Consider the following 113,139-nt stretch of genomic DNA (forward strand, 5'->3'; position numbering starts at 1 on the left):
GGGGCGGCCCCACCCACCGCCCCCCCCCCGCGGGGGGGGGCCCCCCCCCCCCCCCCCCCCCCCCGGGGGGGCCCCCCCCGGCGCCGGCCCCCCGCCCCGGTGGAGCGGAGTGTCGGCTCAGGCCTCGGCCGAGCCCTCCTGCAGGTTCTTAACCACGTTCGGGTCGACCGGGACGCCCGGGCCCATGGTGGTGGTGAGGACGACCTTCTTGAGGTACTTGCCCTTCGCCGCGGACGGCTTGGCCCGCAGCACCTCGTCGAGCACCGCGGCGTAGTTGTCCACCAGCTGGCTCTCCGAGAAGGAGGCCTTGCCGATGATCAGGTGCAGGTTGGAGTGCTTGTCCACCCGGAAGGTGATCTTGCCGCCCTTGATGTCCTGCACCGCCTTGGTGACGTCCATGGTCACCGTGCCGGTCTTCGGGTTCGGCATGAGACCGCGCGGGCCCAGGATCCGCGCGATCCGGCCGATCTTGGCCATCTGGTCCGGCGTGGCGATCGCCGCGTCGAAGTCGAGCCAACCACCCTGGATGCGGGCGACCAGCTCGTCGGTGCCCACCTCGTCCGCACCCGCCGCGGCGGCCTCTTCGGCCTTCGCGCCGGCGGCGAAGACGATCACGCGGGCGGTCTTACCGGTGCCGTGCGGCAGGTTGACCACGCCGCGGACCATCTGGTCCGCCTTGCGGGGGTCGACGCCGAGGCGCATGGCGACCTCGACCGTGGCGTCGAACTTGACGTTGGTGGTCTCCTTGGCCAGCTTCACGGCCTCGGCGGGGGTGTAGAGCTTCGACCGGTCGATGACGTCGGCGGCCTTGCGGTAGCTCTTGCTGCGCTGCATGTCTGGTTACTCCTGTGGTCTCTGGCGGGCCGCGGCGTCCGCGCGCCCTCCCACGATCCGTACGGGTCGGTGCTGAGGCGAGGTCAGTCGCTGACGGTGATGCCCATCGAGCGGGCGGTGCCGGCGATGATCTTCTCGGCCTGGTCGAGGTCGTTGGCGTTGAGGTCGGCCATCTTCTTCTCGGCGATCTCACGCAGCTGGGCCCGGCTGACCGAGCCGACCTTCTCGGCCTGCGGGACGCCCGAACCCTTCTGCACACCGGCGGCCTTGATCAGCAGCCGGGCGGCGGGCGGGGTCTTCAGGACGAAGGTGAAGGTCCGGTCCTCGTAGACGCTGATCTCGGCGGGGACGATGTCGCCCCGCTGGGACTCGGTCTGCGCGTTGTAGGACTTGCAGAACTCCATGATGTTCACGCCGTGCTGGCCGAGCGCGGGGCCGACCGGCGGCGCCGGCGTGGCCTGGCCCGCCGGCAGCTGAAGCGTGAACGTCTTGACGAGCTTCTTCTTCGGAGGCATGTCTCTTCCTGGGGCTTGGAGCTTGGGAAAATGCGGCTGACACCGCTCTCGGGGCGCGCACGGTCAGCGCGGTGCGACAGCGGCGACGTTCAAGAGTAGCGCAGGCCGGAACCCGCTCGTTCGCCGAGGTGCGGCGGGCGGACGTACGGCGACGCCGGCGGCGGGCTGAGCCCACCGCCGGCGGCCGGTCAGATCTTGGCGACCTGGTTGAAGTTCAGCTCGACCGGCGTCTCGCGGCCGAAGATCGACACCAGCACCTTGAGCTTCTGCTGGTCGGCGTTGATCTCGCTGATCGTCGCCGGCAGCGACGCGAAGGCGCCGTCGGTGACGGTGACCGAGTCGCCGACCTCGAAGTCGAGGACCTTGATCTCGGGCTTCGCCTTCTTCTGCTCGGTCTCCACCGCCGGGGCCAGCCACTTGAGGACCTCGTCCAGCGAAAGCGGCGCCGGCCGGTCGGCCCGGTCGGTCGCGCCGACGAAGCCGGTGACCCCCGGCGTGTTGCGCACGCAGGAGTAGGACTCGGCGGTCAGCTCCATCCGGACCAGGATGTAGCCCGGGAAGACCTTCGCCTGGACCTGCGACCGCTTGCCGTTCTTGACCTCGACTTCTTCCCGGGTCGGCACCTCGACCTGGTAGATGTAGTCCTCCATGTCGAGGCTGGTGATCCGGGTCTCGAGGTTGGTCTTGACCTTGTTCTCGTAGCCGGCGTAGGAGTGCACCACGTACCAGTCGCCCGGCGCGTAGCGCAGCTTCTGGCGCAGCTCGGCGACCGGGTCGTAGTCCTCGTCCGGCGCGGGCTCGGTGGTCGGGAATTCCGGCTCGCTGGCGGCCTCGACCGACTCGTCGTTCGCCGCCGTCGCCACCGTGGACTGCTCGTCCGCGGGTCCGGCGGTCTCGTCGTACTCAGGCACGCTCGCTCACTTCCGTCACTATCGGCTTGCGGCAGCCGGTCAGCTGGGGTTGCCGAAGACCCACAGCACGCCCTTGGCGAAGCCGAAGTCCAGGACACCCACGATCGTCAGCATCACCGCGACGAAGACGACCACCACCGCCGTGTAGGTCAGCAACTCCTTGCGGGTCGGCCAGATGACCTTACGCAGTTCGGCCACGACCTCGCGGAAGAACCGGGCGATGCGGCCGAACAGGCCCACCCGGTCGGTCTCCGCCCGGGTCTTCGGCCGGCTGTCGGCGGACTCGGCCCGGGCGCGCGACCGGGTCGCGGTGCCACCCCGGGAAACCGGCTCGTCCCCGTCGGTGGCGTCGTCGTCGGCCACGTCGTCGACGACATCGTCGTTCAGGCGGTCGTCGCCGGCGTCCTCGCCGCGCCGCTTGTTCTCGGCCACTTCGCCCTCCGTCGCGGGGTCTTGGTTCCGCACGCCGGGTGGCGTGCGCGGCGCTGGTCACGCCAGCCGGACCAAACCGTCCCGCGACGGGCCGCGGCCGGCGGATCGACCGGTGGGCCCGATGCCTCGGAACCACCCCGTCGATGCCACCACCACGGGCCGGACGCCGCCGTCTCGGCGGCGCGACCCACGGGAACGGTCAGGCCTGAGGCGCAGGGGTGACAGGACTTGAACCTGCAGCCTGCGGTTTTGGAGACCGCTGCTCTGCCAATTGAGCTACACCCCTGTGCGGCAACGCTCGCCCCACCCGACACAGACGGCCGAGCAGGGGTCACTTGCCCCACGGCGGACCAGTGTACGGGTAGGCGCTCGACTTTCCCAACCGGTCCACCCCTCGCGCGTCGGCGAGCCGGCCGGCCGTCGCCCGCCGGGGTCGTCCCGACGTCGCCCGACGGCCATTCGGCCGGCCGGCCGGGCGGCGCCCGCCCGGGCCGACCGGTCGCTCAGCGAGCCGTCCGGATGGTCGCCCGAGCCTGCGAGAGCACCTTCTCCCCCAGGCAGGTGACGGTCACGTCGAGCCGGGTGAGGCCGTCCTCGGTCACCTCGCGCACGACCGCGGTCACCTCGATCTCGGTGCCGTGGTCGTCGTCGGGCACCACCACCGGGCGGGTGAACCGGACGCCGTACTCGACCACCGCGTCCGGGGCGCCGGCCCACTCCGTCACCGCGCGGCCGACCAGGGCCATGGTGAACATGCCGTGGGCGATCACCCCGGGCAGCCCCACCTTGGTGGCGAACCGGTCGCTCCAGTGGATCGGGTTGAAGTCGCCGGACGCGCCCGCGTAGCGGACCAGGTCCGCGCGGGTCACCCGGAACGTCCTGGGTGCCAGCTCCATCTCAGGCCTCCCCGCGTACGACGAGCTTGGACCAGACGGCGACCACCGGCTCGCCGGCGGCGGTGGTGACGTCGGTGCGGGTGGTCAGGAAGCCGTGCCCACCCCGCGTGGTGATGTCCTCGATGGTGTTGACGCAGACCAGCTCGTCGCCGGCGACCACCGGCCGGGTGTACGCGAACCGCTGGTCGCCGTGCACCACCCGGCTGTAGTCGACGCCGAGCGCCGGATCCTCGATGATCTGCCGATTGGCGGCCATGGTGATCACGAAGGGGAAGGTCGGCGGGGCCACCACGTCGGGGTGCCCGAGCGCGCGGGCGGCTTCCGGATCGTGGTGGGCCGGGTCCGTGGCGCCGATGGCGGTCGCGAACTCGCGGATCTTCTCTCGGCCCACCAGGTAGGGGGCGGTCGGCGGATAGCTCCGGCCGACGTAGGACGGGTCCAGGGACATGCCGCGAACCTACACGGAAACACGATCGCCGATCTGCGCGCCCGGTGGCGGCTGGTGCCGCACCGGTCGATCAGATCGGCGATCGGAGGAGCTTCAGGGGTGGCCGGCGGTGCCGGCCGCAGGTCAGCGGGTCTCGCGGTGGACCGTGTGCCGACCGTCCCGGGGGCAGAACTTCTTCAGCTCGATGCGGTCCGGGTCGTTACGACGGTTCTTGCGCGTGATGTAGTTGCGCTCCTTGCACTCCACACACGCCAAAGTGATCTTCGGCCGGACATCGGTCGCCTTCGCCACGGCGGAGTGCCTTCCTCGCTACGGGTTACAACTACGGCGCATCAGCCTACGCGCGGATGACGCGGACATGCAAAGTGGGCGCCTACGGCGCCCATTCCCACCGACCAACCGGAAACGCCCGGAGGACGAGAGTAGCGGTGGCCGGACTTGAACCGGCGACACAGCGATTATGAGCCGCTTGCTCTGCCATCTGAGCTACACCGCCGCGGTGGGTCCAAGCTGACCCTCGAGCCCCCTTACGGAATCGAACCGTAGACCTTCTCCTTACCATGGAGACGCTCTGCCGACTGAGCTAAGGGGGCCTGCGCGATCTCCCCGTGGGGCGCGCAGAGGTAAGACTACACGGCCCGGGCCGACAGGTGAAATCGGATCCCCCACCGGGGAATATGCGCAGGTCAGGGCACGACACGCAGGCGCGGCAGCTCCGCGCCGGAGATCGTTTCCGGGTCGATCTGGGCGCCGAACCACGCCTCCAGGCGCTCGTACGGCAGCGGCCGGCTGAACAGGAAGCCCTGCCCGATCTCGCACCCGATGTCCTGGAGCAACTCCAGGGTCAGCTCGCTCTCCACGCCCTCGGCGACCACGGCCAACCCGAACTGCTGGGAGAGGGTGACCACCGCGTTGACGATCGCCAGATCGCCCGGGTCGGTCGCCATGCCCTCGACGAAGGAGCGGTCGACCTTCACCTCGTGCACCGGCAGCCGCCGCAGGTGGGCCAGGGACGAGTCGCCGGTGCCGAAGTCGTCCACCGAGAGGCGTACGCCCAGGTCGCGCAGCCGGCGCAGGGTGGGGATCGGACGGTCCGTGCCGTCGAGCACGCCGGCCTCGGTGATCTCCAGGGTGAGCCGCTGCGGGGGCACCCCGTACTCGGTGAGCAGCTCCTGGACCCGGTCCGGGAAGTGCTGGTCGGTGAGCGTCCGTGGCGAGAGGTTCACCGCGACCGAGAGCGGCTGATCGGCCTGGGCCCAGTCCCGGCTGCGCCGCAGCCCCTCCCGGAGCACCACCTCGGTGAGCCGGTCGAGCTGCCCGGTGTGCTCGGCCACCGCAACGAAGTCCTCCGGTGCCACCGTCCCGTGGGTCGGGTGCTCCCACCGGGCCAGGCACTCCACCCCGACCAGCCGGCGGTCCCGCAGGGTGACCTTGGGCTGGAAGTAGACCTCCAGCTCGCCGTCGTCCAGCGCCCGGCGCAGGTCGCCGGCGAGGCCGAGGCGCCGCAGGGACCGGGACTCCAGGGCCGGGTTGAACAGCTGCACGCTGCCCGGCACCGACTTCGCCGCGGTCGCGGCCAGGTCGACCCGTTGCAGCAGGGTCGCCGCGTCGCTGCCGTGATCCGGGTGTACGGCGACCCCGACCGCGGTGTCCACGTCCAGGGTGAGCGCGTCGAAGACCATCTCGTCGCGGATCTGCTCGCGCAGCTGGGCGGCCAGCTCCAGCGCCGCCTCGGCGCTCTCCAGCCGCATGGTCACCAGGAACTCGTCGCCTCCGGCCCGGCCGACCAGGGCCGACGACGGCGCCGAGGCGCGGAGCCGGTTGGCCACCTCGGCCAGGACCTTGTCGCCGGCGGCGTGGCCGAGTGACTCGTTGACCTGGCGCAGCCCGTCGACGTCGAAGAGGAGCAGCGCCACCACCTCGCCGGGCGCCCGGATCTTGACCGACTCGTCGAGCGCGCCGGTGATCCGCCGCCGGTTGGGCAGCTTGGTGAGGCCGTCGTGGTAGGCGTCGTGCCGCAGCCGGTCGACCAGCCGGGAGTTCTCCAGGGCGACCGCGGCGTGCGCGGCCACCGTTTCGAAGATCGGAATGTCACCGGGGGCGAAGTGCCCGATGTCGCTCAGGCGGTTGGCCACTTCGAGCGTGCCGATCACCGCCTGCCCGGACCGGAGCGGCACGACGATGACGTCCTTGATCTGGCGGGCACTGATCTCGCCACGCAGAGCCGTCTCATCTCCCAGCAGCCGCCCCATGGAGACGGTCTTCGCCAGGTCGCGTGCCTGCTGGCGGACGATCGCCGGGGTCGGCGCGACGTCGAGCAGCCCGGGGGCATCGACGCGGGCGGTCAACAGCACCTCGGGATGCCGCCCCTGCGCGGGGAGCCAGAGCGTCGCGGACTCGGCCTGCATGAGGGCACGGACCCGGTCGAGGAGGACGTCGGCGAGCGAGCCCTCCGCACCGCTGGTCGTGATGACCCGGGAGAGCTCGTACATGCCGGTCAGCGTGCGGTGCTGGCGGAAGAACTGGGCGTAGGACCGGTAGACCAGCGCGAGGGCGGCGAAGAGGGCGCCCAGCAGCAGGGCCGACCACCAGGTGGTCTTCAGTGCGATCAGCACGAGCAGACCGACCGAGGCGTTGATCGACGTGGTCAGGAAGACCGACGGGGTCGTGCGAAGGGCTTCCCGGCCCGCCTGCCAGCCCTGCAGGAGTACGTGTACGCCGACCACCGAGACCAGACTGACCAGGGTGATCATGTTGACCGCGAGGAACAGGCTTCCCCACGTGCCGGGACCGACCCCCTTCAGCGGCGGCAGACCCTGGAGCAGCAGGCTGGCCAGCGACGTCGCCGCGGCAGCCCGAGCGACGTTGAACCAGAACTTGGCGGGCGCGAACCGCTGCGAGGCACTCCAGATCAACGAGGCGAGCGTGTAGATCAGGACCACCGTGAGTGGCGGCAGAAAGAAGAGGGCCACCACCAGCGGGATCTCGGTGAGCGTCACACCGACGGACTGGCGCCGGACGACGAAGTTCAGCACCGGGATGCTGATGCCCGCCATCGCCAGGAAGATCAGGAACGCCAGCCCCCACTCGCCGAAGGGCTGGTCGGAGAGAACGCTGATCGCGGTGGAACAAACGACCGCAATCAACGCAAGCGGACCAGTGATCAGCCAGGCGTGGTCCGTGGACTTCCGTCGTTGGTCACGCCTCGACATACCACTCCCCCTGAGAGACGCCGTCACCCGCGATGCCGTCGCGGGCGACGGCGCGCATTAGCGGAGGGTCCCCGCGCCCCACACGACGTCGGTCAGCTGAACGTTCTCGGCACCGGCGGCGAAGTCGGCACCGAACAGTCCACCGAGGACGGCGGCAAGCACGAGGAGCGAGCCAAGCAGTCGGCCCAGCTTTCGACCAGACATGTTTGCTCCTGTCAGAGAAGTGTCACGGGGATGGTGGAGGTTCCACGATCGTGCCATACGGAGCGTGTGCTGAAAAGCGGCGCGGACACGGCTCGCCCAGGCGTCGACATCGTCGCACCATTCGGACCGCGAGCGTTGCCGCGCCGGGCCAGATCACGGGCCTGACGGCGCGGCGGAGTGCGTCATCCAGCGCCTGTTACGACCTTCAGCACATATCGCCTCGGCGACTCGGGCGGTCCCCAAACGCGCCCGGCCCGGTCACCCTCTGTCACGAGCACTGCCAATCCCCGTCGATTACCCCGGAACCCGAACATCGACCACCATACTCGGTCCAGGCAACAACGCCAGAGGGCTATAACGGGAACACGGGGCCGTTACGGACACCCGAGCGACGAGCCCCCCAGAGCGCGCCGGTCGAGAGGCGCAGGAGCCGGCGGGGCGACCCGATGGCCAGTCGGCGAGCCACGGAGTTGCCGAACGGCTCCGCTGGGCGGAACGACAACGGCCCGGGAGTGCGTTTCCGCAGCTCACGGGGCCATCTCTGCACCTGGCGGCGGGTAGAGGATTCGAACCTCTGTAGGTTTCGCGCCGAATTTGCAGGGCGTCCGCGATCTTGCCTCCGTCAGCTCGGCTGAACTGCTGTTGCTCTCCGACGAGCCGGCACCGACAGGTCAGATCCCACAATCTGCCCACGCCACAACGCTCCCGTTGAACACGACGCCAGTCGCCGTCTCCCGTTGCTTGGGTGCGCAAGGTGGGTCAGCGGGTTGTCGCAGGCACCGTGGCGGCTTCCCCGGGCCAGAAGCCCAGCAGTTTCTTCGCGCCGCCCAGCCGCCGGACGGCACCGGCGGCGGACACGGTCCCGCAGTTGTAGTCGACCCGCACAGTCACGTTGGTCTCGTCCGCGTAGCCAAGGATGACCTGATACTGGTCATGCCCGATGAACGTACAGGCGCTGTTTTCAAGGTCGGTCGAGTCAAGCGTGTTCAGGTAGTCGACCAGCCCGTCAACCTTGTCAGCAGCCAACGGGATCGTTTGACGCAGCGGATACTCCGGCCCGGTACGCGGAAACACGTACACGCACAGCAGCGCCGTCGAGCCACCCCCGGGCACGAGATCACCGTCGCGGCTGGCCTTGATGGGCGTCTGCTTGACGAACGTGGCAGGACAGGTGGGCGGACCGGGCTGCTTCACGGCGGCAGCGTCGCCCTCGGCTCCACACGCCGCCAGCGCAACGACAGACCCCAGGACGATTCCTACCCGGACGATCGACGCCGACCCCTGAGCACCAGCCGGCATAGCCACCTCTTCGATCTCCACTAATTCCAGGTGCTCATCCGAGCCCGTCGCCGATCTTGTCATTCACGGTGTCATCTTCCCCGTCGTGGGCTTCGGTGAGCGCCCGCGCCCAGGCGAGCTTCCAGTAGCTGGCGCTGCCTGCAGACGCAGTTGGGTGTCCTGGACGAGGTGCAGCGGCACCGTGTCGTCGCCGGGCGCCACGCCCACGATCACCCCCTGCCAGTGACGCGTAGCGAACGGCGAGGCTGTCGGCCATGTGACGGCGCCCTGGCGGAGCGGCGGGACGCGCCTACGCTGAGCGCACGTTTCGCCCGGCGACGCTCCGGAGGGAGCCGCCCCATGCCATCCATCCTCGCCACCGCTCTCCTCGCGGCCGCCTTGACGGCCGCACCCACCGCCGCCGCGTCCGCCGCGCCCAGCTATCGCATGGTGGACCTCGGCACCCTCGGCGGCGACAGCAGCTACGCCAGCGCCATGAACGACCGCGGCGACGTGGTCGGCCGCGCCCAGGCCGCCGACGGCACCTACCGCGGGTTCCTTTGGCGCCACGGCCGGATGATCGATCTCGGCGCCTTCAACCCGATCGACGTCAACGACCGCGGCCAGGTTGTCGGCATCCACGACGCCAGCTCCGGCGGGTACGTCTGGCACCGCGGCGTCCTGCGGTCGCTGGGCGATCCGTCCGCCCTGCCCGTGGCGATCAACGACCGCGGCCAGGTCGTCGCCCGCACCGACGCAGGCCCCGTCCTGTGGACGAACGGCCGCGCCCGGCCCTTGCCCCTCGGCGAGGTGTCCGACGTCAACGAGCGCGGCCAGGTCTCCGGCGGGGTGCACGTGCCGGGCGGCTTCCACGCCGCCCTGTGGCACAGTGGCCGGGTCACCGACCTCGGCGCCGGCCCCTTCAATCGCAGCAACACGTACGCCCTCAACGACCGCGGCTGGGTGATCGGCTGGCAGTTCTCGGCCGACCAGTTCGAGCGCGGCATCCTCTGGCGGCACGGCCGCGCCTTGGACGTCGGTACCCTCGGCGGCAGCTTCACCCAGCTGCGGGCGATCAACAACCGTGGCGAGATCCTGGCCAGCTCCCAGGCCGCCGACGGAAGGGCCCGCCCAGCGCTGTGGCGGCGCGGCGTCCTGCACGACCTCAGCCTCGCCGGGGTCAGCACGGACGGCGAGGTCGTAGACCTCGATGACCGCGGCCGCATCGCCGCGTCGATCCGCCCGGTCTCGGGTGTCAGCCGCGCGGTCGTCTACCACCCGCGCTGACGGGGCGGCCTCCGCTGCGGCGGACACTCAGCGCCGACGAGGCCCAATCGAGTTGATCTCGGTGACACGTTTGTGTACAGCTAGCGAGATCGAGCGGGCCAGAGCGGTGAGCGAGATTTATAAAAGGGCCCCTGACCGGCGTTCGCGCTGGTCAGGGGCCTCTTTTCGCACCTGGTGGCGGGTAGAGGATTCGAACCTCTGTAGCTTTCGCGACGGATTTACAGTCCGCTCCCATTGGCCGCTCGGGCAACCCGCCAGGGCACCCCACCGCGTCGGAACGCGGCGGCGGAAGCAAGGATAGCGGCTCCACCCGGCGATGGCGCAACCGGGTACCGTCAGAGGGTCGTGCCGCTGGTCAGCGGGCGACGGCAGCCCAGAGACCGACCGGACAGCAGGAGCATGAGCATGGCAGCTAACCCGTCGTTCGACATCGTCAGCAAGGTCGAGCACCAGGAGGTCGACAACGCCCTCCGCCAGGCTGAGAAGGAGCTCGCGACGCGGTTCGACTTCCGGGGCACCGGCGCCGAGATCTCCTGGTCGGGCGATGAGGCGATCAGCCTCCAGGCCGAGACTGAGGAGCGGGTGCGGGCCGCGCTGGACGTCTTCAAGGAAAAGTTGGTCAAGCGGAACATCTCGCTGAAGTCGCTCGACGCGGGCGACCCGCGGTCGTCCGGCAAGACCTTCAAGATCGACTGCAAGGTGATCCAGGGCATCGACTCCGACAAGGCCAAGGCGATCGGCAAGAAGATCCGCGACGAGGGCCCGAAGGGCGTCCAGGCGCAGATCCAGGGCGACCAGCTGCGGGTCACCGGCAAGAAGCGGGACGACCTCCAGGCCGTGATCGCGCTGCTCAAGGGCGAGGACTTCGGCGTGGCCCTCCAGTTCACCAACTACCGGTAACGAGGGCCCGGCTGGCCTGGTCATCGGGCCGGCCACGCCTTGTTGACTGGTAGACGCCGTCACCAGTGGTCGTCGTTGGTCGCCCCGATCGGCCGCCGACGGCCCCGGTGACGGCCTGGCCAGGGACGTCCAGCCTTGATCGCGCCGGCGGTCACCCACTCGGCCACGCGGAGCTGGTGCCCCGCACCTCAGTCCGGCTCCTAAACCGTTCTCCGCCGTCGCAGTTCTGCACGCGTGAACCAGGCAAGCCCACCGAGCGAGGCGAGCAAGATCCAGCCCGCGGGGTTCGTCGGGGCGATCAACAACGCGACCACAGCGGCAACCGCGCCAAGTGCGGCAAAGATCCACATCTTGCGAAGTGGGACCGCCGGGTGCGATCGGGGCTCGGCCCCGCTGGCCGAGTTCGGGCCGTCGAAGGTCATGAGTTGATCCTCGTGGTGGGCTCCGCGCTGCGTCAACGCACGGCCGGATGCGGGCACCCGCAGGAACGACGTACTTCCCGCGCTGGTGCCGGGCCTGCTCTGCCCCACCCGAGAGCTCATATAGTCGGGCAGTGACCATGGAACAGGTCCGGCAGGCCTACGCGTCCGTCGCAGAGCTCTACATCGGGTTGTTCGGCACGAGCCAACAGGTACACGCCGACGACCTCGCCTTCATCGGGCGACATCTGGCGGGCCGACCTGGCACGGTGCTCGATCTGGGCTGCGGGCCTGGCCACCTCACCGATCACCTTCGATCGCTGGGCACCGACGCGACGGGTATCGACATGGTCCCCGAGTTCATCGCCCACGCACGGGCAGCCCACCCGGACGGTAGCTACCAACTCGGGTCGTTCGAAGAGCTCGCCGTTGCCGACCACTCCGTCGCCGGCATCCTGGCCTGGGGCTCGTTGATTCATCTACCGCCGCAGGATCTCGACGGCGTGCTCGCCGAGCTCCGGCGGGTGATGGCCCCGGCCGGGAGGTTGGTGGTTGCCATCTTCGTCGGTGACGAGGTGGCGGCCTTCGACCACAAGGTCGTGACCGCCTATCGCTGGCCCGTCGACGAGTTTTCGGAGCGACTGGCGCGAGCTGGCTTCGCGGAAGTCGAGCGCCTGCAGCGGCCCAGCGAGGGCGCTCATCGACCGCACGCCGCCATCGCGGCAGTCGCCACCGAAGGGTGAGCTGAGTCGGCTCGCCGTCCCGCCGTGGCGTTCGGGCAGCGCGAGCGGTCAGGCGGGAACGGGCTCCTCCAGGCGTACCGCTGTCGCCTCCGCCCGGGCGATCGGCCCTGCGGGCAGCGCGGCGACCGCGGCCCCGACGGCGACCGCCGCCCCGGCGAAGAGGAACGCCCAGGGCACTCCGCCGGAGTGGTCGACGATGAGCCCGGCCACCGCGCCGCCGGCCGCGCTCGCCGCCACCGACATGGTGACCACCCAGGTGTACGCCTCGTTCAGCATGCCGGCGGGAGCGATCCGGCCGACCAGCGTGTTCTCCAGGGTCAGCGCGGGAGCGATGGTGGCACCGCCGACGACCAGCGCGATGCCCAGGGCCAGCGGGGTGGGCATCAATGCGAAGACGGCGAAGCTGCCGGACAACGCGGCGAGCAGCCAGGCGAACTGCCGGGTCATCCGCGCCGCCGGCTTGCGTACCCCGAACCAGAAGCCGCCGGCCGCGCTGCCGATACCCCAGACGGCCAGCAACAGACCGGCGAGGCTCTCCGGGTCGTCGGCGGCGTAGTTGCCGGCGAAGGCCGGCACTATCACCCCGGCCGCACCGAACGCGATGCCGAGGCTGGCGACGCAGACCAGCAGAGCCGGGAAGCCGGCGACCCGCAGCGGACCGAGCCCCCGGGCATGGTGCTCCCGGGCGTGCGGCTGCCACCCCCGCATCACCCGGCCGAGCGCCACCGCGATGGTGCCGACGAGGGTGAACACGGCCGCGCCCACCAGCGCGGCGGCGGCGTCGGCGACCAGCACGAAGCCGGCCACCAGGAGCGGGCCGAGCACGAAGACGAGCTCGAAGAGCGAGGTCTCCGCCGCCAGGGCGGTGTTGCGCAGGTGGTACCGGCCGGAGGTGGGGGCCGTCAGCTCGTTCCAGGCGCCGCGGATCGCGGCGGTCAGCGGCGGGTACGTCGCACCGGCGACGCCGGCGGCGAGGTAGATCCCGGCCAGTCCGTCGGCGCCGGCGCGGCTCGCCACCAGGAGCCCGATCAGAGCCAACGGGTGTGCGACGGCGGTGGCGAGCAGCACCGGGCTGGGGCCGACCCGGTCGGCGATCCGGCCGGCGACCGGACTCAGGGCCGCGCCGGCGATGGCGTAGATCCCGCCGGCCACGGCGGCCAGCGAGTATCGCCCGGTCACCTGCTCGACCACCAGCAGCAGCGCCAGTGGGGTCATACCGATCCCGAGCCGCCCGATGATGCCGGTGATCAGCAGCATCGGCGCGCCCGGAATTCGCCAGACACCCAGATATTGGCGCAGCGCGGCCACCCGAACCTCCCGGCTGTAATGAGCGTAAGACGTTTCGACCCTAACGCCGCGGGTCGTACGGATGAAGCGGTTATCGGCCCCGACACAGTGCTCCGCCCGCACCCGGCGGACCGGGTGCGGGCGGAGTGGGTGGGTTATACGGGGTCAGCGCTGGTACTGCACCGGGCTGACGGAGCCGGCCATCTGCTCCAGCCGGGCGACCCGGTCCTCCATCCGCGGGTGGGTGGAGAAGAGCGCCGCCACGCCGCCACCCCGGAACGGGTTGGCGATCATCAGGTGCGCGGTGCTGGTGAGCTGGCCCTGGGCCGGCAGGGGCCGGCGGCGGGCCACCGCGTCGATCTTGCGCAGCGCGCTGGCCAGGGCGAGCGGGTCGCGGGTCAGCGCGGCGCCCGAGGCGTCCGCCTGGAACTCGCGGCTCCGGCTGATCGCCAGCTGGATCACCGTGGCCGCGATCGGGCCCAGGATGATGGTCAGCAGCAGCACGGCCGGGTTCGGCGCGTCCTCGTCGTCCCCGCCGCCCAGCGGAATGAAGAAGGCGAGGTTGGCCAACGCGGTGATGATGCCGGCCAGGCCGGCCGCCACGCTGGAGATGAGGATGTCCCGGTTGTAGACGTGGGACAGCTCGTGCCCGATCACCCCGCGCAGCTCGCGGTAGTCGAGAACCTCGGTGATGCCCTGGGTGACGCAGACCGCGGCGTGCTGCGGGTTGCGGCCCGTGGCGAACGCGTTGGGCTGCGCGGTGGGGCTGACGTAGAGCCGCGGCATCGGCTGCCGGGCCTCCGTCGCCAGCTCACGCACCATCCGGTACAGCTCGGGGAATTGCGCCTCGGTGACCGGTTGCGCCCGCATCGACCGCAGGGCGAGCTTGTCGGAGAAGAAGTAGCTGAACCCGTTCATCAGCAGGGAGATGACAACTGCGATGACCAGTCCGCCACTGCCGCCGAACCAGTAGCCCACCGCCAGGATCAGCGCGGTGAGCAGGCCGAGCAGCGCGGTGGTCTTGAGACGGTTGTGGTGCACGATCACTCCTTCGGTGCACGGATCGCCGGGATCCGTCGACCGGTACAACACACCGGTACCCGCCAACCATCCGTCGTATGACTGAGAGATCGCTGGGAGCGTGCCCGATTGGCCGCTCAGCGGGCGGCGAGGTCCAGTACCAGCTGCGGAGCGAACCCGACCACCACTGCGGCCACAGTCGCCACAGCCAGCACGGCGGCCACCACCCGGGCGGGCGACGCCGCGACGGAGGTCACACCCGCCGACGCCGGGGGCGCGTAGAGGCGGGCGGCCAGCCGCAGGTAGTAGGCGAGGCCGACGACCGCGTTCACCGCCACCACCAGCGCGAGCCAGCCGGCCCCGCCGTCCAGCAGCGAGCGCACCACCGTCACCTTGGCGAAGAGGCCGGCCAGGCCGGGCGGCAACCCGGCCAGCCCGATCAGCGCCAGCGCCAGGCCGGCGCCGAGCCACGGGTGGCGGCGGGCCGCGCCACGCAGGTCGTCGAGGGTGCCGCCGTCGGCGTCCGCCGGGCGCAGGGCGGTCACCCCGGCGAACGCGGCGAGCTCCAGCAAGACGAAGAAGACGGCGTACGCGACCGCGGCCGCGTACGCGCCGGCCCGCGCCTCGTCGGTGCGACCCGCGGCCAGCGCCAGCGCGCCCAGCGGGGCCAGGATGTAGCCGGCCTGGGCCACCGAGGACCAGGCGAGCAGCCGGACCGTGCGCCGCTGGCGCAGCGCCACCAGGTTGCCGACCGTCATCGTGAGCACCGCGAGCAGGGCGAGCACCGGGCCGGTCCGGTCGGCCGGCAGCGCCGTCCCGACCACCGCGAGCAGCGCCACCACGCCGCCCAGCTTCGACGCCGTCGACAGGTACGCGGCCACCGGCAGCGGCGCGCCGTCGTAGGTGGCCGGCGCCCAGGCGTGGAACGGCACGGCGGCGACCTTGAACGCCAGCCCCAGCACCAGCAACGCCACCGCTGCCGTGGTCAGCGGCAGGTCGAGCAGTTCCGGCCGCTCGTCCAGCGCCGCGCCGAGCCGGCCCAGGTGCAGCCCGCCGGTGACCGCGTAGAGCAGCGCCGCGCCGAGCAGACTCAGCGCGGTGGCCACCACGCTGACCACGAAGAAGGTGACCGCCGCCTCAGCGCTGGCCACGCTGCCCCGGCGCAGCCCGACGAGCACGTAGAGCGGCAGGGTCAACGTCTCCAACGCCACGATCAGGGTGATCAGGTCACCGGCCGCGCCGAGCACCACGCCGCCGGTCATCGAGCAGGCGAGCAGGAAGGCGTACTCCCCCACCGGCGCCCGGCCGGCCCGCAGGTGCCCGCCGGAGAGCCCGAGCACCCCCAGGGTGAGCAGTGCGAACACCGCGCCGACCAGGGCCGCGCGGCCACCGAAGACGAAGGAGCAGTCACCGCCGACGCAGAACGTCCGCCGCTCCCCGCCGGCGCCGACCAGCGCCGCGCCGAACGCGGTGGCGAGCGCGCCCGCCGCGGCCACCGCCAGCGTGGCCCGCGGCCGGGCCAGCATGAGGTCGGTGACGAGCACCAGCACGGCGGTGCCGGCAGCCAGGTAGGCCGGCAGCAGCGCCACGTTGTCCACGCTCTGCACCACGCTCTGGCTCACGGAAGCACCACCTTCACCAGGGCGTCGACCGGGGCCTCGGCGACCCCGAGCACCAGAGCCGGGGCCAGCCCGATGGCCAGCGCGAGCAGCACCAGCGGCACCCAGGCGGTCAGCTCCGCCCCGGCCAGGCCGGGGGTCAGCCGGCCGACCGCCGGGCTCGGCCGGCCGTGGGTGACCTGGCGCAGCAGGCGCAGGAAGTACGCGGCGGTGAGCGCCCCACCCACCGCGGCCAGTACGGCGAGGGTGGTCCAGAGCCCGCCGCCCACCTCGACCGCGGCGATCACCGCGAACGCCTCACCCCAGAAACCGGCCAGGCCGGGCAGGCCCAGCGAGGCGATCGCGGCGAACCCGAGCAGCCCGGCGAGCCGGGGGGCGGTCTCCCGCAGCCCGGAGAGGTCGGCGAGCGCCCCCGAATGGGTGCGGTCCTTCACCGCGCCGGCCAGGAAGAAGAGCAGACCGGTGATCACCCCGTGCGCCACGTTGCCGATCAGCGCCGCCTGGATGCCGGTGGTGGTGAGGGTGGCGACGCCGAGCAGCACGAAGCCCATGTGCCCCACGCTGGAGTACGCGATCAGCCGCTTCAGCTCGTCCTGGGCGAGACAGACCAGCGAACCGACCAGGATCGCCGCCACGGCGAGCACACCGAGCACCGGCGCGGCCCAGCGGGCGCCCTCCGGGGCCACCCCGACCGCCACCCGGATCAGCCCGTACGTGCCCATCTTGAGCAGTACCCCGGCGAGCACCACGCTGCCCACCGTGGGCGCCTGGGTGTGCGCGTCCGGCAGCCACGAGTGCAGCGGCCAGAGCGGACTCTTCACCGCGAAGGCCAACGCGAAGAGGGTGAACGCGGCGAGCTGGGTGCCCCGGGACAGCCCGGTGCCCCCGGTCAGCGCCACGATGTCGGCGGTGCCGGCGGCGGCGACCACCACGTAGACGCCGACCAGCAGCAGCACCGAGCCGAAGAGGGTGTAGAGCGCGAACTTGCGGGCGGCCCGCCGCCGGTCCTCGCCGCCCCAACCGGCGATCACCGCGTACATCGGCAGCAGGACGACCTCGAAGAAAAGGAAGAAGAGCACCAGATCGAGGGCGAGGAAGGTGCCCAGGATGCCGACCTCGACCACCAGCAGCAGCGCCACCAGCGCCCGGCCGCTGCCGCCGGCCGGCACCCGCCAGAGGCTGTAGCCGCAGCAGAGCAGGGTGAGCAGGGCGGTCAGAACCACCAGCGGATAGGAGATGCCGTCCACCCCGAGGTGGAAGCGCAGGTCGAGGCCGGGCACCCAGGGGAGGTCCAACTGGTGCCACGGGCGCACGGCCGGGGCGGTCGCGGACCAGGCGAACCAGCCCCGGTCGCCGGCGGCCAGCGGGGCGGCCGCGAGCAGGGTGAGGCCGGCGGCCACCGTGCCGACCAGCCGGGCGGCCCGGTCGCCGGGCGTCGCGGCCACCGCGACCGCGCCGAGCGCCGGCACCGCCAGGACCGCGACCAGCAGGAACTCTCCGAAGCTCACGGCGCTACCTCAGTTCGCGACTGCGGGGCTCGCAAACCCGGCTCACTCCTCGCACTCACGCGAAGCCTCCGATCAGGGCGGCGGCCAGGCCGATCAGCAGCGCGCCGGCCAGCACGGCGGCGGCGGCCCGGGGCAGCGCCGCGCGGTGCAGCGCGGCCAGCCCGGCGCCGAGCCCGGAGGCGGCCCGTCCGCTCCCCTCGACCGCGCCGTCCACCACCACCTCGTCGCCGGCCCGCACCCAGCCGGCGAGCGCCCGGGCGGGGCGTACCACCAGGGCGTGCTGGAGGTCGTCGAGCCGGAACGCGGCCGCGAAGACCGGCCGCAGCGGACCCAGCGCGGTCGCCGGGTCGGCGGCCCGGTCGCGCCGCCAGCGGGCCCAGGCCAGCCCGGCGCCGAGCACCAGCAGCGCCAGTGGCAGCAGCACGGCGGGGGTCAGATGGACCAAACCCTCCGCCGGAAGGAGATCCGACGGGTGCCCGGGCGTCGCCACCTCGGCCGGTTGCAGCCGGTCGGCGAACGGGCCGGCGAAACCGGCCAGGCCGAGCAGCGCCGCCGGCGCCGCGAGCAGCAGCAGCGGCCAGCGCAGCGTGGCCGGTGGGTCGTGCGGGTGGACCAACGGTTCGCGGGTCTCGCCGAGGAAGGCGCGCAGCAGCAGTCGGGTGGCGTACCAGGCGGTGAGCGCGACGCCGACCAACCCCGCGAGCCAGACCAGCCAACCGAGCCAGGACGGGGTGGGGCCCTCGCCGTGCAGCGCGGCGGCCTGCGCCACCGCGAGCACGCCGTCCTTGCTCCAGAAACCGGCGAGCGGCGGCAGCCCGGCCAGCGCGCCGAGGCCGACCACCGTGCACCAGAAGGTGACCGGCATGCCGCGGCGCAGCCCGCCCATCTGGGACATCAGCGTGGTGCCGACCGCGTGGATCACCGCGCCGGCGGCGAGGAAGAGCAGCGCCTTGAACGCGGCGTGGGTGAGCAGGTGGAACAGCGCGGCCGCCGGGGAGCCGACAGCGAGCGCGCCGGTCATGTAGCCGATCTGGGAGACCGTCGACCAGGCGAGCACCCGTTTGATGTCGTCCTGCGCGGTGGCCGCGAACGCGCCGAGCAGCAGGGTGATCGAGCCGAGTACGCCGAGCACGGTCAGCGCGACGGGGGCCGCCACGAAGAGCGGGTAGAGGCGGCCGACGGCGTACACCCCGGCGGCGACCATGGTGGCGGCGTGGATGAGGGCGCTGATCGGCGTCGGGCCGGCCATCGCGTCGGGCAGCCAGGTGTGCAGCGGGAACTGGGCGCTCTTGCCGGCCACCCCGGCGAGCAGCAGCAGGCAGGCGGCGGTGAGTGTGCCCGGGGAGTAGTCGTGGGCCAGCACGTCGGCGATCCGGAAGCTGCCCGCGGAGACACCGAGCAGCGCGATGCCGAGCAGGAAGCCGACGTCACCGACCCGGGTCACCAGGAACGCCTTCATCGCGGCGGCGGGCGCCTCCGGCAGCCTCCGGTCGTGCGCGATGAGCAGGTAGGAGCAGAGGCCCATCACCTCCCACCCGACCAGCAGCATGATCAGGTCGCCGGCGACCACCACCAGCAGCATCGCACCGGTGAAGAGGCTGATCTGGGCGGCGTACGGCGGGTAGCGGTGGTCGACGTCCACGTCGTCGTGCGGACCGCGCTTGAGGTAGCCGATCGAGTAGACCTGCACGGCGAGCGCGACCGCGGCGACCGCCACCGCGACGAGCGCCGCGGCACCGTCCAACCGGACCCCGAGGGTCACCGTCAACCCGCCGAGGTCGACCCAACCGGTGGCCGCCTCGGCAGGCCCGTCCAGGGTGGCCAGCAGCGCGACCGCCAGGGCCAGCGCGCCGGCCGCGCCGGCCACCCCGAGGGTGATCGCCGCACGCCGGGCTCGCTGCTCACCCCGCGCCGGGTCGCCACCGCCGGAAGCCGCCAGGCCGCGCGGCGACGGCGGCAGCAGCAGACCGAGCAGCCCCGCCACCAGCGGTACGGCCGGCAGCAGCGCACCGAGCAGGGTGGTCGTGCTCACCGTTCCTCCCGTGCCTCGGTCGCCCCGGTGCCGGTGCCTCCGGCCGGCGGCGGCGCGCCGACGGCGGTGCGGACCGGAGTCGGCTCCTCGGCCGGGGTCGGCCCCTCGGCCAGCGGGATCTCGTCGACGGCGACGGTGGCTCGGAGCCGGTAGAGCTGGAGCACGATGGCCAGGCCCACGCCGACCTCGGCGGCGGCCAGCACGATCACGAAGAGCGCGAAGACCTGCCCGCTGTGCGGCAGCGCCGCCCGTACCGTGGCGTCGGCGGTGACCAGGATCAGGTTGACCGCGTTGAGCATCAGCTCGACGGCGATCAGCACCAGCACCGCGTTGCGGCGGCGCAGCACGCCGTAGACGCCCAGGCCGAAGAGGAGCGCTGCGGTGACGTACGGGATGACCGGCCTCACCGCGACCGCCCGATGTCCGGCCGGGAGAGCACCACCGCGCCGATCAGGGCGGAGAGCAGCAGCACGGAGAGCACCTCGAAGGGCAGCACCCAGGTGCGGAAGAGCTGGCCGCCGAGCCGTTCGGCGGTGCCCGCCTCGGGCAGGTCCACCGCCGTCCAGCGGTAGGCGTCGACCAGCAGCGCGGCCAGGCCCAGCCCGGTGCCGCCGCCGATCAGCGCGGCCGGCCAGCCGGGCCGGTCCAGATTGTCGGAGGCGCCGATCGGCGCCCGGGTGAGCATCACCGCGAAGAGCAGCAGCACCACCACCGCGCCGACGTAGATCAGCACCTGCACCCAGGCCACCAGCTCGGCGGTGAGGACCAGGTAGTCGCCGGCCAGCGCACCGAGGCAGACCACCAGGTAGAGGCCGGCCCGGACCAGGTGTTTCGTGGTCACCACCAGCACACCCGAGCCGACCGCCACCGCGCCGAGGGCGAGCAGCAGCACGTCCGCACCGGTCATGGAGTCGCCTCACCGGACGCGCCGGGCTCGGGGCGTACCGTCGGCGCGGCGGGCCGGGCGGCGGGGACGGCGGCCTTACGCGCGGCGCTGGTCTCCTCCTTCGCCGGTTCGCCGTTCGGGTCGTGCGCCGGCGGCGGCGGTACGGTGCCCATCCACTGCCCCAGGTGGTCCTTGTCGTGCAGCAGGTCCTTGATGTCGTACTCGGCGTACTCGAACTCGGGTGACCAGTAGAGCGCGTCGAACGGGCAGACCTCGATGCAGATGCCGCAGTACATGCAGAGCGAGAAGTCGATGTCGAACTTGTCGAGGACGTTGCGCTGGCGAGGACGGGCGGCGCCGGGCACCGCCACCTCCTCCTTGTGCGAGTCGATGTAGATGCACCAGTCCGGACACTCGCGGGCGCAGAGCATGCAGACCGTGCAGTTCTCCTCGAGCAACGCGATCACCCCACGGGAGCGGGGCGGCAGCTCGGGGGCGACGTCCGGGTACTGCTGGGTGGTGGAGCGCCGGGTCATCGTCTTCAGCGTGACCGCCAGCCCCTTGACCAGCCCCGCGCCGGGCAGGCCGCGTTCAGCGGCGCCGTCGTCCGGTGCGCTGTGTTCGCTGGGGTCGCTCATGTCGACCATCCTGCCCTGTACCCCCGGCGCGCGCGACCACCACCCGTCGGTCAACAGCGGTACCGTGGGCCTGGGGAGAACGACGCACCTGGAAGGACCCGCCCATGACCGCCGCGCTGCAGAGCGACTACCCGCCCGAGGGCGGGTGGACGACAGACGATCTGGATGCGCTGCCGGAGGACGGCCGTCGCCGGGAACTGCTCGATGGAGTGCTACTGATGTCCCCCTCCCCCACCCGCACGCACCAGACCATCGCGATGCGTCTTGGTGTCGCGCTCGAAGCGGAGTGCCCCGACGCGTACGACGTCACCCAGGGGGTCGAGGTACGGATCAACCGCACCCGCTCCTTCATTCCCGACGTGCTGGTGACCACTTCCGCCGCGGCGGCGCGCGAACCGTCGAGGTACGAGCCGCACGAGGTGGTCCTCGCCGTCGAGATCGTCTCCCCGAGCACCCGTTCGATCGACCGGGTGTTGAAGCCGGCGCTCTACGCCCAGGCCGGCATCCCGTTCTACTGGCGGGTCGAGCCGGAGGATGGCGCGCTGGAGGTCGTCACGTACCGGATCGACGCGGTGAACGAGGTCTACACCGAGACCGGGCGGTGGACGAAGTTCGTCGACACCGGCGAGCCGTTCCCGATCAACCTGCCGATCAGCCGGATCACGCCCCGGGCCCGGTGACGCCCCCTGGTGGCGGGAGCATCTCGACGCCGAGCTGTTGCAGGAGCTGGAACAGCTCGTTGCAGCTCCACACGTCGACGATCAGGCCGGCGTCGTCGAACCGCAGGAAGGTCGCCCCGGAGTAGCTGACCACCTGCCCGGTCGGCGGCACCGGCCCGAACTGCCCGGTCTGGGTGCCGGCGGCCCGCCAGTGCACGGCCACCCGACCGCCGCCGGTGACCACGTCCACGATCTTGTAGCGAAGGTCCGGGAAGGCCGCCCGGCGCTCCCGGTGCCAGGCCAGGGTCGCCTCCGGTCCGGTCCCGCCGAGCCCCGGGCAGCCCGGGCCGACCAGCTCGTACGCGGTCTCCTCCCGGCCGGCGTTCCACACGTCGGCGATGAAGCGTCGGGCTGTCGCCTCCACATCGGTCATCCGGGCAGCGTAGTCACCGGCGGCCCGGCCGGACGGCCGGAGATCCGCCATGATGGGACGCAGAGGCGGACGAGCGAGGAGACGACGTGGGCGACGAGACGGGCGGGAAGTACGTCGAGCCGGGTGGGGAGTTCACCCGGGACCAGCGCTACATCGCGACCCGGATCACCGCCGACGGGCGGGACGGGTTTCCGGTGACGCCGGGCAGATACCGGTTGGCGGTCAGCCGCGCCTGTCCGTGGGCGAACCGGTTGATCATCGTGCGCCGGCTGCTCGGCCTGGAGGACGCGCTCTCCATGGCGGTCGCCGGCCCCACCCACGACGCCCGGAGCTGGACGTTCGACCTTGACCCGGGCGGCCGGGATCCGGTGCTCGACATCGAGCGGCTGGCCGAGGCGTACTTCGCCCGGTTCCCCGGCTACGAGCGGGGCATCACCGTGCCGGCGATCGTGGACGTGCCGACCGGGCAGGTGGTGACCAACGACTACGCGCAGATGAGCCTGGACCTCAGCACCGAGTGGACCGCCTACCACCGCGACGGCGCGCCGGAGCTCTACCCGGAGCGGCTGCGCGACGAGATCGACGAGGTCAACGCGGTGGTGTTCCGGGACGTCAACAACGGCGTCTACCGGTGCGGGTTCGCCGGCAGCCAGGAGGCGTACGAGTCGGCGTACCGGCGGCTCTTCGAGCGGCTGGACTGGTTGACCGAGCGGCTGCAGGACCAGCGCTATCTGCTCGGCGACACCATCACCGAGGCGGACGTGCGGCTCTTCACCACGCTGGTCCGCTTCGACCCCGTCTACCACGGGCACTTCAAGTGCAACCGCAGCAAGCTCACCGAGATGCCGGTGCTCTGGGCGTACGCCCGGGACCTGTTCCAGACGCCCGGCTTCGGGGACACCATCGACTTCGACCACATCAAGCGGCACTACTACGAGGTGCACCGGGACATCAACCCGACGGGCGTCGTCCCGCTCGGGCCGGACCTGTCGAACTGGCTCACCGCGCACGGGCGGGAGTCGCTCGGCGGCCGCCCCTTCGGCGACGGCACCCCACCCCCGCCGCCACCTCCGGCCGAGCGGGTGGACCCGGCCCACACCCCACTGCGCTGATCCCCGGCGCAGGCCGCGCCGGGTCGTGGGTCAGAGGGCCAGGCGGACGGCGGTGGTCAGGACCAGCTGGGCCAGCGAGGCGGGGACCAGGACCAGCCAGCAGAGGCGCTGGAGCTGGTCCTCGCGCAGCCGCGGGTACGACACCCGGAGCCAGATGATCAGGAACGCGACGGCGAAGACCTTGAGCAGGGTCCAGAGCCAGCCGAGCTGGGCGTCGGCGAACGGGCCCTGCCAGCCGCCGAGGAAGAGCACGGTGGTGAGCGCGGCGATCACCACGATGCCGACGTACTCGGCGAGCAGGAAGAACGCGAAGCGCAGCCCGGTGTACTCGGTCATGTAGCCGAAGACCAGCTCGGAGTCGGCCACCGGCATGTCGAAGGGTGGTCGGCGGATCTCGGCCAGCCCGGCGACGAAGAAGACGACCATGGCTGGCGCCTGCCAGAGCAGCCACCAGGGCTGCCACGCCTCGACGATGCCGGAGAGGCTGAGCGTGCCCGCGGCCATCGCCACCGAGGCGGCGGCCAGCACCAGCGGCAGCTCGTAGCCGAGCAGCTGGGCGGCGCCGCGGAGCCCGCCGAGCAGGCTGTACTTGTTGGCCGAGGCCCAGGCCGACATCAGTACGGCCAGCACCCCGACGCCGACGACCGCGAGCACGAAGAAGAGCCCGATGTCGAGCGGCTGGCCGACCAGGTCGTCCGGGCCGAGAGGGATGACCAGCAGCACGAGCAGGTACGGCAGCAGGGCGATCGCCGGGGCCAGCCGGAAGACGGCCCGATCCGCCTCGCGCGGGGTCACGTCCTCCTTCTGCACGAACTTGACCCCGTCGGCGATCAGCTGCGCCCAGCCGTGGAAACCACCCGCGTACATCGGGCCGAGCCGGCCCTGCATGTGCGCCATCACCTTGTGCTCGGCCTGCCCGACCAGCAGCGGCAAGGTGAGGAAGGCGACCAGCACGCCGCCCACCCGGATCACCAGCTCCAGCCAGAGCGGCATCAGGCCGTACCTCCCTCGTCGGCGGGCCGCTCGGCGTCGCCCGCCGCCGGCGGGCCGGGGCGCGCCGGACGGGCGCCCGGGGCCGGCCGGGCCGGGGTGCCGCCGCGCGGTCCCTCCCCCACGTTGCCGGCACCCGCCGGGGTGGGGGTCGTGCCCCACTCGCCCGGCGCGGGCACGCCCGGCGGGCGGATCGGCCGCCGGCCGCCGCCGGCCTCCGACTCGCCCGGTTCCTTCGCGCCCGGCCAGGGCTTGGCCACCCGAGAGGCCAGTACGAACTCCTTGCGCAACGGGTGGCCCTCGAACTCCGGCGGCAGCAGCAGCGGAAGCAGCCCGTCGTGGCCGGCGAAGTCGATGCCGAACATCTCGTGCGTCTCCCGCTCGTGCCAGGCGGCGCCCGGGTAGACGTCGACCACCGAGGCCACGACGGGCGTCTCCCGCGCCACCCGGGCCCGCAGCAGGACGCCGTGCCGGTGCCGGGTCGACCAGAGGTGCGCCACCACGTCGAACCCTTCGGCCAGCTCGTCGACGGCGGAGAGCCAGTCGAAGTAGTCGCAGGCCAGCTCCGCGTCGTCGCGGGCGGCCCGCAGCGCCTCCCGCCAGTTCGCCGCCGGCACGTCGACGGTGGCCCGGGCGTGCCGCTGGCCGCCGGAGATCGACGGGGTGGCCTCGGCCGGCGCGAGCAGCGTCGCCATCCGGCGGCCGACCTCTTCCGGAGTCATGCCGCTGATCCTAGGGCGTGGCTCCGGCATCCCGTCGAGCCGAGACGAGGCCCGGACAGCGCCCGGCCGTGTCGGCCCGCCCGTGGGCCATCTGCCGCTTTGCCGGCGGAAGCCGGTCCGGCAGGCCAAGATGAGACACGTGCGCGCCGTGACTGTGACCCCCGGGGTCGCCGACTCCCTGGAACTGGTCGACGACCATCCGGAGCCGGCGGCCGAGGAGGGCGGGGTCCTCGTCCAGGCCCTGGCCGTCGGAGTCTGCGGCACCGACCACGAGATCGTCGCGGGCGACTACGGCGAGGCGGCGCCCGGCAGGTCGCGCCTGGTGATCGGGCACGAGTCGCTGGGCCGGGTGATGGAGGACCCGACCGGCAGCCTGCAACCGGGCGACCTGGTGGCCGGCATCGTGCGCTACCCGGACCCGGTGCCCTGCCCGAACTGCGCGGTCGGTGAGTGGGACATGTGCCGCAACGGCCAGTACACCGAGCACGGCATCAAGGCGCTGGACGGCTTCGCCCGGGACCGCTGGCGGGTGCCGCCCCGGTTCGCGGTACGGCTGGACCCGGGCCTCGCGCAGGTCGGGATGCTGCTCGAACCGACCAGCGTGGTGGCTAAGGCGTGGGACCACATCGAACGGATCGGGCACCGCGCCGAGTGGCAGCCGCGCAGCGTGCTGGTGACCGGCGCGGGGCCGATCGGCCTGCTCGCCGCGCTGCTCGCCAGTCAGCGCGGGCTGTCCGTGCACGTGCTGGACCTGGCCACCAGCGGACCCAAACCGGAGCTGGTGCACGCGCTGGGTGCGACCTACCACTCGGTGCCGGTCAACGACCTCGACTTCGAGCCGGACGTGGTGCTCGAGTGCACCGGGGCGCCGAAGGTGGTGCTCGACGTGATGTGCAAGGCCGCGCCGACCGGCATCGTCTGCCTCACCGGCGTCTCCAGCGGCGGCCGGTCCATCGACTTCGACGCGGGCGCGCTCAACCGGGCGCTGGTGCTGGAGAACAACGTGGTCTTCGGCTCGGTCAACGCCAACCGGCGGCACTGGGACCTGGCCGCCGAGGCGCTGGCGCGGGCCGACCAGTACTGGCTCAGCTCACTGATCAGCCGCCGGGTGCCGGCTTCGCGGTTCCGGGACGCGTACAGCCCCGCGCCCGACGACATCAAGGTGGTGCTGGACTTCGCCGCCTGACCCGCCAGCCGCCGAGCGGTGGGTGATGGGTCAGATGCCGGGCAGCCGGCCGTTGCGGAACAGGTCCACGAAGAGCTGGTGGTCCTGCCGGGCGCGGACGCCGTACGCGTGGGCGAACTCCACCAGGTGGGTGACGAAGCCCGGCTCGTCCTGGTCGACCACCGCCACGATCGCCTCCTCGGTGGAGTAGTCGACCAGGTCGTGGCTGGACTCGTCGTCGGCCACGGAGTGCATCCGGGCCACCGCCCGACCGAGGTCGGCCAGCACCCCGGCCAGCTCCTCGGGCTCGTTGACGTCCGCCCAGTCCAGGTCGGCGGCGTACGGGGAGACCTCGGCGACCAGTTGCCCGACCCCGTCCAGCTGGGTGAAGCCCAGCCACGGGTCGGCGTGCGCCTGGAGCGCCCGCTGCGACTCGGCCGTCCGGTGCCCCTGGTGCTGGAAGTAGCCGCGGACCGACTGGTCCGGGATGTGCCGGGCGACGGCCGGCACCTGGGCCTGCTTCATGTAGATGACGACGTCGTTCTCCAACGCCTGGGTGTGCCCCTCCAGCAGCAGGTTGTACGACGGCAGCCCGGCCGACCCGATGCCCACGCCCTTGCGCAACACCACGTCCTTGATCCGCGCCTCCACCGGACGCAGCCGCGCCGAGGACGCCGGCAGCGTGCCCAGGTAGCCCTGGAAGGCGGCGAGGACCTTCTCCCGGGTGGCCCCGTCGACCTCGAAGACCCCGTCGCCGACGGAGAACCGCCGCTCGTAGTTGTCGATCGTGGTCTGCGCGGCGAGCAGGTCCACCCGGGTGTTGAGCCGGGCCTGCTGGAGCACCCGGCGCAGCACACCGTCGGCGTTGTCCAGGGTGATCGAGCCGATCGCGTCGTCGCCGCCGGCGGCGATCGCGCGCAGCTCGGTCAGGTAGGAGCGGGCGAAGCCGGTGACCAGCTCGCTGATCACCCGGTCGGAGAGCGCCTTGGCGTAGCCGAGCAGCGCCACGCTCGCCGCCAACCGCCGCAGATCCCAGGTGAACGGCCCGACGTACGCCTCGTCGAAATCGTTGACGTTGAACACCAACTGGCCGGAGGCGTTCATGTAGGTGCCGAAGTTCTCCGCGTGCAGGTCACCGTGGATCCAGACCCGGCTGGTCCGCTCGTCGAGATAGCGGTCGTCGGCGAAGTCGCCGCGCTGGTCGGCGTAGAAGAGCGAGGCGCTGCCCCGGTAGAAGGCGAACGGCGACGCGGCCATCTTGCGGAACTTGCGGCGGAACGCGGCCGGGTCGAGTGACATCGACGCCCCGAACTCGCCGGTCAACACGTCGATGATGTAGGCGGAACGCTCGTCCGCGGAGGTGCTCATGCTGCGCAGGCTAACCCCCACCGGCCAGCGGAGCGCTCGGCCGACCGAGCCGGGCGGACGGTCGGTCCGGCGGGTGTGACCCACCGGACCGACCGCGCCGACCTGACGTACGGCCGAGGGTCAGCGACCGGCCCCCGTCGGCGCCGCCATGATCGGCGCGAGCGGCGCGCCGCTCGCGGTCCCGATTCCGGACTGGGCGGTGGTGTACGGCCGCAGCCCGCAGGTCCGGCTCATGTTGGCCGCGATCGTGGTGGTGGCGCCCGCTGTCACGGCCACCTTGGTGCCGTAGCGACCGCCCGGGGCGTACCAGCAACCCTTCGTCAGGCTCCAGTACTCGACGTACACCTCCTGGGTGCGGTGTCCGCGCACGGCGAACGTCCCGTCCCGGGCGATGTTGGCGTAGGAGGCGCTGGCGATGTCACCGGTGCGGGCGTTGTACGTCCAGACGTAGCCGGCGTCGACCGGGCTCGCGCCGTCGGTGACCTTGCCGGCGAGCACGCCCCCGGTGGCCAGGCGCGCGTCGACCGTGGCCGTCGCGCCGCGGTCGACCTTGGTGAGGGTGGCGGCGAACCGGTCGGCGACGTCGCCGGACCACTGCCAGGCGTACCCGCTGGCGCTGCTCGGTGCGAACTCCACCGGCCAGCGGTACGGGCCCAGGTCGCTGAGGGTGTACTGGCCCTGGGCGTTGGAGCAGTTCGCGCCGAAGCTCGCTCCCTGCCCGGGATGGAAGGCGAACGGGTAGGCGCAGACACCGGAGACCGCCGCGCCGGCGGCGTTACGGATCGTGCCGGTGATCCTGCCCGGCGGGTCGACCCGGATCGGCGGGATGGTGATCGTCTCCTTCGCCCGCAGCGTGACCGGCAGCGCCTCCCGCTGGTCGCCGCTGCCGCCGTTCGCGGTGACCCACTGGGCGCCGTAGCGGGTGGCGGGCGGGTCGAACGGGCCGATCGGCTGGTAGGCGTAGAGCTGCCAGGTGCCCAGCTCGTCGGCCTCGAACGGGCCGGCCTCCAGGTGACCGTCGTCGGCCGAGCAGTACTGCCGCATGTGGGCGGACTGCCCGCCCCACCTCGGCTGGACCAGGTGCGCGCAGATGCCACCGACCGGCTGCCCGCTCGCCGCGTCCAGCACCGTGGTGGCGACCGCCGCACCGGGCCGGAGCTGGTAGGCGACCCTGGTCACCTGACCGCGAACCACGTCGACGGTCGGTTTCGGATCCGCCGGGAAGTACGACGCCCCACCCGAGATGTCCAGCTCCCACGTGCCCGGCCGTACGTCGAGCACGTCGACGATGCCGTTCACGCCGCAGACCGACTCGTCACGGCCGCCGTGGACGTAGACGCAGGGCCGGGGCACGGGCAGGGCGGTCACCGCGTCGGTCACCACGACCTTGACGGTGCCCAACGGCAGCAGCCACTCGTTCACGGTGAGGGTGTCGCCGTCGTTGAGCGTGAAGACCGTGGCCTCCTCCCGGGTCTCCTTGCGCGGCACCCACTGCACACCGCGCTGGTTGTCGTAGACGGAGATGCGGTAGCCGCCGGGGGGCAGATTGCTCAGCTCGTAGGTCCCGGTGACCGAGGTGTAGGCGATGGCCTCGTAGACGTCGCCCTCGCCGTGCACGGTGACGGTGGCCTGGACCGGGGTGCCGTACTGGTCGGTGATCCGGCCGCTGATGCTGCCGGCGCCCCGACCCAACGTGACGTCGCGCTCCACGACGCTGCCCGCCGGAATGCTCACCTTGTCGGCGTTCAGATAGTCGGGAGCGCCGTACCACCACTCGGCGCGGAACCCCTCGGCGTGCACGCGGATCTTGTAGTCGGGCGCCTCCCACGCGCCCGGGATGGTGTAGCGGCCCGACGCGTCGGAGCAGTGCTCCGCGGCGACGTCGGTGGCGGAGGTGTGCAGGGCGAAGCAGGCGTTGCCGACGGGGTTTCCGTCGGAATCGCGGACGACGCCGGTGTAGCCGAAGGTGTCGGCGGCTGCCGGAGCAGCGAAGAGAGTGACTATGGCGAGCGCCGCCAGGAGGGCGGCCCCCGTTGCCCGCATGGTTCTCATGCCAGCAACCTAGCGACAGTCGCCGACATCGAAGACCATCCAGTCGGCTCGCAAGCCGCCGTCGGTCGGTCGGTCCGGCTCAGGACCCGGGCGGACGGACCGGTGGGGCGGTGAGCGACTCGACCGAGCGCGGGGCCGCGCCGTCGCGGGGTGCGGCGTCCACCGGCGCGGCGAGCGCGTCGGGTCGTGCCACGCCGCCGATGCCGGCCTGCTCGGCGGCGATCTTCTCCTGCAGCCGCAGGATGCCGTGCAGCAGCGCCTCCGGCCGGGGTGGGCAGCCGGGCACGTAGACGTCGACCGGAATGAGCTGGTCGACGCCCTTGGTGACCGAGTACGAGTCCCAGTAGGGGCCGCCGCAGTTGGAACAGGCGCCGAACGAGATCACGTACTTCGGCTCGGGCATCTGGTCGTAGAGCCGCTTGATCGCCGGCGCCATCTTGTCGGTGACCGTTCCGGAGACGACCATCAGGTCAGCCTGCCGGGGACCGTGGGCGAACGGGATCACGCCGAGTCGGATGAAGTCGTGCCGGCCCATGCTGGTGGCGATGAACTCGATCGCGCAGCAGGCCAGACCGAAGTTGAACACCCAGAGCGAGTAGCGACGGCCCCAGTTCAGCACGAACCGGATCGGCTCGCCGAGCACTCCCGGCAGCTGCACGATGGCCCCCCTCCTGTCACCCACCCGACAGTCAATCACAGTCGCCGGGCGCAACCCGGGGGGCCGGTGACGACCTTGGCGGGAGACGGCGTGTCGGGAAGCCGCGTCGCGGCCAGGGGGTCCGCGATGGCCACGGGGAGGACGAGTGAGCGTGACGAGAGACGTACGGGCCGGTGGCGCTCCACCGGACCCCCACCCGGACAGGACGTCCGACGGGTCGGAGCTGACCTTCGACGACTTCTACCACGCCCACTTCCGGGGCCTCGTCGTGCAGCTGCGGGCCTACACGGGTGACGTCGGTCAGGCACAGGACCTCGTGCAGGAGGCGTTCTGCCGGGCCTTCGCCCGCTGGGACCAGGTGTCCAGGTACGACGATCCGCTGGCCTGGACCCGGCGGGTGGCCTGGAACCTCGCCCACAACCGCTGGCGACGGCTGCGTACCGCCCGATCGTGGCTGGTGCGGCAGCGGGAGGTTCACGTGGCCGGGCCGAACCCCGACCGGGTGGCGCTGGAGGCCGCCCTGGCGGCACTGCCCGCGAAGCAGCGCCGCGCGGTGATCCTGCACTACCTGGCCGACATGCCGATCGCCGAGATCGCCGCCCAGGAACGGGTGGCCGAGGGAACCGTCAAGTCGTGGCTGCACCGGGGCCGGGCCTCGCTCGCCGCGTCCCTGCGGGAGACGACCGAGGAGGCTCAGGATGTCTGAGCACGAGTCCATCGCACTCGCCGAGCGCTTCGCCCGGTACCGCACCGAGGTGCTGGCCGAGATCGAGCCGCCCGGACCGGCGGCGGTCCGCCGCACCGTACGCCTGCGCCGGCGCCGGACCTTCGGCTCCGCCGTCGCGGCGGCTCTGGCGCTCACGGCCGGTCCGATACTCGGGTACGCGGCCCTGGACGATCCGACGCCCCGGCCCGGCCCGGTCGACCCCACCGCGAGCCCGACGCCCAGCCTGTCGGCGAGCGCGACCGCCAGCCCGTCGGCGTCGCCGGCGGCCAGCAGCGCCAGCCCGACCGGGGCGGCGCCGAACGGTCGGATCAGTCGGGCGCAACTGCTCGCCACGCCGGTGTCACTGCCGGCCTGGCGTCCCGGCCCGAGCTGCCCGGTCAGCGACACCCGACTGGTCGGTGACGCGACCCGGGACAAGACCAACGTGCTGAAGGAAGTCAGCTACGGCGACGTCGACGGTGACGGTGCCACCGAAACGGTCGCGTTGGTGCACTGCCTGCTCGGCACCGGAGGGCCGGAACAGGTCGTCGCGTTCGACCGTGACGCGGCCGGCAAGGTGGTCACCCTGGGCAAGGTGGTGGCCACCGCGCGAGAGACGCCGCAGTGGCTCACCGACGTCGAGGTCCGGCCCGACGGGCTGGTGCGGGTGCAGGTCGCCGACATCGCGCCGGGTGGCGGCTGGCCCGGCGAGTGGTCTCAACGACAGTGGCGCGGCTACCGGTGGCAGGGCGGCTCGTTCGCCCAGGTCTCCGGGCCCACCGCCTTCGGGCCGAATCCGCACGGGATGAACCTGGTCGTCACCGCCACCGACCTGGTGCTCGCCACCGCGACCGACGGATCCCGCGCCGGCACCGTGACCGTGCGGATCCGCAACCAGGGCACCAGCCCGGCCGCCTACGTGGCGCTCCGGCTCGACCTGCCGCCGGAGCTGCGGCCCGACGGCGATGGGTGGACGGTCTGCCGCAACGACCCGGAGACCACCGGGGAGCCGGTGAGCTGCGACCTGAGCAGCCTCAAGGCCGGCGGGGAGATCCGGCTCACCCTGGGCTTCCGGGCGGCCGCGGGAGCCACCGTCGGCAAGGGCAGCGCGGACGTGGACGCCCGACCGATGGACAGCCGCTTCGATTTCGTGGAGGAGGTCTACGACAGCGACAACCTGGTCCGGATCGACTACCGGTGAACGAGGGCCGGCGCGGCGCGCGCACGCCGCGCCGGTCCTACCAGCTGGGTCGTTGCAGCAGGCCGACGAACTCGACCAGCAGCCGCTCCCGCAACGCCGGTGGGGCGGCGTCGAGCAGCGTGTTCACCACGGCCATCCGGCCCGGCACTCCCCCATCGAGGCCCAGGCCGGCGGCGAGGCCGGCGACCAGGTCCGGGGTGAGCGTGTCCGCGGTCAGGGTGCCCGCGAGGGCGCGCAGCTCGGCGGGCAGCTCGACCGGCCCGGCGGCCCGGGCCGCGGTCACCGCGGCGGCCAGGTCCGGGCCGAACTCGGCCACCCGGGGGGCCACCGAGGCGGTGACGGTGAGGTGCACGCTGGCCGGCAGGTCGGCGTACGACAGCTGCGGCTGGGTGTGCCAACCGCGCCCGGCCAGCTCGTCGACCAGCACGAACAGATCCAGGTCGGGATCGGTGCTGGTGAAGCAGACCACGGTGGACTCCGGCTCGGCCATCAGTCGCAGCCCGTCGACGGCGCGTACCGCGGTGGCCAGCCCGGCGACCGCGTCCCGGGTCAGCGACGCCAGCCGCAGGTAGCCGTCGTCGCCGAGGTGGCGCAGGGTGGCGTACGCGGCGGCGATCGGGCCGCCGGAGCGGGTCGAGGCGATGGTCGGGTTGACCATCGTGTACCCGGGCCAGTCGGCGTAGGCGAAGTACTGCGGCGCGCGCAGCGCCGGATCCCGGTGCAGCAGCACCGAGACACCCTTCGGGGCGTACGCATACTTGTGCAGGTCGACCGAGATCGAGGTGACCCCGGGCACGGCGAAGTCGAACGCCGGGACCGGCGTGCCGAGCCGGCGCAGGTAGGGCAGGGTCCAGCCGCCGAAGCAGGCGTCCACGTGACAGCGCACCTCAACCCCCGCGGCGGCCGCGGCGATCTCACCGACCGGGTCGACGACGCCGTGCGCGTACGACGGGGCGGAGCAGGCCACCAGGACGGTCTCCGGCCGGATCGCCGCGGCCATCTCGGCCGGGTCGGGGCGCAGCGTCTCGGCGGAGACCGGCACCACGTCGAGCGCCACCCGCAGGTAGTGCGCGGCCTTGGCGAAGGCGGCGTGCCCGCTGGACGGGACCACGATGCGGGGCGCGGCGATCTCGGGGTGGGCGTCCCGGGCGGCCTTGACCGCCAGGATCAGCGACTCGGTGCCACCGCTGGTGACGCTGCCGACGACGTCCGGGGCGGTGCCGCCCGGGCCGCCGCCGAGCAGCCGGCCGGCCGCGCCGACCAGGGCGTTCTCCATGGCGAGCAGGGACGGAAAGGCGGTCGGGTCGAGCCCGTTGACGTGCGCGCTCGCCGCGTGCGCGGCGGCGGCCAGCTCGTCCAGACCGGGCACCGCCGGGTCGTAGACGTACGCGAAGAGCCGCCCCCCGTGCGTCGGCCGGTCCCCCGCCCGCAGCCCTCGGACCTCGTCGAGCACCCGCTCCGCGGGCACCCCCCGCTCCGGTAACGCGCTCCCACCGTTCGCTTCGTCGATCATGGAGTTATGGTGCCCTTTCCGTGCGGGTCAACGGCTTTCGTCCCCCACCACAACTGCATGATCGACGCGGGCGTTGGGCTGGGTGGCAGCGGCGGCGGCCAGGCGGGCGGGGGTCAGGTCGTAGGGGCGGAGCAGGAGCAGCGCCGCGGCGACCAGGAGGGCGGGCAGGACGGTGAAGCCGAGCAGGATGCCGAGGCGGGCGGTGTCGGACTGGGCGGCGGCGGTGCCGGTGTCGGACGAGACGTAGCCGGTCAACTGGAGCACCAGGCCGTAGATGCCCGGGCCCAGCGCCAGCCCCAAGGTCTCCCCGGCGGTCCAGATCCCGGTGAAGACCCCGGCCTGCCGCCGGCCGGTGCGCGCCTCGTCCCAGGCGATGCAGTCCGGCAGCATCGCGAGCGCGAAGACCTGCTGACCGGCGTACCCGACGCCGATCAACGCGACCACGAGGTAGACCGCCGCCGCCGGCAGCACCGGGGCGGCGATCAGCGCCAGCGCGCCCAGGGCGAAGAGCAGCGAGGCGGCGACCAGCGCGGCGAGCTTGCCCACCCGCGCGCCCACCCGGGTCCAGAGCGGCATCACCAGTAGCGCCGGCCCGACGAAGGAGGCGAAGAGCAGGGTCGCGCCGGTCTGCGGATCGCGCAGGATCTGATCGGCGAAGTAGTTGACCCCGGCGAGGACGGTGGCCACCCCGGCGGACTGCACCACGAAGCAGATCAGCAGCGCCCGGAACGGCCGGTTGCGGCCGGCCACCGCGAGCTGCGCGCGCAGGCTCGGCTCGCTGTCCCGCACCGCGCCCGTCGGGGCGGCCCGGGTGCCGAGGAACGCGCCGACCGCGCCCAGGGCGATCAGCACCGCGACGAAGAGTCCCATCCACCGGTGCCCGGCCAGCCCCTCGCCACCCGCGGTCACCACCACCGGCGCCACCGCACCGGAGATCAGGATGGCCAGCGCCAGCACCGCGATCCGCCACGTCATCAGCCGGGTGCGCTCGGCGTAGTCGTCGGTCAGTTCGGCCGGCATCGCCACGTACGGCACCTGGAAGAAGGCGAACGCCGTGGCGGTGGCGAGGAAGGCGAACGCCGCGTACGCGGCGGCGGCTCCGCCGGCACCGAACGGCGCGGCGAAGATGGCGGCGAAGAGCAGGGCGAGCGCGAGCCCGGCGAAGAGCAGGTACGGGCGGCGGGCTCCCCAACGGGACCGGGTGCGGTCGGAGATCCGGCCGGCCACCGGGTTGACCAGCACGTCCCACGCCTTCGGCAGGAGCACCAGCAGGGCGGCCAGACCGGCGGCCACGCCCAGCGTGTCCGTCAGGTAGGGCAGCAACAGCAGCCCGGGCACGGTGCCGAAGGCGCCGGTGGCCAGCGAACCGAGCGCGTAACCGCCGTGCACCCGACGCGGCAGACCGCCCGGGACGGAAGCCGGCCCAGCCGGCGGCGCGTCCATGGCGCCGAATGTTACTCACGTTATGGCGGCGGTCACACCCCCTCTTCCGGCGACCAGCCGGCCGCCCCGATGTCCACCCCGTCCCCGCGCAACGGCGTCCCCTCGGCGCGTAGCCGGGCCCGGGCCTCCCGCTCGTGCCCCGGCGGCAGCCGGCCGGCGGAGGTGACCACCCGGTGCCAGGGGACCGAGCCGCCGTGCCGGGCCATGATGTTGCCGACCAACCGCGCCGAGGCGCGACCCGAACGCTCGGCCAACGCGTCGGCGACCGCGCCGTAGGACATCACCCGCCCCGGCGGGATCCGGTCGACCAGGTCGAGCACCGCCTCGACGTACTCGTCAGGTGTCACAATCGGCCACCATATGGGAACGCCGCCGGGCGCTGCCGCCCTGACCACGCAGAATGGGCGGGTGCGCGACGCTGTCACGGCGGCCCGACGGGTCGTCGTCAAGATCGGATCCTCCTCGCTGACCACCGCGACCGGCGGGCTGGCCAACGAGCGGGTCGACGCGCTGGTCGACACCCTCGGCGGGCTCGCTGCCGACGGCCGGGAGGTGGTGCTGGTCTCCTCCGGCGCCATCGCGGCCGGTCTGGCCCCGCTGGGTCTGCCCCGGCGCCCGCGCGACCTGGCCACCCAGCAGGCCGCCGCCAGCGTCGGCCAGGGCAAGTTGATCGGCCGGTACGCGGCCAGCTTCGCCCGGCACGGACTGACCGTCGGGCAGGTGCTGCTGACCGTCGACGACGTGACCCGGCGCGCGCACTACCGCAACGCGTACCGCACCCTGCGCAAGCTGCTCGACCTGCGGGCGGTGCCGATCGTCAACGAGAACGACACGGTGGCCACCGAGGAGATCCGGTTCGGCGACAACGACCGGCTGGCCGCGCTGGTCGCCGCGCTCGTCCACGCCGACCTGCTGGTGCTCCTCTCCGACGTGGACGCGCTCTGGACCGGCGACCCGGCCCGGCCGGGCTCCACCCGGATCACCGAGGTCCGCGACGAGCAGGATCTCGCGGGCGTCACCATCGGCGGGACCGGCCGCTCCGGGGTCGGCACCGGCGGCATGGTCACCAAGGTCGAGGCGGCCCGGATCGCGACCGGCTTCGGCATCCCGGTGGTGCTCACCGCGGCCCCGCTGGCCGGCCCGGTGCTGGCCGGCGAACCGGTCGGCACCCTCTTCCACCCGCAGCGGCAACGCCCCGCCGCGCGGCTGTTCTGGCTCGCGCACGCCACCGCGCCCCGGGGCCGGCTGCACCTCGACCCGGGCGCGGTCGCCGCGGTGGTCGGGCGGCGCAAGTCGCTGCTGCCGGCCGGCATCACCGCGGTCGACGGCGCGTTCACCGCCGGCGATCCCGTGGACCTGGTCGACGCCGAAGGCGCGCCGGTGGCCCGGGGGCTGGTCAACTACGACGCGGTGGAGCTGCCCGGGCTGCTCGGTCGCTCCACGTCGGAACTCGCCGCGGCGCTCGGCCCGGCGTACGAACGGGAGGTCGTCCACCGCGACGACCTGGTGCTGCTGTGATCGGGGCCGCGGGTGCCCCGCCCAACACTGGAGGAGTGCCGGCGTGACCGTGACCGAACAGGCGCGACGGGCCCGCGAGGCGGCGAACGCGCTGGCCGTGGCGACCCGTACGACAAAGGACGCCGCGCTGGCCGCGATGGCCGACACGCTGGTGGCGCGTACCCCGGAGATCCTGACCGCGAACGCGGCGGACCTGGCGGCCGGCCGGGAGGCCGGGCTGAGCGCGGCCGTGCTGGACCGGCTCGCTCTCGACGAGGGCCGGGTGGCCGGCATCGCCGACGCACTGCGACAGATGGCCGCGCTGCCCGACCCGGTGGGTGAGGTGGTCCGCGGCTCGACCCTGCCCAACGGGCTGGAGCTGCGCCAGATCCGGGTGCCGTTCGGCGTGGTCGGCATCATCTACGAGGCCCGCCCCAACGTGACCGTCGACGCCGCCGGGATCTGCCTGAAGTCGGGCAACGCGGCACTGCTGCGCGGTTCCTCCTCCGCCGCTCACTCCAACGCCGCGCTGGTCGTGGTGCTGCGCGACGCGATCGCCGGCGCCGGGCTGCCGGCCGACGCGGTGCAGCTGCTCGACGCCACCTCCCGGGAGTCGGTCAAGGAGCTGATGCGCGCCCGCGGCCTGGTCGACGTGCTGATCCCGCGCGGCGGCGCGTCGCTGATCCGCACCGTGGTCGAGGAGTCCACCGTGCCGGTGATCGAGACCGGCGTGGGCAACTGCCACGTCTACGTGGACGCCGCCGCCGACCTGGCGAAGGCCGTCGCGATCACGCTGAACGCCAAGACCCAGCGCCTCTCCACCTGCAACACCGCCGAGTCGCTGCTGGTGCACGCGCGGGTCGCCGACGCCTTCCTGCCCCCGGTGCTGGCCGCCTTCGCCGAGGCGGGGGTGAGCGTGCACGGCGACGAGCGGGTCGCCGCGCACTCCGCGGCGGTCGTGCCGGCCACCGACGAGGACTTCGCCACCGAGTACCTCTCCGCCGACATCTCGGTCGCCGTGGTCGACTCGCTCGACGCGGCGGTCGCGCACATCCGGCGCTACGGCACCGGCCACACCGAAGCGATCGTCACCGACTCGGCCACCGCGGCCCGGGAGTTCGTGGCCCGAGTGGACGCGGCGGCCGTGATGGTCAACGCCTCCACCCGGTTCACCGACGGCGGCGAGTTCGGCTTCGGCGCCGAGATCGGCATCTCCACCCAGAAGCTGCACGCCCGCGGCCCGATGGGGCTGCCCGAGCTGACCAGCACCAAGTACGTGGTGACCGGCGACGGCCACCTGCGCTAGCCTGCGCCGGATGGACGCTCGGGACGACACCGCCGCGCTGGCCCGGATCGAACGGAAGCTGGCGCTGCTGCGCGGGCTGGCGGCCGAGCACGACTCCGGGGTGGTCATCGGGGCGCCCGAGCCCTTGCCGCCGCTGCCCGACCTGCCCGGGGTCACCGAGGTGCTCAGCCTGTTCAGCTGGCTGGAGGGGGACAACTTCCGGTTCTTCCCGCCGACGGAGGTCCGCAGCCCGGCGGCGTGGGCGGCGGACGTCGTCAACCCGAACGACCCGATGGGCAGCCCTCTGACCCTCGGGGCGGAGCTACGCAGTATCCCGCCGCGGCTGCGCGCCGAGATCGCCGGCGGCGGCTCGATCTATCTGGACCGGACGGACCTCGACGTCTACTGGATGGAGCCGGACGACTACGTCCACCAGTACAAGCACCCGGACGAGGACGTGCCCTTCGCCGTCATCGCGCCCGACACCGCCACCTTCTTCGACCAGCATGTGCTCGGCCCGGGCTACCCGGAGCTGGTGGCGACCGTCCTCGGGCCGGGCGTACGCGACGAGCGGCTGCGTCGGGGACGGAACGCCGGCGGGTACGCCGACAACTGGCGGCGGCTGCTGATCGACGCCGGCCTGTCCGACTGACCGCAATTCACGCGGCGGGCGGTCAGCCTGACCGTCGCCCAGCCGGCCGGCGACGGCCGACCGGGGTCCTCAGCCGGGAGCCGCCGCTCGTGCGGCGGGCGGCTCAGCGGCAGCCGCGGATGGCGGCCAGGGTGGTGTGCACGTCGAACTGGTGCCCGTCGTCGCTCTCCCACCCACCGTCGCTGCGCTGCGTCTCGGCCAGCCGGCGGTGGGCGGCCAGCATCGTCGGGTGGGTGCCGTCGAGGTCCACCCGGCGCAGCGTCGCGGCCAGCCAGGCGGCGTCCGCCGCGGACATCCCGGGCAGCCGGCTGGCGAGCGCCACCAGGATCCGCGCCGACTCGTCGTAGCGATGCTGCCCGTGGAAGACGGCCGCGCTCAGCCACCCCGCCGCCAGGTACGACGGCCAACTGCCGTCCGGGCCCAACTGCCCGGCGAGCGCCTCCGCCGCGCCGTGCACCACACCGGCGTACGCCCCGCCCACCCGGCTGTCGAGCGGGCCGCCGGCGCGGGCGTCCCGGCCGGCGACCGCGAGCCAGTAGCCGGCGTTCGCGGTGAGGAAGAAGCGGGCTTCCGGGTCGCCGGGCCGGGCCCAGGACGGGGCCACGCCGGCCAGCGACTCGTCCTCCTCCCAGCCGCCGTCGGCGAGCTGCCGGGCGGCCAGCCAGTCCAGCGCCTTGCGGGCGGCGGGCCGACCGAGCGCGCCGAGGTCGTCGAGCTCGGCCAGCCGGAAGCAGGTGGCGTCCACCGAGGCGACGTCGCCGTCCAGGGTCGCCGGCCACCCGCCGTCGGGCGACTGCCCGGCCTCGGCCACGTCGAGCAGCTCCGGCGGCGTCGGCGCGCCGGTACGGAGCCGGGAGAGGCGGGCACGCTCCACCGCATCTCCGTGAGCCACGACGAAGCCGATCGCGGCGTCCAAGTCGACCACGGCGGACACGCTACCGGCGCAAACGCGATTTCGCCTCGGTAGCTCGGCCGAGGTCACACCGCCCACCCCGGGTACGCGAAGGGGCCCTTCCGGTGCCGGAAGGACCCCTTCGACGTGACAGTCAGTACGCGGGCAGCGCCGGGTCGACCTGCTTGATCCAGGAGAGCACGCCGCCCTGCACGTGCACCGCGTCCCGGAACCCGGCCGCCTTGAGCGCGGCCAGCGCCTCCGCGGAACGCACGCCGGACTTGCAGTGCAGCACGATCTGCCGGTCCTGCGGCAGCCGGGCGAGCGCGTCGCCGGAGAGGATGTCGCCCTTCGGGATCAGCGTGGAGCCGGGGATCCGGACGATGTCGTACTCGGCCGGCTCCCGCACGTCGACCAGGAAGATGTCCTTGCCGGCGTCCTGCCACTCCTTGAGCTCGAGCGCGGTGATGGTCGCGTCGACCGTCGCCTCCTGCGCCTCGACCGAGACCGCCCCGCAGAAGTCCTCGTAGTCCTCCAGCAGGTCGGTGACGGTGGGGTTCTCGCCGCAGAGCGCGCAGTTCGGGTCCTTCCGAACCTTGATCTTGCGGTACGACATCTCCAGGGCGTCGTAGACCATCAGCCCGCCGACCAGCGGCTCACCGATCCCGGTGAGCAGCTTGATCGCCTCGGTGACCTGGATCGCGCCGATCGAGGCGCAGAGCACACCGAGCACGCCGCCCTCGGCGCAGGAGGGGACCATGCCGGGCGGCGGGGGCTCCGGGTAGAGGCAGCGGTAGCAGGGGCCGTGCTCGGCCCAGAACACCGACGCCTGGCCGTCGAACCGGTAGATCGAGCCCCAGACGTACGGCTTGCCGAGCAGCACCGCCGCGTCGTTCACCATGTAGCGGGTGGCGAAGTTGTCGGTGCCGTCGACGATCAGGTCGTACTGGGCGAAGATCTCGCGGACGTTCTCCCGGTCCAGCGCGGTGTTGTGGATCTCCACGTTGACCAGCGGGTTGATCTCGCGGATGCTCGCGGCGGCCGACTCGGCCTTCGAGCGCCCGATGTCGGAGACACCGTGGATGATCTGGCGCTGGAGGTTGGACTCGTCGACGGTGTCGAAGTCGATGATGCCGAGGGTGCCGACCCCGGCCGCGGCGAGGTACATCAGGGCCGGCGAGCCCAGGCCGCCGGCGCCGACACAGAGCACCCGGGCGTTCTTCAGCCGCTTCTGCCCCTCGACCCCGACATCCGGGATGATCAGGTGGCGTGAGTAGCGGCGGATCTCGTCTACGGTCAGCTCGGCGGCGGGCTCGACGAGCGGGGGCAACGACACGGTGGACTCCCCGGGATCGGCGGTCTAAACCGGGCCATTGTCGCTCGGCGGGGGCCCGGTCGGCCATGAGGGAGGACACGTAGCCCGGCATCCGGGACCGGGAATAAAGCCAACCACCGATGCCTGGATCCAGCGCGGCGTGGACCGGTGGGTCAGGGCACGATCTCGCCCGCGTACCGGCGGCCGTCGAGGTAGGGCCAGGCGTTGGCGAGGCAGCCGTCCAGGCCGTACGTCTGCTGCTGCATGACCGGCGCCGGCTGGCCCGGTCCCGGGCAGGCCTCGTGCCCCTCGTCGAACTCGTGCCCGACCTCGTGGTTGATCACGTACGTCCGGTAGACCGAGAGGGGGGCGCCGTAGTCGGGGACCGCCTCCATCCAGCGGGCCAAATTGATGATCACCTGGCCGGGCAGTCGGCAGGACGTGTAGCCCTCGGTGCTCAGCCCACCCTCGGCGCACATCCGCTCGGAGGTCACCGGGGTGGCCAGGTAGACGGTGAAGTCGGCGGCGGCCACCTCGGCGACCCGCTGCACCCGCAGCTCCCCCGAGGCGATCCAGCTGCGCGGGTCGCCCAGCGTCTCGTCCACGGTCGCCGCGAACGCGTCGGCGTCCTGGCCGGTGCCCTGCTCGACGACGACCCGGTAGCGGCGCAGCGGGCCGTCCTCGCCCCGCACCTCGGTGCGGCCCTCGGCGACGGCGAACCGGCCCGCGCCCACCGAGGGGACGACGTGCGGCGCGGCGTGCGCCCCGACCCCCTGGGGGAGCCGGACCTGGCCGGCGGGGGCCGGCGGCGGGGCACCGGTCCGGGCCACGGCCACCCCGACGGCCGCCGCCAGGACCAGCACCAGGGTGAGCAGCAGGGTGCGACGGCGACGCCGGTACATCCGGACCAGCGCGGCGCGCCGGCGCGGACTGGGCGGGCCGGTACGGCCAGGCGGGCCGTAAGGGGACGACGACGTCATGAATCCCAGCGTGCCAGATTAAACGGGCATTTCCCCGCTTTTAACGCCAATGCCGCCGCAATTGCGAAGCATCCTCTTCGCCATAACGGGCATGAATCGCCAAATAGACGACAAAGAGGGCAAAGGGTCAGATCACAGCGGTGGGCCGGCGTAGCGGCGACCGTTCCGGTATGGCCACGGGTTGGCCACGCAACCGTTCAGGAAAAGGGTCTGCTGCATCATCACCGGCGCCGGCCGGCCGCTGCCGGGGCAGCGCTCGTGACGGTGCCCCAACTGGTGCCCGACCTCATGGTTGACCACGTACGTCCGGTACACCGACAACGGGATCCGCGCCTGGACGAAGTGCGGGACGGAGAGCCGCCAACGGTCCAGGTTGATGATCACCTTGCCCGGCGCCCGGCAGGAGGTGTACGGACGACCGTTGATCCGGATGTCGACGCCACCTCTGGCGCACATCTGCCCCGCCGTGCGAGCCGTCGCCAGATAGACCGTGAAGTGCGCGTCGGCGTCACCCGGCACCTGACGCAACCGCAGCCGGCGGCTGTCCACCCAGCTGCCCGGCCCGGTCAGCGCGACCTGCACCGCCTGCCCGAACTCGGTGGCGTCCTCGCCGCTGCCCGACTCGATCGCGACCCGGTAGCGCTGCACCTGCCCGGCCTCGCCCAGCACCGGCCCGGTGCGCTCGTCGTAGCCGAACCGCCCGGGGCCGGCCGACGGGAACGACCCGGACAGCTGGAACACCGGCCGTGGCGGGGTCGACGGCGACGGGGTGGGCGACGGCGGGGCGGCCGGTGCCAGTGGCGCGGCCACCAGCGGCAACGCCTCCTCGCGGACCTCCCGGGCCGGTTCGACCTCCGGATGTTCGGCGGCCACCGTCACCGCCGCCCCGACGGCCAGCAGCGCCGCGGCGAGCAGCGCGAGCGACTGGAGCAGCTTGCCCCGGCGGCGCCGCGGTCGGGCACCGGAGCGCGATCCGCCCGGCCCGGCGGGGTGGCCCGGTGGCCCGCCCCGCCGGACCGAGGTAGCCACGTTCGGCGGCTCGCCCGGCCCACGCGGCACCGGGGCGTTCGGGGACTCGCGCGGCCCACGCGACACCGGGGCGTTCGGGGACTCGCCCGGCCCATGCGGCGCGGCTCGCCCGGAGGCCGGACGGGCGGCGGCGAGCGGTTGGCCGACCGGGCGACGGGCGGCCGGCGGGACCGGATCGGCCGCGCGGCGTGGCGGTGAGCTGGGCATCCGGCTCAGCCTGCCAGATCAGACCGGCGCGCGGACTCCTCCGTTTCGGCGAGCAGAGCCAGCACCGCACGGGCCACCAGCCGGGGCACCTCGAGCTGCGCCACGTGGCCGACGCCGTCGAGCATGAGCAGCCGACTGTCCGGGATCACCCGGGCGGTCTGCGGCGCGACCCGGACGTCCACCAACCGGTCCTGGCGGCCCCCGACGACCAGGGTCGGCGCCCGCACCGCCCGGGCCAGCCGCCACATCGACCCCGGTCCGGGCAGGTACGACCGCAGGAAGCTGGAGACCAAGCCACGGAACGTGCGGACGTACGCGGCCGCGTAGTGCTCGGCCTGGTAGCGGACCAGGATCTCCGCCACCGCCTCCTGCCGGCGCTGTTCACAGATCCGGCTGACGTCGGCGACACAGGCCTCCAGCACCTGCTGGGCCATCACCTCGGGGGCGAGCTGGGTCAGGTGCCGGGCGGCGAGGCGCTCCGCCCCGGGCAGGGCGAGCAGCGGCAGCATCCGCCCCTGCAACGAGCGTCGGAAGTCGAGGAAGGGCAGCGCCGGGGAGACCAGGGTCAGCGTCCGCACCAGATCGGGGCGCAGGCCAGCCACCTGCACGCAGATCGCCCCGCCGAGAGAGTTGCCGAACAGGTGCACCGGCCCACGGTCGGAGTGCTCGATCCACCGGGCCACCCGCTCGGCGAAGGACGGGATGGTGTAGCGGCGACCAGGCTCGCTGCGACCGAAACCGGGCAGGTCGATCGCCTGGCCGTCCAGCCGGTCGGCGAGCAACCCGGCCAGGTCGGTCCAGTTCTGCGACGAACCGCCCAGGCCGTGGACGTAGAGGGCCGGCTCCGCGTCCGGGCCGGTGGCCGGGGTGTCACGGACGTAGGTGACCACGCCGTCGAGGCGGACCGCCCGCCCCGGCCACGGCGGCGGGACCTGGTGATCTGGAAGGCGGGACTCCGGGCAGAGACTGGCGCGCTTCATCGCTTCAGTCTCCCCCGGAATGCTCAAGCCAGCAGGGCCTCCAGCCGACGGTTGACCGCCGCCAGGGTGGCCCGGACGACCGCCTGGCGCGGATCGCCGGCCACCAGCGCCGACCCGGCGAGCTGCTCGACCCATCCGTCGCAGACCAGCAGCACGACCACCGTGGCCACCTCGCAGTTGCCGAACGGCACCACCGCGGCGTGCTCGACGAAACAGCGCCCGCCTTCGGCCTTGCCCGGCCCGCGCAGCAGCTCGTCCACCGCCGCCGCGGCGGCCACCGCGCAGAGCCGCAGGACGTACCCGTCGACTGCCGGCCCGGTGGCGTAGCCGGCGGCGCTCTCGTCGGCGGCGTTGAGGCGTACCTCGACGGTGGCGTCCAGCCCGAAGGTGCTGACCTGGACGTGGTCGATCACGACCCGGGGACCGGGCACCCCGCCGGTGTCCAGCGGTCGGGACGGCGCGCTCTCCGTGCTGGTCAGCTGCCCCCCGGAGTACGACGCCCCGATGGTCGCCGGGCTACCGGTGGCCATGCCGACCGGTGCGGCGGCGCCGGGCGTCTCCTCCACCGTGGCCCGACCTCGCGGCGACCCGGGCTGCCGGCGGCGGCGCGGCGTCTCCGGCTCGGCGCGCGGTGGCCGGCCGGCCTCCACCACGGCGGGAGCCTCCCCGGCCGACGGCGTGGCCTCGACGGCCGGCGCCTCGGCGGTCCGCCGACCGGCCGGGCTGCCCGCCACCGCGCGGCCCTCGACGCGGCGTTCGGCCACCCGGCCTTCGCCGCGCCGCTCACCCGCCTGGGGTGGGGCGGGCGGCTCGGCACCACGTCGGCGGACCGGTGGTGGTGGCTGCGGCGGAACTCCCGGCACGTCCTGCGGGGCGGCGGCGAGCCCCATCCGCTCCTGGAGCAGGCGAGCGACCTGCCGGCTCACCTCGGCCGGATCGGCGCCGTCGGACAGGTCGAGACGGAGGCTGTGGGCGCCCGCCGGGGTGCGTCGCAGCGACGCGTCACGGACGCCGGCCACCTCGCGTACGGCGCCGAGGATCGCGTTGACGTCGAAGCCTTCGGGCCGCTCCTGGGGTGGGGCGGGCTCGTCGTCGCGACGCAGGTGGGTAGCGATGCGGGCGAGTTCCGGGGTCTCGGCGGGTGGCTCCACGGCTGGCGGCTCCGGCACGACGGGCACGTCCGGCTCGGCAGGGACGCGCTGCGGCAGCACCGCCGCCGTCGGGTCCGGCCGGCGCTCGTCGGCCGGCTCGGCCGCGGCTACCGGTTCGGGGGCGGATCGGCGGGCCGCATAGGGCGGGGCGCTCGTCGAGGCGGGCGCGTACGAAGGACGGTTGCGCCCGGCCGCGCTCGTGGCGGCGGCCCGGGCGGGGCCGGTCGGGGCCGGCGGTTCGCCGGGCAGGCTCGGTGTGCGCGGGCCGGCCCCCGGATCGCGGGGCGCGGCCGGCAGGGTGGCGTTCGGTGGGACCGGCGGCTCGGCCGGGTCGCCGCCCTCCGGCCGGAGGCGGAACGGTCGCGCGGCGCGGAGTTCCGCGACGTCCGGGGCGTCGTCGGCGGCGGGCACGTCGACGGCGGCCGGCGGAGCGTCCGTCGGGCCCGCACCACCCGCCCAGGACGGCCGGTCGGGCGGCGCGGACCACACACCACCCGGGCCACCCGCCCAGGACGGCCGCTGCACGGCCGCCGGCGGTGCGCTGGACGGCGCCGGTGGGGCGCTGCTCGGCGGGGCGGGTGGGGCGCTGGACGGCGGGGCGGGCGGGGCGCTGCTCGGCGTCGTACCGCTCGGCGGGGCGGAGGCCCAGGACGGTCGCTCGGGCAGGGGTTCGGACGGCGGCCGCACGGCCGGGCGCTCAGTGGCCCAGGACGGCCGTTCCACGGCGGCGGGCGGTGCGCTCGCCGGCTCCGGCGGGGCACTGCTCGGCGCGGCCGCCGGACGCCCACCGGCCCAGGCCGGCCGCTCTCCTGGCGTGCGCCGGTCGGCCTCGGCGGCGTACCCGGGCTCCGCCTCGGGACGGGTGACCTCGTAGGGCCGGGCGGTCTCGGCGCGCACCGGCTCGTACGGCTGGCCGGGCTCGGCCCGCACCGGCTCGTACGGCTGCTGCGGCTCGGCGGCCCAGGCGGGCGTTCCCTCCTCGCGGGCCCGGCGGCCCGCCGGCTCCTCGGCCTCCCGGGCCCGGCGCCCGGCCGGCTCGTCGTGCTCGTGGACCCGGCGCGCGGCCGGCTCCTCGCCCTCGTGGCCCGGACGCCGGGTCGGCTCGTCGCCCTGGCGCGACCACGGCGGAGCCCAGCCCGCGCCCCAGCTCGGCCGGTTCCAGCTCGGCCCGGACCAGTCCGGTTCGCTGGCTGGTGGCTCGGTGGCAGCAGGCGGCTCGGCGGCAGCCCGTGGCTGCGCCGGGCGGCGCTCCCCGCCGGGCGGGTAGGCGTCGCCCCAGCCGCGCGGCTCCGCCGCCTCGTCACCGGCGGAGCGCTCGGCGGTGGGCGCGTGGAAGCCCGGTGGCACCTCGAAACCGGAGGCGGACGTGCCGACCGGCGGAACCTGGACGGCGGGTGGCGCCGAGGTCGGCGGCCCGGTCTCGGCCCAGCGCGGCGGCCGGGGCAACTGCTGCTCGTCCGAGGAGTGCCGGGCGGGGCCGGTCTCCGGCTCGCTGAGCCGGGGCGGCTGCTCGACCGCCGGTGCGGGACGCTGCGCGGGGACCACCAGCCGATCGGCGCCCGGCTCGCGGCGGTCGTCGCCGGGCAGCCCGGGTGGGGCGCTCACCGGCGTCTGCCGGCCGGCCGGCTGCTCGGCGACGTGTCCCACCCCGTTGGTGCGGTGGCCGTTGACGCGGGCCGGGGGCTCGGTGTCGCCGGGATGGCCGGGCAGCGGCGCCGGCAGATCACCGTGGCGGGGCGAGGAGGCCGCCCAGCCGAAGGCCGGGTCGGGTTGCCAGCGCGGCGCGGCCTCCCGGGAGGACACACCCTCGCCGGGGCCGGACCAACCAGCCGCCTGGGGCGCCCATCCGCCGCCGGAACGGTTCGGATCGTCCTGCTGACCCGTCCCGTCGCCGTGCTCGCCGGGGGTGGCGGCACCGGGTTGCCCTGCTTCACTCACCGCGCGCTCCTTGGTTGCCCCCGCTGAGGCTACCGTGTGGTGACAGTGGCGATAAGTTACAGCGGCGGGCCAATTCCGCGACGGGTCATCGAGCCCGACCGGTTCGGGGTATAAGTGCCGGCTCGTACGGAGAAACTCGGAGGTTCCCATGTCCGCTGTGGGGAACGGTGCACAGACCGCCGGCCGGCCCACCCGCCTGCCCCGCTCCGCACGCCGCAAGCAGCTGCTCGCTGCGGCGCAGGAGGTGTTCGTCGCGCAGGGCTATCACGCCGCGGCGATGGACGACATCGCCGAGCGGGCCGGGGTCTCCAAGCCCGTGCTCTACCAGCACTTCCCCGGCAAGATGGAGCTCTACCTGGCGCTGCTGGACACGCACTGCGACGCGATCGTGGCCAAGGTCCAGGACGCCATGCGGGGCACCAGCGACAACAAGGAGCGGGTCAGCGCGTCGGTACGCGCCTACTTCGACTTCGTCGACCACGAGAGCGAGGCGTTCCGGCTGGTCTTCGAATCGGACCTGCGCAACGACCCGGCCGTGCGGCAGCGCGTGGAGCGGGTCGAGCAGGGCTGCATCGCGGCGATCACCGACACCATCATCTCCGACACCGGGGTGAGCCGGGCCCACGCCGAGCTGCTCGCCTCCGGTCTGGTCGGCGCCGCCGAGACCGCCGCGCAGTTCTGGCTCGCCCGTGGCCGTCAGGTGCCGAAGGCCGAGGCCGAGGCGCTGGTGGCCGCGCTCTCCTGGCGTGGCATCGCCAGCTTCCCGCTGCAAGGTGAGTCAGCCTGACCATCCCCGCCGTGATCGGATAGCCTTCCCACGGCGGCTATTTCGCCCCAGTTGAGGAGGCACAGTGGAGGTCAAGATCGGCGTGCAGTACGCGCCGCGCGAGCTGGTTCTGGAGAGCGCGCAGTCGCCGGCCGAGATCGAGCAGATCGTGACCGACGCCTTCGCCAACAACAGCGGCACGCTGTCCCTGACGGATGAGAAGGGCCGGCGGGTCATCGTGCCGGTCGACAAGGTCGCCTACGTCGAGATCGCCGAGGCGTCCCCCCGGGCGGTCGGGTTCACCGTCCGCTGAGCGTTCCCGGCGTCCGCGACGGGTGAGGTCGAGCCCGCCCGTCGCGGGGCCGGCGGCGTGGCCGGTGCGGCCCGGTTGGCGGGCCACGGCCGGGGTCAGTTGTTCAGCCCGGCGGCAGCCATCCGCGCGGTGTGCGCGGCGGTCAGCTGCCGGAACAGGGCCGGCGCATCCACCCGCTCCGGCTGTGCGATCAGCGCGGTGAGCGCGCCCCGGTCGGCGGCGGCGACCCGGCCGGCCTGCGAGAGCGCCTCGCCGACCAGCCGCCGGGCCCACATCGAGAGCCGGTCCGCCGTCCGCGGGTCGGCCTCGATCGCCTGCCGGATCTCGCCGGCGGCAAACTCGGCGTACCGGGACTCGTGCAGCACGTCGAGCACCAACTGCCGGTCCGGTTCGTCCAGCGCTCCGGCGATCTCCCGGAGGAAGTCGTCGGTGATCGCGTCCCCGACGTACGCCTTGGTGACCGCTTCCGCCCAGTCGCGCGGCTCGGTCGAGTCGTGGTAGCCCTGCAACGGCTCCACGTACGGCGCCATCGCCGCCTCGGGTGACATTCCGAGTGCGATCAGCCGGTCGGCGAGCCGCCGGTAGTTGCCGATCTCGGCGGCGGCCATCTCGCCGAGCGCGGCGCGGCGGCGCAGGTCGGGGCGAGCCGCGCGTCGGCGGCCATCCGCTCGAAGGCGAGCAGCTCGCCGAGGGCGACCATGCCGAGCAGGTCGGTGACGGCGGTGCCGGGGGTGGTCGGCGCGGACACGAGCGCAGGTTACCGTTCCGTGCCCTTCCGCGGGGCCCGCGACGGCGGCTCGTCCCTTCCGCCGGGAACCTGCCAGCCCGTTCCGATTGCCCCTGTGACTCGGGACACATATCGTTCCCCCGGCCGTCCGGCCCGGACCCGGAATCAGGACGGCGTCCGGCCGGTTCAGGTAGTATGGAGCAGTTGCCGTGGGCGCCGATCTCATCGAAGTGAAGCCCGCGGCGCGCGTGCGGCCCGGTCCGGCTCGGCGATCCGCCCCCGACCGTGTGGCCCGCGCCAAACCGAACGCGCCCTGCGGACACGATGGGGCGCACCACGAGAGGGCACCCCCACATCCACATGAGCGATTTGACGCAAGGCATTCCGGGCGGCCAGGAGCTGGCCCCCACCGCTCCGGTACGACCGGAGGCACCGACCTTCGCCGAGCTGGGCGCGCGTCAGGAGACCGTCGACGCGCTGGCCGCGGCCGGCATCACCCGCGCGTTCGCCATTCAGGAGTACGCGCTGCCGATCGCGATGCGCGGCGTCGACCTGATCGGCCAGGCACCGACCGGCACCGGCAAGACGCTCGGCTTCGGCGTACCGCTGCTCGAGCGGGTCTTCGCGCCCAGCGAGGGCAGCGACGGCGTGCCCCAGGCGCTGGTCGTCGTTCCCACCCGTGAGCTGGGCCTCCAGGTCGCCAAGGACCTGGCCGCCGCGGGCCGCACCCGGGGCGTCCGGGTGCTGCCGATCTACGGCGGGGTGGCCTACGAGCCGCAGATCGAGGCGCTGCGCAAGGGCGTCGAGATCCTGGTCGGCACCCCGGGCCGGCTGATGGACCTGCAGAAGCAGAAGCACCTTCGGCTCGACCGGGTGCGCGCGCTGGTGCTCGACGAGGCCGACCGGATGCTCGACCTGGGCTTCCTCGACGACGTCGAGAAGATCCTCGCGATGCTTCCCGAGGACCGGCAGACCATGCTCTTCTCGGCGACCATGCCGGACCCGATCGTCACCCTCTCCCGGCGCTTCCTGCGCCGGCCGGTGACGATCCACGCCGGGCACACCGCCGAGACGGGTCCGTCGCCGCAGACCGAGCAGCTGGCCTACCGCACCCACTCGATGAACAAGGTCGAGATCGTCGCCCGCATCCTCCAGGCGGAGGGACGCGGCCTGACCATCATCTTCACCCGTACCAAGCGGGCCGCCGACCGGGTCGCCGAGGACCTCGACTTCCGTGGTTTCGCGGTGGCGGCCGTGCACGGCGACCTCGGTCAGGGCGCGCGTGAGCGGGCGCTGCGGGCGTTCCGGGCCGGCAAGATCGACACGCTGGTCGCCACCGACGTGGCGGCCCGGGGCATCGACGTCAGCGGCGTCACGCACGTCATCAACTACGACTGCCCGGAAGACCAGGACACCTACACCCACCGGATCGGCCGTACCGGCCGGGCCGGGGCGAGCGGCGTCGCGGTGACCTTCGTCGACTGGGACGACATGCCGCGCTGGCGGATCATCGACAAGACGCTCGGCCTGGACATGCCGGAGCCGGCGGAGACCTACCACACCTCCGCTCACCTCTACACCGACCTGCACATCTCCCGCGACGTCACGGGCACCCTGCCCACCGCCGAGCGGACCCGGGCCGGGCTCTCGGCCGAGGTCGAGGAGGACCTCGGCGGTGGCCGGTCCCGGCGCGGTGAGGGCCGGGGTTCAGGTTCCCGCCGCGGCGAGAGCCGGGGCGAGGGTCGAGGCGAGGGCCGGGGCCGGGGCGAGCGCCGCCGGGGTCGCAGCGAGGCTGCACCCGAGTCGGACGCCGCCGCACCCGCCGAAGCCGCCGGCGAGGAGGAGGGCACCCGCACCCCGCGCCGCCGGCGTCGGCGCCGGGCCGGCGAGGTGGTCGCGGGCGAGGCGACCGCGGTGATCACCGCCGAGGGCGGGGCCACCGAGCAGACCGCGACCGGTGAGGGCGAGGCGTCGGCGAAGCCGCGCCGACGCCGGCGCCGTCGCGGTGGTGGCTCCGGCGCCGGTACGCCGGCCGAGGCGACCGCCGACTGACACCGCACCACGTTCACCCATCCCCCGCACCGGCCCCGGTGCGGGGGATGTCCGTCTCCGGCCCGCAGGGCAGCGCCCGCACCGCACCACCCGCGCCCACTGGGGCGGGACCGACCGACCAGGATGATGGAGCAATGGCTGAACCGCTGGACGCCGCCCTGACCGAGGTCCGGGCGTTGCTGCTCGACCCCGCCCTGACCCGGGCGGTGGCCGCCGGACGCCGGCGCGGGCAGCGCCCCTCGGTGATCCGGGCCGAGCTGCGGCCGGTGACCCTCAAGGCCGGGCCCCGGCTACAGATCTCCACCTCCGACGGCGCCCGCCCGTACACCCGGAACGTCGCCGCCGGGTCGGACGCGGCTGCCGCGGTGGACGCGCTGCTGGCCGAGCCGTTCGGCAACTGGCACGTGGAGACCGCCGACGCGACGCTCCAACTGCGGGTCACCAAGTCCGGCGAGGCCCAGGTGCACCGGGCCACAGCGACCCGGCCGGCCGCGACGCCCGGCGGGCACGACCGGGAGAAGGAGTACCTGCTGGACCCGGGCGACCCGATCTTCGCGGAGATCGGCGGCTCGGCGGCGAAGCGCCGCCAGGTCGATGCGTTCCTCCGGGCGCTGGCCGCGACCCTGCCCGACGAGCTGACCGGCACGCTGCGGGTGGTGGACCTGGGCTGCGGCAACGCGTACCTGACCTTCGCCGCCTACCGCTACCTGACCGGGCGCGGGCTCGACGTCGAGCTGGTCGGGGTGGACGTCCGGGAGGACCAGCGGCAGCGCAACACCGAGTTGGCCGAGCGGCTGGGCTGGGCCGATCGGGTGCGCTTCGTGGCCGGCACGATCGCCGACGCGGTGGTCGACCCGGCACCGGATCTGGTGCTGGCCCTGCACGCCTGCGACACGGCGACCGACGAGGCGCTGGCCCGGGCGGTGCGGTGGAATGCCCGCTGGGTGCTCGCCGCGCCGTGCTGTCACCACGACGTGGCCGCTCAGCTGCGGGCTCGGCCCGCGCCGGCGCCGTACGAGCTGCTCACCCGGCAGGGGATCCTGCGGGAGCGGTTCGCCGACGTGCTCAGCGACGCGCTGCGGGCCGGGCTGCTCCGGCTGCACGGCTACCGGGCCGAGGTGGTGGAGTTCGTCGACTCCCAACACACCCCGCGCAACCTGCTGATCCGGGCCCGGCAGACCGGCACGGCGCCGACGGCCGAGCAGCGCCGGGACTACCGGGAACTGGTCGACCAGTGGCAAGTCAGCCCGCGTCTGGAGACCCTGCTCGCCACGGACGCCCCGGTCGTCACGGGCTAGCGCCGCCGGTCGGCGCCCCGCTCGCGGCCCAGCGGGCGGTCGCCCGACATGGCGCGGTCCAGTGGGGACGGCCGCTCGCCCCGGTGCGGTCCCCGCTCGCCCTCGGGCGAGGCGGTCGGGAACGGCACCACCTTGCCGGGGCTCTCGGCGTTGCCGGCGGCGGTGAAGGCGTTCCAGGAGATGTCCACCAGCAGGCGCTTGAACTCCGCGTGCCGGACCGCGGCGCTGTGCTGCAACGCCATCCGCACCCCCAGCACAACGCCGACCAGGGTGGTGGTCGTGGCACCCGTGGCGGCCAGCACGTGCACACCGCTGGCGGCCCCGCCGCGCAGCGCGAGCACGAGCAGCCAGATCCAGAAGCCGGCGGCGAACACGCCGGCCTTGGCGACGAAGAAGAGGCTTACCGCACCGGGCTGGTACGGCAACGGGCGGCTCGGCTCGACCATGGCGCTCCTCGACGATGCTGCGGTGCTGGACGACGGTGCCGGGACGGGCACTGAGCTTAGTTGATGGACGACAATCAACGCTGGACATGCTTCCAGCGCCCTCTCATCCTCCGCCGAAAAAAGTCCCGTCCATGGGACAGTTTGTGCGGTCAGTCAATTGTTTCCACGCCGTCGGGTACTACGCTCGGATGCGTCATCGTCCCCGGTGCAGTGGTCGGGAGGGAAGCCCGCAGGGATGAGTTCTGCAGAGGTTTCGCCGCAGATGGCGTTCGCACGGTTCGTGCGCCGGGCCATCGACGACGCCCGCGAGGAACGGGGCTGGACCGTCACCGACCTGGCCGCGCACACCGGCGTCGGCCGCTCCACCGTCTTCCGGTGGCTCGCCGGTGACTGGCAGGACTACCCCGAGCTGGCCAAGGTCCGCGGCTTCTGTGCCGCGCTGGACCTGCCGGTGGCCGCGGCGTTCCGGGCGCTCGGCCTGCCCGACGCCGGTCCGGCCCCGCGCCGGCGCAGCGACGACGGGCCGGTCGAGGCCGACGTCCGGGTGATCCTGGACCGCCTCGCCGATCCGACCGTGCCGGCCGAGGAGAAGCACCACATCCGCGACCTGCTCCGCTACCTCGCCCGCCGCCCGATCCGCCGGGCCGGCTGACGCCGGCCGCGGGCCGTCGTCAGGGCACGGTGACGGTGAATTCGGCGGTACGGACCACGCCCGCCACCTGGAAGTCGAGGTAGAGCCGGTACCGGCCCGGCCCCGGCGTGGTCAGCCAGAACCGCACCGCCCCGTCGACCAGCGCCGGTTCGGGGTGCACGTGCAGATAGCCGAGATCCCCCTCGCGCAGCGCCACCAGGTGCCCGTACGCCCCGAGGTAGCGCTCCAGGGTCGGGGCGGCGCCGTCGGCGGTGATCCGGAAGGTCAGTGCCACGTTCGCCCCGGCCTGCGGGGTGCCCTGGTAGTCGACGGTGAAGCCGTCGACGGTCGTCGCGGTGGCCGCCGCCGGCAGCGGGCGCGGGTCGTAGCGGCCGGGCGCGGCCAGGTCGACGCCGAGGGTGAGCGCGGTCTGCGTGCCGTCGGCGGCGAGCGCGGTGAAGTCGGCGTACGCCCGCCAGGCACCGGGCTGCGGCAGGCTCAGCGGCACCGACCAGGTGCCGTCCGGTGCCATCGTCGGGTGCAGGTGCTGGTAGCCGGTCAGGTCCCGGCGCACCACGATGAGGTGCATCGGCTTGTCGTGCACGATGGCGAACCGGGTGACCGGCCGGCGCTGGGCGTCGCGGATCTGGAACCGCAGCGACGCCGCGCGACCCGGGGTGAACTCGGTGCTCAGCGGAGCCAGGGTGTAGCCGGCCGTACCGATCGCGAGGCCGCCCGCGTCGGTGCTCGGGGCCTGGTCGGTGCCGCCGTGGTCGTGCGGCGCGGTGCCCGGCGCGTGCGTGTGGTCGGTGCCGGTCGCCGGACCCGCCGCGGTCGCGCCCCCGCCGTTGAGCCGGCCGAGGCCGAAGCCGAGCAGCACGGCGAGCACCAGGCCACCGACCACCAGCGCCAGTCGGAGCGTGCCGCGGTCGGGCGCGGCGGAGACCTCCTCAGGCACCGCTGCCCGACCCGTGACCGGCCTGCTCATCCATGGCGCCCACGGTACCGCCGGAGCCGCCGCGCCCTGGTCGGTGTGCCGACGGCGTGGCGACGGTCGCAATCGGCCCGGGCCGGGAACTTTTCGCACCCGGCCGCGCGCGACCGCCTCCGGGCGGCGTGGTCCAGCCGCACTCACGGCGGCGAAGGCTCAGCCGGCGATCGCCAGGGCGAGGGGCAGCACGTCCGGGGCGCCGGCCCGGCGCAGCGCCCGGGTGAGGAGCGTCATCGTCCAGCCCGAGTCGACCAGGTCGTCGACGAGCAGCACAGGCCCGTCCAGCCCGGCGAGCGCGTCGGCGAGGTCCGCCGGCACGGTGAAGGCGTCGTGCAGCGCGCGTACCCGCTGGGCGCTGTTGCCCCGGGCCCCGTGGGCGGACGGGGCAGCCGGCGGCAGTTGCCCGAGCAGCGGCAGCCGGCCGACCGTGGCGATCTGCTCGGCGAGCGAGCCGACCAGGCGGGGCCGACGGCGCGAACCGGCCGCCACCACGGCCACCGGGCGGCGCGGCCACGGCGAGTCGCCGTGCGCCCACGCCTTGAGCACCTCGACCACTGCGGCGGCCACGTCGTCGGGGACCGGGACGTCGGCCGACTCGGGGCCGACCAGTTCGCGCAGCCGGCCACCCCAGCCGAGGTCGGAGAGGCGGCCCACCGCCCGACCGGGCAGCGCCTGCTCCGCGGGGGCGATCCGCCCCTTGAGCGGTACGCCGACCGCGTCCAGCCCGGTGGGCCAGAGCTTCTTCGGCGGGATCTCCACCCCCGGCCGGCCAAGGAAGGTCTGCGCGGCGCTCTCAGCGGTGGTGGACACCTCGGTGGCGAAGAGCGGCCCGGCGCACCGGTCGCACCGGCCGCAGTCGGCCGCCTCGACGTCGTCCAGGCACTCGCGCAGGTATCGCATCCGGCAGCCGGGCGTGGTCGCGTACTCCCGCATGGCCTGCTGCTCGGCGGTGCGCGCGGCGGCGACCCGGCGCAACCGGGCCTCGTCGTAGACCCAGGGCTCGCCGGTGGCCAGCCAGCCGCCGCGCACCCGGCGGACCGCGCCGTCCACGTCGAGCACCTTGAGCATCAGCTCCAGCCGGGCCCGGCGCAGGTCGACCAGGGGCTCCAGGGCCTGGGTGGAGATCGGCCGGTCCGGGTGCAGGGCGGCGAGCACGGCCCGGACCTGCTCCTCCGGCGGGAACGCGAGCGAGGCGAAGTAGCGCCAGATCGCCGCGTCCTCGGCGCCGGGCAGGAGCAGCACCTCGGCGTGCTCGACGGCCCGGCCCGCCCGGCCGACCTGCTGGTAGTAGGCGATGGGTGAGGGCGGTGCCCCGAGGTGCACCACGAAGCCGAGGTCGGGTTTGTCGAAGCCCATGCCCAGCGCGCTCGTGGCGACCAGCGCCTTGATCTTGTTGTCCAGCAGATCCTGCTCGGCGGCCCGCCGGTCGGCGTCGTCGGCCTGCCCCGTGTAGGCGGCGACCGGGTAGCCGCGCGAGCGGAGAAACTCGGTGGTCTCCCCCGCCGCCGCCACGGTGAGCGTGTAGACGATGCCCGAGCCGGGCAGCCGGTCGAGGTGGTCGGCGAGCCAGGCCAGCCGGTGCGCCGGGCTGGGCAGCTCGAGGACACCCAGGCGCAACGACTCCCGGTCGAGCGTGCCGCGCAGCACCAGCGTGTCGCTGCCGTCGCCCGTGCTGAGTTGCTCGGCGACGTCCGTGGTGACCCGGGTGTTGGCGGTGGCCGTGGTGGCCAGCACCGGCGTACCGGTCGGCAGGTTGCCGAGGAAGGTGCGCAGCCGCCGGTAGTCGGGGCGGAAGTCGTGCCCCCAGTCCGAGACGCAGTGCGCCTCGTCGACCACCAGCAGGCCGGTGGTGCCGGCCAGCTTCGGCAGCACCCCGTCGCGGAAATCCGGGTTGTTGAGCCGTTCCGGGCTGATCAGCAGCACGTCGACCGCGCCGGCGTGGATCTCGGCGGTGACCTCGTCCCACTCGTCCAGGTTGGCGGAGTTGATGGTGCGGGCCCGGATGCCGGCCCGCGCGGCCGACTCCACCTGGTTGCGCATCAGCGCCAGCAGCGGCGAGACGATCACCGTGGGCCCGACCGCGTCAGCGGCGGCCCGGTCGGCGTCGGCTTTGCCGGCCGAGCCGGCGTCGGCGGCCCGGTCACGCTCCCGGAGCAGCGCGGTGGCCACGAAGTAGACCGCCGACTTGCCCCACCCTGTGCGCTGCACGCAGAGCACCCGGCGCCGGTCGACCACCAGCGCCTCGATGGCCCGCCACTGGTCCTCGCGCAGCCGGGCGTGCTCGCCGGCCAGCCGCCGCAGCACCGCCTCGGCTCGCTCCCGTACCGCCGCCCGATCCTGGCTCATCCGGCATTTCTACCAGCGACGGGTGACGCCACCACGGTCCGCCACCGGAGGTCCTGGTCACGAGCCAGGTGGCGGGACCGTCCGGTCCGGGGTGGCAGCCGGCGTCGGGGGCAGGAAGAAGAGCAGGTCGCGGAGGGGCTCGGTGACGTTCGGCGGCAGCAGACAGCGCCCGGCGAGCTCCTCCAGGGAGGAGTACGGGCCGCGCAACCAGCGGTCGACCACCATCTGCCGGCACTGCTCGGCAGTCAGGCCGGGCAGACCGGCGAGCACCTGTTCCGGGACGGCGTTGACGTCGATCAGGCCACCGTCGTCGAAGCTGCGGGGCAGGTCCGGTCGCCCGATCCGCAGTTCCCCCCGGGCCGCCGGGTAGTGGTAGAGCAGGTAACGGGAGTGCTCCCGGCGGATGCGCCGCTCCTCCCCGGCGCGGTCCTTGGCGCTGCCCGGCCCGCCGGTGAGCGTCGCCCAGACGCCACGGCTCAGCAGGACCACGTGCACCGCCCCGATCAACCAGGTGAACACCACCAGGCCGAGAAAGACCACCGACGTGGCCGCGGAAGGCTCGGCCTCGGGGTGTTCGATGTCGAGCAGCGACACCTCGAGGACCAGCACGGCCAGGTAGCCGACGCCGGCGAGAGCGAGGCGCCAGCTGCGCCGCCACGCGGCGTACAGCAGAATCACCAGCCAGGTGAGGCAGCCGAGGGAGAGCAGGACGAGGACGGTACCGACCACCGTGGCGGTCGCGCTCGCCCAGCGAGGCATCGGGGTCTTCGGCCACCGCCCATCGGCTGCGGGCGGCAGACCGGCGAACGACGAGGGCCCGGCCGGCGGTGGCAGGTACGCCGGGAAGGGCGCCGCGCTGACCGGCGGCGGCGCCGCGGTCGGCGGCACGGCCGGCGTTGAGGTCGGGGGCGGGGGCGTCGGGTCGGCCGACACCCGCGCCGGCGGGGCGGAGGCGGACGCGGTCGGCGCGGCGGACGCGGTCGGTTCGACGGAGGTGGTCGGCTCGGCGGGCGCATTCGGCTCGGCGGGCGGCGGCGCCGGATCGGTGGCCCGGACGGCCGGAGGCAGGGGTGCGGCGGCCGGCATGAGCGCCGGATCAGACCGGAGGATGCGCCGGTGCAGGTCCTGGAGCGCGTCGCCCGGCTCGATGCCGAACTCCTCGCGGAGCAGGTCGCCGTACTCCCGGTAGCCGGCGAGCGCCTCGGCCTGCCGGCCGCTGCGGTGCAGCGCCAGCATCAGCTGGTGCCGCAGCCGCTCCCGCAACGGGAACTCGACGACCAGCTCCACCAGCTCACCGACGAGCTCCCGGTGCCGGCCCAGCTCCAGCTCCAGCTCGGCGCGCGTCTCCAAGGCGGCGGCCCGCAGCTCCACCAGCCGGTGCCGGGCCGACTCGAAGAACGGGCCGGGCAGGCCGGCGAGCGGCTCGCCGCGCCACAGCTCCAGCGCCGACCGCAGTGCGGTGACCGCCTCGGCAACGCGGCCCTCGGAGCGCAGCCGCTGCGCTCGGCGCACCGCCCGCTCGAACGCCACCGCGTCCACCGACTCCGGCGTTACCCGCAACAGGTAGCCCGCCTCGCTCAGGGTGAGCACCTGACCGGGCGTACGCGGGGAGCGCTCCGGCTCCAGCACCCGGCGCAGCCCGGCGACGTACTTCTGCACGACGTTCGGCCCGTTGGCCGGCGGGTCATCCGGCCAGACCGCCTCGACGATCTGCCCGGTGGGCACCGGACGGCCCGCGGCGAGCAGAAGTACGGCCAGCACCGCGCGCTGCTTGCCCGGGCCGGTGTCGAGTTCCTGGTCGTCGTACCAGGCTTGCTGGGGACCGAGGATCTCGAAGCGCACCGTTCCTGACATGCGATCTTTCGCTCCTGACACCCCCCGCTGGCGCCGGCGGCAGCCGCACGGCGGTCGGACCGCAGCATCGGCAGTCGGATCGCAGCATAGCGGCAGTGATTCGGCAGTGCCCGCCCGCAGCATCGTCAACGGCAACCGCCGGACATGCGAGAAAGAGAACCGCGATGACACAGCGCACCCGTACCGCCGGCCTCCTCCGTCGGGTCGTCTCCACCACCACCGCCGCCCTGGCCGCCACCGCGCTGCTCGCCGCCTGCACGCCGGATGACGGTGCCGAGCGGACGGCCGAGCCGGGGTCGTCGAGCGCCGCGCCCACGCCGAAGGCGGCGCTGCTCGCCGCCGTTCCCGACGGCACGGAGGGCACGTTCCGGTTCAGCGGCAAGGACTCGTCCAGCACGGTCTCCGGGCTGGTCGACCCGACGGCCAAGGGCGCCGAGTTCACCACCTCGATCAAGGACCCCGACCTGGGCTTCACCACCACCATGTCGTTCCGGCTGGTCGCCGACCAGACCTGGATGAAGGTGAAGTTCACCGGCACCAAGGGCCTCACCGGCCTGCCCAAGCTGCCGGACCGGTGGCTGCGGCTGGACCGGAGCCGGCTCACCGACGGCGAGAGCGCGCCGGTCTACGACGGCGTCGACGTGGGCAACGCCGGCCCGCTCGTCGAGGCGGCGACGGCCGTCGAGGAGCAGGGCACCGGCCGGTACGCCGGCACGATCGACCTCACCTCCGGCGAGGCGGCCAAGGCGCTCGACGCCGAGTCGATGACGGCGCTCGGCGACAAGGCCAAGGCCATCCCGTTCACCGCCGAGGTCGGCGCGGACGGCAACCTCGCCTCGCTCACCCTCCAGGTGCCGGCGGCGGGCAAGCAGAAGGCGTACGAGTACCTGGTGCGGTACCGCGACTACGGCACCGCGCCGAAGGTCACCGCCCCGACCGGCAAGGCCGCGCAGGACGCGCCGGCGGTGGCGTACGAGCTGCTGAACGGCTGATCACCGAACTGACACCGAGCGGGAGGCGGCCACACGGGGGGCCGCCTCCCGCTCGTCGTCGGGTCAGCGGCCGAGTACGGAGCCGCCGTTGACTCCCAGCACCTGACCGGTGACGTAGCCGGCCGCCGGGCTGGCCAGGTAGCGGACCGCCTCGGCGATGTCGGCGGGTTCGCCGGCCCGCCCGACCAGGGTGGCCGCGACCCGCCGGGTGTGCCCCTCGGGGGTCATCCGGTCGCCGAAGAACTCGGTCTCCGCGACGTAGCCGGGGCTGACCACGTTGACCGTGATCTGCTCCGGGCCGAGCTGTGCGGCGAGGTCGTACGCCCAGCCGTGCAGCGCCGCCTTCGCCGCCGAGTACGGTCCGGCGCCGCCGCGCTGGGCGGCGATCGAGCTGAGCAGGATCACCCGGCCGCCCGGGCGACGCAGGGCGGGGCGCAGCGCCTCGGTGAGCAGGACGGCGGTGAGCACGTTGGCGTCCAGGTTGGCCCGCCAGTACGCGGCGGCGCCGGCAAGAGTGTCGCTCTCCCTGTCGAGGTATCCGCCGGCGTTGTTGACCACCACGTCGACGGTCCGGCCGCCGAGCGCGGCGACCACCCGGTCGAGCTGTTCCGGATCGGTCAGGTCGGCGGTGACGGTGCTGACCGCCGCCGGCCGCCCGCAGTCCGCACCGATCTGCTCGGCGGTGGCCGACAGCACGTCCGCCCGCCGCCCCACGATGAGCACGTCGTAGCCGTCACCGGCCAGGGTCCGCGCGACCGCCGCCCCGATCCCGGTCCCACCCCCGCTGACCACCGCAACCCGCTCGCCCATCCCCATGCCGCCTCCCCTACCCGGACACCCCGTCGATCATGAAGTTATCGCCCGCCTACACGGCGTGTCGCGACAATAACTTCATGATCGACGGGGCGGGACGGACGGGACAGGGCGGGACCGGGGTGAGGGGTTAGGGGCGGGGGGTGGGGCGTAGGGATTTGCGCAGGAGGGTGAGGCGGGGGGTGAGGCTGGCCAGGCCGCCGGGGAAGAAGTAGACGGCCAGGATGAAGATGGTGCCGAGCACGAAGAGCGGCTGGGAGAGCGGCCGGCTGAGCACCGCGGGCAGCGCGTCCACCGCGTCGGAGGTGCCGAACGCGGTGAGCCGGTGGTCCAGGTACATGTAGAGCACCCCGCCGAGCACCGGACCCCACCGGGTGCCCGGCCCACCGAGCACCACCATGACCAGCAGCGACAGGGTCAGCTCGGACGAGGTGATGTGCGGCGAGGCGCCGCCGACGATCAGGCAGTAGACCACTCCCCCGGCCGAGGCGAGCCCGCCGGCCAGGGTGAACGCCACCAGCTTGTAGCGGTACGGGTCGAGCCCGAGCACCCCGATCCGCCGCTCGTCGTCGCGCAGGCCGGCGAGCACCCGCCCGGTCGGCGAGCCGGAGACCCGGTGCACCACGAGGACCACCACGGCGAGGTAGGCCAGCGCCAGCCAGTAGAGGTTGACCGTGTTGGTCACCCCGACCAGCCCGGCGGGCAGCCCGGAGACGTTCAGCGGCAGCCCCTCCTCGCCACCGGTGAAGCCACCGAAGTCCCGGGCCACCAGGATCGCCCCGACCTGGGCGAAGGCCAGCGTCACCATGGCGAACGCGATGCCGACCGTACGCAGCGCCACCGCGCCGAGCAGCGCGGCCAGGATCGTCCCGCCGGTGATGGTCAGCAGCGCCGCCTGCCAGAGCGGCAGCCCGGCCTTGGTGACCAGGATGTCGGTGCCGTAGACGCCGGCGGCGAAGTAGAGCGCGTGCCCGAAGGAGAGCATCCCGGTCCGGCCGAAGAGCAGGTCGTACCCGGCGGCGAGGCCACCGAAGACCAGGCAGACGGCGAGCAGTTGCAGGGTGCCGGGCGAGTTCAGCGGCCCCTCGAAGATCCCCGGCAGGGGCAGCGTCGAGTACGGCACGATCGCCGCAACCAGCAGCGCGACCAGCGGCAGGAACGGGCGCACCCGGTGCCACCCCCCGCGCTCGGGCGTCAGCTCGGCGGGCACCGCCGCCGGCGGGGCGGGAACCTCAGCACTCTTGACCTCGGTCATGCCGTTGCCACCTTTCCGGCGATGCCCTGGGGGCGCAGCAGCAGCACCACGGCCAGCAGCCCGACCACGCAGACGTCGCCGAGGCCGGAGGGGCCGTAGTAGTTGACGAACTGTTGCAGCAGCCCGACCGCGACCGCCGCGTACGCGGAGCCGACCACCGAGCCCATCCCGCCGATCACCACCACGATGAACGCGAAGATCAGCAGCGAGCTGCCCTGCCCGGGCGAGACGGTGCCGAAGTAGACCCCGCCGAGCGCCCCGGCCAGCGCCGCGGCGGCCCCACCGATCGCGAAGACCAGGGTGAACGCCTTGCGGACGTCGATGCCGAGCGCGGTCACCATCTCCCGGTTCTCCACGCCGGCCCGGATCACCAGGCCGTAGCGGGTCCAGCGGAGGAAGGCGAGCAGCGCGCCGAGCACCAGCCCCGCGGCGATGATCAGCAGCAGGCCGCCGTTGGGCACCTGCGCGCCGAGGATCCCGGTCACCTCGCGGGTCCACTCCGGTCGCGGGAACGGCCGGGCGTCGGCGCCCCAGGTGGCCTGGAGCAGCGCCACCCCGGCCAGCGAGAGGCCGACGGTGACCAGCACCTGCTCGATGGTGCGCGAGTAGAGCGGCCGGATCAGCACCAGCTCGACCAGGACCGCGACGAGCGTGCCGGCGGCCACCCCGCAGGCAACCGCGAGCACGAAGCCGAACCCGTCCGACCCGGCACCGGGCAGGTTACCCGCCGCCCACCAGGTCGCGTACGCGCCGACGCCGAGGAAGAGACCGTGCGCGAAGTTGAGCACGTCGGCGAGGCCGAAGACCAGCGAGAGCCCGGAGGCGACCAGGAAGTAGAGCGCCGCCAGCCCGAGGCCGGTCAACGCCAGCAGGATCACGGTGCCCATCAGTGCGCGTCCTTCCCGGCCGTCGCGGCCCGGTCGGACCCGGCCGGGTGGTGTCCCTCGCCGGTGCCCACGCCCAGCAGGGACCTGGTCAGTGCCGTCTCCAGCAGCAGTTCCTGGGCGTCGCCGGTCCAGGCCACCTGACCGGCGGCGAGCACCACAGCGTCCTTGGCGAGCCGCCGGACCACCGCGAGGTTCTGCTCGACCAGCAGCACCGGCACGGACTCCGCGACCCGTTCCAGCACCTCGGTCACCTCGGTCACCACCTTCGGCGCCAACCCCTTGGTCGGCTCGTCGATCAGCAGCAGCCGGTTGTCGTTGAGCAGCACCCGACCGATCGCGAGCATCTGCTGCTGCCCGCCGGAGAGCGAGCCGGCCCGTTGCCGTCCGCGCCGGTCCAGCTCGGGAAAGAGCGCGAAGACCTTGTCGTACGCCGGGGCGGTGCCCCGCCGTTCGGCGAGCCGCAGGTTCTCCGCCACGGTGAGGCCGGCGAAGACGCAGCGGTCCTCCGGCACGTAGCCGAGCCCGCCGCGGACCAGCCGGTAGGTGGGGCGGGTGAGCAGGCTCTGCGCGCCCATCCGGATCGTCCCGCGTACCTCACCGCTGCGGGGGGTGAGCCCGACGACCGCGCGCAGCGTGGTCGTCTTGCCGACGCCGTTGCGGCCGAGCAGGACGGTCACGCCGGTCGGGGCGACCGCGAAGGACACCCCCTGGAGGATGTGCAGCCCGGCGATGCGGACCGACAGGTTCTCCACGCTGAGAATGGGTTCCATCAGAGCGACTCCCCCAGGTAGGCCTCTTGCACGGTGGGGTTGGCCATCACCGTCTCCGGGGTGTCGCAGGCGAGCAGCGCGCCGTGGTGCATCACGGCGATCCGATCGGCCAGCTCGAGGATCACGTCCATGTGGTGCTCCACCATGAGCACCGACCGGCCGCTGTCCCCGGTGAGCGACCGGATCACCGCGACCAGCTCAGGCACGTCCTCGGCGCTGACCCCGGCCATCGGCTCGTCCAGCAGCATCACCCGCGGCTCGCCGGCGAGCAGCAGGGCGATCTCCAGCTTGCGCTTCTCGCCGTGGGCGAGGGTGCCGGCGAGCGCCGTACCCCGGTGGGCGAGGCCGACCCGGTCGAGCGCCGCGTCGGCGGCGGCGGCGACCTCCCGGTCGGCCGCCGCCCGCCGCCACAGCTTCATCGAGCCCCCGCGGTGCGCCTGTACGGCGAGCCGCACGTTCTCCCGCACGGTGAGCGAGCCGAAGACCGAGGACGCCTGGAAGGTACGGCCGAGCCCGAGTCGGGCCCGCCGGTGCGGCGGCAGGGTGGTGATGTCCTGCCCGTCCAGGGTTATCCGGCCTTCCGTGGCCCGGCGCAGGCCGGTGATCAGGTTGAACAGTGAGGTCTTGCCGGCGCCGTTCGGCCCGATCACGCCGAGGAACTCCCCGGGCGCCAGGTCGAGGTAGACGGTGTCGACGATGGCGACCTCACCGATCCGCCAGGTCAGACCGCGGGTGGCGAGCATCAGGTCAGCCCTTCATCGCCACGACCGGCGGCGCGGTCTCGTCACCGGTGAGGCTCTTCTGCGCGGTGGCGGTGAACGCGGTGCCGCTGCCGGTCAGCTTGGCCTGGTACATCGGCTGGAGCAGGGCGTGGTCCTCGGCGCGGATGGTCATCTTGCCCTTGACCCCGTCGAAGCTCCAGCCCTCCAGCGCGGTGACCATCTTGTCGACGTCGTCGCCACCCTCCTGCGCCGCGCGGACCACCATCTGGGCGGCGGCGAAGCCGTCCGGGTGGAAGAGGTCGACGGTGCCGACCTTGGCCTTGAGCGCCTTGCTGGCCTCGGTGTCGCTGGCTCCGTCGAAGTAGTGCGACAGGAAGGAGATCTTGCTGCCGGCCGCGCCGAAGGTGGGCCAGGAGGCGCGGATGTCCAGGCCGGTGACGACCGTGGTGGAGGAGAGCACGCCCTGCTGGTCGAGGGTCTGCCACATCGCCGGGGCGGTGGTGCCGGCCCAGGCGACGAAGAGCAGGTCCGGCTTGGCGGCCTTGATCTGGCTGGCGAACGGGGTGAACTCGGTGGCGCTGGCCGGGGCGCGCACGCTGCTGACGGTCGCACCGGCACCGCCGATGACGGCCTTCACGGCGGCCTCGTTCGCGTCGCCGAAGGCGCCGTCCTGGGCGAACACCACGACCTTCTTGCCGGTCGGGTCGCCGATGAACGACTTCGCGGTCACCACGTCCTGATAGGACTGGCGGCCCGAGCGGAAGGTGTACTTGTTCGCGGCGGTGACCGCGTCCGTCGCGGCCGGCCCGGAGATGAAGAGGACCTTGTTCTGCGCCGCGATCGGGGCGACCTGGAGCGCCACGCCGGAGGCGGTGGAGCCAGCAATGATCTTGCTGCCCTTGCCGATGAGGTCCTTGGCCGCGGAGACCGCCTTCGCCGGGTCACCGGCGTCGTCGACCTCGGTGAGTTCGATCGTCCGGTCGCCGACCTTGTTGGTGCCCTTGGTGGCGTAGTCGAGGCCGGCCTTGAACCCCTCGATGTACTGCTTTCCATAGCTGGCCAGCGCACCCGACTGGGAGTACACCAGGCCAACCTTGACCGGGGCGGCGCTGTCGCCGCCGCCGGAGGCGGTGTCCTGCGGGCTGCCACAGGCCGTGGCGGCCAGCGCCGCGGCCATCATCGTGGCGGCGGAGAGGAACACCCGCCGCGTCGTCCGGACCGTCATTGCGACTCCACGTGAGGACTCGGAGGGAGGGAAACTCATTGTCGGCTCACGCTAGAAGTGACGTCACCCACGGGCTATGTGGCCGAAACACACAAGTAACCGGAGTGGGATGGCCGGCCGTTACAGCGAGCTGCCCATACCCGCCTCGACGCCGCACGGCGATGGGCGTGGTCTCCGTCTTCTCCGCACCTCATGTGTCGGCCCCGGCCATCGACCGCGATACCGGCCCGCACGGCGCTCGCGCCGCCGCACGTCCGGCCCATGAGCGACACAATTTCAGGGAAGTCGCCGCCGCGAAGCGGGGGCGAGGCCGCGACTTCTTTGAAGTTGCGCGGCACCGCGCTCTCTCATCGCGCGCGGTGGTGACGGGAGGAAACGGCGCTGGCCCGGCACCCGGGGACGGGTGACGGGCCAGCGGTTTCGGGGTGGGTCAGGCGAGGCCGGCGCGGGCGGCGACGGCGGTGTCCGGCTGGTCGGTGAAGACGCCGTCCAGGCCGAGGCGGAAGAAGAGCTCGTACTCGCTGGTGATGTCGCCACGGGCGTTCGGGTCGTTGCCGATCCGGAAGTCCGTCGGCAGGAACTGGTTCTCCACCCGGAACGTCCAGGCGTGCACGACCAGACCCTCGCGGTGGGCGTCCCGCACCACGTTGGTCGGGGCGAGCAGCTTGCCCGCGGCGTCCCGCGGCACGATCAGGTTCTTGTGCGCGCCGATGCCGTCGGCGTAACCGGCGATCCACTTCAGCCCGGCCGCGGTGGCCAGGTCCTGGTAGGTGCGGGCGTCACCGGCGACGGTGAAGTCGTAGGGGCGGCCGGTGGCGTCGAGCAGCTGGGCCAGCCGGACGTCGGTCATCCGGGAGAGCTTGCGCAGGTTCGCCGTCTCGAAGGACTGGATGATGACCGGCGAGTTCTTCCGGGTCAGCTTGTTGGCCCGGAGCACCTTCAGCAGCGGCTCCTCCAGCGGCCGCCCGATCGCGGCGAAGTAGCTCGGGTGCTTGGTCTCCGGATAGATGCCGATGGTGCGGTTACGCGCCCGTCCCTCGGTCCGGGCCAGGTCGATGACCTCCTGGAGGGTGGGCACCTGGAACTGACCGTCGAACGCGGTGTTCGCGACCCGGACCTGCGGCAGCCGCTCCTTGGCGCGCAGCGTCTTCAGCTCGGCCAGGATGAAGTCCTCGGTGAACCAGCCGGTCACCGACACGCCGTCGATCGTCTTGGTCGCCTTACGCGCGGCGAACTCCGGGTGCGCGGCCACGTCGGTGGTGCCGGAGATCTCGTTCTCGTGCCGGGCGACGAGCACGCCGTCGCGGGTCGAGACCAGGTCGGGCTCGACGAAGTCGGCGCCCATCCGGATCGCCAGGCGGTACGCCTCAAGGGTGTGCTCCGGGCGGTAGCCGCTCGCACCGCGGTGGCCGATCACGAGCGGCCGGTCGCTCGCCCGGGACTGTCCCCGGTCGGCGGCCGGCTCGGCCGACGCGGCCATCGTCGGCACGGCCACGGCGGCGGCCAGCAGCCCGGCGGCCAGGCCGAGGGCGGAAAGGGTACGTCGCAACGCGGTCTCCTGTCGTCGTCGGTGGAACCGCCACAGCAGACCGCCCCGGGTTGACCGGAAGTTGGTCGATGCCTGGCCGGCAGGTGAAGTTCCGGATCGCGGGTTCACTCACCCCGATACCGACGGAAAAGGAAGATTGTCTGGTGCGCCGGTTCTTTCGACACCCCGTACGGCTGGTGCCGTTCGCCTTCCTGGTGCCGATCCTGATCGGCACCGGACTGCTGTCGATGCGCGCGGCCACCGTCGACTACCAGCCCGCGCCCTTCGTCACCGCGCTCTTCACCTCGACCTCGGCGATCTCGGTCACCGGGATGGCGATCAACGACACGCCCAACTACTGGTCCATCTGGGGACTGGTCATCATCACCCTGCTGACCCAGCTCGGTGGCCTCGGCATCCTCACCGTCGCCGCGCTCGTCATCCTGCTGGTCAGCCGGCAGCTCGGGCTCCGCAACCGGCTGCTCGTGCAGGCCGAGACCCAGGAGTTCGGCGTCGGCGACGTGGCTCGGCTACTGCGCCGGATCGCCGTGACCGTCTTCGCCTGCGAGGCGGCGATGGCCGCGCTGGTCGCCGGGCGGCTCTGGATCAGCTACGACTACACCCTCGGCCGTGCCCTCTGGTCCGGCACCTTCCACGCCGTGCAGGCGTTCAACAACGGTGGCTTCGCCCTCTACACCGACGGCCTGCTGGCCTTCTCCCAGGATCCCTGGGTGGCGCTGCCGCTGGCGTTCGGCGCGATCATCGGCGGGCTGGGCTTTCCGGCGCTCTTCGAGGCGGTCCGCGAGTGGCGGACACCGGTCCGCTGGGCGGTGGCCACCAAGCTGACGATCTGGGGCAGCGTGGTGCTGGTGGGGTTCGGCTTCCTCTGGCTGCTCATGACCGAGTGGACCAACCCGCGGACCATCGGCCAGTACGACATGCCGGGCAAGGTGCTCGCGTCGTTCACCCAGATCGCGCTCAGCCGCACCGGTGGGTTCGAGGTACTCGACATCACCGGGCTGCGCGAGGAGAGCTACCCGCTGCTGGTGGCGTTGATGTTCATCGGCGGCGGCAGCGCCAGCACCGCCGGCGGGATCAAGGTCTCCACCTTCTTCCTGCTCGCGTTCGTCATCTGGGCCGAGCTGCGCGGCGAACCGGACGTCTCGGTCGGGAACCGCCGGGTGGCCAACGCCAGCCAGCGGCAGGCGCTGACCGTGGCGCTGCTGAGCGTCGCGCTGGTCGCGCTCGGCACGCTGGCGGTGATCCTGCTGACCCAGGGCACCCTCTTCTACCAGGCGCTCTTCGAGGTCACGTCGGCGTTCAGCACCACCGGCCTCACCGTCGGGCTGGCCCAGCGGATGCCGGAGAGCGGGCAGGTCCTGCTGACCGTCCTGATGTTCATCGGCCGGGTCGGCCCGCTCACCCTCGGCTCGGCGATCGCGCTGAACACCCGGCGCCGGCTGTACCGATACCCGGAGGAGCAACCCATTGTCGGCTAGGCGCGCGGACGACAGCGGTGTCGTGGTGATCGGGCTGGGCCGGTTCGGCTGCCACCTGGCCGGCTCACTGACCCGGCTGGGTCACGAGGTGTTGGCGATCGACCGGAACTCCGAGCAGGTGCAGCGCTGGTCGGCGCAGCTCGAGCGGGTGGTGCAGGCCGACTCGACCGAGGAGGACGCGCTACGCCAGCTCGGGGTCACCTCCTTCGGGCGTGCCGTGGTCGCCATCGGCGCGTCGGTGGAGGCGAGCGTGCTCAGCGTGCTGGCGCTGGCCGAACTCGGGATCGAGCAGATCTGGGCCCGGGCCACCTCGACGAAGCATGCCAAGATCCTGTCGTCGGTAGGCGCCCGCCACGTGATTTTCCCCGAGGCGGAGACCGGCGAACGGGTGGCTCACCTGATCGTCACCCGGATGCTGGACTTCATCGAGTTCGGCGACGACTTCGCCATCGCCAAGGTGCGCGTACCGGAGGTGCTGGCCGGCCGGCCGCTGTCCGAGATCAGGCCGATCGAGCGCTACGGGGTGCGGGTGCTCGGCGCCAAGCTGCCGGGCCAGCAGTTCCAGTACGCCTCGGACGCCACGGTGCTGCAGGCCGGCAGTGCGCTCGTGGTGGAGGGGAGCATCGAGCAGGTCCAGCGCTTCGCCCAACTGAGCTAACGGCCGGAGGAGCGAGCAGCCCGACCTACCTACCGCCCTTGCCCGGCCCACCGCCGGGCCCCTTGCCCTTGCCGGGCTTCTCGGGCTTCGCCTTGCTGCCGCCGGCAGCGCCCCGGGTGGAGGTGGCGGCCTTCGCGGGCGCCTTGGTCGGCACGGCCTTGGTGGGCGGTTTCGGTGCCGTCCCGGCCACCCCCGAAACCTGCACGCCGCAGCTCCGGTCACCCAGGCTGAAGTGCACCGGCAGCGGGTTCCCGCCGGTGTAGCGGCCGGTCAGGGTGAGCTTCTCGGCGGCGCCGGGCGCCAGCGCGATCCGCTCCGCCGGCGGCCGGACGACCACCGTGCGGCCCTGTTGGCTCGCCGACGCGGGAGTCGCCCGGGTCACCGTCTGCTTCCCCGGGAAGGTGAAGCTCATCGCCCAGTCGCGCAGCTCCTGGTCGCCGGTGTTGGTGAGGGTCAGCTCGGCGGCGAAGTCCTTGCCGGAGTCGGTGCGCAGCGCGTACGCGACCTGGCAGGGCACCGGCTTCTCCGCCCCCATCCGCGCCTCGGTGGGCTGCTCCATCCCCCCGCTGGCCGGGCTGCGCCCGGTCACCCCCCACAGTGCGGCGGTGACCGCGATCAGACCGGCCGCGGCCACGCCGGCCTCCACCCGCCAGCGCCGGGCCACCGACCGCCGGTTGCGGGTACGCGAGAACGGCAGCGCGTCGGTCGCCGCCGACCAGGGCAGGATCGTGGTACCGGCGTTCGCCAACGTTACCGGGCCCACCGGCCCGCCGGCCGGCGAGACCGGCACGGCGGCGAGCAGCCCGGCCGCCTCGGCCAGGGTGCCGGCCAGCTCGGCGGTGCCCGGCCGGTCCTCGGGGCGCTTCGCCAGGCAGCGCCGCACCAGGTCGGCAACCTCGTCGGGGAGCCCGGGCACCGCCGGCATCGGCCCCGGGTCGGTGTACATGTGCGCCCGCAGCATCTCGGTGGTGGTGCTGGCCTGCCACGGCAGCCGCCCGGTGAGCATCCGGTAGAGCAGCAGGCCCACGGCGTACACGTCGGTGGCCGGCGAGACCTGGCCGTTGTCCAGCCGCTCCGGCGCCAGGTAGGCGGGAGTGCCGAGCAGCGTGCCGTCCGCGCCCTTCTCGCTCTCCCCGACCAGCGCCGAGATGCCGAAGTCGACGACCTTGACCCCGGTCGGCGTCAGCATCACGTTGCCCGGGGTGACGTCCCGGTGCACGACGCCGCGGGCGTGCGCGGTGGCCAGCGCGGAGGCGACCTCGGCGGAGATGGTCACCGCCTCCCGCCAGGGCAGCTGCGCCTCCCGGCCCAACCGGCTGGTCAGCGGGGCGCCGTCGACCAGCTCCATCACCACGTACGGCACGGTCAGCCCGACCTGCTGGGACTCGCCGTAGTCGTACACGTTGGTGATGTTGGGGTGGCAGAGCCGGGCGGCGGCCTGCGCCTCAATGCGAATGCGGTGCCGGAAGGCCCGGTCGCTGGCCAGCCGCGACGCGAGCACCTTGACCGCGACCTGGCGGCCGAGCACCTCGTCGTAGCCCCGCCACACCACGGACATGCCGCCCGCGCCGAGCTGCTCGATCAGCCGGTACCGCTCACCGAGCAGTTGCGCGCCGTTCCGGTCCCCACCGCCCATGGTCGGAGTTGTTGCCCGGTACCGACCCGCCTACACCTGGCAGGCCGAATTCGGTTCGCGATGTCACCCGTTCAGGCGGTCGCCAACAGCTGGTCCACCGGCGCGTAGTCGTCGGTCAGCACCAGCGCCTCGCCCACGAAGTCGGTCAGCTCCGCGCCGGAAATCAGGCTCGCCCGCACGTCCACCTCGAGCAGCCGGGCGCGGACCGCCTCCAGCGGCAGCGGCGCGTCCGAGGCGACGATCACGAAGTTGGAGCCCTGCTCCCCGGCCAACGCCTCCGGCGGCGCGATCAGCGCCACGTGCCGGAACTCGGTGGCGACCGTAGCCAGCTCGCTGCGGATGAAGCGCAGTGGCGGGTAGTCGATGACGTTCTGCACGTAGACACCGCCCGGGCGGGTGACCCGACGGATGTCGGCCGCCATCTCGCGGGTGGCCAGGTGCCAGGGGACCACCAGGTGCCCGAACGCGTCGCCGACCACCAGGTCACGGCTGTCCACCGGCTCCCCGGCCACGAGCATCCGGGCGTCGCCGGTCACCGCCCGCAGGTCCGGCCCCTGGCGTACGCCGAGATCGCGCTCGCCCAACTCGATGAGCCCGCCGTCGATCTCGAAGACCAGGTTGTCGGTGCCCGGCCGGGTGGCGGTCAGGTAGCGCGGCACGGTGAACCCGCCGCCGCCCAGGTGCAGCGCGTCCAGCCGCTGCCCGGCGGGTGCGACCACGTCGGCCACCGCGCCGAACCACTTGGTGTACGCGTACTCCAGGTGGCGCGGGTCGTCGAGGTCCACGTAGGAGTGCTGCGCCGAGTTGAGCAGCAGCGTCCGCCCGCTCGCCCGGTCGGGATCGGCCTCCACCTTCGCGCAGTGGTACGCGGTCTCGATGTCACACGGGTTCGGCGCGACCGTGGTCAGCCCGGCGCCGACCAGACCGAGCACCGCGAGCGCGGCCTTGGCCCGGGCCGGACCGGGCAGCTCGGTGCGCGACTGCCGGCGCAGGTACCAACCGACGCAGAGGCCGGTGACCCCGAGCGCCACCGCCAACGCCAGCAGGATCACCGTGCTGGGCAGCGCGGCGACCAGCACGAAGCCGGTGAGCAGGGTGGCGGTGATGCCGCCGAGGGTGCCGATGCCGGAGAGCCGCCCGACCACCTGGCCGGTGCGGCGCAGGTCGGCGAGCTGGAGCTTCACCACCAGCGGGGTCACCGCGGCGAGCAGCACCGCCGGGACGAAGACGGCCAGCGCGACGAGCAGCAGGATGGCGCTCGCCGCCCCGCCCCGCAGCACCTCGCCGGCGTACCGGACCACCGGCAGGGTGATCGCGGTGGCGATGCCGGCCAGCACCAGCGCGGGGGCCAGCAGCGGGCGGGGGTCACGCCGGTCGGCCAGCCAGCCACCGGACCAGGCGCCGTAGGCGATCGCGGCCAGCGCGATGCCGATCACCGAACTGGTGACCTGGAGGGTGACTCCGACGTACGGGCCGACCAGGCGCAGGGCGGCCGTCTCGAGCACCAGGACGGCGCCGCTGGCGAAGAAGACCAGGAACGCGGCGAGGCCTCCTGGCAGGGCGCGGACGGGATCGCCCGGTACGGGGGGCGCGGTCGGGGCCGCAACCTCGGACGGTGGGGAGCTCATCGTCGCGATGGTACGCAGCCGACCTGGCTTCGCGCGTCAGTACATCGAGAGATGAACATGGTTCGTGTGGCTAGCCGCCGGGCTGCCACTGCCGCTGTAGGAGCGCCAGCCGGTGCCGGGGTGCCAGATCTGCCGGTACCAGATCACGTAGAGCACGCCCAGCCGGTTCGCGTTGCGCACGTGCCAGGCGGCGAGGCTGTCGCCGTACGCCTTGTCGCCGCCGGTAGCGTTGCGGTCCTCGAAGCCGTTGGTCGCGGCGGCGAAGTCGCAGGCCCGCCCCTTGGGATGCTCGCCGCCGCCGCCGCTGCGGTAGCAGGAGACGTACCGCTTGTAGCCGGCCGCCTTTGTCTGCTGCAGGGCGTTCAGGGTGCGCGGGGTGATGCAGCCGGAGGTGGTCGGATCGTTCACCGAGCAGGACTCCGAGGGCCAGGATCCGTCGGAGTTGCGCGGCGCCGGCTTCGCCGAGGAGGAGCTGCCGCCGCTGAACCCGCCGCTGGTGCCCGAGCTGACCTCGGCCAGCGCCGCCTCGGCCTCCTTCTTCTTCTTCGCCATCACAGCGAGCTGCTTCTGCTGCTCACGCACCTCGGCGTCCATGGCGAGCTTGGCCTGCTCCGCCTGCTGACGCGCCTCGGTGAACGAGCGCAGCCGCCTGCTGTCGCGCTGCGCCATCAGGTCGAGGTTGGCCGCCCGCTCCAGGAAGGCCTCCGGGGAGGCGCTGTTGAGCAGCATCGACGTCGGGGTGAGTCGACCCACCCGGTAGGACTGCGCGGCCACCTCGCCGACCTGCGCGGTCAGCTCGGTCACCCGCGCCTCGAGGGTGCCCATCTCGGCGACCAGCTGCTTCTGCCGGCGCTTGGAGTTGTCCAGCTTCGCCTTGGCCTCGATGTGCGCCTTGGCGGTGGCCTCCAGGGCGTCCTGCAGCTTCTTGGTGCCACCCTCGTTCGGCTCCGCATAGGCGGGCACCGCGCCGCTGCCGAGCAGCAGCGCGACGGCGGCGAGCAGGGCGATCAGCGGGCCGCGGGCGCGACGCCGGCTGGGCATGGTCGTGGGCACGACTGCGTCCTTCCGTCGACCGCCGGCCCCCCGGTTGATCCTGCGCGGCGGCGGTCCCGCCGGCGCCGATCGGCGGCCTGCTGGCGGTGACCGCCGGTCACGATACCGGACCGACCGGCGCTGATCCGCCCCCCGAACGCCGGTGGCGCGGATCCTCGACGCACCGTGTCTGAGCGGTCGCCGAACGCGTCGATCAGTCGGCCAGCAGGGCCTCGCGCGCCTCGTCCCACACCCGCTCGTTCGCCGCGACCAGCAGGCCACGGCCGTCGTCGGCGGGGTGGTACTCGCTGCCGTCGAACCGCCGGGCGACCCCGCCCGCGGCGCGGACCAGCAGCGCGCCCGGCGCATGATCCCAGGGCAGGGTGCGCCAGAAGAGCGCGAACTGCTGCTCTCCGGTGAGGATGTCGAGGTACTCCCGGCCGGCGCAGTGCTGACCGGGGAGCAGCTCGCCGATCCGCGAGCCACCGGCCTGCACCCGGTCGCGGGCGGCCGGTGGCAGGAACCGGGTCACCGCCATCCCCCGCAGCGCGCTCGGCGCGGGATCCGTTCCGCCGTTCTGCACCAGCCGCCCGTCGAGGTACGTCCCGAGGCCGAGCCGGGCGGTGGCGAGCGTGTCGGCCAGCGGGTCGAGCACCCAGGCGGCGACCGTCTCCCCCTCGGTCAGGAGCGCGATCATCAGGGCGAACGGCCGGCGGCCGGCGGCGAAGTTGGACGTCCCGTCGACCGGGTCGACCAGCCAGACCTCCCCGCCGCCGCGCAGGTGCCGGAGCAGCCCCTGATCCTCGGCGACCGCCTCCTCGCCGACCACCACCGAACCGGGCCGGAGCCGCCGCAGGCCGGCCGAGATCAGCTCTTCGGCCCGCCGGTCCGCGACGGTGACGATCTCACCGGGCGCCTTCTCGGCGACGTCGGCGGCGTCGAGCTTGCGGAACAGCGGGACGACGACCTGGTCGGCGGTCTCCCGCAGCAGCGTGCCGACGTCGTCCAGCAGGGTGTCAGCCACGCGGCGGCAACTTGACCACGCTGACGAAGAACTCGTCGATCTGCCGGACCACCGAGATGAACCGCTCGAAGTCCACCGGCTTGGTCACGTAGGCGTTGGCGTGCAGCTGGTAGCTGCGCAGGATGTCCTCGTCGGCCTGGGAGGTGGTGAGCACCACGACCGGGATCCGGCGCAGGTCCTCGTCGTTCTTGATCTCCTCCAGCACCTCGCGGCCGTCCCGACGGGGCAGGTTGAGATCCAGCAGGATCAGGTCCGGGGTCACCGCTTCCGTGTACTGGCCCTCGCGGCGCAGGTAGGCCAGCGCCTCGGCGCCGTCGGTGACGACGGTCAGCCGGTTGCGCAGCTTGTGCTCCTCGAACGCCTCCTGGGTCATCAACACGTCACCCGGATCGTCCTCGACCAGCAGGACCTCGATCGGGCTCTTGCCGTCTGCCGGCGCTGTCATCCCACCGTCTCCCTCATGCCACCCGTTCTACCGCCTTCCGGCGCCGCGTCCGTGCGGTCTGGCCGGTCTGCCCGCTCCGGTTGCTCCTGCTGCGTGCCACCGGCCGGCGTCGCGGCGTCGGACGGCTGATCGGCGTCCGGCCCGTTCGGCGACGCCGTCGCGCCGTCCCCCGTCGAGCCCTCCGCCGTGCCCGGCTCGGCGGCGGACGCCTCGGTCTCCGCGGGCAGCGCGGGGAGGGTGAACCGGATCGCCGTCCCCTCCGGGACGTCGGTGTCCACCCAGACCCGGCCACCGTGGTACTCCACGATCTTCTTCGCGATGGCCAGCCCGATCCCGGTGCCCGGGTACGCGTCCTTGGAGTGCAGCCGCTGGAAGATGACGAAGATCTTGTCGGCGAACTCCGGCTCGATGCCGATGCCGTTGTCCTCGCAGCTGATCTCCCACTCGTCGTCGACCAGCCGTGCCGAGACGTGCACCCGCGCCGGCACGTCCGGCCGGCGGAACTTGATCGAGTTGCTGACCAGGTTGGCCAGCAGGTTGGTGAGCAGCGGCTCCTCACCCCGGATCACCGGCAGCTCGGACCAGGTCAGCTCGGCGTCCGCGTACTGCCGCGCCGCCTCGGTCTGGCCGGCCACGTCGCCCATCACCTTGTTCAGGTCGACCTCGGTGAAGCCGGCGGTGAGCCGACCGATCCGGGAGAACGCCAGCAGGTCGTTGATCAGCCGCTGCATCCGCTGGGCCCCGTCCACCGCGAACGCGATGTACTGGTCGGCCCGCTCGTCCAGCTGCCCGGCGTAACGGCGCTGGAGCAGCTGGCAGAAGCTGGCCACCTTGCGCAGCGGCTCCTGCAGGTCGTGCGAGGCCACGTACGCGAACTGCTCCAGGTCACGGTTGGAACGGGTCAGCTCCTCGGCCTGCTTCTGGAGCTGGCTGTTGACCCACTCGATCCGCTCCCGGGCCTCCCGGACCTCCGCCAGGTCGGCGGCGATCTTCTGCCGCATCGCGTCCACGTCGTCGGCGAGCCGCAGGAACTCGGGTGGGCCGGCGCCGGCGATGCGGTGCTGGAAGTCACCCTCGGCGACCTCCCGGACCTGCTCGGCGAGCCCGGTCAGCGGGCGTACCACCATCCGGTCCAGCGAGAGCACCAGCAGCAGGCCGGCGACCACCACCACGAGCCCGGCGGCGATCAGCAGGACGACCAGCAGGTTGCCGGTCCGGCGGATGTTGTCGGCGTTCTGCTCGCGCGCGCTGAGGATGTCGCCCTGGAGTTCCTCCACGGCGGCGCGCACCCCGTCGAACTGCTGGCGGGACTGTTCGGTGATGAGCGCCTGACCGGCGGTGGTGCCGTTCTGCTCGGTCGTGGTGATCACCGGGACGGCGACCGACTGTCGCCACTGTTCCGTCTGCTGCTCGACCTCTCCGAGCTCTTCCTCGACCTCCGGGTACTCGGCCAGCAGTCGCCGCATCGAGGCGACCAGGTCCTGCTCCTGCTGCACCCCTGCCTCGTACGGACCGAGGTCGGCCCGGTCGCCGCTGACCGCGAAGCCCCGGACCGCGGTCTCCTGGTCCAGCAACGCATTGAGCAGCTCCTGGGCCTGCACCCGGAGCGGCCCGGTGGTGTTCAGCAACGCGTCGACGTGGGTGCGGTTGCGCGCGGCAACCGCGGCCTCGGCCGCGGCCAGCCCGACGAGGAGGACGCCGACGACGGCGAGCAGCGTGACCACCCGCTGGCGCAGGCTCCAGCGGGACGTACCGACCTTCACCGGCCACCACCTCGGCTGACCATCAGCATGGCGACGTCGTCGGCGAGCGGGCCGCCGTTGATCTGCTCGGCCCGCCCGACCAGCCAGGCCGGCAGCTCGGGCAGCGGCACCGACCGACTGGCCGGCTCCTCCAGCAGGCGGTTGAGGCCGGGCACGTCGAGCCGCTCGTCGCTGTCGCCCACCCGCCCCTCGATCAGTCCGTCGGTGTACATCAACAGGGACCAGTCCTCAGTGTCGAACTCCAGGTCGTAGGCGACCGGCCGGCGGGGCCGGACGCCGAGCAGCCGGCCGCCGGGCGCCGGAACCGGCGCCACCCCGCCGCGGGAGAGCAGCAGCGGCGGCGGGTGCCCGGCCAGGCGTACGGTGGCCCGGTTGGCGTCCAGGTCGAGCCGGGCGGTCGCCACGGTCGCGAAGATCTCCTGGAGCCGGCGCTCGCTCATCAGCACCTGCTCCAGCGCGGGCAGCACCTCGTCGTCGGGGACCCCCGCGAGCACCAGGGCCCGCCAGGCGACCCGCAGCTCGACGCCGAGCGCCGCCTCGTCCACCCCGTGCCCGCAGACGTCGCCGACGATCAGGTCGACCCGGTCGGGCCGGGTCTGCACCACGTCGTAGAAGTCGCCGCCGATCAGCGCGGCGTGCCGGCCCGGCCGGTAGAAGGTGTGCACCGCCACCTGGTCGGTCGACATCAGCGGCTGGGGCAGCAGGCCCCGCTCCAGGCGAGCCGACTCGGCCTGGCGCAGCTCGACCTCGCGCAGCCGGCGGGCGTTCTCGTCGGCGCGCTTGCGCTCCACCGCGTAGCGCAGCGCCCGGGTCAGCAGGACGCCGTCCACCTGCCCCTTGACCAGGTAGTCCTGGGCGCCTTCGGCCACCGCGACGATGCCCAGGTGCTCGTCGGAGCGCCCGGTCAGCACGCAGACCGCCGCGCCGCTGGACATCTCCAGCACCTGGCGCAGCCCGTCCAGCCCCTGTGCGTCGGGCAGGCCGAGGTCGAGCAACACGCAGTCGACGCCCATCACTCGCTGGCGGGCCTCGCTGAGACTGGTCGCCACCAGCAGGTCGATCATCGAATTAGTCTCGGCCAGCAGCTCGCCGACGAGGAAGGCGTCGCCCTCGTCGTCCTCCACCAGCAGCACCCGGAGCCGCTCGCCCGGCAGCGCCTGGGGGTGTCCGCCCTGGACAAGCGCCCGCGGCACGACGGAGGGACCGGTCAGGCCGGCCCCCCGGTGCGGCCGGGTCACCGCCGCGAGACGCGGGAGATCGCTGGTGATGTCGGGCTCCTTCCGAGTGCCCTGCTGATCCTGTATTAGACAACGGTCGCACACAACACGACGGGCTCGGCATCGGCGGGGATGGGGCGGATCACTGCCCGCTATGGGGCAAACCGGTCCCTCACGTCGGGCTCCCGGGCGGGTGCGCGTCCCGGGCATCCCGTCGCGGGGCCTGTGGGGGCAGGATGGGGCCACCCAGCCCCCACCGCCCCACCCCGAGGAGTTCCCGTGGGCGCACCCCCCACCCCCGCCGCCGACCGCGCGCCGGCCCGGCCGGGTCCGCGCGTGCCCGCCGCCGACCGGGCGATGGCCCGGCCCCGCCGGCGGCTCGCCGCTGCCGCGGCGGCGCTCGTCGCGTTGGTCGCCGTCGGCGCGGGCAGCCTGCTCGACCTGCGCACGCCGGCGCCCCGGCCGACCGGTGCACCGACCGACGAGTTCAGCGCCGGCCGGGCGTACGAGAACGTCAAGATCATCGCGGCCCGGACGCACCCGGCCGGAAGCCCGGCCAACGAGCAGGTCCGCGCCCACGTCGAGCAGGTGCTACGCGGGCTGGGCATGGAGACGCAGGTGCAGGACACCGTGGCGCCGGAGGCCGGGCAGCTCAGCGGCGCCGCCGGCGGCGCCACCCTGGCCCGGGTCCGCAACGTGGTGGCCCGGCTCCCCGGCACCGACCCGACCGGCCGGGTCTTCCTGGTCGCCCACTACGACTCGGTGCAGACCGGCCCGGGCGGCAACGACGACGCCGCCGGCACCTCCACCATCCTGGAGGTGGCCCGCGCGCTGGCCGCCGGCCCGCGACCGCGGAACGACATCGTCTTCGTGCTCACCGACGCCGAGGAGGCCTGCCTCTGCGGCGCAGCCGCGTTCGCGGCCAGCCACCCGCTCGCCGCCGACGGCGGCGTGGTGCTGAACCTGGAGGCGCGGGGCTCCACCGGCCCGGTGATCATGTTCGAGACGTCCCGGAACAACGCGAAGCTGGTCGACGTCTTCGCCCGGGCCGCGCCGCACCCGGTCGGCACCTCGTTCGCCGTGGAGATCTACCGGGCGCTGCCCAACGACACCGACTTCACCGCGTTCCTGGACAAGAACTTCGTCGGCCTGAACTCGGCGTACATCGACGGCGGGGCGATCTACCACACCCCGCTGGACACCCCGGCGGCGATGGACCGGGCCAGCCTCCAGCAGCACGGCGACAACGCGCTCGGCCTGGCCCGCGAGTTCGGCCGCACCGATCTGACCGACCTGCGTGCCGGCGGCGACGCCAGCTACTTCCCGGTGCCCGGCGGGCTGGTCCACTATCCGGGCTGGCTGACCCTTCCGCTGGCGCTGCTGGCGCTGGCCGCCGTGGTCGCCGTCGGCTGGCTGGCCCGCCGCCGCGGGCGCACCACCGGGGGCCGGTTGGCCGCCGGCTTCGGGCTGGCCCTGGTGCCGATCGTGGCCGCCCCGCTCGCCGCGCAGCTGCTCTGGGCGGCGGTCACCGCGATCCGGCCCGGCTACGCCGAGCTGCTCGACCCGTACCGGCCGATCTGGTACCGGCTCGCCGTCCTGGCGCTCGCCGCCGCCGTCCTCTTCACCTGGTACGCGCTGACCCGCCGCTGGATCGGTCCGGCCGCGCTGGCCATCGGCGGGCTGGGCTGGCTGGCCGCGCTCGGGGTGCTGCTGGCCGTGGCGGTGCCGGGCGGGGCGTACCTGACCACCCTGCCGGCGCTGGCCGGCGCGCTCGCCGGGCTGATCGCACTCGGCACCCGCGTCGACGGCCCGTGGCCGGTGGTCGCGGTGACCGTGGCCGGCGCGGTCGGCGTGGTGATCCTCCTCCCCACGGTGGTGCTGCTCTTCCCGGCGCTCGGCATGGCGATGGGCGGGGTCGCGGCGTTGGTGGCGGTGCTGCTGGGGCTGGCCGCGCTGCCGGTGGTGGATCTGCTGCACCCGCAGGCCGGCGGGCAGCGTGGCCTGGTCGCGGCCCGGGCCCGGCGGCTCGGCGCGCTGCCCGCGGTGGCCGCCGTGGTCGCGGCGCTGGTGCTGGCCGGCGTCGGCCTGCGGGTCGACCGGTTCGACGCGGCGCACCCCGCGCCCACCCACCTGATGTACGCCCTGGACGCCGGGACCGGCCAGGCCCGCTGGCTGAGCCACGAGGCCGAGCCGCAGCCGTGGACCGACCGGTACGTGGACGGGGTGCAGTCCGTCGCCGACGACTTCCCCGGCCTGGGCGACGGTGACCTGCGCACCGGTCCGGCGCCGGCGGCGAACCTGCCGGCGCCGAAGCTGGAGGTGCTCGCCGACAGCGGCCCCGGCGCCGAGCGCACCCTGCGGGTGCGGCTCACCCCGCAGCGCCCGGTCCGCCTGGCCACCCTGCACGTGGACTCGGCGACCGCGACCGTGCTGCGCGCCGAGGTGGCCGGCCGGGCCGTGCCGGTCGAGGCGCGGGCCGGCCGGTGGGGCTTCGGGGTGGTCTTCCACGCCCCACCCGCCGAGGGCGTCGAGGTGACGCTCACCGTCACGCCGAAGGCGGAGCGGGTCGAGCTGCGCGCGATGGACGCCAGCGACGGCTTGGCCGAACTTCCCGGCTTCCAGCCCCGGCCGGCGGACGTCGGGATCGTCGGGTCGCACAGCTCGGAGATGCTCGCCGTCGCCCGGACCTACCCGGTCTGATCGGAACGCGGGTCGCCAAGAGTGGCCAGCCGGCCTCGATAGGCTGTCTCGTCGGCCGCACCGAAGATGGTCGGCTGGCTCTCTGGTCCTGGCGAGGGGCGGTTCTGGCGATGGTGGACAGACAGGACGTCGAGGCGGCCGCCGCGCTGATCGGCGGCCGGGTACGGCAGACCCCCGTGCTCACCCTCGACGGCGGCGAGCTTGGTGTGCCCGGGCGGCTCAGCTTCAAGCTGGAACTGCATCAGCACGCGGGCTCGTTCAAGCCGCGTGGCGCGTTCAACCGGATGCTCCAGGGGCCACTGCCCGCAGCGGGCGTGCTGGCCGCGTCGGGTGGCAACCACGGTCTCGCCGTCGCCTACGCGGCCCGCGCCCTGGGCGTCCCGGCCGAGGTCTTCGTGCCGGTGACCGCGTCCCCGGTCAAGGTGGAGCGACTGGCCGGGTTGGGCGCCACGGTGCAGCAGGTCGGCCAGCACTACGCGGAGGCGCTCGCGGCGAGCACCCGACGGGCCGAGGAGACCGGTGCGCTCGTGGTGCACGCGTACGACCAGCCGGAGGTGGTCGCCGGCCAGGGCACCCTCGGCCGCGAACTGGAGAAGCAGGTCGACGGGATCGACACGGTGCTGGTGGCCGTCGGCGGTGGCGGCCTGGTCTCCGGCATCGCGACCTGGTTCGACGGCGGGGTGCGGGTGGTGGCCGTCGAACCGGAACAGATCCCCACCCTGCACACCGCGCTGAAGGCCGGTCGCCCGGTCGACGTCGAGGTGGGCGGCATCGCCACCGACTCGCTCGGCGCCCGCCGGATCGGCGAGATCGCCTTCGACACCGCCCGGCGGACGGGCGTGCAGTCCGTGCTGGTGCGCGACGAGGATCTGGTGCGCGCCCGCCGGCTGCTCTGGTCGGAGCTACGGGTCGCCGCCGAACTGGGCGGGGCCGCCGCGCTGGCCGCGCTGCTCGGCGGGGCGTACGTGCCGGCGGCGGGCGAGCGGGTGGCGCTGATCGTCTGCGGCGGCAACACCGATCCGAGCGACCTGGCGACCGCCCGTCCGCACTGACGGCCTTCAGCGTCGTGGGTCGCGGTCGAAGACCCGGTCGAGGTGGTAGGTCAGGATCGCCAGCGCGGCATCGCCGTCGCGCTGACCGCCGAGCACGCTGGAGCCGAGGCCGTTGGTCAGGGCCAACAGGCCGGCGACCACCGTTTCCGCGTCGAGACCCGGGTCCACCTGTCCCGCCTCCTGCGCCGTACGGAGATGACCGGCGAGGAAGCGTTCCAGCGCGTCCGGATAGACGGTGCCGTGCCGTGCCGCGAGTTCCGGCTCGGCGAGCACCAGCGTGTAGTACGCCGCGTAGGTCCTCGTCAGCCGGCGACTCTCCTCGTCCGTCGGCAGGACTGCGGTGAGGGTGCCGTAGATGACGCTGCGCGGGGTCGGCGGTGTGCCGAGCGCCCGGATGCGGTCCCGGACCCGGGCGGAGAGTTGTTCGCCGAGGTAGGCGAGCGCGCCGAGCAGCAACTCGTCCTTGCTGTGGAAGTAGTACTGCACGAGCCGCAGCGACACGCCGGCCTCCGCCGCCACCTCGCGCATGCTCGCCGCCTGCAGGCCCCGGGTGTTCGCGATGCGCAGCAGCGCCTCGCCGATCTGTCGGCGACGCACGTCGTGGTCCACGCGCTTGGGCACGGCGCTCCATTCGGTTCGGGGGTCGCGGTCGTACGCGGTCTGTCACTCGGCCTATCACGCCGTCCGGTTTTGATGATACACTTGTATCACTAAAGCCGACCAGGATCGGGGGCCGCCATGTCGACCGACCGCATCAGCGAGTTCACCAGCGACCGGGCGCGCCGCAAGTTCCTCGCCGCCTACACCCGCACCTTCGATCGACTGTGGCCGGCCGACCACACCGCCCTTGACCTGCCCACCGCCTTCGGCACGGCGCGGGTCTACCGGACCGGCCGACCCGACGGGACACCGGTCGTGCTGCTGCCCGGCGCCGGCGGCAGTTCCCTCATGTGGCACCGCTACGTCACCCGACTCGGCGCGGAACGCCCGGTGCTGGCCGTCGACCCTTGCGGTGAGCCGGGTGGCTCCACCCAGGACCAACCGATCAACGGCGGCGCCGACCTCTCGCAGTGGCTCGGCGAGGTCCTCAACGGCCTCGACGTCGACCGCGCGCACCTCGTCGGCTGCTCCTACGGCGGCTGGACGGCCCTCCAGCACGCCATCAACGCGCCGGACCAGGTCGCCAGCGTCACCCTGCTCGACCCGGCCGGGTTCGGCAAGGTCACCGGTCGCTTCCTCGCCTGGGTGATCGTCGGCGGTCTCGCCGGCCTGGCACCCCGGCCGCTGCGCCGACGAGCCGCCCGCTGGCTGCACAACACCACCCTGCTCGACGACGACCTCATGCGCCTCGCCCTGGTGACCGCGGGCTTCCGCCGCCGGCTGCCCGTCCCGCCGACCCTGACCGACGAGGAGCTGCGGGCAGTGGCCGCCCCGACCCTCGTACTGCTCGGCGAACGCAGCCAGATGTACGACTCGGCGCTGGTCGCCGCCCGGATCCGAAGCCTGGCCTCCGCCGCCCGGGTCGAGATCGTCCCCGGCGCGGGTCACGACCTGCCGATGTACCACCCCGAGCTGATCATCGACTGGACGACCGAATTCCTCGCCCGCGCCGAGACCCCGGCCTGACTACTTCCAGCGGAAGTGCACGAAGAGGCGGCCGAAGTTCTTCGAGTCCTTCTCGACCCGGTGGTAGAGCTGCTTGACGTCCTTCTGGTCAAGGAACCGCAGCACCCGCTTCTTGAGCTGGCCGGAGCCCTTACCGGGGATGATCTCCACGAGGGTGGCCTTCTTCGCCACCGCCTCGTCCATGATCCCGCGCAGCGCGCGGTCGATGTCCTGCCCCTTGTTGAAGATCTCGTGCAGGTCGAGCTTGAGCTTCACGACGTGCCCACCTCCAGCTCAGCTCCCATGACGGCCCAATGGTAGGCCCGGACGGAACGCGACGGGGCAGCCCCGTGGGGCTGCCCCGTCCGCTCGTCCAACCGTCGGCCGCGGTGCGGCCGGCCGGTGCTCAGCGCCCGCCCACCCGGGTCTCCACCCGGCGCAGCGCGGTCGTGTAGTCGTCGTTGCCCGAGTGCATCGCCGCGGCGATCCGCAGGTGCCGCAGGGCGTCGGTGTGCCGGTTCAACCGCTCCAACGTCCGGCCCAGCACGTGGTGGGCGTAGTGGTCGCTGGGGTCACGGTCGACCAGCGCGCGCAACTGCTCCTCGGCCCGGTTGAGCTGGGCCGACAGGAAGTACGCCCGGGCCAGCAGCTGCCGTACCGCGGCGTTGTCCGGCTCGGCCTCGACGATCGGCTCGAGCAGCCGGGCCGCTCCGGTCGGGTCTCCGGTTTCGAAGAACATGGTCGCCCGCCGGTACTCGGCCAGAAGATCCATTCGACCCACCCCCTCGTATCGCGCCGTCACTTCCCCGACGCTGACACAACACCGCCCGGATGGCGACTGTTCCCCGGGCGGATCCCGCCGGACGTGCGGGTCCCTAGGCGCGCCGGGCGGCGGAGAGATCCCAGGCCCGGACGCCGCCGATGATCCCGGCGGTGTTCGGCACCACCACCACGTCGTCACCCATCCGGGTCAGCTGCTCCGGACGGATCAGCCGGGAATTTCCCCCACCGAGGTAGAGCCGGTCCCACCGAAACACCGGGCGGAGTCCGTCCACCACCCCGCGGACCCGCCTGGACCAGAACGCGTCGCCCAGCCGGCGGCGTTCCGGCTCGCCGACGTACGTGTCGTAGGTCATCCCCCAACGCACCGGCGCCTGCGAGAGCTCCAGGTGCGGCGCGAGGATCCCGCCGTCGAAGAGCGCGCAGCCCAGCCCGGTGCCGAGGGTGAGCACCAGCTCCAGCCCGGTGCCCGCCACCACCCCGGCGCCGTGCACCTCGGCGTCGTTGAGGGCCAGCACCGGCACCCCGAACGCCTCCGCGAGCGCGGTCCGCACGTCCCAGCCGGACCACTCGGCCAGCAGGTCGGGGTCGACCCGGGTACGCGGCCCGGCCCGGGTGACGTAGTGCGGCGTGGCCACCACCACGCCGTGCCGGAGCATGCCGGGCAGCCCGACGGTCACCCGGTCCGCGGCGGGAAGCCGGGCGCCCAGGTCCAGCAGGGTCTTGACGAAGAGCGCCGGCGGCAGCGGGTACGGCGTGGGCACCCGCAGCGGCCGCGTCCGCATCGTGCCCGCCCCGTCGAGGACGGAGGCCTTGATGCCGCCTCCGCCGCAGTCGATCGCCAGTGTGGTCACCACCCCGCCGAGTCTGCCCGGTGCCGCCCGGCGATGTGCACCGGGCCGGATAGGCTCGCCTCCTCATGAGCGCCACGATGATCGTCAAGGACCTGGCCGCCGGGCACGGCGACCGCCCGCTCTTCACCGGGTTGGACCTGGTGGTCGCGCCCGGGGACGTGGTCGGCCTGGTCGGGCCGAACGGGGCTGGGAAGTCGACGCTGCTGCGTACCCTCGCCGGGCTGCTGCCGGTCGAGGCCGGCAGCGTCACCCTCAGCCCGCCCACTGCGAGCGTCGGGCACCTGCCGCAGGAGCCGGAGCGGCGACCGGGCGAGACGGTACGCGGCTTCCTGGCCCGGCGCACCGGGGTGACCGGCGCGCAGGCCGCCCTCGACGCCGCCACCGAGGCGCTCACCGCCGGCGCGGCCGGCGCCGACGACGGGTACGCCGACGCGCTGGAGCGCTGGCTCGCCCTCGGCGGCGCGGACCTGGACGAACGGGCCGAACAGGTCGCCGCGGAACTGGGGCTCACCGTCGACCTGGACCAGGAGATGACCGGCCTCTCCGGTGGCCAGGCGGCCCGGGCCGGGCTGGCCTCGCTGCTGCTCAGCCGCTACGACGTCTTCCTGCTCGACGAGCCCACCAACGACCTCGACCTGGCCGGTCTGGAGCGGTTGGAGGAGTTCGTGACCGGGCTGCGCGCCGGCACGGTGCTGGTCAGCCACGACCGGGAGTTCCTCACCCGGACGGTGACCCGGGTCCTGGAGCTGGACCTGGCGCAGCAGCAGATCCGGCACTACGGCGGCGGCTACGCGGCCTACCTGGAGGAGCGCGAGGTGGCCCGCCGGCACGCGCGGGCCGACTTCGAGGAGTACGCCGACACCCGGGCGGCGCTGGAGGCGCGGGCCCGGACCCAGCGCTCCTGGATGGAGAAGGGCGTCAAGAACGCCCGGCGCAAGGCCACCGACAACGACAAGATCGGCCGCAAGTTCCGCTCCGAGGCGAGCGAGAAGCAGGCGGCGAAGGCGAAGCAGACCGAGCGGCTGATCGAGCGTCTGGAGGTGGTCGAGGAGCCCCGCAAGGAGTGGGAGCTGCGGATGGAGATCGCCGCCGCGCCCCGCGCCGGCGCCGTCGTGGCCGCGCTGCGCGACGCGGTGGTACGCCGGGGAGCGTTCACCCTCGGGCCGGTGAACCTCCAGATCGACTGGGCGGACCGGGTGGCGGTCACCGGGGCGAACGGGTCCGGCAAGTCCACCCTGCTGGCCGCCCTGCTCGGCCGGCTGCCGCTGGACACCGGGCACGCCGCGCTCGGCCCCGGGGTGGTCGTCGGCGAGGTGGACCAGGCCCGTGGGCTCTTCCTCGGCGACGCGCCGCTGATCGACGCGTTCCGAGTCGCCGTACCGGAGCTGTCGCCGGCGGACGCGCGGACCCTGCTGGCCAAGTTCGGCCTGCGGGCCGGGCACGTGCTGCGGCCGGCCGCGACCCTCTCCCCCGGCGAGCGGACCCGGGCGGCCCTGGCGCTGCTGCAGGGGCGCGGGGTGAACCTGCTGGTGCTCGATGAGCCGACCAACCACCTGGATCTGCCCGCCATCGAACAGCTGGAGTCGGCGCTGGCCAGCTACCCCGGCACCCTGCTGTTGATCACCCACGACCGGCGGATGCTGGACGCGGTGGCGACCAACCGGCGGCTGCGGGTCGACGCCGGACGGATCGCCGAAGACTGATCCGTGCCGATGGCGCGCCACGGGGTGAGAATGACCCCATGCTCAAGTGGGAGTACGCGCTGCTGATCCGCCGGCGGCAGGCGGCGACGAACGACCTCGGCTGGGAGGTCGTCTTCGTCTGGTACGGCCCGGACGGCTCGATGGTCGACGTCACCCCGTACGGGGACACCGCGCTGGCCCACCTGAACCGGGCCGGCGACCAGGGCTGGGAGTTGGTCGCGATGAGCGAGGACCCGTCCCTGCCCGGCAACCACGAACTTCACCGCTATCACCTGAAGCGACCCAAACCGGCCGCCCCGCCGCCCCGGCAGCGGATGCGGGCCGGCGGCCGACCGCGCCGGACCATCACCGGCTGACCGGCTGCGCCGCGTCGATGCCTCACCGGCTCGGCGCCGGGGTGTGCTGGTGAGCGTGATACCTCAGAGGCATATTGATGCCGCAGAGGTATCACGCTGATCGGGGCTACCGCACGCCTGACCCCGCGCGCCGCCCGACCGCGCGGGGCCGTCGAATGTCCCTCCAGAGCAGGGCATATGCGGCGGGGATGCGGGTAACGGGCGGCGGGAGGTGACCAATGGTCGCGTTGGCACAGACCCCGCCGTCGGCGGACCGGCTGCGGGCGGTGGACGGGTTCCTCGCCGAGGCGTGGGCTGATCAGACCGGCCACGACGACCGGCTGCGCGGCCTCGCCGTCGAGGTGCGCTTCGACCGCGGCGTCGCGCACGTGACCGGCGAGGTGGCCGACCCGGCAGAGCTGCGGCTGGTCCGGGATCAGATCGGCCGGCTGGCCGGAGTGCTCGGCGTCTGGTGCCGGGTGCGGGTCGCCGGGCGGGATCCGGTGGTGGTGGATCTCGGCTGCGGGCCGAGCAAGCAGTGGCCGGGGAACCTGGGTCTGGACATCTTCCCCGCGACCGGGGTGGACGCGGTCGCCGACCTCTCCCGGTCGCTACCGCTGGCCGACGACGCGGTCGACGTGTTCTTCACGGTGCACATCCTGGAGCACCTTATCGACTTCCTGCCGCTGCTGGACGAGTGCCACCGGGTGCTCCGCCCGGGCGGCGTGCTGCACGTGATGAGCCCCTGGTGGGGGCACGTGAACGCGGTGGCCGACCCGACCCACGTCCGGCTGCTCGACGTGCAGACCTTCAAGGGCATCTGCCTGCAGCGTCCGCCCGGCACGCCGCGCTGGTATCCGCTGCACGCCGGCTGTGACGGCGCCTCGATCTTCGCCGACCTCACCCCGGTCCCACCGGACGCCGCCCCACCCACCGCGTCGCACCTGGCCCGCTTCTTCGACTGAGCCGCGGCTCGACCCAACTCGCAGTCAGCGCGGGTGGGTGGATTCGCGCGGGGTCAGCCGGTAGGGGGCGGAGAGTTCGCGGGCCGGGGCGGAGGGGTCGCCGTCGAGGCGGTTGGCCAGCAGCTCGACCGCGAGCCGGGCGATCTGCTCCTTGTCCGGGGCGATGGTGGTCAGCGTCGGCACCGAGAAGCGGCCGTCCTCGATGTCGTCGAAGCCGGCCACGGCGACGTCGTCGGGCACCCGCAGGCCGGCCTCGTGCAGCGCCCGCAGCGCGCCCAACGCGAGGGTGTCGTTGAAACAGAAGACCGCGTCGGGGCGTACCCCCGAGGTGAGCAGGTGGCGCATGGCCGCCGCGCCGTCGGCGCGGTGCCAGGCCGGCGCGGGCGCGATCAGCGCCTCGTCGTAGTCGAGGCCGGCCGCCTCGAGCGCGGCGGCGTAGCCGGTGAGCCGGAGCCGCGCGCTGGCCCCCTCCGGGGTGCGCTGTGACCCGATGGCGGCGATCCGGCGCCGGCCGAGGCCGATCAGGTGGTGGGTGATCTCGCGGGCAGCGGCCACGTTGTCGATCACGACGTGGTCGGCGGGACCGTGGTCGACCCGTTCGCCGAGCAGCACCATCGGGGTGCCGTCCAGGTTGGCCAGGTCGTCCGCGGTCAGCGCCAGCGGACTGAAGATCAACCCGTCGATCAGGTGGTCGGTGATCCCGGACGCGACCACCCGCTCCTGCTCGCGGCCACCGCCGGTCTGGTCTATCAGCACCGTCCAGCCGAGCTCGGCGGCGGCGTTGACCACGTGCCGGGCCAGTTCGGCGAAGTACGGGATGTCCAGCTCCGGCACGGCCAGGGCGATCACGCCGGTGCGGCCCTTGCGCAGGTTGCGCGCGGAGAGGTTCGGCCGGTAGTTGAGGGCGGTGATCGCCTCCTCGACCCGGGCCCGGGTGTCCGGCCGGACGTGCACGTAACCGTTCACCACGTTGGAGACCGTCTTCACCGACACGCCGGCCCGCTCCGCGACGTCCTTGAGCCTGTGTCGCACTTCCGCAACCTCCCCGATGTAACCACCGGCACTCTACCGCGTAACTCGCTCTTTACAACGTTGCCTACAACGTTGTAGAAAGCAGGGAACCGGGTGTGCGGTGACCGTGGTCACCGGACACCAGAAATGACGAAAGGTGACATCCGGTGCGGACCGCACAGCTGACGATCGACCCGGCATTCGCAATCGGGCCGGCCGACCGGCGACTCTTCGGCTCCTTCGTCGAGCACATGGGCCGCTGCGTCTACGGGGGCATCTACGAGCCGGGCCACCCGGAGGCGGATGCCCTCGGGCTCCGACGTGACGTGCTGGAGCTGACCCGGGAGCTGGGCGTCTCCGTCGTCCGCTACCCCGGCGGCAACTTCGTCTCCGGCTACCGCTGGGAGGACGGCGTCGGCCCGGTCGGTGACCGACCCCGCCGGCTCGACCTGGCCTGGAAGACCGTCGAGACCAACGCGTTCGGCCTGCACGAGTTCATGACCTGGGCGAACGAGGCCGGGGTCGAGCCGATGATGGCGGTCAACCTGGGCACCCGGGGCGTGCAGGAGGCGCTGGACCTGCTGGAGTACAGCAACCACCCGGGCGGGACGCACCTCTCCGACCAGCGCCGCAAGAACGGCGCCGAGGATCCGTTCGGGGTGCGGCTCTGGTGCCTCGGCAACGAGCTGGACGGCCCCTGGCAGGTCGGGCACAAGACCGCCGACGAGTACGGCCGGCTGGCCGCCGAGGCGGCCCGGGCGATGAAGATGAGCGACCCGTCGATCAGCCTGGTCGCCTGCGGCAGCTCCAACCGGCGGATGCCCACCTTCGCCTCCTGGGAGGCGACCGTGCTCGAGCACACCTACGAGCACGTCGACTACATCTCCGCGCACACCTACTACGACCCCTCCGACGGCGACCGGGCCAGCCTGCTCGCCTCCGCCGTCGACATGGACAACTTCATCACCGAGGTGGTCGCCACCGCCGACCACGTGGCGGCGAAGCAGCGGCACCGCCGCAAGCTGAAGATCTCCTTCGACGAGTGGAACGTCTGGTACGAGGCCCGCCTCCAGGCCGACCTGGACCGGCGCGGCTGGGTCGAGGCGCCGGCCCTGATCGAGGACGACTTCACCGCGGTCGACGCGGTGGTCGTCGGCGACCTGCTGATCACCCTGCTCCGGCACGCCGACCGGGTCGGTGTGGCCGCCCAGGCGCAGCTGGCGAACGTGATCGCCCCCATCCGGACCCGCAACGGCGGGCCGGCCTGGCGGCAGAGCATCTTCCACCCGTTCGCGCTGACCGCCCGGTACGCCCGTGGGACGGTGCTGCGCACCGAGCCGGTCTCGCCCCGCTACGAGACGAAGAAGTACGGCGACGTCCCGGTACTGGACACCGTGGCCGTGCACGACGAGGAGACCGGCGAGCTGACGGTCTTCGCGGTCAACCGAAGTGAGACGGACCTGGAGCTGCAGCTCGACTTGCGCGGCGTTTCAGGACTATCCGGTCAATGCCACCTGACCCTCGCTGCCGGGGACGACCCGTCGGCGACCAACACCGAGGCCGAACCGGACAAGGTGACGCCTCGGGAACTGAACACCCCCACCCTCGACGCCGGCCGGTGCTCGGTGCGCCTGCCGGCCGTCTCCTGGAACGTGCTGCGCTTCGGAAACCGGCCCTGACCAGGCAAACTTTTCCCGTCCCCCCAAGGAGAGATACGGCATGATCCAGAACGAAATGAGCCGGCGGCGCCTGCTCGGGCTCGGCGTCGGGCTCGGCGCGGCGGCGACCCTGACCCTGGCCGGCTGCGGCGGCGGCGACGACTCCGGCGGCCCGGCGGCGGCCGGCAACGGCGGTAAGGACTACACCGGTCCGAAGGTGGACCTCAAGCTGTGGAACGGCTTCACCGGCGGCGACGGCGAGATCTTCAAGACGCTGGTGAACCAGTTCAACACCGAGCACCAGAACATCGCGGTGTCGGTCGCCACCTACCAGTGGGAGGACTACTACAACAAGCTCCCCGGTGCGGCCTCCAGCGGCAACGGGCCGGACGTCGCGGTCATGCACATGGACCAGCTCGCCACCTTCGCCGCCCGTGGCGTGATCACCGAGCTGGACGACGTGGCCAAGACCCTCGAGCTGACCGAGGCGGACTTCGCCCCCACGGTCTGGCAGGGCGGTCTCTACAACAACAAGCGGTACGGCATTCCGCTGGACATGCACCCGCTGGGCTTCTACTACAACAAGTCGGTGATGCAGAAGGCCGGGCTGGACCCGAACAAGCCGCCGACCACCCGCGACGACTTCACCGCCGCGCTCACGGAGCTGAAGAAGTCCGGCGTGCAGGGCTACTGGGTCAGCCCGTTCCAGTTCACCGGCGGCATGAGCTTCTACTCGCTGGTCTACCAGTTCGGCGGCAGCCTCTTCGACGCCGAAGTCAACAAGGCCACCTTCAACGCCGACCCGGCCGTGGAGGCGTGCACCTGGATGGTCGACATGATCAAGCAGGGGCACTCGCCGTCCAACGTCGGCCAGGACGCCGAGTACCTGGCGCTGAAGAGCGGCAAGAACGCCTTCACCTTCAACGGCATCTGGCAGATCAACGACCTGAAGAAGAGCCCGGACGTCCAGTGGGGCGTGGCGCCCCTGCCGCAGATCGGCAGCAAGCCGGCGGCCTGGGCCAACTCGCACAACTTCACCATCGTGAAGCAGCGGGCCAACAACGCCAACAAGGTCTCGGCGTCGAAGGTCTTCATCAACTGGCTCAGCCAGCACTCCCTGGACTGGGCCAAGGGCGGCCAGGTGCCGGCCCGCAAGACCGTCCGGGACAGCGCCGAGTTCAAGGCGCTGACCGAGGTCGGCGCGCTCGCCCCCGAGCTGGAGTACGCGGCCTTCCCGCCGGCAACCCCGGGCCTGGGTGAGGTCCTCACCACCTTCTACAACTCGTTCAACGAGGCCGTGCTGGGCAAGAAGTCGCCCAAGCAGGCGCTCGACGACGGTGTGGCCAAGGCGAACAAGCAGCTCGAGGACAACCGCAAGAAGTACGGGAGCTGATTCCTTGTGGCGGACGTGATCGAGGTCGGGGCGGCGCGCGGTGACGCGCCGCCCCCGGCGGCCAGTGCTGCCCGCCGGGGCGCCAAGTCGGCGAACCGGGTCGGTCGGGCGACGCCGTATCTCTTCCTCACCCCGTACCTGGTGCTGTTCGCGGTGTTCGGCCTGCTGCCGATCCTGCTCGGCCTCTGGCTCAGCGTGCACCAGTGGGACTTCCAGCTGCCCAACCGGCCGTTCGTCGGGCTGGACAACTACAAGGAACTCTTCTCCAGCGACTCGGCTGTCTACGGCGACTGGTGGCAGAGCGTCCGGGCCACGGCGATCTTCACCGTCTTCGCGGTGCCGCTGCTGGTGGTCGTCCCGCTGGGGCTGGCGCTGCTGCTGAACCGTTCGTTCCCGGGCCGGACCTTCTTCCGGGCGGTCTACTTCGCGCCGTACGTGCTCGGCGTGGCGGTGATCGGCCTGCTCTGGCGGTTCCTGCTCGACGCGAACCTGGGCCTGGTCAACCGGGTGCTCGGCGTACTCGGCCTACCGGCCGACACCCCCTGGGTGACGGACGTGCCGTGGGCCTGGATCTCCCTGGTCGGGGTCACCGTCTGGTGGACGTCCGGCTTCAACGCGGTGATCTACCTGGCCGGTCTTCAGGACATCCCGGCGGAGCTCTACGAGGCGGCGAAGGTCGACGGCGCGAGCACCTGGGAACGGTTCCGCCACGTCACGCTCCCCGGGCTGCGTCCGGTGCTGCTCTTCGTGATCACCACGACGGTGCTCGCCTCGGCGAACGTATTCGGCCAGTCGTTCCTGATCACCCAGGGCGCTCCCGGCACCGAGACCCGCACCGTGGTCTGGTTCATCGTCGAGGAGGGCCTGCGGGACAACGACGCCGGCCGGTCCGCGGCGATGAGCATCGTGTTCGCGCTGATGCTGGCCGTGGTGAGCCTCGCCAACTTCCGCCTCTTCCGCTACCGGGAAGACTGAGGGGACCGCCATGACGACGCCTACGCGCAACGCCCGCGGCGCGGCGAGCACCCTGCGCCGGACCGCGCTCTACGCCATCCTGGTGGCGCTCACGCTGGTCTTCCTGATGCCGCTGGTGTGGATGCTCATCACCTCGCTGAAGACCTACGACGGCGCCCAGCAGATCCCGCCGAGCTGGCTGCCCGACCCGCTCTCCGGGTACGGCTACCAGCAGATCCTGACCAACTCCGCCAACCCGGTGCTGCGCTGGTTCCTGAACAGCATGGTGGCGGCGACGCTGCACTCGCTGCTGGTGCTGGTGACCGCGTCGATGGCCGCGTACGCCCTGGCCCGGATGCGGTTCCGGGGTCGCGGGGTGAGCTTCGCGTTGATCGTCGGGACGCTCTTCATCCCGCCGACCTCGCTGATCATCCCGAACTTCCTCATCGTCGACTCGCTGAACTGGATCGACACCCTCGCCGTGGTCGTGGTGCCCGGCGCGGCCAGCGCGTTCGGGGTGTTCTTCCTGCGGCAGTTCTTCATCTCCCTGCCCAGGGAGCTGGAGGAGGCCGCGGTGCTGGACGGGGCGAACCAGTGGCAGATCTTCTACAAGGTGGTGCTGCCGCTCTCCAAGCCCGCGCTGGCCACCCTGGCGGTGCTCTCGTTCCTGACCAACTGGAACGACTTCCTCTGGCCGATCTTCGTGCTGTTCAGCCCGGAGAAGCTGACCCTGCCGCCGGGTCTGGGCCTGCTGCAGGGCTCCTACGTGACCGACTACCCGGTGATCATGGCGGGGGCGGTGCTGGCCAGCGTGCCGGTGCTGATCCTCTTCGTGCTCGCGCAACGGCACATCATCCAGGGCGTCTCCCGCAGCGGCCTGAAGGGATGACGGCCGGATCACTCCGGCGAGGTGGTGCGGCGGCGGTTCTCGCCGCCGCACTGCTCGTCGGGGGCTGCGGCAGCGGCGACGAACCCACACCCACGAGTACGGGGAGTGACCCGAGCATGTTCACCAACCCGGTCATCCGGACCGACGCCCCCGACCCGCAGGCGATCGAGGTCGGCGACACCTGGTACCTGTTCCACACCAACGCCGACGGCCGGAACGTGCCGGTGCACACCTCGGCCGACCTGGTCGACTGGACGCCGGCCGGTGACGCCCTGCCGGCGCTGCCCGAGTGGGCGGACCCCGGGAAGACCTGGGCCCCGGAGGCGATCCAGCTCGGGCCGGAGCAGTTCGTGCTCTACTACACCGTCGCCGGTCGGGAGTCGGGGCGGCAGTGCGTCGGGCGGGCGGTCGCGACGGCACCGCAGGGCCCGTACCGCGACGACTCGGCCGGCCCGCTGATCTGCCAGGCCGAGTTGGGCGGGTCGATCGACGCCAGCCCGTACCGGGACACCGACGGCAGCCTCTGGCTGCTGTGGAAGAACGACGGCAACGCCATCGGGGTGGACACCTGGATCTTCTCCCAGCGCCTCTCGGACGACGGGCTGAGCCTGGTCGGTGAGCCGACGAAGCTGCTGAAGCAGACCGAGCCGTGGGAGGGCACCCTGATCGAGGGGCCGTTCTTCCACCGCCAGGACGGGACGCTCTACCTCTTCTTCGCCGCTAACGCCTACGACAAGGCCGAGTACGCCGAGGGCTACGCGGTCTGCGAGTCGCCCACCGGCCCGTGCGTGAAGGCCCCGGAGAACCCGATCCTGACCGGCAACGAGGCGGCGTCCGGCCCGGGGCACGCGTCGATGGTGGTCAAGGCCGGCCGGACCTGGCTGCTCTACCACGCCTGGCCGCCCGGCCAGGAGGGCAGCACCGACCCCGGCCGGCAGACCTGGCTCGACGAGGTGATCTGGCAGAACGGCAAGCCCGTGGTCAAGGGCCCCACCGCCACCCCTCAACCCCGCCCCTGACCCCCACCTGCCACCTGCCCCCGGTGAGCATGAGATTTGCGGCGGATCTGGAGATCGGCAGCGTCGCAGACCTCATGATCACCGGGGGGTGGTGGGGACGCGGGGGTCAGCTGGCCGGGTTGGGGTCGCGGGGCTGGGGGACGGCCTCGCGGGTGGCGAGGCGGTTGCGGCGGTAGCCGTAGCCGAAGTAGATCACCGCGCCGAGCAGCATCCAGGCACCGAACCGCAGCCAGGTCTCCACCGACAGGTTCATCATCAGGTAGAGGCAGGCCAGCGCGGAGACGATCGGCAGCACCGGCGAGAGCGGCACCCGGAACGGCCGGTCCAGCTCGGGGCGGGTCCGGCGCAGGATCGGCACCGCGACCGAGACCAGCACGAACGCGCAGAGCGCGCCGATGCTCACCAGGTCGGCCAGCGCGGAGAGCGGAAGCAGCCCGGCGAGCAGCGCGACCCCGACCGTCATGATCGCCGAGATCCGGTACGGGGTGCCCCAGCGCGGGTGCACCTTGGCGATCGACGGCGGAATCAACCCGTCCCGGGCGATGGCGAAGCCGATCCGCCCCATGGCCACCAGGTCGACCAGGATGACGCTGGTCAGGCCGGCGACCGCGGCGATCGAGACCAGGACCGCCGCCCACCCGGCGCCGACCGCCTCGAAGGCCGACGCGATCGGGGCGGCCCTGTCGATGTCGGTGTACCGCACCATGCCGACCAGCACCAGCGAGACGCCGATGTAGAGCACGGTCGAGATGAGCAGCGTCCCGAGCAGTCCCAGCGGTAGATCGCGGCGCGGCTTCCTGGTCTCCTCGCCGAGGTTGGCCACCGCCTCGAAGCCGGTGTACGCGAAGAAGACCACCGCGGCCGCGCTGAGCACCCCGACGAATCCGAAGACCGAGGGTTCCAGGCCGAAGATGGCCTGGGTGAGCGGCTGCCGGATGCCGTCCTCGCCGCCGGAGGCCGGCTCGGCCGGCGGAATGAACGGGGTCAGGTTGGCGGCCTTGACGAAGAACAGCCCGGCGACCACCACGAAGACGCAGATGGCGACCTTCACCAGCACCAGCAGGTTGGTGATCCGGGCGGACTCCCGGATGCCGACGATGCCGACCACGCCGAGGACCAGCACGATGGCGACCGCCCCGAGGTTGACCACGCTGCCGTCCTCGGCGAACCACCTGGCGGGGAGGTCGAACAGCTCGGCCAGGTAGCCGGACCACCCGCGGGCCACCACCGCCGCGCCGAGGGCGAACTCCAGCAGCAGATCCCAGCCGATGATCCAGGCGACGATCTCGCCCATCGTCGCGTACGCGTAGGTGTAGGCGCTGCCGGCCGTCGGCACGCTGGAGGCCAGCTCGGCGTAGCAGAGCGCGGCGAGCAGGGCGACCACCCCGGCAATGGCGAAGGAGATCACCACGCCTGGGCCGGCGCTGTCCCGGGCCTCGATCCCGGTCAGCGTGAAGATCCCGGTGCCGATCACGATGCCGATGCCGAACCCGGTCAGGTCGAGCGCGCCGAGCCGTCTCTTCAGGCCGGGGCGGCCGTCGGAGCCGTCCGCCTCGCTCTGCGCGAGCACATCCCTGATCGGCTTGGTACGCAGCACGGACACCGCGCTCACCCCTCCCCACCGTGCGACCACCACCGCCGGCGGCCGGTGACCCGCGTTGCTACCCAGTACGCCTCGGCGCCAACCGCCAGTTTCTGCGCCAACCGGTCACCGGGTCTTGCGCGGAGCGCGCCCGGTGTGAAAATTTCCTTCTAGCGGCAGATAGGCAGCGGCGAATCTTGCCGAGGCGGGCCGCCACCCGACCGGAGCCCCAACGAAGGGACACCGCATGAAGGCATCTCGGCTCGCGGCCGCCGGACTGGCCGCAACTCTGCTCGGCGCGCTCGCCGCCGCCCCGTCAGCCACCGCCGCACCCGACCCGGCGGCCGCCACCACCACCTGCACCACCGACCCGGCCACCCCGAAGCGGCAGTTCCGCGCGCTGTGGATCGCGTCGGTGACCAACATCGACTGGCCCAGCAAGGCCTCGCAGACCGCCCCCGACCAGGTCGCCCAGCAGAAGGCCGAGTATCTGGGCTGGCTCGACCTCGCCGAGCGCCTCAACCACAACGCGGTCGTCGTGCAGGTCCGCCCGACCGCCGACGCGTTCTGGCCCTCGGCCCACGAGCCCTGGTCGGAGTACCTGACCGGGGTCCGTGGCAAGGACCCGGGCTGGGACCCGCTGGCCTTCCTGGTCGAGGAGTCGCACAAGCGCAACCTCGAGTTCCACGCCTGGTTCAACCCGTACCGGGTCTCCATGCCGGCACCCGGCGGCGCCGGCGCCGACCTCGCCCAGCTCGCCCCCGGCCACCCCGCCCGGCAGCACCCCGAGTGGACCTTCGCCTACCCGCCGGCCGGCGTGGCCGGCAGCCGGCTCTACTACAACCCCGGCGTTCCCAAGGTCCGCGAGTTCGTGCAGACCGCGATGATGGACGCGGTCAGCCGGTACGACATCGACGGCGTCCACTTCGACGACTACTTCTACCCGTACCCGAGCGGCACCCACCAGGTGCCGGACGACGCCACCTTCGCGGCGTACAACCGGGGGTTCACCAACAAGGCCGACTGGCGGCGGGACAACATCAACCTGCTGATCCAGGAGATGAACGCCAAGATCAAGGCGGTCAAGCCGTGGGTAAAGTTCGGGGTCAGCCCGTTCGGCATCTGGCGCAACGCCAGCGCCGACCCGCTGGGCTCGGACACCACCGGCAGCCAGTCGTACGACATCATCTCCGCCGACACCCGCACCTGGGTCAAGCAGGAGTGGGTCGACTACATCGTCCCGCAGCTCTACTGGTACATCGGGCAGTACCCGGCGGCCGACTACGCGCGGCTGGTGCCATGGTGGGCGGAGACCGTCCGGGGCACCCGGGTGCAGCTCTACATCGGGCAGGCCGACTACAAGAGCGGCGACCCGGCGTACGGCAGCTTCTGGATGAACCCGCGCGAACTCTCCGACCACCTCACCCTGAACCGGTCGTACCCGGAGGTCCAGGGCAACGTGCACTTCTCGGCCGTCCAGGTGCGGGCCAACCGGCTCGGCGCCACGGACATCTACGCCGCCGAGCACTACTCCCGCCCCGCGCTGGTGCCGACCATGTCGCACCTGCCGGCGAAGCCGCTGCTCTTCCCGGTGGTCACCCAGGCCACCCGACAGGCCGACGGGGTGCGGCTGAGTTGGCGACAGCCTGCCGACGGGGTGGGACCGTTCGGTGACGCCACCGGATACGCGATCTACCGGTTCGACGGCACGACGCTCGGCGGCGCCTGCGGCACCGCGGACGCCGCGCACCTGGTGGACACCGTCCGGGCCACGTCCGGTGCGGTGCAGTCCTGGGTGGACACCACCGCGGTGCCGGGCAAGCGCTACACCTACCGGCTGACCGCGCTCGACCGGCTCGCCAACGAGAGCCCGCTCAGCCCGCCGCGATTCGTCGGCTGAGCACCGACGGATGCCCCTGGGGCGACGGCCAAGCGCCGCCCCGGGGGCATTCGTCTGTTTGGGCGCATGTCACCAATAGTTGGCCCGGACCACAGATCCGTGCCCATCTATTGATCGAGACTGATCGGCACCGGTGATACCCACCGGTAACCCCCGTCCCACCCGCACACCCCCGCGGAGGTACACGTGCCCAGACGCCTCGCCACCCTCCTCGCCTCGGGCGCACTCGCGCTGCTCGTCGCCCTCGGACTCGCCTCCCCCGCCGCCGCCGTCACCCCGGCCCAGAAGCTCTCGGTCCTGTCCAGCTTCACCCAGACCAGCGCCAGCAGCTACAGCTCCTGGAACTCCGCCCGGCTCAACAAGGCCGCCTGGTCCGAGTACGCCTTCGACTGGTCGACCGACTACTGCTCGTCGAGCCCGGACAACCCGCTCGGGTTCACCTTCAACATGTCCTGCTACCGGCACGACTTCGGTTACCGCAATTACAAGGCGATGGGCCAGTTCTCGGCCAACAAGTCCCGCCTGGACAGCGCCTTCTACGAGGACCTCAAGCGGGTCTGCGCCACGTACAGCACCATCGTCCGGCCGGCCTGCTACAGCCTGGCCTGGACCTACTACCAGGCCGTCAGCATCTTCGGCTCGGTCGCCGCGGTCGACCCGGCCGACATCGAGCGCGCCGCCAAGATGAAGGCCGACGCCGAGCGTCGCGCCGGCCTGCGGGTCTGACCCGGGTGGGGGCCCGCGTCGCTGGAGAATCGGCGGCGCGGGCCCTCCGCCGCGGCCGTCCGGGCCGGCGCCGGGCCGACCACCCTCACGCTCCTGTTGCCGGGAGGGAAGCAGAGCCAAGGGGCACGACCGACGGCTCAGGCGCGTTCGGTCTGGCCGGCCGGGCGGCGCTCCGGCTCCGGCGCGGCCTGCCGGGGCGCCGGACGGGCCCGCGTGGTGCGGAACCGCGTCGAGTCGGCCGCCAGGTCCGGATGCTCCACGTCCAGCGCCAGCGCGGCGGCCTCCTCCAGACCCAGCTCGACGCCCTCACCGTAGGCGTCGTCGAAGGCGACGTCGCCCAGCGACCGGCGCAGCTCGGCCTGCCGGTCGGCCCAGTAGCCGTCGTAGATGCCCGGGGTGGACCGCAGGTTGGCTCGGGTCTCCTGCGCGGCGCCGAAGAGCCGGGCGGCGGTGAGCGGGTCGCCCCCGGCCGCGCAGCGCACCGCGATCGCGTTCAACGTGTCGCAGGCCCGGCCGTGGAAGCCGTGGCTCATCCGCGACCGGAGCGCCACCAGCAGGTGCTCGTGCGCCGCGACCAGGTCGCCGCGGCCCAGGGCGACCATGCCGAGCAGCATGTCGACCGAGCGCCGGCCCCGCTCGACCGGACGGGCCGCCTCGACCGGCCGGGCCGCCCCGAGCAGCTCCGCCGCCTCGTCGAGCGCGCCGCGCCGCCACAGCAGCTCGGCGAGGCTGTGCACGGCGAGCAGCGCGTCGCCGAGCACGTCCTGACTCTGCGCCCAGTCGATGACCTCCCGGCAGACCCGCTCGGCCTCGGCGAACTGTCCCAAGTCGACCAGCGGCGCGGCCCGCCCGGCCAGCACCCGGGCCAGCAGGCCCGAGTCGCCGGCCTGTCGGGCCGCCGCCTCGGCCCGCTGCGAGTAGCGCAGCTCCTCGGCGAACTCACCGTCCGCGCCGGCGTGCAACGAGTGCATGTGGTACGCCGCGGCCAGCTCGGCCTCCGGGATCCGCTCGCCGGTCTCGGCGATCCGCCCGTAGAGCCGGAACAGCCAGAGCCGCCCCTCCCGGGCCAGCCCGCGCTCGCGCCACCACTGGTCGAGGCCACCGGCGAGCCGCAGACCCGCGGCGGCGCTGCCACCGGTGGCGCACCAGCGCAGCGCGGCCCGCAGCTCCCCGGCGAGGGGGTCGAGGGCGTAGAGCGAGAGGGTGACCGGCCGGCCGTCCGGGCCCAGGTGCGCCCGCTCCAGCGCGTGCGCGGACCAGGCCACATGCCGGTTCCGGGCGGTCTGCTCCTCGCCCGCCTCGGCGAGTCGACGCGCCGCGTACGCCCGGATCGGGTCGAGCATCCGGTAGGTGCTCCCCGCGGCGTGCGGCTCCGCCAGCACCATCGACTTGTCCACCAGCACCGACAGCGGGTCGAGCGGGTCGTCGCCGAGCAGCCACTCGACCGTCGCCAGGTCCACCGGCCCGGCGAAGACGGACAGCCAGCGCAGCAGCCGGGCGGCCCGCGGCCCGAGGGTCCGGTACGACCAGGTGACGGTGGCCTGCATGGTGAGGTGCCGCTCGGTGGCGGAGCGCTGCACGGCCCGGCTGGCCGGCGTCGGCGGAGCGGCACCCGCCGCCGCGGCCACCAGGTCCACGGTGTCCTGCTGGTTGCCCATCCAGCCCCGGTCCACCGGCGGCGGTTCCGGATCCTCCCGGCCGGCGTCCAGGGTGCCGAGCATGTCGTCGAGGCGCTCGGCGAGCTGACCCACCGAGAGCACCCGCAGCCGGGCGGCGGCCAGCTCGATGGCGAGCGGCAACCCGTCGAGGCGCTGCACCACCCGGCGCAGGTCGGCCGACTCGGCCGGGTCCGGCTGCCGCCCGCCACGGGCCGCCGCCGTCCGATCCAGCAGCAGCGCCACCGCGTCGCTCTCCACCCCGTCGGCCGGGGGCTCGACCGAGAGGGGCGGGATCCGCCACACCACCTCGCCGGGCAGGCCGAAGGACTCCCGGCTGGTGGCCAGCACCCGCACCCCGCGCCCGCCGGCGAGGAGCCGGGAGATCACCTCGGCCGACGCGGCCGGCTGCGCGTCGCAGGTGTCCAGCAGGACCAGCATCTGGCGGCCCGCCGCGTACTCGACCAGGGTGTCCACCATCGGCCGGCCCGGCTCCGGACGCAGGCCGAGCACGGCGGCGATCTCGAACGCCACCAGCCCCGGGTCGGTGACCGCGGCGATGTCCACGAACCAGACCCCGTCCGGGTACGCCTCGACCTCGCCGCAGGCCAGCTCCACCGCGAGCCGGGTCTTACCGGCGCCACCCGCGCCGAGCACCGTGACCAGCCGGTGCTCCGCCACCAGCCGGTTCAGCTCGGCCCGCTCGGCCTGCCTGCCGACGAACGAGGTGACCTGGGTGGGCAGGTTGTGCGCCACGGCGTCGGCGGTACGCGGGCGCGGGAACTGCCGTTCCAGGCCCGGCGCGACCAGCTGGAAGAGACGTTCCCGGTCGTCGAATCCGCGCAGCCGGTGCAGCCCCAGGTCGAGCAGGGAGGCGCCGGCCGGGAGCGGCTCGGCCCGCCGGGCGGTGGACGCCGAACAGAGCACCTGACCACCGTGTGCGGCGGCGGCGATCCGGGCCGCCCGGTGCACCTCGGCGCTGGCGTACTCGCCGTCGCGCGGCTCGGCGTAACCGGTGTGCAGGCCCATCCGCACCCGGGGCGCGGAGTCCGGAGTGGGCCAGTCGTGGCTGGCCAGCGCCCGCTGCGCGGTCAGACAGGCGGTCACCGCCTCGGCGGCGTCGGCGAAGGCCAGGAAGAACGAGTCGCCCTCGGTCAGCAGCTCCGCGCCGCCCGTGCCGGCCAGCGTCCGGCGCAGCAGCCGGCGATGCTCCCGCAACACCGGGCGGTACTCCGGACCGAGTAGTTGGGCCAGCCGGGTCGAGCCCTCGATGTCGGTGAACACGAAGGTCACCCACCCGGTCGGGAGCTGGATTCGTGCCGCCATGCGTCGAACCTCCGCCCGTGACGTCGGGTTCATGCTGCCTGAAGCGGAGCGATCACACATCGTGAGAACGGCCGGCCAGGCTCGGACTCAAAGTGCCACTCGGCCTCGCCTGGGGCAAGGCCGGCCCGCCGCTCGGCGGGTTGCGCGACGAACCTGACGGGTTGTCCGTCGATCTCGCGGGCCGTCCGTCGATCCTGGCGGGTTGTCCGTCGACCTTGGTGGGTCCGCGGGGAATGACCGGACTGACCGGGTGCGGCGCCGGCCGCGGTGGACCCGACGCCGGGGTGCGGAGGGTCAGCAGCCGCAGCCGCCACCGCAGCAGCCGCCACCGGTGGGAGCCGGGGCGCCGGTGGCCGCGCCGGTTCCGCCCCGGCCGGTGACCGCGACGGTGGAGAGGAGCTTGACCGTGTCGCCGTGGCCCTGCGGGCAGGCAGCCGGCTCACCGGCCTGCGCCATCGGGCGGTTGACCTCGAAGGTGTCGCCGCAGGCGCGGCAGCGGAACTCGTACCGGGGCATGGCATCAGGGTACGTCCGGGCCTGACGTTCGGCGGGGCATGGGTGATACTCGACGGGTGGCGGACGGCGAGGACAGATCGACCTTTCGGCCCCTACGACCGGCGGCGCCGCTCGACGGGCCGCTCGCCGAGTCCGGCGCGGCGCCGGAACCGGGGCCGCGGCAGGTGCCCCGGCCCCGCCGACCCTGGCTGCGCGCCAACTCCGCGACCGAGCCGGAGAGCGCGTCCAGCGACGCTTCGGCCGGTGCCGCGACGACCGGCTCGGCGACAGCCGGCGCCGCCGAGGGCACGGGCGGCGCGACCGACCAGCCGACGGCGGAGAGCGCGGCAAGCTCGACCGAGCCCGGCGCCGGGGAGCCAGCGACCGAGGCGGCTCCGACGACCGGGCCGACGGCCGAAGCGGACCCGGCGGCCGAGGCGGCAACCGAAGCCGGCGCGGCCACCGGTGAGTCGAAGACCGAGGCCGGCGCGGCCACCACCGATCCGAGGGCCGAGGCCAGCGCGAGCGCCGGCGACCCGAAGACCACCTCGGGCAGTTCGAAGACCGCGCCCGACGCGGCGACCACCGACCCGAAGACGGAAGCCGGGGCGGGCAGCACCGACGCCAAGACCGACGCCGGCACGACCGCCGCACCGAAGGCCGACGCCGACCCGGCCGGCACGAGCCCGAAGGCCGCCCCGGACGGGGCGACGGCAGAGCCGGCCACCGGGAAGGCCACCGTGGACGGTCCCGCCGGGCGTACCCGCCGGCACCGGGTGCCGTTCGCGCACGCCGTACGGCTGGGCCCGCGCCGGGCGGCGGTGAGCGCGGCCCGGGCGACCCGGGCCTGGTCCCGGCGGCCCAGCGGACGACTCACCCTGCCCGGGCTGTTCCTGCTGGTACTGGTCGCGGCGACCGCGGCGGCCGGCGCTCTGCTGGTCCCCGCGGCGGTCCGAGCTCCTCGTCCGGTCGCGGTCGACGGCACCACCGGGCCGACCGTTCCGCCGGCCGGGGTGGCACCGACCGCGGTGCCGTCCGGCCTGCCGGGCGGGGTGCTGCCCACGACGCCCCTGCCCACCGGCGTGGTGCCGCCCACCGGGCCGGTGATCGGGGTGGGTGGCCGGCCGGCCGACGCGCTGGCCGCCTGGGCCCAGCAGGTCGGCCCGAAGGTCGGCATCTCACCGGTCGCCATGCAGGCGTACGGCTATGCCGAGCTGGTGCTCGCCCAGACCAACCGCAGCTGCGCGCTGAGCTGGACCACGCTGGCCGCCATCGGGTTCGTCGAGTCCTCGCACGGCCAGGCCAACGGCGCCCAGCTGGGTCAGGACGGGCGGGCCACGCCGGAGATCATCGGGCTTCCCCTGGACGGGCGCGACGGCCGGATGCGGATCGTCGACACCGACCGTGGGCAGCTCGACCGCGACACCACCTTCGACCGGGCGATCGGGCCGATGCAGTTCATCCCCACCACCTGGCAGGAGATCGGCGCGGATGCCGACAACGACGGCCGCAAGGACCCGCACGACCTGGACGACGCAGCGCTGGCCGCCGGCAACTACCTCTGCAAGAACGGCCGCAACCTGAGCATCCCCGGCGACTGGTGGAACGCGATCCTGTCGTACAACGATGTGCGCCGTTACGCCCAGGACGTCTACAACACCGCCAACCGGTACGGACAGACGAGCCGTACGTGAAGTGATCGTCCGCATACATTTGGAGAGCTGGACACTTCCCCCGGGCTGCGGTTAGCGGCAAGCTAGACAGGTGATGGTGCGCGAGTGGGACCCCAGGACCGCGTCGTCCGCCGAGATCTCGTCGCTGCTGGAGACGCTCAACGCGGTTCTCGCGGCCGATCTGCCACAGGATCCGCCGTGGCAGGAGAGTTCCCTGCGGGAATACCTCACCGAGGTGATGCCGGGCGAGCGCCGGATCTCCTGGGTCGGGCAGGAGGAGCCGGCCGCCAACGGGGCACCGGGTGCCATCCTCGGCCAGGTGCACGTGCTGCTCCTCGGCGACATCGGCGTGCTGGAGGTGCTGGTGCACCCCTCCGCCCGACGCACCGGCCTCGGCCGTGACCTGGTCCGAGTCGCCGCCCGCCGGGTCTACCAGGAGGGCTTCTCCTCGATCGGCGTCGAGGTCGTCGGCGACACCCCGGCGGTCGCGTTCTACGAGTCGCTCGGCTTCACCCGGGAATACGTCGAGACCCGCAGCGTGCTCGACCTCGCCGCGGTCGACTTCACCGAGCTCGCCGAGATGTCCACCGGCGTCGGCGCGGGCTACCACGTGGAGTTCCACCCGGGCGGGCCACCGGACGAGTTGATCGAGGCCTACGCCCGGGCCAAGTCCGAGGTGCGCGACGTCGACGACGGCGAGCTGCGGCCCAGCTCCTACGACCCGCAGCGACTGCGGGACAGCCTGGACTGCCTGCACCGGCGGGGCATGAAGCCCTACATCGTGCTCGCCCAGCACGAGCAGTCCGGTGAGGTGGCCGGCCTGACCGAGGTGGTGGTGCCGGCGCAGCACCCGACCCGGGCCGACCAGTACGACACGATCGTCGTGCAGGATCACCGGGGCTACGGCATCGACCGGGCGATCAAGGCGCGGATGCTGCTGGAGCTGCGCTCGGCCGAGCCCCAGCTGGCCGAGGTGCAGACCTGGAACGCCCAGGCCAACGAGGCGATGTTGAAGGTCAACGCCGAGCTGGGCTACCGGCCCGACCGCGACTGGTGCGAATACAGCGTGGACGTGGCCGAGCTGGTGCACCGCCTCGATCCGCCACGCTGACCAGCTGTTCACGAAACGGTCCCGCGGGGGATGGACGCTGGCCACTGTGTGCCCTTAACGTGCGTTAGTTCACCGTCCACCCATCGTGGAGGCTTCATGCGCCCGCGCCGCACTCTCGCCGCGCTCGCGACCGCCGCCGCCGTCACCACCACGGCCATCGGCGTCGCACCAACCGCGGCCAGCGCCGCGCCCACCGACCTGTTCATTTCCGAGTACGTCGAAGGCTCGTCGAACAACAAGGCGATCGAGCTGTTCAACGGCACCGGAAGCGCTATCGACCTGGCCGCCGGGGGCTACCAGCTCCAGCTCTACTTCAACGGCTCCACCACGGCCACCAACCTCGCGCTGACCGGCACGGTGGCCGCCGGCGACGTGTTCGTCTTCGCCGCCACCTCGGCCGGGCCGGCGATCCTCGCCCAGGCCGACCAGACCACCGGCGCCAGTCTCTTCAACGGCGACGACGCGATCGTGCTGCGCCGCGGCGGGACCGTGCTGGACTCGCTCGGCCAGGTCGGCGTCGACCCGGGCACCGAGTGGGGCAGCGGCGTCACCAGCACCGCGGACAACACCCTGCGCCGGCTCGGCACGGTGACCACCGGCGACACCGACCCGTCCGACGCGTTCGACCCGGCCGGTCAGTGGGCCGGCTTCGCGACCGACACCTTCGACGGTCTCGGCGCGCACACCGTCGACGGCGGCGGCCCGGTCGACGCGCCGGCCACGCTCAACTGCGGAGCCGCCCTGGTCACCCCGGCCGGCACCGCGGCGAGCCGGGAGGTCACCGCGACCGACCCGGACGACACGATCGTCGACCTGGCGGTCAGCGCGGTCAGCCCGACGCCGAGCACCGGCTCGATCAGCCGCACCGCCCTCACCCCGGCCGACGGGGTGGGCGGCACCGCCCGGGCCACGGTGAGCACCAGCGCCGACCTGGCCGCCGGGGCGTACACCGTCACGCTGACCAGCACCGACGCCGGCGGCGGCACCGCGACCTGCACCCTGTCGGTGCAGGTGACCCGGGAGCTGACGGTCGGCGAGGTGCAGGGCCCGACCACCGACGGCGAGTCCGGCCCGGCCGACCGTTCGCCGCTCGCGCCGGCCAGCGGCAACGGCACCAGCAGCAACCTCTACGACGTCCGCGGCGTGATCACCCAGCTCACCCTGGCCCGGACCTCGGCCGGGGCGGAGCAGCGCGGCTTCTTCCTGCAGAGCCGCCGGGACGCCACCGACGGTGACCCGACCAGCTCGGACGGCATCTTCGTCTTCATGGGTGCCTTCACCTCGTTGATCGGCGGCTATGTGCCGACGGTCGGCGACGAGGTGGTGCTCCGGGCCCGGGTGTCGGAGTACTTCACCATGACGCAGCTCTCCGGCGCCTCGCTGGTCCGCAAGCTGGACTCGGGCCTGGATGTCGACACCGCCGTCGAGGTGACCGACGCGGTGCCGCCGACCGAACTCGCCGACGCCGCCCGCTTCTGGGAGCGGCACGAGGGAGCCCGGCTGCGGGTCCGGGCCGGGAGCGGCGCGGTGAGCGGGCGGGACGTCTTCGCCTCCACCGCCGACGCGGAGATCTGGGTGGTCGACCGGGACGATCCGCTGCTGGACCGCGCCGACCCGTACGCCCGCCGGGTCTTCCGGGACTCGCACCCGCTGGACAACGACCCGACCCGGCGCTTTGACGACGGCAACGGGCAGCGGATCATGCTGGGCAGCATGGGCGTGAAGGGCACCAGCGGGGACAGCACCACGCTCCTCCCGCCGGCGCACACCTTCGACACGCTCGGGCAGGACGCCGTCGGCGGCCTGTACTACTCGTTCGAGAAGTACGGCGTGCAGGTCGAGCGGGCCGAGTTCGCGGCCGGCGCGGACCCGTCGAAGAACAACCCGCCGAAGCCGGCCGACCGGTCCGAGGAGGTCGCCGTCGCGACCTACAACGTGGAGAACCTCTACGACTACCGCGACGACCCCTTCGACGGCTGCGACTTCACCGGCAACTCCGGCTGCCCCGGGGTCAGCCCGCCGTTCGACTACGTGCCGGCCAGCGAGTCCGACTACCGGGAGCAGCTCACCTCACTCGCCGACCAGATCGTCAACGATTTGCACGCCCCGGATCTGATCCTGGTGCAGGAGGCCGAGGACCAGGACATCTGCACGGTCACCGGCGCGGCCCTGAGCTGCGGCAGCACCGACAACGCCGACGGCGCGCCGGACACCATCCAGGAGTTGGCGCTCGCCGTGGCGGCGGCCGGCGGCCCGGCGTACGCCGCCGCGTACGACCGCACCGGTGCGGACGCCCGCGGCATCACGGCGGCGTTCCTGTACCGCACCGACCGGGTGCGGCTCGCCGAGGCGACCGCCGGTGACCCGGTGCTCGGCTCGGCGCCGACCGTGCAGTACCGGGCGGCCGGGTTGCCGGCGAACGCGGACGTGCAGAACCCGAAGGCGCTCAACGCCCTGCTCCCGTCCGACGTGGACACGTCGACCGGGCGCGACGGTGACAACGTTTTCACCCGGGCTCCGCAGGTCGGCAGGTTCAGCGTGGCCGCCGCGCCTGGCTCGGCCGAGCGCTACACCCTCTGGGCGGTCAGCAACCACTACTCGTCCGGCCCGGACAGCCGGGTGGGGCAGCGCCGGGAGCAGGCCGCGTACGGGGCCGCGATCGTGACCGCGATCGAGGCCGCCGACCCGAACGCGCGGGTGGTCTACGGCGGGGACCTGAACGTCTTCCCCCGCCCCGACGACCCGATCGCCACCGCCGCCCAGCCCACCCCGTCCGACCAGTTGGCTCCGCTCTACGCGGCCGGGCTGCACAACCTCTGGGACGACCTGGTCGCCGAGGTGCCGGCGTCGGCCTACTCGTACAGCTTCGAGGGGCACGCGCAGACGCTCGACCACCTCTTCGTCAACGACGCGATGCACCGGGACCTGGTGCAGGTGCGGGCGGCGCACATCAACGCCGACTGGCCGGCCGAACACGCCGGTGACGGTTCCCGCGGGTCCAGCGACCACGACCCGCAGGTGGCCCGGTTCAGCTCCCGCGCGGCGCTGAGCGTCGCCGACGTCACGGTGGCCGAGGGTGACAAGGGCACCCGGCAGCTCACCTTCACCGCCACGGTCTCCCGACCGCTGTCGCAGCCGGTGCTGCTCTGCGCCGCCACCTACGGCACCACGGCGCAGGCCGGCTCGGACTACGACCCGTACGTGGGCTGCAAGGTGCTGCCCGCCGGCCGGACGTCGGTGGCGTTCCCGGTGACCGTCAACGGTGACCGCCGACGCGAGGCCGACGAGAAGCTGACCCTGCTGGTCGCCGGCGTGCCCGGCCTCCAGCTGGCCGACCCGCTCGCGGTGGGCACCATCAGCAACGACGACTGACCCCGAACCGGTCGCCGACGGCCCCGTCACCCCGCCACCGCGGGTTGGCGGGGCCGTCAGTCATAGCCGCGCGGATCGGGCGGCGGCGGAACGTTGCGGTACTTGGCCACCCGTACCTCCCACTGGCTGCGGCGGCGCCGCACCTCGCGGTCGTACTGGCAGCGGTGGAAGGTCTCCGGCGGGCGGGCCAGTCCGTAGATGCCGGCCCACCACTCGCCCGGCTCGGGGTCGAGGATCGTGTTCAGATGGGACGGGTAGCGCCGGCCTACTCCGTCGCGGATCCCCTCCCAGTCGGCCATCGGTTGGATGACCCGGCCGTCCTGGTCGACCACGGCGAGATAGAGCCCGGCGGCACCCAGCAGCCGTTCCAGGACGGCGAGGCTCGGCGTCATCGTCCCGGCCTCGACCTTGCCCACGGTCGACGGCGCGACCTTGGCGAACCGGGCCATCTGCCGCTGACCGAGCCCGGTGATCCGCCGGGCCCGGCGGACCAGGCCGGAGATGGGGAACGGGCCGACGGTCGGCCCGGTGGGCACAGGGTCGAGTGCGGAAGCCATGGCCCGACCCTCCCGGGCTGGCGACCACCCGGGCAACCCCTGTGGACAGACCTGTGGCCAGAACCGGCGGGGACGATCGCCGGCGGTGGACGCCGCCGACGCGGGAGGTACCCAAGCGGGTCCTTTGCTCTGCTTCAGCCGAGGCAACAGATCATCGGTGCTGAGTGTTGCCGGGGGTGAAGCAGAGCAAAGGACGCGACGCAGGCCCGTCCGCCGGGGCGCGGAAGCCCGAGGCGCGGTCAGTAGCGCTGGCGGAGGAGCTGCGCGGCCTCGACGGCCCAGTAGGTGAGGATGATCTGGGCACCGGCACGCCGGATCGAGGTCAGCGTCTCCAGCATCACCCGCTCCCGGTCGATCCAGCCGTTCGCGGCGGCCGCCTCGACCATCGCGTACTCCCCGGAGACCTGGTAGGCGGCGACCGGTATGTCCACGGCCGCGCGGACCGCGGCGACCACGTCGAGGTACGGCAGGGCCGGCTTGACCATCACCACGTCGGCGCCCTCGGCGACGTCGAGCGCGACCTCGCGGAGCGACTCCCGCAGGTTGGCCGGGTCCTGCTGGTAGGTGCGGCGGTCCCCCTCCAGCGCGGACTCCACGGCGTCCCGGAACGGGCCGTAGAACGCCGAGGCGTACTTGACCGCGTAGGCCAGCACGCCGACGTCCTGGTGACCGGCCGCGTCGAGCGCCCGGCGGACCACCCCGACCTGGCCGTCCATCATCCCGGACGGCCCGACCATCCCGACCCCGGCGTCGGCCTGGGCCACCGCCATCTCGGCGTACGCCGCCAGGGTCGCGTCGTTGTCCACCTCGCCGTTCGGGGTGAGCAGGCCGCAGTGCCCGTGCGAGGTGAACTCGTCCAGGCAGAGGTCGCTCATCACCACGGTGGCGTCGCCGACCTCGGCGACGACGTCCCGGATGGCCACGTTGAGGATGCCGTTCGGGTCGATCCCGCCGGAGCCGGTGGCGTCCCGCGAGGACGGCACCCCGAAGAGCATGATCCCGCCGACCCCGGCCTGCACCGCCTCCACCGCGGCCTTGCGCAGCGAGTCCCGGGAGTGCTGGAGCACCCCCGGGAGCGAGGCGATCGCCCGGGGCTCGGTCAGCCCCTCCTTGACGAACATCGGCACGACCAGCTCGGCCGGGTCGACGCGCGTCTCGGAGACCAGCCGCCGCACCGCCGGGGTACGGCGCAGCCGGCGGGGGCGGATCTCGGGGTACGGCATGGAGTGCCTCCTGACGACTACCGGAACCTCAGGGCGGTCGGCCCCTGCACCTTCGAGCCACGGCGCTGCTTGGCCGGCATGGCGGCGAGCTTCTCGCGCAGCTCGACGGCGTAGGCGGCGAGCGCCTCCACCAGATCGGGCACCGAGGCGTGCGGCGGCTGGACGTCGACCCGCAGGCCGAACTCCGTCGCGGTCTCCGCCGTCTTCGGGCCGATGACGGCGACAACGGTACGCGCGTGCGGCTTCCCGGCGATGCCGACCAGGTTCCGGACCGTCGAGGACGAGGTGAAGAGCACCGCGTCGAACCCGCCCGACTTGATCGCGTCGCGAATCTCGGCGGGCGGCGGCGCGGCCCGGACGGTCCGGTACGCGGTCACGTCGTCGACCTCCCAGCCGCGCTCGGTGAGCCCGGCGGCGAGCGTCTCGGTGGCGATGTCGGCGCGCGGCAGCAGCACCCGACCCACCGGGTCGAGGATCTCGTCGTGCGGCGAGAACTCCGCCAGCAGCCCCTCGGAGGACTGCTCCCCGGCGGGGATCAGCTCCGGCTGGATGCCGAACGCGCGGACCGCGTCGGCGGTCGCCTCGCCGATGCAGGCGATCTTCACACCGCCGAAGTGGCGGGCGTCCAGACCGTGCTCGGCGAACTTCTCCCAGACCGCGCGGACCGCGTTCACCGAGGTGAAGATCACCCAGGCGTACCGGCCGTCGACGAGGCCCTTGACCGCTCGCTCCATCTGCGCCGGGGTACGCGGCGGCTCGACCGCGATGGTCGGCACCTCGCACGGGATGGCCCCGTACGCGCGCAGCCGGGCGCTCATCACGCCGGCCTGCTCCTTGGTCCGCGGCACGAGCACCTTCCAGCCGTACAGCGGCCGGTTCTCCCACCAGCTGAGCTTGTCGCGCTGGCCGACACCGACGCCGATGGTGAGCACCACCCGGCCGGTGAAGCCGAGCGCGGCGGCGACGAAGCTGTCCACCGTCGAGGTGGTGGTGTACTGGGTCTCGCCGGTGCCGTCCCCGGTCACCGCGACCGAGGTCGCGCCGTCCACCCCGGCGGCCAGCAGGCCGTCCCTGACGGCGGCGAGGTCGCCGGCATCCACCGCGACCGCGAGCGAGCCCCGGCCGACGGCCGCGGCCAGCGCCTCGAAGTCCAACGCGCTGACGTCCTCCACGTCGGCCGCGGTCCGTACGCCCGGCAGCGGCACGCCGGCGTAGGTGGCCACGCCCTCGGCCTGGCCGACGCCCGGCACCACCTCGAAGTGGGCGGCGGTGCGGGCCACCGCCTGCACCTCCTTGACCACCGAGTCGTGGCCGAACGGGTCCCCGGCAACCAGGTGCACGGCGTTCTGCCCGGCGCGGGCCGCGGAGATCAGCACCTTCGCCACGTCCCCGGGCGCACCTTCGGCCGGGGTGAACTCGGCATCCTCGCGGGCCTCGGCACGCACGGCGGCGAGCAACGACTCGGGTACTCCCCGGTCGTACACCACCTGGTCGGCGTCGACCAGGGCGTCGTGCGCCCGGCGGGTCAGCAGGCCCGGGTCGCCGGGGCCGGCCCCGACGAACGCGATACGGCCTACGGGCTTACGGGTGCGGGTCATTCTGTGCTCCCAAATTGCTGGGTCCCCGGGCCGGCGTGTCCTTCTTGGCCGAGGATCGAGTCGGCGCCGAGTTCGAGGAGTTCGGCGGCGAGTGCCTTACCGATCTCCGCCGCGTCGGCGGGCGTTCCGGTGCGGGACAGCCGGAGGTCTCGGGAACCGTCCGGGCTGATCACCGCCCCGCGCAGGTAGATCTCATCACCGGCGTCGCCCTCGGCGACCTCGGCAAAGGCGGCGACGGGTGCGCTGCACCCGGCCTCCAGGGTGGCCAGCAGCGCCCGCTCCGCGGTGACCGCGGCGCGGGACGGTGCGTGGTCGAGCACTGCGAGCAGCTCGACCAGGTCCGGGTCGTCGATCCGGCACTCCACCGCCAGCGCACCCTGAGCGGGCGCGGGCAGCATCAGCATCGGGTCGAGCGTCTCGGTGATCTCGCCGGCCCGCCCGAGCCGGGCCAGCCCGGCCCGGGCCAGGACGACCGCGTCGAGGTCGGCGTCCGGGCCGAGTACCCGACCGAGGCGGGTGTCGACGTTGCCGCGGATCGGGGTGACCTCCAGCTGCAGCCCGAGCGCGTGCAGCTGGGCGATGCGGCGCAGCGCGCCGGTGCCGATCGTCGCACCGGGCGGCAGCTCGGCGAGGGTACGGCCGTCCCGGGCGATCAGCGCGTCGCGCGGATCCTCCCGGGGCGGCACCGCCGCGATGTGCAGCCCGGCGGCGGTCGCCGTGGGCAGGTCCTTGTACGAGTGCACCGCGAGGTCGATGGTGCGGGCGGTCAGCGCGTCGCGCAGCGCGGAGACGAAGACGCCGACCCCGAGCCGGTGCACCGGCGCGTTGGAGCGGTCGCCGGCGGTGACCACCTCGACCAGCTCGACGGGACGGCCGGTGGCCGCGGTGAGGGCCTCGGCGATCTGGCCGGACTGGGCCATCGCCAGGGCGCTGCCTCGGGTACCGAGACGCAGGGGGGCGGTCATCGCTCACCTCCGGTGGACGGGGTGGGGTCGCTCTCCACGACCTCGGGGACGGTGTCGACCGGGGAGGTCTGCGGCACCTGGAGGTCGAACAGCTCGCGCAGCAGGGCGGCGTACTGGTCGCCGCCGGGCTCCGCGGCGAGCTGGCGGACCCGCACCGTCGGCTGGTGCAGCAGCCGCTGCACCACCCGGTGCACCGTCCGGGCCACCTCGGCCCGCTGGTCGTCGCTCAGGTCGGGCCGCCGCTGGGCCAGTCGGCGCAGTTCGGCGGTGACCACGTCGTCGGCGCGGCCGCGCAGGGCGGCCACGGTGGGCGCCACGTCGGCGCCGCGCAGCCAGGTGAGGAAGGCCTCGACCTCGGTGGTGACGATCCGCTCGACGGCGGCGGCGTCGTCGGCGGCGGGGCCGTCGGCGAGCAGCGCGGCCATCCGGTCGATGTCGATCACCTCGACCCCGGGCAGCTCGGCCACGCCGGGCTCGACGTCGCGCGGAACGGCCAGGTCGAG

The 113,139-nt window shown here is 73.1% G+C and carries 98 protein-coding genes, 4 tRNA genes and 3 pseudogenes (1 of these 105 running past the window's edge); 35 read left to right on the forward strand and 70 right to left on the reverse strand.

Translation table 11 applies throughout. From position 1 onward, the window contains the following. Positions 1-117: 117 nt before the first annotated feature. From rplA to ACIBBA_RS01190, 13 genes are all read right to left on the reverse strand, one after another. Positions 118-834 (reverse strand): 50S ribosomal protein L1, encoded by a 717-nt coding sequence (gene rplA, locus ACIBBA_RS01130; protein ID WP_350875472.1) that lies wholly within the window; start codon positions 832-834, stop codon positions 118-120. Positions 835-917: 83 nt separating this feature from the next. Further along, the gene (gene rplK / locus ACIBBA_RS01135) at positions 918-1,349 is read right to left on the reverse strand and encodes a 50S ribosomal protein L11 (RefSeq protein ID WP_350875474.1); all 432 of its coding nucleotides are present in this window, start codon (positions 1,347-1,349) and stop codon (positions 918-920) included. Positions 1,350-1,537: 188 nt separating this feature from the next. After that, the gene (gene nusG, locus ACIBBA_RS01140; RefSeq protein ID WP_350875476.1) at positions 1,538-2,260 is read right to left on the reverse strand and encodes a transcription termination/antitermination protein NusG; all 723 of its coding nucleotides are present in this window, start codon (positions 2,258-2,260) and stop codon (positions 1,538-1,540) included. A 39-nt stretch (positions 2,261-2,299) separates the two neighbouring features. After that, positions 2,300-2,692 (reverse strand): preprotein translocase subunit SecE, encoded by a 393-nt coding sequence (secE, locus tag ACIBBA_RS01145; protein WP_350875478.1) that lies wholly within the window; start codon positions 2,690-2,692, stop codon positions 2,300-2,302. A gap of 213 nt (positions 2,693-2,905) precedes the next feature. Continuing rightward, positions 2,906-2,978 (reverse strand) — tRNA-Trp (locus ACIBBA_RS01150). Between the two features lie 217 nt (positions 2,979-3,195). Further along, positions 3,196-3,588, reverse strand: a complete 393-nt coding sequence (locus tag ACIBBA_RS01155; RefSeq protein WP_396692593.1) for a MaoC family dehydratase — start codon at positions 3,586-3,588, stop codon at positions 3,196-3,198. A gap of 1 nt (position 3,589) precedes the next feature. Next, positions 3,590-4,036, reverse strand: coding sequence for a MaoC family dehydratase N-terminal domain-containing protein (locus tag ACIBBA_RS01160; protein WP_396692595.1), 447 nt, complete (start codon positions 4,034-4,036; stop codon positions 3,590-3,592). 123 nt (positions 4,037-4,159) lie between these two features. Then, positions 4,160-4,327 (reverse strand): 50S ribosomal protein L33, encoded by a 168-nt coding sequence (rpmG, locus tag ACIBBA_RS01165; RefSeq protein ID WP_007073056.1) that lies wholly within the window; start codon positions 4,325-4,327, stop codon positions 4,160-4,162. A gap of 132 nt (positions 4,328-4,459) precedes the next feature. Continuing rightward, a tRNA-Met gene (locus ACIBBA_RS01170) sits at positions 4,460-4,532 on the reverse strand. Positions 4,533-4,556: 24 nt separating this feature from the next. Beyond that, positions 4,557-4,629 (reverse strand) — tRNA-Thr (locus ACIBBA_RS01175). A 93-nt stretch (positions 4,630-4,722) separates the two neighbouring features. Then, entirely contained in the window at positions 4,723-7,248 is a 2,526-nt protein-coding gene (locus ACIBBA_RS01180; protein ID WP_396692597.1) for a putative bifunctional diguanylate cyclase/phosphodiesterase, read from the reverse strand. A 57-nt stretch (positions 7,249-7,305) separates the two neighbouring features. Further along, complete coding sequence (locus tag ACIBBA_RS01185) at positions 7,306-7,452, reverse strand: hypothetical protein (RefSeq protein ID WP_396692599.1); 147 nt, start codon at positions 7,450-7,452, stop codon at positions 7,306-7,308. 759 nt (positions 7,453-8,211) lie between these two features. Further along, on the reverse strand, positions 8,212-8,646 hold the full coding sequence (locus tag ACIBBA_RS01190; RefSeq protein WP_396692601.1) for a hypothetical protein: 435 nt from the start codon (positions 8,644-8,646) through the stop codon (positions 8,212-8,214). 444 nt (positions 8,647-9,090) lie between these two features. Between ACIBBA_RS01190 and ACIBBA_RS01195 the strand changes: the two genes are divergently transcribed. Continuing rightward, entirely contained in the window at positions 9,091-10,017 is a 927-nt protein-coding gene (locus tag ACIBBA_RS01195; protein ID WP_396692603.1) for a hypothetical protein, read from the forward strand. 172 nt (positions 10,018-10,189) lie between these two features. Here ACIBBA_RS01195 and ACIBBA_RS01200 read toward each other — a convergent pair. Further along, positions 10,190-10,273 (reverse strand) — tRNA-Tyr (locus ACIBBA_RS01200). Between the two features lie 149 nt (positions 10,274-10,422). Between ACIBBA_RS01200 and ACIBBA_RS01205 the strand changes: the two genes are divergently transcribed. Next, positions 10,423-10,917, forward strand: a complete 495-nt coding sequence (locus tag ACIBBA_RS01205; protein WP_396692605.1) for a YajQ family cyclic di-GMP-binding protein — start codon at positions 10,423-10,425, stop codon at positions 10,915-10,917. Positions 10,918-11,117: 200 nt separating this feature from the next. Here the strand turns inward: ACIBBA_RS01205 and ACIBBA_RS01210 are convergent, their stop codons facing one another. Continuing rightward, the gene (locus ACIBBA_RS01210; RefSeq protein ID WP_396692607.1) at positions 11,118-11,339 is read right to left on the reverse strand and encodes a hypothetical protein; all 222 of its coding nucleotides are present in this window, start codon (positions 11,337-11,339) and stop codon (positions 11,118-11,120) included. 131 nt (positions 11,340-11,470) lie between these two features. Between ACIBBA_RS01210 and ACIBBA_RS01215 the strand changes: the two genes are divergently transcribed. Continuing rightward, positions 11,471-12,079 (forward strand): class I SAM-dependent methyltransferase, encoded by a 609-nt coding sequence (locus ACIBBA_RS01215; protein ID WP_396692609.1) that lies wholly within the window; start codon positions 11,471-11,473, stop codon positions 12,077-12,079. Between the two features lie 48 nt (positions 12,080-12,127). Here ACIBBA_RS01215 and ACIBBA_RS01220 read toward each other — a convergent pair whose 3' ends face one another. From ACIBBA_RS01220 to ACIBBA_RS01255, 8 genes are all read right to left on the reverse strand, one after another. After that, the gene (locus ACIBBA_RS01220; RefSeq protein WP_396692611.1) at positions 12,128-13,387 is read right to left on the reverse strand and encodes an MFS transporter; all 1,260 of its coding nucleotides are present in this window, start codon (positions 13,385-13,387) and stop codon (positions 12,128-12,130) included. A gap of 144 nt (positions 13,388-13,531) precedes the next feature. Further along, positions 13,532-14,407, reverse strand: coding sequence for a zinc metalloprotease HtpX (gene htpX / locus ACIBBA_RS01225; RefSeq protein WP_396692613.1), 876 nt, complete (start codon positions 14,405-14,407; stop codon positions 13,532-13,534). 116 nt (positions 14,408-14,523) lie between these two features. Then, the gene (locus ACIBBA_RS01230) at positions 14,524-16,008 is read right to left on the reverse strand and encodes an NADH-quinone oxidoreductase subunit N (protein ID WP_396692615.1); all 1,485 of its coding nucleotides are present in this window, start codon (positions 16,006-16,008) and stop codon (positions 14,524-14,526) included. Continuing rightward, positions 16,005-17,513: a NuoM family protein gene (locus ACIBBA_RS01235; protein WP_396692617.1), complete on the reverse strand. Its 1,509-nt coding sequence runs from the start codon at positions 17,511-17,513 to the stop codon at positions 16,005-16,007. The genes ACIBBA_RS01230 and ACIBBA_RS01235 overlap by 4 nt, the downstream gene beginning before the upstream one ends. A gap of 55 nt (positions 17,514-17,568) precedes the next feature. Next, entirely contained in the window at positions 17,569-19,545 is a 1,977-nt protein-coding gene (locus ACIBBA_RS01240) for an NADH-quinone oxidoreductase subunit L (RefSeq protein WP_396692619.1), read from the reverse strand. Continuing rightward, positions 19,542-19,952: an NADH-quinone oxidoreductase subunit NuoK gene (gene nuoK / locus ACIBBA_RS01245; RefSeq protein WP_396692621.1), complete on the reverse strand. Its 411-nt coding sequence runs from the start codon at positions 19,950-19,952 to the stop codon at positions 19,542-19,544. Before nuoK ends, ACIBBA_RS01240 begins: the two co-directional genes overlap by 4 nt. Continuing rightward, positions 19,949-20,452 carry an NADH-quinone oxidoreductase subunit J gene (locus ACIBBA_RS01250; protein ID WP_396692623.1) on the reverse strand — a complete coding sequence of 168 codons (504 nt, stop codon included), beginning with the start codon at positions 20,450-20,452 and terminating at the stop codon, positions 19,949-19,951. The genes nuoK and ACIBBA_RS01250 overlap by 4 nt, the downstream gene beginning before the upstream one ends. Further along, a complete protein-coding gene (locus ACIBBA_RS01255) occupies positions 20,449-21,078 on the reverse strand; it encodes a NuoI/complex I 23 kDa subunit family protein (protein ID WP_396693400.1) in 630 nt (209 codons plus the stop codon). Before ACIBBA_RS01255 ends, ACIBBA_RS01250 begins: the two co-directional genes overlap by 4 nt. Positions 21,079-21,173: 95 nt before the next feature. Here ACIBBA_RS01255 and ACIBBA_RS01260 point away from each other — a divergent pair, with 95 nt between their 5' ends. Continuing rightward, on the forward strand, positions 21,174-21,749 hold the full coding sequence (locus tag ACIBBA_RS01260) for a Uma2 family endonuclease (RefSeq protein ID WP_396692625.1): 576 nt from the start codon (positions 21,174-21,176) through the stop codon (positions 21,747-21,749). Here ACIBBA_RS01260 and ACIBBA_RS01265 read toward each other — a convergent pair. After that, entirely contained in the window at positions 21,730-22,161 is a 432-nt protein-coding gene (locus tag ACIBBA_RS01265; RefSeq protein WP_396692627.1) for an ester cyclase, read from the reverse strand. The two genes, ACIBBA_RS01260 and ACIBBA_RS01265, sit on opposite strands and share 20 nt — an antisense overlap. An 86-nt stretch (positions 22,162-22,247) precedes the next feature. Between ACIBBA_RS01265 and ACIBBA_RS01270 the strand changes: the two genes are divergently transcribed. Continuing rightward, the gene (locus ACIBBA_RS01270; RefSeq protein ID WP_396692629.1) at positions 22,248-23,273 is read left to right on the forward strand and encodes a glutathione S-transferase family protein; all 1,026 of its coding nucleotides are present in this window, start codon (positions 22,248-22,250) and stop codon (positions 23,271-23,273) included. Positions 23,274-23,303: 30 nt separating this feature from the next. Here ACIBBA_RS01270 and ACIBBA_RS01275 read toward each other — a convergent pair whose 3' ends face one another. Then, positions 23,304-24,266 (reverse strand): NADH-quinone oxidoreductase subunit H, encoded by a 963-nt coding sequence (locus tag ACIBBA_RS01275; RefSeq protein WP_396692631.1) that lies wholly within the window; start codon positions 24,264-24,266, stop codon positions 23,304-23,306. Next, entirely contained in the window at positions 24,266-24,985 is a 720-nt protein-coding gene (locus ACIBBA_RS01280) for an NADH-quinone oxidoreductase subunit C (protein ID WP_396692633.1), read from the reverse strand. The genes ACIBBA_RS01275 and ACIBBA_RS01280 overlap by 1 nt, the downstream gene beginning before the upstream one ends. A gap of 139 nt (positions 24,986-25,124) precedes the next feature. On the opposite strand from ACIBBA_RS01280, the gene ACIBBA_RS01285 reads away from it, so the two are divergent. Continuing rightward, positions 25,125-26,171, forward strand: coding sequence for a glucose 1-dehydrogenase (locus ACIBBA_RS01285; RefSeq protein ID WP_396692635.1), 1,047 nt, complete (start codon positions 25,125-25,127; stop codon positions 26,169-26,171). A gap of 30 nt (positions 26,172-26,201) precedes the next feature. Here the strand turns inward: ACIBBA_RS01285 and ACIBBA_RS01290 are convergent, their stop codons facing one another. The 3 genes from ACIBBA_RS01290 to ACIBBA_RS01300 form a co-directional block, all read right to left on the reverse strand. Continuing rightward, on the reverse strand, positions 26,202-27,518 hold the full coding sequence (locus ACIBBA_RS01290) for a DUF2252 domain-containing protein (RefSeq protein ID WP_396692637.1): 1,317 nt from the start codon (positions 27,516-27,518) through the stop codon (positions 26,202-26,204). Between the two features lie 120 nt (positions 27,519-27,638). Further along, positions 27,639-29,570 carry a hypothetical protein gene (locus ACIBBA_RS01295; protein WP_396692639.1) on the reverse strand — a complete coding sequence of 644 codons (1,932 nt, stop codon included), beginning with the start codon at positions 29,568-29,570 and terminating at the stop codon, positions 27,639-27,641. 79 nt (positions 29,571-29,649) lie between these two features. Continuing rightward, the gene (locus tag ACIBBA_RS01300) at positions 29,650-30,228 is read right to left on the reverse strand and encodes an NADH-quinone oxidoreductase subunit B family protein (RefSeq protein WP_350875520.1); all 579 of its coding nucleotides are present in this window, start codon (positions 30,226-30,228) and stop codon (positions 29,650-29,652) included. Between the two features lie 145 nt (positions 30,229-30,373). Here ACIBBA_RS01300 and ACIBBA_RS01305 point away from each other — a divergent pair, with 145 nt between their 5' ends. Both ACIBBA_RS01305 and ACIBBA_RS01310 read left to right on the forward strand, forming a co-directional pair. After that, complete coding sequence (locus ACIBBA_RS01305) at positions 30,374-30,934, forward strand: RNA polymerase sigma factor (protein WP_396692642.1); 561 nt, start codon at positions 30,374-30,376, stop codon at positions 30,932-30,934. After that, on the forward strand, positions 30,927-32,135 hold the full coding sequence (locus tag ACIBBA_RS01310) for a hypothetical protein (protein WP_396692644.1): 1,209 nt from the start codon (positions 30,927-30,929) through the stop codon (positions 32,133-32,135). The genes ACIBBA_RS01305 and ACIBBA_RS01310 overlap by 8 nt, the downstream gene beginning before the upstream one ends. A gap of 37 nt (positions 32,136-32,172) precedes the next feature. Here ACIBBA_RS01310 and ACIBBA_RS01315 read toward each other — a convergent pair whose 3' ends face one another. Genes ACIBBA_RS01315 through ACIBBA_RS01325 form a run of 3 tightly spaced genes read right to left on the reverse strand, consistent with a single transcriptional unit; the run spans position 32,173 to position 35,438 of the window. Then, a complete protein-coding gene (locus ACIBBA_RS01315; RefSeq protein ID WP_396692646.1) occupies positions 32,173-33,648 on the reverse strand; it encodes a pyridoxal phosphate-dependent decarboxylase family protein in 1,476 nt (491 codons plus the stop codon). A gap of 27 nt (positions 33,649-33,675) precedes the next feature. Further along, positions 33,676-35,091, reverse strand: a complete 1,416-nt coding sequence (locus ACIBBA_RS01320; protein WP_396692648.1) for an MFS transporter — start codon at positions 35,089-35,091, stop codon at positions 33,676-33,678. Between the two features lie 32 nt (positions 35,092-35,123). Continuing rightward, entirely contained in the window at positions 35,124-35,438 is a 315-nt protein-coding gene (locus ACIBBA_RS01325; protein ID WP_396692650.1) for an MGMT family protein, read from the reverse strand. 13 nt (positions 35,439-35,451) lie between these two features. Here ACIBBA_RS01325 and proB point away from each other — a divergent pair, with 13 nt between their 5' ends. From proB to ACIBBA_RS01340, 3 genes are read left to right on the forward strand one after another with little or no spacing between them, the layout of a single operon-like run. Continuing rightward, positions 35,452-36,609 carry a glutamate 5-kinase gene (gene proB, locus ACIBBA_RS01330; protein WP_396692652.1) on the forward strand — a complete coding sequence of 386 codons (1,158 nt, stop codon included), beginning with the start codon at positions 35,452-35,454 and terminating at the stop codon, positions 36,607-36,609. Positions 36,610-36,652: 43 nt separating this feature from the next. After that, the gene (locus tag ACIBBA_RS01335; RefSeq protein ID WP_396692654.1) at positions 36,653-37,894 is read left to right on the forward strand and encodes a glutamate-5-semialdehyde dehydrogenase; all 1,242 of its coding nucleotides are present in this window, start codon (positions 36,653-36,655) and stop codon (positions 37,892-37,894) included. A 10-nt stretch (positions 37,895-37,904) separates the two neighbouring features. Further along, a complete protein-coding gene (locus tag ACIBBA_RS01340) occupies positions 37,905-38,525 on the forward strand; it encodes a hypothetical protein (RefSeq protein ID WP_396692656.1) in 621 nt (206 codons plus the stop codon). A gap of 103 nt (positions 38,526-38,628) precedes the next feature. Here ACIBBA_RS01340 and ACIBBA_RS01345 read toward each other — a convergent pair whose 3' ends face one another. The 6 genes from ACIBBA_RS01345 to ACIBBA_RS01370 all read right to left on the reverse strand — a co-directional run bounded on the left by ACIBBA_RS01345 (position 38,629) and on the right by ACIBBA_RS01370 (position 47,017). Continuing rightward, positions 38,629-39,507, reverse strand: coding sequence for a prenyltransferase/squalene oxidase repeat-containing protein (locus ACIBBA_RS01345; RefSeq protein WP_396693402.1), 879 nt, complete (start codon positions 39,505-39,507; stop codon positions 38,629-38,631). A 64-nt stretch (positions 39,508-39,571) separates the two neighbouring features. Beyond that, a complete protein-coding gene (moeZ, locus tag ACIBBA_RS01350; RefSeq protein ID WP_357056419.1) occupies positions 39,572-40,753 on the reverse strand; it encodes an adenylyltransferase/sulfurtransferase MoeZ in 1,182 nt (393 codons plus the stop codon). A 152-nt stretch (positions 40,754-40,905) separates the two neighbouring features. After that, complete coding sequence (locus ACIBBA_RS01355; RefSeq protein WP_396692659.1) at positions 40,906-41,712, reverse strand: DUF3152 domain-containing protein; 807 nt, start codon at positions 41,710-41,712, stop codon at positions 40,906-40,908. A 132-nt stretch (positions 41,713-41,844) separates the two neighbouring features. Then, positions 41,845-42,741 carry a DUF3152 domain-containing protein gene (locus ACIBBA_RS01360; RefSeq protein ID WP_396692661.1) on the reverse strand — a complete coding sequence of 299 codons (897 nt, stop codon included), beginning with the start codon at positions 42,739-42,741 and terminating at the stop codon, positions 41,845-41,847. A gap of 212 nt (positions 42,742-42,953) precedes the next feature. Next, entirely contained in the window at positions 42,954-43,928 is a 975-nt protein-coding gene (locus tag ACIBBA_RS01365; RefSeq protein WP_396692663.1) for an alpha/beta fold hydrolase, read from the reverse strand. A 23-nt stretch (positions 43,929-43,951) separates the two neighbouring features. After that, positions 43,952-47,017 carry a hypothetical protein gene (locus ACIBBA_RS01370; RefSeq protein ID WP_396692665.1) on the reverse strand — a complete coding sequence of 1,022 codons (3,066 nt, stop codon included), beginning with the start codon at positions 47,015-47,017 and terminating at the stop codon, positions 43,952-43,954. A gap of 148 nt (positions 47,018-47,165) precedes the next feature. On the opposite strand from ACIBBA_RS01370, the gene ACIBBA_RS01375 reads away from it, so the two are divergent. Together ACIBBA_RS01375 and ACIBBA_RS01380 are read left to right on the forward strand one after the other, a co-directional pair. Beyond that, positions 47,166-47,804, forward strand: a complete 639-nt coding sequence (locus ACIBBA_RS01375) for a TetR/AcrR family transcriptional regulator (RefSeq protein ID WP_396692667.1) — start codon at positions 47,166-47,168, stop codon at positions 47,802-47,804. A 64-nt stretch (positions 47,805-47,868) separates the two neighbouring features. After that, positions 47,869-48,096 carry a DUF3107 domain-containing protein gene (locus ACIBBA_RS01380; RefSeq protein WP_350875542.1) on the forward strand — a complete coding sequence of 76 codons (228 nt, stop codon included), beginning with the start codon at positions 47,869-47,871 and terminating at the stop codon, positions 48,094-48,096. 95 nt (positions 48,097-48,191) lie between these two features. On the opposite strand, the pseudogene ACIBBA_RS01385 reads toward ACIBBA_RS01380, so the two are convergent. Continuing rightward, a pseudogene (locus ACIBBA_RS01385) lies at positions 48,192-48,796 on the reverse strand (ferritin-like fold-containing protein). A 387-nt stretch (positions 48,797-49,183) separates the two neighbouring features. Between ACIBBA_RS01385 and ACIBBA_RS01390 the strand changes: the two are divergent. Then, entirely contained in the window at positions 49,184-50,875 is a 1,692-nt protein-coding gene (locus tag ACIBBA_RS01390; protein WP_396692669.1) for a DEAD/DEAH box helicase, read from the forward strand. A gap of 134 nt (positions 50,876-51,009) precedes the next feature. Next, the gene (locus ACIBBA_RS01395; RefSeq protein WP_396692671.1) at positions 51,010-52,173 is read left to right on the forward strand and encodes a class I SAM-dependent methyltransferase; all 1,164 of its coding nucleotides are present in this window, start codon (positions 51,010-51,012) and stop codon (positions 52,171-52,173) included. Here the strand turns inward: ACIBBA_RS01395 and ACIBBA_RS01400 are convergent. Then, on the reverse strand, positions 52,170-52,619 hold the full coding sequence (locus tag ACIBBA_RS01400; protein ID WP_396692673.1) for a hypothetical protein: 450 nt from the start codon (positions 52,617-52,619) through the stop codon (positions 52,170-52,172). The two genes, ACIBBA_RS01395 and ACIBBA_RS01400, sit on opposite strands and share 4 nt — an antisense overlap. A 235-nt stretch (positions 52,620-52,854) precedes the next feature. Between ACIBBA_RS01400 and ACIBBA_RS01405 the strand changes: the two genes are divergently transcribed. After that, positions 52,855-53,271: a helix-turn-helix domain-containing protein gene (locus ACIBBA_RS01405; RefSeq protein ID WP_350875552.1), complete on the forward strand. Its 417-nt coding sequence runs from the start codon at positions 52,855-52,857 to the stop codon at positions 53,269-53,271. A 19-nt stretch (positions 53,272-53,290) separates the two neighbouring features. On the opposite strand, the gene ACIBBA_RS01410 is transcribed toward ACIBBA_RS01405, so the two are convergent. The 3 genes from ACIBBA_RS01410 to ACIBBA_RS01420 all read right to left on the reverse strand — a co-directional run bounded on the left by ACIBBA_RS01410 (position 53,291) and on the right by ACIBBA_RS01420 (position 58,441). After that, the gene (locus ACIBBA_RS01410; RefSeq protein WP_396692675.1) at positions 53,291-54,238 is read right to left on the reverse strand and encodes a hypothetical protein; all 948 of its coding nucleotides are present in this window, start codon (positions 54,236-54,238) and stop codon (positions 53,291-53,293) included. A gap of 159 nt (positions 54,239-54,397) precedes the next feature. Next, positions 54,398-56,587 (reverse strand): DEAD/DEAH box helicase, encoded by a 2,190-nt coding sequence (locus tag ACIBBA_RS01415; protein ID WP_396692677.1) that lies wholly within the window; start codon positions 56,585-56,587, stop codon positions 54,398-54,400. Between the two features lie 57 nt (positions 56,588-56,644). Next, the gene (locus ACIBBA_RS01420) at positions 56,645-58,441 is read right to left on the reverse strand and encodes a BTAD domain-containing putative transcriptional regulator (RefSeq protein ID WP_396692679.1); all 1,797 of its coding nucleotides are present in this window, start codon (positions 58,439-58,441) and stop codon (positions 56,645-56,647) included. A 164-nt stretch (positions 58,442-58,605) separates the two neighbouring features. On the opposite strand from ACIBBA_RS01420, the gene ACIBBA_RS01425 reads away from it, so the two are divergent. After that, complete coding sequence (locus ACIBBA_RS01425) at positions 58,606-59,433, forward strand: hypothetical protein (protein WP_396692681.1); 828 nt, start codon at positions 58,606-58,608, stop codon at positions 59,431-59,433. A gap of 63 nt (positions 59,434-59,496) precedes the next feature. On the opposite strand, the gene ACIBBA_RS01430 is transcribed toward ACIBBA_RS01425, so the two are convergent. The 7 genes from ACIBBA_RS01430 to ACIBBA_RS01460 form a co-directional block, all read right to left on the reverse strand. After that, positions 59,497-60,243 carry an SDR family NAD(P)-dependent oxidoreductase gene (locus ACIBBA_RS01430; RefSeq protein ID WP_396693404.1) on the reverse strand — a complete coding sequence of 249 codons (747 nt, stop codon included), beginning with the start codon at positions 60,241-60,243 and terminating at the stop codon, positions 59,497-59,499. 133 nt (positions 60,244-60,376) lie between these two features. Next, complete coding sequence (locus tag ACIBBA_RS01435; protein WP_396692683.1) at positions 60,377-61,501, reverse strand: branched-chain amino acid ABC transporter permease; 1,125 nt, start codon at positions 61,499-61,501, stop codon at positions 60,377-60,379. Then, on the reverse strand, positions 61,498-62,388 hold the full coding sequence (locus ACIBBA_RS01440) for a branched-chain amino acid ABC transporter permease (protein WP_396692685.1): 891 nt from the start codon (positions 62,386-62,388) through the stop codon (positions 61,498-61,500). The genes ACIBBA_RS01435 and ACIBBA_RS01440 overlap by 4 nt, the downstream gene beginning before the upstream one ends. Continuing rightward, positions 62,388-63,158, reverse strand: coding sequence for an ABC transporter ATP-binding protein (locus ACIBBA_RS01445; protein WP_396692687.1), 771 nt, complete (start codon positions 63,156-63,158; stop codon positions 62,388-62,390). The genes ACIBBA_RS01440 and ACIBBA_RS01445 overlap by 1 nt, the downstream gene beginning before the upstream one ends. Beyond that, positions 63,158-63,901, reverse strand: coding sequence for an ABC transporter ATP-binding protein (locus ACIBBA_RS01450; RefSeq protein WP_396692689.1), 744 nt, complete (start codon positions 63,899-63,901; stop codon positions 63,158-63,160). Before ACIBBA_RS01450 ends, ACIBBA_RS01445 begins: the two co-directional genes overlap by 1 nt. Positions 63,902-63,905: 4 nt before the next feature. Continuing rightward, complete coding sequence (locus tag ACIBBA_RS01455) at positions 63,906-65,105, reverse strand: substrate-binding domain-containing protein (protein WP_357056360.1); 1,200 nt, start codon at positions 65,103-65,105, stop codon at positions 63,906-63,908. Between the two features lie 430 nt (positions 65,106-65,535). Further along, positions 65,536-66,654, reverse strand: a complete 1,119-nt coding sequence (locus ACIBBA_RS01460) for a glycerophosphodiester phosphodiesterase (RefSeq protein ID WP_396692691.1) — start codon at positions 66,652-66,654, stop codon at positions 65,536-65,538. A 143-nt stretch (positions 66,655-66,797) separates the two neighbouring features. On the opposite strand from ACIBBA_RS01460, the gene ACIBBA_RS01465 reads away from it, so the two are divergent. Further along, entirely contained in the window at positions 66,798-68,132 is a 1,335-nt protein-coding gene (locus ACIBBA_RS01465; RefSeq protein WP_396692693.1) for a TrkH family potassium uptake protein, read from the forward strand. Continuing rightward, positions 68,122-68,790, forward strand: a complete 669-nt coding sequence (locus ACIBBA_RS01470) for a potassium channel family protein (protein WP_396692695.1) — start codon at positions 68,122-68,124, stop codon at positions 68,788-68,790. Before ACIBBA_RS01465 ends, ACIBBA_RS01470 begins: the two co-directional genes overlap by 11 nt. A gap of 25 nt (positions 68,791-68,815) precedes the next feature. Here the strand turns inward: ACIBBA_RS01470 and ACIBBA_RS01475 are convergent, their stop codons facing one another. The 7 genes from ACIBBA_RS01475 to ACIBBA_RS01505 all read right to left on the reverse strand — a co-directional run bounded on the left by ACIBBA_RS01475 (position 68,816) and on the right by ACIBBA_RS01505 (position 77,511). Continuing rightward, on the reverse strand, positions 68,816-70,426 hold the full coding sequence (locus tag ACIBBA_RS01475; protein ID WP_396692697.1) for a protein kinase: 1,611 nt from the start codon (positions 70,424-70,426) through the stop codon (positions 68,816-68,818). A gap of 71 nt (positions 70,427-70,497) precedes the next feature. Continuing rightward, the gene (locus ACIBBA_RS01480; protein WP_396692699.1) at positions 70,498-72,054 is read right to left on the reverse strand and encodes a fused MFS/spermidine synthase; all 1,557 of its coding nucleotides are present in this window, start codon (positions 72,052-72,054) and stop codon (positions 70,498-70,500) included. A gap of 36 nt (positions 72,055-72,090) precedes the next feature. Then, positions 72,091-73,107 (reverse strand): coiled-coil domain-containing protein, encoded by a 1,017-nt coding sequence (locus ACIBBA_RS01485; protein ID WP_396692700.1) that lies wholly within the window; start codon positions 73,105-73,107, stop codon positions 72,091-72,093. A gap of 193 nt (positions 73,108-73,300) precedes the next feature. Further along, positions 73,301-74,110, reverse strand: coding sequence for an inositol monophosphatase family protein (locus tag ACIBBA_RS01490; RefSeq protein WP_396692701.1), 810 nt, complete (start codon positions 74,108-74,110; stop codon positions 73,301-73,303). After that, on the reverse strand, positions 74,103-74,555 hold the full coding sequence (locus ACIBBA_RS01495) for a response regulator (RefSeq protein ID WP_350875582.1): 453 nt from the start codon (positions 74,553-74,555) through the stop codon (positions 74,103-74,105). Before ACIBBA_RS01495 ends, ACIBBA_RS01490 begins: the two co-directional genes overlap by 8 nt. Then, positions 74,552-76,318 carry an ATP-binding protein gene (locus tag ACIBBA_RS01500; protein ID WP_396692703.1) on the reverse strand — a complete coding sequence of 589 codons (1,767 nt, stop codon included), beginning with the start codon at positions 76,316-76,318 and terminating at the stop codon, positions 74,552-74,554. Before ACIBBA_RS01500 ends, ACIBBA_RS01495 begins: the two co-directional genes overlap by 4 nt. Beyond that, complete coding sequence (locus ACIBBA_RS01505) at positions 76,315-77,511, reverse strand: PP2C family protein-serine/threonine phosphatase (RefSeq protein ID WP_396692705.1); 1,197 nt, start codon at positions 77,509-77,511, stop codon at positions 76,315-76,317. The genes ACIBBA_RS01500 and ACIBBA_RS01505 overlap by 4 nt, the downstream gene beginning before the upstream one ends. Before the next feature lie 303 nt (positions 77,512-77,814). Here ACIBBA_RS01505 and ACIBBA_RS01510 point away from each other — a divergent pair, with 303 nt between their 5' ends. Together ACIBBA_RS01510 and ACIBBA_RS01515 are read left to right on the forward strand one after the other, a co-directional pair. After that, positions 77,815-80,235 (forward strand): M28 family peptidase, encoded by a 2,421-nt coding sequence (locus ACIBBA_RS01510; RefSeq protein ID WP_396692707.1) that lies wholly within the window; start codon positions 77,815-77,817, stop codon positions 80,233-80,235. Positions 80,236-80,345: 110 nt separating this feature from the next. Beyond that, positions 80,346-81,287, forward strand: a complete 942-nt coding sequence (locus tag ACIBBA_RS01515) for a threonine/serine dehydratase (protein ID WP_396692709.1) — start codon at positions 80,346-80,348, stop codon at positions 81,285-81,287. 6 nt (positions 81,288-81,293) lie between these two features. Here ACIBBA_RS01515 and ACIBBA_RS01520 read toward each other — a convergent pair whose 3' ends face one another. Further along, positions 81,294-81,908 carry a TetR/AcrR family transcriptional regulator gene (locus tag ACIBBA_RS01520; protein WP_396692711.1) on the reverse strand — a complete coding sequence of 205 codons (615 nt, stop codon included), beginning with the start codon at positions 81,906-81,908 and terminating at the stop codon, positions 81,294-81,296. Between the two features lie 117 nt (positions 81,909-82,025). Between ACIBBA_RS01520 and ACIBBA_RS01525 the strand changes: the two genes are divergently transcribed. Beyond that, entirely contained in the window at positions 82,026-82,913 is an 888-nt protein-coding gene (locus ACIBBA_RS01525; RefSeq protein WP_396692713.1) for an alpha/beta fold hydrolase, read from the forward strand. On the opposite strand, the gene ACIBBA_RS01530 is transcribed toward ACIBBA_RS01525, so the two are convergent. The 3 genes from ACIBBA_RS01530 to ACIBBA_RS01540 all read right to left on the reverse strand — a co-directional run bounded on the left by ACIBBA_RS01530 (position 82,914) and on the right by ACIBBA_RS01540 (position 84,529). Continuing rightward, positions 82,914-83,168, reverse strand: a complete 255-nt coding sequence (locus ACIBBA_RS01530; RefSeq protein ID WP_007465523.1) for a Smr/MutS family protein — start codon at positions 83,166-83,168, stop codon at positions 82,914-82,916. A gap of 130 nt (positions 83,169-83,298) precedes the next feature. Continuing rightward, entirely contained in the window at positions 83,299-83,664 is a 366-nt protein-coding gene (locus ACIBBA_RS01535; protein ID WP_350875633.1) for a tetratricopeptide repeat protein, read from the reverse strand. Positions 83,665-83,767: 103 nt separating this feature from the next. Further along, positions 83,768-84,529: an ROK family protein gene (locus ACIBBA_RS01540; protein WP_357056318.1), complete on the reverse strand. Its 762-nt coding sequence runs from the start codon at positions 84,527-84,529 to the stop codon at positions 83,768-83,770. Positions 84,530-84,591: 62 nt separating this feature from the next. On the opposite strand from ACIBBA_RS01540, the gene ACIBBA_RS01545 reads away from it, so the two are divergent. The 3 genes and pseudogenes from ACIBBA_RS01545 (at position 84,592) to ACIBBA_RS01555 (ending at position 87,529) form a co-directional block, all read left to right on the forward strand. Next, complete coding sequence (locus ACIBBA_RS01545) at positions 84,592-86,229, forward strand: ABC-F family ATP-binding cassette domain-containing protein (RefSeq protein ID WP_350875637.1); 1,638 nt, start codon at positions 84,592-84,594, stop codon at positions 86,227-86,229. 38 nt (positions 86,230-86,267) lie between these two features. Beyond that, positions 86,268-86,513, forward strand: a pseudogene (locus ACIBBA_RS01550) (hypothetical protein); the annotation flags it as partial. Positions 86,514-86,803: 290 nt separating this feature from the next. Further along, positions 86,804-87,529 carry a methyltransferase domain-containing protein gene (locus tag ACIBBA_RS01555; protein WP_350875639.1) on the forward strand — a complete coding sequence of 242 codons (726 nt, stop codon included), beginning with the start codon at positions 86,804-86,806 and terminating at the stop codon, positions 87,527-87,529. Between the two features lie 24 nt (positions 87,530-87,553). Here the strand turns inward: ACIBBA_RS01555 and ACIBBA_RS01560 are convergent, their stop codons facing one another. Then, positions 87,554-88,561 (reverse strand): LacI family DNA-binding transcriptional regulator, encoded by a 1,008-nt coding sequence (locus tag ACIBBA_RS01560; protein ID WP_396692716.1) that lies wholly within the window; start codon positions 88,559-88,561, stop codon positions 87,554-87,556. 146 nt (positions 88,562-88,707) lie between these two features. On the opposite strand from ACIBBA_RS01560, the gene ACIBBA_RS01565 reads away from it, so the two are divergent. The 5 genes from ACIBBA_RS01565 to ACIBBA_RS01585 all read left to right on the forward strand — a co-directional run bounded on the left by ACIBBA_RS01565 (position 88,708) and on the right by ACIBBA_RS01585 (position 94,453). Beyond that, positions 88,708-90,219 (forward strand): alpha-N-arabinofuranosidase, encoded by a 1,512-nt coding sequence (locus ACIBBA_RS01565; protein WP_396692718.1) that lies wholly within the window; start codon positions 88,708-88,710, stop codon positions 90,217-90,219. A 40-nt stretch (positions 90,220-90,259) separates the two neighbouring features. Further along, the gene (locus ACIBBA_RS01570; RefSeq protein WP_396692720.1) at positions 90,260-91,591 is read left to right on the forward strand and encodes an ABC transporter substrate-binding protein; all 1,332 of its coding nucleotides are present in this window, start codon (positions 90,260-90,262) and stop codon (positions 91,589-91,591) included. Between the two features lie 6 nt (positions 91,592-91,597). After that, complete coding sequence (locus ACIBBA_RS01575; protein ID WP_396692722.1) at positions 91,598-92,566, forward strand: carbohydrate ABC transporter permease; 969 nt, start codon at positions 91,598-91,600, stop codon at positions 92,564-92,566. Between the two features lie 10 nt (positions 92,567-92,576). Then, positions 92,577-93,434, forward strand: coding sequence for a carbohydrate ABC transporter permease (locus tag ACIBBA_RS01580; RefSeq protein WP_396692724.1), 858 nt, complete (start codon positions 92,577-92,579; stop codon positions 93,432-93,434). A 116-nt stretch (positions 93,435-93,550) separates the two neighbouring features. Beyond that, the gene (locus ACIBBA_RS01585; protein WP_396692726.1) at positions 93,551-94,453 is read left to right on the forward strand and encodes a glycoside hydrolase family 43 protein; all 903 of its coding nucleotides are present in this window, start codon (positions 93,551-93,553) and stop codon (positions 94,451-94,453) included. Positions 94,454-94,559: 106 nt separating this feature from the next. Here the strand turns inward: ACIBBA_RS01585 and ACIBBA_RS01590 are convergent, their stop codons facing one another. Beyond that, positions 94,560-96,056 (reverse strand): amino acid permease, encoded by a 1,497-nt coding sequence (locus tag ACIBBA_RS01590; protein ID WP_396693406.1) that lies wholly within the window; start codon positions 96,054-96,056, stop codon positions 94,560-94,562. Between the two features lie 226 nt (positions 96,057-96,282). Between ACIBBA_RS01590 and ACIBBA_RS01595 the strand changes: the two genes are divergently transcribed. After that, positions 96,283-97,935 carry a family 10 glycosylhydrolase gene (locus ACIBBA_RS01595; protein WP_396692728.1) on the forward strand — a complete coding sequence of 551 codons (1,653 nt, stop codon included), beginning with the start codon at positions 96,283-96,285 and terminating at the stop codon, positions 97,933-97,935. 186 nt (positions 97,936-98,121) lie between these two features. Continuing rightward, positions 98,122-98,661, forward strand: a complete 540-nt coding sequence (locus tag ACIBBA_RS01600; RefSeq protein ID WP_350875655.1) for a phospholipase — start codon at positions 98,122-98,124, stop codon at positions 98,659-98,661. A 137-nt stretch (positions 98,662-98,798) separates the two neighbouring features. Here ACIBBA_RS01600 and ACIBBA_RS01605 read toward each other — a convergent pair whose 3' ends face one another. Further along, positions 98,799-101,642 carry an ATP-binding protein gene (locus ACIBBA_RS01605; RefSeq protein ID WP_396692730.1) on the reverse strand — a complete coding sequence of 948 codons (2,844 nt, stop codon included), beginning with the start codon at positions 101,640-101,642 and terminating at the stop codon, positions 98,799-98,801. A 294-nt stretch (positions 101,643-101,936) separates the two neighbouring features. Then, positions 101,937-102,158, reverse strand: a complete 222-nt coding sequence (locus tag ACIBBA_RS01610) for a zinc ribbon domain-containing protein (protein WP_396692732.1) — start codon at positions 102,156-102,158, stop codon at positions 101,937-101,939. A 444-nt stretch (positions 102,159-102,602) separates the two neighbouring features. Here ACIBBA_RS01610 and ACIBBA_RS01615 point away from each other — a divergent pair. The 3 genes and pseudogenes from ACIBBA_RS01615 (at position 102,603) to ACIBBA_RS01625 (ending at position 108,293) form a co-directional block, all read left to right on the forward strand. Further along, a pseudogene (locus tag ACIBBA_RS01615) lies at positions 102,603-103,831 on the forward strand (lytic transglycosylase domain-containing protein). A 73-nt stretch (positions 103,832-103,904) separates the two neighbouring features. After that, entirely contained in the window at positions 103,905-104,921 is a 1,017-nt protein-coding gene (locus ACIBBA_RS01620; protein ID WP_350875829.1) for a GNAT family N-acetyltransferase, read from the forward strand. Positions 104,922-105,017: 96 nt separating this feature from the next. Further along, a complete protein-coding gene (locus ACIBBA_RS01625) occupies positions 105,018-108,293 on the forward strand; it encodes a lamin tail domain-containing protein (RefSeq protein WP_396692734.1) in 3,276 nt (1,091 codons plus the stop codon). A 56-nt stretch (positions 108,294-108,349) separates the two neighbouring features. Here the strand turns inward: ACIBBA_RS01625 and ACIBBA_RS01630 are convergent, their stop codons facing one another. The 5 genes from ACIBBA_RS01630 to ACIBBA_RS01650 form a co-directional block, all read right to left on the reverse strand. Next, positions 108,350-108,850, reverse strand: coding sequence for a multiprotein-bridging factor 1 family protein (locus tag ACIBBA_RS01630; protein WP_396692736.1), 501 nt, complete (start codon positions 108,848-108,850; stop codon positions 108,350-108,352). A 239-nt stretch (positions 108,851-109,089) separates the two neighbouring features. Next, a complete protein-coding gene (gene hemB / locus ACIBBA_RS01635) occupies positions 109,090-110,073 on the reverse strand; it encodes a porphobilinogen synthase (RefSeq protein WP_396692738.1) in 984 nt (327 codons plus the stop codon). A gap of 17 nt (positions 110,074-110,090) precedes the next feature. Then, on the reverse strand, positions 110,091-111,671 hold the full coding sequence (locus ACIBBA_RS01640) for a uroporphyrinogen-III synthase (protein WP_396692740.1): 1,581 nt from the start codon (positions 111,669-111,671) through the stop codon (positions 110,091-110,093). Then, a complete protein-coding gene (gene hemC / locus ACIBBA_RS01645; RefSeq protein ID WP_396692742.1) occupies positions 111,668-112,636 on the reverse strand; it encodes a hydroxymethylbilane synthase in 969 nt (322 codons plus the stop codon). The genes ACIBBA_RS01640 and hemC overlap by 4 nt, the downstream gene beginning before the upstream one ends. Continuing rightward, a protein-coding gene (locus tag ACIBBA_RS01650; RefSeq protein WP_396692744.1) for a glutamyl-tRNA reductase crosses the window boundary here: on the reverse strand, positions 112,633-113,139 show its 3' end. 837 nt of this gene lie beyond the right edge of the window; 507 of the gene's 1,344 nt are visible here — the last part of the coding sequence; the start codon falls outside the window, past its right edge — the gene reads right to left on this strand; the stop codon is at positions 112,633-112,635. Before ACIBBA_RS01650 ends, hemC begins: the two co-directional genes overlap by 4 nt.

Source organism: Micromonospora sp. NPDC051006 (assembly GCF_044456245.1).
Lineage (GTDB): Bacteria > Actinomycetota > Actinomycetes > Mycobacteriales > Micromonosporaceae > Micromonospora.

What these genes read in the sequence shown, in the direction of transcription:
- ACIBBA_RS01515 (WP_396692709.1), top strand. Translation starts at nt 80,346, where the DNA reads ATGGTGGACAGACAGGACGTCGAGGCGGCCGCCGCGCTGATCGGCGGC.
- ACIBBA_RS01580 (WP_396692724.1), top strand. Translation starts at nt 92,577, where the DNA reads ATGACGACGCCTACGCGCAACGCCCGCGGCGCGGCGAGCACCCTGCGC.
- proB (WP_396692652.1), top strand. Translation starts at nt 35,452, where the DNA reads ATGGGAACGCCGCCGGGCGCTGCCGCCCTGACCACGCAGAATGGGCGG.
- ACIBBA_RS01595 (WP_396692728.1), top strand. Translation starts at nt 96,283, where the DNA reads ATGAAGGCATCTCGGCTCGCGGCCGCCGGACTGGCCGCAACTCTGCTC.
- ACIBBA_RS01205 (WP_396692605.1), top strand. Translation starts at nt 10,423, where the DNA reads ATGGCAGCTAACCCGTCGTTCGACATCGTCAGCAAGGTCGAGCACCAG.
- ACIBBA_RS01475 (WP_396692697.1), bottom strand. Translation starts at nt 70,426, where the DNA reads ATGGGCGGTGGGGACCGGAACGGCGCGCAACTGCTCGGTGAGCGGTAC.
- ACIBBA_RS01445 (WP_396692687.1), bottom strand. Translation starts at nt 63,158, where the DNA reads ATGGAACCCATTCTCAGCGTGGAGAACCTGTCGGTCCGCATCGCCGGG.
- ACIBBA_RS01320 (WP_396692648.1), bottom strand. Translation starts at nt 35,091, where the DNA reads ATGGACGCGCCGCCGGCTGGGCCGGCTTCCGTCCCGGGCGGTCTGCCG.
- ACIBBA_RS01620 (WP_350875829.1), top strand. Translation starts at nt 103,905, where the DNA reads ATGGTGCGCGAGTGGGACCCCAGGACCGCGTCGTCCGCCGAGATCTCG.
- hemB (WP_396692738.1), bottom strand. Translation starts at nt 110,073, where the DNA reads ATGCCGTACCCCGAGATCCGCCCCCGCCGGCTGCGCCGTACCCCGGCG.
- ACIBBA_RS01365 (WP_396692663.1), bottom strand. Translation starts at nt 43,928, where the DNA reads ATGAAGCGCGCCAGTCTCTGCCCGGAGTCCCGCCTTCCAGATCACCAG.
- ACIBBA_RS01310 (WP_396692644.1), top strand. Translation starts at nt 30,927, where the DNA reads ATGTCTGAGCACGAGTCCATCGCACTCGCCGAGCGCTTCGCCCGGTAC.
- ACIBBA_RS01450 (WP_396692689.1), bottom strand. Translation starts at nt 63,901, where the DNA reads ATGCTCGCCACCCGCGGTCTGACCTGGCGGATCGGTGAGGTCGCCATC.
- ACIBBA_RS01640 (WP_396692740.1), bottom strand. Translation starts at nt 111,671, where the DNA reads ATGACCCGCACCCGTAAGCCCGTAGGCCGTATCGCGTTCGTCGGGGCC.
- ACIBBA_RS01210 (WP_396692607.1), bottom strand. Translation starts at nt 11,339, where the DNA reads ATGACCTTCGACGGCCCGAACTCGGCCAGCGGGGCCGAGCCCCGATCG.
- ACIBBA_RS01480 (WP_396692699.1), bottom strand. Translation starts at nt 72,054, where the DNA reads ATGAGCTCCCCACCGTCCGAGGTTGCGGCCCCGACCGCGCCCCCCGTA.
- ACIBBA_RS01275 (WP_396692631.1), bottom strand. Translation starts at nt 24,266, where the DNA reads ATGCCGCTCTGGCTGGAGCTGGTGATCCGGGTGGGCGGCGTGCTGGTC.
- ACIBBA_RS01260 (WP_396692625.1), top strand. Translation starts at nt 21,174, where the DNA reads ATGACCGCCGCGCTGCAGAGCGACTACCCGCCCGAGGGCGGGTGGACG.
- ACIBBA_RS01440 (WP_396692685.1), bottom strand. Translation starts at nt 62,388, where the DNA reads ATGGGCACCGTGATCCTGCTGGCGTTGACCGGCCTCGGGCTGGCGGCG.
- ACIBBA_RS01630 (WP_396692736.1), bottom strand. Translation starts at nt 108,850, where the DNA reads ATGGCTTCCGCACTCGACCCTGTGCCCACCGGGCCGACCGTCGGCCCG.
- ACIBBA_RS01265 (WP_396692627.1), bottom strand. Translation starts at nt 22,161, where the DNA reads ATGACCGATGTGGAGGCGACAGCCCGACGCTTCATCGCCGACGTGTGG.
- ACIBBA_RS01160 (WP_396692595.1), bottom strand. Translation starts at nt 4,036, where the DNA reads ATGTCCCTGGACCCGTCCTACGTCGGCCGGAGCTATCCGCCGACCGCC.
- ACIBBA_RS01195 (WP_396692603.1), top strand. Translation starts at nt 9,091, where the DNA reads ATGCCATCCATCCTCGCCACCGCTCTCCTCGCGGCCGCCTTGACGGCC.
- ACIBBA_RS01155 (WP_396692593.1), bottom strand. Translation starts at nt 3,588, where the DNA reads ATGGAGCTGGCACCCAGGACGTTCCGGGTGACCCGCGCGGACCTGGTC.
- ACIBBA_RS01185 (WP_396692599.1), bottom strand. Translation starts at nt 7,452, where the DNA reads ATGTCTGGTCGAAAGCTGGGCCGACTGCTTGGCTCGCTCCTCGTGCTT.
- ACIBBA_RS01390 (WP_396692669.1), top strand. Translation starts at nt 49,184, where the DNA reads ATGAGCGATTTGACGCAAGGCATTCCGGGCGGCCAGGAGCTGGCCCCC.
- ACIBBA_RS01425 (WP_396692681.1), top strand. Translation starts at nt 58,606, where the DNA reads ATGACACAGCGCACCCGTACCGCCGGCCTCCTCCGTCGGGTCGTCTCC.
- ACIBBA_RS01555 (WP_350875639.1), top strand. Translation starts at nt 86,804, where the DNA reads ATGGTCGCGTTGGCACAGACCCCGCCGTCGGCGGACCGGCTGCGGGCG.
- ACIBBA_RS01455 (WP_357056360.1), bottom strand. Translation starts at nt 65,105, where the DNA reads ATGACGGTCCGGACGACGCGGCGGGTGTTCCTCTCCGCCGCCACGATG.
- rplA (WP_350875472.1), bottom strand. Translation starts at nt 834, where the DNA reads ATGCAGCGCAGCAAGAGCTACCGCAAGGCCGCCGACGTCATCGACCGG.
- ACIBBA_RS01180 (WP_396692597.1), bottom strand. Translation starts at nt 7,248, where the DNA reads ATGTCGAGGCGTGACCAACGACGGAAGTCCACGGACCACGCCTGGCTG.
- ACIBBA_RS01410 (WP_396692675.1), bottom strand. Translation starts at nt 54,238, where the DNA reads ATGAGCAGGCCGGTCACGGGTCGGGCAGCGGTGCCTGAGGAGGTCTCC.
- ACIBBA_RS01585 (WP_396692726.1), top strand. Translation starts at nt 93,551, where the DNA reads ATGTTCACCAACCCGGTCATCCGGACCGACGCCCCCGACCCGCAGGCG.
- ACIBBA_RS01525 (WP_396692713.1), top strand. Translation starts at nt 82,026, where the DNA reads ATGTCGACCGACCGCATCAGCGAGTTCACCAGCGACCGGGCGCGCCGC.
- rplK (WP_350875474.1), bottom strand. Translation starts at nt 1,349, where the DNA reads ATGCCTCCGAAGAAGAAGCTCGTCAAGACGTTCACGCTTCAGCTGCCG.
- ACIBBA_RS01610 (WP_396692732.1), bottom strand. Translation starts at nt 102,158, where the DNA reads ATGCCCCGGTACGAGTTCCGCTGCCGCGCCTGCGGCGACACCTTCGAG.
- ACIBBA_RS01400 (WP_396692673.1), bottom strand. Translation starts at nt 52,619, where the DNA reads ATGGTCGAGCCGAGCCGCCCGTTGCCGTACCAGCCCGGTGCGGTAAGC.
- ACIBBA_RS01570 (WP_396692720.1), top strand. Translation starts at nt 90,260, where the DNA reads ATGATCCAGAACGAAATGAGCCGGCGGCGCCTGCTCGGGCTCGGCGTC.
- ACIBBA_RS01435 (WP_396692683.1), bottom strand. Translation starts at nt 61,501, where the DNA reads ATGACCGAGGTCAAGAGTGCTGAGGTTCCCGCCCCGCCGGCGGCGGTG.
- ACIBBA_RS01315 (WP_396692646.1), bottom strand. Translation starts at nt 33,648, where the DNA reads ATGATCGACGAAGCGAACGGTGGGAGCGCGTTACCGGAGCGGGGGGTG.
- ACIBBA_RS01535 (WP_350875633.1), bottom strand. Translation starts at nt 83,664, where the DNA reads ATGGATCTTCTGGCCGAGTACCGGCGGGCGACCATGTTCTTCGAAACC.
- ACIBBA_RS01625 (WP_396692734.1), top strand. Translation starts at nt 105,018, where the DNA reads ATGCGCCCGCGCCGCACTCTCGCCGCGCTCGCGACCGCCGCCGCCGTC.
- ACIBBA_RS01295 (WP_396692639.1), bottom strand. Translation starts at nt 29,570, where the DNA reads ATGAGAACCATGCGGGCAACGGGGGCCGCCCTCCTGGCGGCGCTCGCC.
- ACIBBA_RS01290 (WP_396692637.1), bottom strand. Translation starts at nt 27,518, where the DNA reads ATGAGCACCTCCGCGGACGAGCGTTCCGCCTACATCATCGACGTGTTG.
- ACIBBA_RS01355 (WP_396692659.1), bottom strand. Translation starts at nt 41,712, where the DNA reads ATGACGTCGTCGTCCCCTTACGGCCCGCCTGGCCGTACCGGCCCGCCC.
- ACIBBA_RS01280 (WP_396692633.1), bottom strand. Translation starts at nt 24,985, where the DNA reads ATGACTCCGGAAGAGGTCGGCCGCCGGATGGCGACGCTGCTCGCGCCG.
- ACIBBA_RS01430 (WP_396693404.1), bottom strand. Translation starts at nt 60,243, where the DNA reads ATGGGCGAGCGGGTTGCGGTGGTCAGCGGGGGTGGGACCGGGATCGGG.
- ACIBBA_RS01415 (WP_396692677.1), bottom strand. Translation starts at nt 56,587, where the DNA reads ATGAGCCAGGATCGGGCGGCGGTACGGGAGCGAGCCGAGGCGGTGCTG.
- hemC (WP_396692742.1), bottom strand. Translation starts at nt 112,636, where the DNA reads ATGACCGCCCCCCTGCGTCTCGGTACCCGAGGCAGCGCCCTGGCGATG.
- ACIBBA_RS01405 (WP_350875552.1), top strand. Translation starts at nt 52,855, where the DNA reads ATGAGTTCTGCAGAGGTTTCGCCGCAGATGGCGTTCGCACGGTTCGTG.
- ACIBBA_RS01495 (WP_350875582.1), bottom strand. Translation starts at nt 74,555, where the DNA reads ATGACAGCGCCGGCAGACGGCAAGAGCCCGATCGAGGTCCTGCTGGTC.
- ACIBBA_RS01605 (WP_396692730.1), bottom strand. Translation starts at nt 101,642, where the DNA reads ATGGCGGCACGAATCCAGCTCCCGACCGGGTGGGTGACCTTCGTGTTC.
- ACIBBA_RS01545 (WP_350875637.1), top strand. Translation starts at nt 84,592, where the DNA reads ATGAGCGCCACGATGATCGTCAAGGACCTGGCCGCCGGGCACGGCGAC.
- ACIBBA_RS01395 (WP_396692671.1), top strand. Translation starts at nt 51,010, where the DNA reads ATGGCTGAACCGCTGGACGCCGCCCTGACCGAGGTCCGGGCGTTGCTG.
- ACIBBA_RS01420 (WP_396692679.1), bottom strand. Translation starts at nt 58,441, where the DNA reads ATGTCAGGAACGGTGCGCTTCGAGATCCTCGGTCCCCAGCAAGCCTGG.
- ACIBBA_RS01340 (WP_396692656.1), top strand. Translation starts at nt 37,905, where the DNA reads ATGGACGCTCGGGACGACACCGCCGCGCTGGCCCGGATCGAACGGAAG.
- ACIBBA_RS01255 (WP_396693400.1), bottom strand. Translation starts at nt 21,078, where the DNA reads ATGGTCGACATGAGCGACCCCAGCGAACACAGCGCACCGGACGACGGC.
- ACIBBA_RS01250 (WP_396692623.1), bottom strand. Translation starts at nt 20,452, where the DNA reads ATGACCGGTGCGGACGTGCTGCTGCTCGCCCTCGGCGCGGTGGCGGTC.
- ACIBBA_RS01375 (WP_396692667.1), top strand. Translation starts at nt 47,166, where the DNA reads ATGTCCGCTGTGGGGAACGGTGCACAGACCGCCGGCCGGCCCACCCGC.